Genomic DNA, 115,343 nt, shown 5'->3' with positions numbered 1-115,343 from the left:
CCTCTGTTCTTATAGGAATTGCTATTACTATTGTTGGTTTTATCATTTATGGAATCGTTTTATTTCAATATAGTTGGCAATTAATTTGTATTTTTATAATTGGTGCAATATGTTATTTGTATTGGATATATATGTTTAAAAATAAGAGAAAAATATTAGATTACCAAAGATTTCTGCAAGTAAGTCAAAATCAGAGCCTTATTATACATCTGATTCGAGGCATGCAAGATATTAAACTTAATAATTGTGAAGATTATAAATTGAATTGTTGGACAAAAAAACAACTACAAATATATGACATAAACATGCAAGGTGTTAAACTCCTTCAAGTTCAAAATATCGGGGCTTTGTTAATTGATCAAATTAAGAATATATTAATAACATTCTTTTGTGCAAAGTTTGTTATTAGTGGTTCTATAACAATGGGTATGATGGTAGCAATAAGTTATGTGTTAGGACAACTTAATGGACCTTTATATCAATTTTCATCTTTTATACAATCATTCCAAGATGCTCAAATTAGTGCTGAACGAATAAATGAAATAAGTGCAGAAGAAGACGAGGATGACTTGTATAAGAATAAGACTAAAGTAGACTCATGTGTAAAACCTATAATATTTAAAGATGTATCATTTAGATATACGGGCGCTGTTCAAAAAAATGTTCTGAACAACATATCTTGTACAATATATCCGGGAAAAATTACTGCAATTGTTGGCGAAAGTGGGAGTGGAAAATCAACCTTTCTTAAATTAATTTTAGGCTTTTACACGCCTACCAAAGGGCAAATCTCTCTTGGTAAAACTGACTATAAAGACATTGATTTGAAGGACTGGCGCAAGAGATGTTCTGTAGTACTTCAAGATGGATATCTTTTTACAGAGAGTATCGCTGAGAATATATCATTATGTGACGAGAAGGTTAATATGGAAAAAGTTATTGATGCGGCGAAACAAGCCCAAATACATTCATTCGTAACAGGCCTTCCTCTCGGTTATGATACTATCATCGGGGAAGATGGTATGAATTTAAGTGGCGGCCAAAAACAACGGCTATGTATAGCCAGAGCTATATATAAGAATGGGGCATATGTTATGTTGGACGAAGCAACCAATGCACTAGACGCAAATAATGAGAATGACATAATAGATAATTTAAAGTCATTTTATACCAATAGGACAGTTATTATTATAGCCCACCGATTAAGTACAATTAAACATGCAGACAATATCATCGTCCTAAAAAAAGGTGTAATTATAGAGTGCGGCAAACACGAAGAGTTGCTTAGAAATAACGGATATTACACAGAATTATTTAATAAACAGTTAAATGTGTAAATTTATGAGCCTCCTATTTCGTAATCCAAGATATACAATATTAACACAACTATTCGTTGTTGTTTTGTTTGTTGCAGTTCTATTATTCTGTTACAGTGTTGAATTTAAAATTTGTATCCTATGTAATTGCATACAAGTAGAGCAACCGTCTATCTCACAAATGGAGTTGAGGATCCAAGAAATCTCAAATTACAATGTAATATACACTGCTCAAAAACATAAAACAAAAATAAAAATTAATTTTGAGACAGAAGATGAATCTATCGTTGGTGATGTGCTTAAATGTAAAATGGATAAAGAAAGGGTTTACATTATAGACATATATTCTAGAAATACTTTGCGGAAACTAAAGTATGACAAAGGATATATTATCATTAAAAAATCACTACTTGAATATATTGTCGAAAATATCCACTCAAAATGATATTTTTTATATATTCTAAAATATAAATCATACAATCGTTCGATATTTTTTAACTATATCAAAGGCATCCGTTACGTATTCCGGACGATGTCCGTTCACTTTGTAGCGGAATGTAGAGGGTAAAAAAACCTAAACATTCGCTCGTTTTCGGTGCTCCGTTTGCTGATTTTCCTCTCAAAAGTTGACAGAGATGAGCAAATTTAAGCGTGTTTTGACTTTATTCCGGGCAAGCCCGTTCACCAGGGCCGTAAGGTGACCCCGATTCCGGAGCATACCCGTTCACTTTTTACGGGCATCAGCGCCAGTGCCTTTTTTCCGGAGCATATCTGTTCACTCGGGAAACGTTATTCATTGCTATCGCCTTTTTTCCGGAGCATATCCGTTCACTTTTTGTCTCCTTTGAGATACCTTTGCAGGCTTAAACCAATAAGCAAAGGAAATATGGCTGGTAAAACCAAAGACATGGGTGATATAAGACAAGTTCTCATGCTACACCAGGCCGGTTACTCGAACCGAAAGATAGCACGGGAGACTCCTATTAATAAGGAGACAGTGAACAATTACATGAAGACAGTAAGTGAGCTAAAGCTCGACATACCCACGCTTCTTCGTATGGAAGATCCAGAGTTGGAACGTATGTTCCTTCAGGGCAATCCTGCGTATACGGACGAGCGTATGGATGTCTTTATCAAAGAGCTCCCATTTTATAAGGAGCAGCTGAAGGACAAGCATGTTACAAGGCTTCTTCTTTGGGAGGAATACAAGCAGAGACAATCTAAATGGTTATGGCAAATCGCAGTTCTTCTTCCATCTCAAACGAGAGTGTAAAGTAAACTGTGTCAAGCTACAATAAGAAATAGTTTTATACAGTTTATTTTTTATGGACAACAACGAAATTGATTACAAGAGAGCTGCGGCACAGCTTCGTAAGGGAGAACCATTATTTGTTAAGGATGGTGCTTTGGCACCAATGTTGGAGCGCATATTGAATGCCGCTCTTGAGGGTGAGATGGACGCTCACCTGCGTGAAGAATCCCGTGAGAGCGGCAACCGCCGCAACGGTAAGATGCCCAAGACCGTTCAGACTCAGTATGGCGAGGTGACCGTTGAAACTCCCCGTGACCGTAACGGCAGCTTTGATCCTCAGACCGTGCGTAAGCGTGAGACGATACTTGCCGAGGGCATGGCAGACCAGATTATCGGCATGTATGCCTTTGGCACGAGTACACGGGAAATCAGCCGTTACTTTGAGCGGGAGTTCAATACCAGGCTGTCGGCCGAGACCATCAGCGCGATAACTGACCGTGTCCTTCCTGAGATTAAGGAGTGGAAGTCGCGCTCATTGGAGTCGGTCTATGCTATTTGCTGGCTTGATGCCATCCACTACAAGGTGAAAGACGACAGTGGGCGTGCCGTTACCCGTGCCATCTACAATGTACTGGGGTATCAACAAGGACGGTCATAAGGAACTGCTCGGTATGTACGTAGCCAAGAGCGAGGGGGCAAACTTCTGGCTGGAGGTGCTTACGGACTTGCAGAACCGCGGTGTGGAAGACATTATGATATGCTGCGTGGATGGCCTGAAAGGCTTCCCGGATGCTATCCGGAGCGTCTTTCCCAACACGGCCGTGCAGCTCTGCATCGTCCATCAGATACGCAACTCCATCAAATATGTGGGCAGCAGGCATCAGAAGGAGTTTCTGAGGGACCTGAAGCTGGTCTATGGCGCTGTCAGCAAGGAGGCAGCCGAGACCGAGCTCGACAAGCTTGATGCCAAATGGGGCGGACAGTATCCCATCGTCATTAAATCGTGGCGTGACAACTGGGAGCGACTGACGGAGTTCTTCCAATACACCAAGGAAATCCGCCGGCTCATCTATACCACGAACACCGTTGAAGGATATCACCGCCAGATACGAAAGGTTACCAAGAACAAGGGAGTATTCCCCTGTGATACAGCCCTGGAGAAACTCGTCTATCTGGCTTACCGGAACATCAGCCGGAAGTGGACTATGCCACTTGCAAACTAAAGAGTATTTGGAATATACGAAAATAAATCCCTTCTTATTTGCACATTACAAGAATTATTACGAACTTTGTATAGAATAGGAGTGAATAGGAACAGAATATTCCATTCCTGGCTCAGGGCTGTGTAAGTCCGGGGTATAGTGTGGCCATTTGAAAGCAATCGGCAATCAGAGGTCGCGTTGCACGCCGGCCATTTCCCATTGATAAGAAACATCTATACAAAACCGTCCAAGGCTATATCGTCTATGATTGCCTCTTCTCGTTATGGCTAATGGAGCATTAGATTCTGCTTATGTCAAAGATCAGCCATTTGCTTCTGCTTCTTCTGCTGCTCGTCTCTTGTACGTCGAGGCAGAAAGAGAGATATGTCATTGGCGTGTCATCTTGCAGCCAGGATATTTGGCGCGAGAAGCTCAACCGTGAGATGAAGACGGAGGCTTATCTTAATCCTGGTGTGGAGCTTCGCTTTGCTGCAGCCAACGACAACGATGCGCAACAGAACCGGCAGATAGACAGTCTTGTAGCTTCCGGTATTGACCTACTCATCGTCTCACCTAATCAACAGGGTACTATTACCGCCGCCATTGAGCGAGCTTACGATAAGGGTATCCCTGTCATTCTCTTTGATCGTAATGCTAAAACCAGGAAATATACTTCCTACATGGGTGGCGACAATGAAGCCATAGGGAGCTCTATGGCACAGTATGTCATCAGCAAACTGCAAGATCATGGTGTCGTTGCGGAAATCAGTGGCTTGAAAGGCTCTACTCCTGCCATAGAACGCCATGATGGATTTGTCAAGACATTGGCGGCAGCTCCTGGAATAACGTTCGTTGACCGCCGTTGGGGCGACTGGACGGAAAAGAGTGGTCATGCTCAGATGAAAGAAATCTTGAAGACGCACCGTGACATCGACTATGTATTCTGTCAGAATGACCGCATGGCCATGGGCGCTTATCAGGCTACCAAGGAGGCAGGACTGGCGGGTAGAATCAAATTCACTGGAGTGGATGCGCTTGCCGTTAAAGGTGGTGGCATAGCGCTGATCCAGCAGGGAGTAATTGATGCGTCGTGTCTTTATCCGACTAATGGTGACAAGGTGTTGCAACAGGCATTGGCTATCCTACGCCATCAGCCATACAAGAAGAAAACATTGTTCAAGTCAGCCGTCGTGACAAAGACCAACTCGGAGATTATCTACAATCAGGCACACGATATGGAGCTACAGGCAACCTATTTGAGTAAGCTGCACGATCAGGTGGACCAGGGACTGGCACGGCTCTCAACACAACGGTTAGTGTCGTATCTGAGCATTGGTGTCATAGTCCTGCTTATGATTGTCATCGTTGGTGGTTGGCGGATGTTGATCAACCATATCCGCATGAATGACGAGCGAGCTAAACTGCAACAGCAACAGCTTGACTTCTTCACCAATGTCAGTCATCAGATACGCACGCCCCTGACCCTTATTGCTGATCCCATACACCGCATCGTTGAGGGCTTGAATAACGGCAATAATCTCTCCGACGATGATCTCTGCACGCTGAAGGCTGTAGACCGGAATGCCACGCAGCTCATGAGATTGATGGGGAAAATATTAAGTCCAACGCTCCTTAATAATCCCTTCTCAACCCTCCCCAATGAGGAAGAAGGAAGCAATACCTCTGATAGTATTGACTGTAGCTTTGGAAGCATTTCCCCCTCCCCTATTGTGGAGAGGCGTGGAGATACTTCTGGAGACGTCTCTTCTCCTCTCATTCTTATCGTAGAGGATAATGCAGACATCCGTGGCTATGAATACGTAATCCTAAAAGACCACTATCGTGTTATCATGGCTGCTGACGGCAAGCAGGGACTTGAACTGGCGCTTCAAGAAGTTCCCGACTTAATCATTTCTGATATCATGATGCCGGTCATGGATGGTCTGACAATGTGCAGGGAGGTGAAGAACAATGCTGCGACAAGCCATATACCCGTCGTACTGCTCACTGCCAAGAGCCGTGAGGACCAGAAGGCGGAAGGTTATGAGAGCGGCGCTGATGATTATCTCACCAAGCCATTCTCCAGCAGGGTGCTGTTGTCGTGTATTGGTAATATCTTTAAAGGCCGTGAGCGCATGCGGAAGCGCATCCTTTCTGAGATGGAAAAAGAAAACCAAGCGGGCAAAAAGACTGATACAGGAATCAAAGGCGTGAAAAACAATGTTCTGTCTGAACATGACCGCGAATTCTTAGAGAAGTTGCAGGCATCGATGCAACGTCGCTTGGCTGATAGCGGTGTCAGCGTGGAAGACATAGGAACCGATGTGGGCTTCAGCCGTGTGCAGCTGTATCGTAAGGCAAAAGCTCTGACAGGGCATTCGCCCGTAGAGCTTCTGAGAACTTTACGGCTGAAGACAGCCAAAGAGATGCTTGAAACAACCGGTAAGTCGGTCTCTGAAGTGGCTTATGACACCGGTTTCTCATCACCAAGTTATTTCACCAAATGTTATAAAGACGAGTTTGGTGTGACACCATCTGCAAGGAAATGAATCATATACAATGAAATATACGTTCTTATTCCTTCAATTTTGTTGCATGGAAACATTATTGATGATATAAGAACGTTTTTTTCTATTACAATAACATTCTTCATCCTAACTTTGCAGTCGGAAAACTTAAAAATGAAGCATTATGCGTAACAACAATCGTCTGGCACTCATCCCTGTGATGTTCTGCTTTTTTGCCATGGGCTTTGTCGATTTAGTAGGCACGGCCTCCAACTATGTGAAGCAAGATCTCGCCCTAAGTGATACGGTCGCCAATTTCCTTCCCTCACTTGTCTTCTTCTGGTTTCTTATCTTTTCGGTTCCCACAGGTGTGCTGATGAATAAGATTGGGCGCAAGAAGACGGTGATGCTCTCATTGATTGTCACGGTCATCTCGCTGTTGTTACCCATCTTCTCTGAGGATTTTGCTGTGATGCTTATTTCCTTCTCTCTTTTGGGCATTGGCAATGCCCTCATGCAGACCTCTCTCAATCCGCTTGTTTCATCGTTGGTGAAGGGCCATTTGGCTTCTACGCTGACCTTTGGTCAGTTCATTAAGGCCATCGCCTCGTTCATGGCTCCCATCATCGCGTCGTGGGGCGCTGCCGCTACGATTCCCAGCTTAGGGCTTGGCTGGCGTGTGCTCTTCCCCATCTACATGGTTATCGGCATCCTTGCGTCACTCCTGCTACAAGCTACGCCTATTCAGGAGAAAGAAACCGACATGGAGACTGTAGAGGAGCAGAAGTCAGTGGGGCGCGACTATATTGACACCTTCAAGCTGTTGGGCAATCCTTACGTGCTGTTGTGCTTCTTCGGTATCATGTGCCACGTGGGAATCGACGTGGGTTCCAACACTACGGCACCTAAACTGTTGCAGCAATATGCGGGCATGGCTCTCAACGACGCGGCATGGGCCACGAGCCTTTACTTCATCTTCCGTACCATCGGCTGCATGACAGGCAGTTTCTTCCTGCGCGTATTGAAGACGCGCACTTTCTTCATCATCTCCGTCACGATGATGGCATTGAGCATGGCTTGTATGTTAATGGGCGCTTACAGCACGACTGAAACGTCGAAGTGGTGGCTCTATACGGGTATCGCTCTCGTGGGCTACGGCAACAGTAACGTCTTCTCCATGTGTTTCTCTCAGGCCCTGCTCTACATGCCTGAGAAGAAGAATGGTATCAGTGGTCTGATGATCATGGGGCTTTTCGGCGGCACGATCTTCCCGCTCATCATGGGTATTGCCAGTGATGCCGTGAACTCACAGGTGGGAGCAGTGGTCGTGATGGCTGTGGGTGTGATCTATCTGCTCACGTTTATCAAGCAAATCAAATACTAAAAAGCAAAATAATACAACTATGAGAAAGATCATCGGATTGGGCGAAGTGCTCTATGACGTACTTCCCCTGGGTGCAAAACTTGGCGGCGCACCAGCCAATTTTGCCTATCATGCCAGCCAGTTTGGTTTTGACGCTATGGCCGTGAGCGCTGTGGGCAACGATGTGCTTGGTGACCAGGCCTTGTCTACATTCGATGAGAATGGTTTGAAGTACATCATTCCGCGTGTGCCCTACCCTACTGGAACGGTCAACGTGTCGCTCGACGCTGAGGGAGTGCCTACCTACACCTTCACACCCAATGTGGCTTGGGATCATATTCCTTTCACGCCTGAGATGGAAGATGCTGCAAAGGACGCCTGTGCCGTTTGCTTCGGCTCACTGGCGCAGCGCAGCGAGGATTCCAAGAAAACCATCATGAGCTTTCTTGATGCCACGCCGGAAGCCTGTCTGAAGATCTTCGACATCAACCTTCGTGGTAACTTCTACGACAAGGAGACTATTCGGAATGGTCTGCGCCATTGTGACATCCTGAAGATCAACGATGAGGAGCTCGTCATTGTCGGTCGTATGTTCGACTATCCGGGGCTTGATATGGAAGAGAAATGCCGCATCATTATGCATCGTTACCATCTGAAGATGGTGGTGCTCACGTGTGGTACCAACGGCAGCTATGTCTTTGCTCCCAACGACTTCAAGAGCTTCCAGCCTACGCCTAAGGTGGAGGTGGCTGACACTGTGGGCGCCGGCGACTCCTTCACGGGCTCCTTCACCGCTGCCATCCTCTCCGGCAAGTCCGTCGAGGAGGCGCATGCCCTCGCGGTTAAAGTCAGTGCGTTCGTTTGTACGCAAAAGGGTGCTATGCCAAAGTTGCCCGCAGAGCTTACAAAATAACAGCTTTCGTCATTTACGGCACGTGCCGGACGGTTCTCCGGCACGTGTCGAACAATGCTCCGGCACGTGCCAGACAATGCTCCGGCACGTGCCGGAGTTTCTTTTTTACGCAATAAATGAATTTGCCCACACACGTGGGAGGTTCCCTTGACGTGCGTGGGCAAAAACGAATCAATGGGTTATGGTCTTATCTCAACGGATTGATGACAAAGTGGAAAGTCTTGTCACCGAAGTGCACACGGTATTTGTCCAAAGGTAAAGCTCCCCAACTGTTGGTTCCTCCTAAGCCTTGCTGGATGAGGTCGAAAGTGAGCTCAGTGTATTTGCTCTTCGGCACTTCTGGAGAATGGCGCTGTTTCTTCTCGCTGCCCTCGTCGAGATCTGAGATGTTGTAGTGCAGTGCAGCGGCATCCATCCACGTGTTGATGGGTGTGATCATGAAGGCGACGCCGTCGTTTCCACTCTGCTTCCACCAGCGGATATCGCTCTTCGTGCCTGTTTCCTGCGGACGCATGTAAGGATAGAACTGTTCATCAGCGGTAGCGCTGTAGAGGCCGATAGGCTCCGAGAGCTTGCGGTCGCTGTAGTTCTCTATGAGGCCACGGCCATACCATTGGCTCTTATCCATCGAGTAAGGCAGGTCCATCACCATGCCGAAGCGCAGCATATCAGGTGCCTTGGCGTCGGGCGTGGCCTTGGTCATGGCTTGTTCCACATCGACAGTGCCGTCGCCATAAACCGTGTAAGAAAGGCGCAGCTTGGCGTTGACTTCCGGCATATCGTAGCTTGCGACTACAGTGGCAGCAGTGCCCTTGCTCTCCTTTACTTTCTCCACCGTGATAGCGGTGAGCGTCATCTTCGGATTGTGCCAAGCCTTGAGCTTGTTTTGCAGGCCGGCCCCCATATCATTGTCAGTTACTGCGCGCCAGAAATTGGGCTTCAGTGTGCCGCCATCGCCCAATAAACTCTTGCCGTCAACGGTATATTGTGTGAGCAGACCGGTAGCTTTGTCGAATGCAAGGGAAGCCTTGTCCGATGAGATGACGATCTGTGCATCGCTTTTCTTGTTTTGGATCTTTATCTTGTCTTTGGTGAAATTCTCAATGTAGGTGACGGGTGTAGCCTCGTTGACGATGATCTGGTCGTAAGCCACGGTCTGTTCCTCCTCCATGAGTGGCTCAGCGCTCTTGAGCTTAAAGGCGACGTTGAGCATCACTTCGCCGTCGTCGGGGATGTTGAGTGGAAGCTTGACGGTGGCCGTCTGCTGCGGGGCTACGTTGAGCTGGTCCACGGTGCCGCTTTGCACGGTCTTGCCATCCTTGAGCAAAGTCCAGTCCATGCGATAGTTGCTCAGGTCGCGGAAGAAGTTCTCGTTGTGCACGTTGATGGTGCCTTCAGAAAGGTCTAAGGGCTTCACCCAAATGTTCTGGTATTGGTAAGCCAGTTCGTGTGCGTGGGGGTTCAGCTGCCGGTCAGGCCCGATAATGCCGTTGCAGTTGAAGTTGTTGTCAGACGCATCTGTTGCGTTATAGTCACCGCCATAGGTGTAGAGCGGAGTCATGCCACCCGTTCCGGGTTCATATTTCGCGCTGATGGCATTGAGATCGGCCACGGTTCGCGAGGCCTGAAAGTCGGGTTTGCGGTGCAATCCCTGATCGACGAAGTCCCAATCGTAGCCGCCCTGGAATTTCGGATACTTGCGAATGAGGTCCCAATACTCTTTAAGGTTGCCGCCTGAGTTGCCCATGGTGTGGTTGTACTCGCACTGAATGAGTGGGCGTGTCTGCTTGGTGTCATTGCAATATCTTTCACACCCGCTCACCGTTTCATACATCGGGCAGAAGATATCCGAGTCATAGGGACCGCTGTAAAGTCCGCGCTCATACTGTACGGGGCGTGAATTGTCTTGGCTCTTAATCCAATTGTAGGCGGCAAGGAAGTTGTTGCTGTTGTCGGTCTCATTGCCAAGGCTCCAGACTATGATGGAAGGATGGTTGTATTGCATCTCCATGTTGTGCTGGTTGCGCTCTAAGATTTGCTTGGCAAACTCGGGTTGGGCCACGGGTGTGGACTGATCGTTGCTGTATCCGAATGCATGGCTTTCCTGGTTGGCCTCTGCAGTGACATAGAGTCCGTATTGATCGCAGAGATCATACCACCGTGGATCGTCGGGATAATGGCAGGTACGCACGGCGTTAATGTTGAGCCGTTTCATAATCTGGATGTCCTGAATCATGCGCTCCGGCGTAACGACATAGCCTCCATCGGGGTCCATTTCGTGTCTGTCGGCGCCTTTGATGAGCACGGGCTGCCCGTTGACGAGCAGTTGCGCGTTTTTAATCTCTATCTTTCGGAAGCCTACCTTCTGCGGGATCACTTCGACGACGTTGCCTTTCCGGTCCTTGACGATAGCCTCAAGGGTGAAGAGATAAGGCGTCTCAGCCGTCCACGTCTTCACGTTGCGCACCATGAAGCGTGCGGTACCCTCGGTATGGCCGCGGAAATCGACGGTCTGCTTGGCCACGACCGTACCATTGGCGTTGCGCAGGCGGTATTCCACTATTGGGTTGCCTTTGACCCATGCGTCGACAAGCAGTTCGCCGTCCTTATAATCGTTCTCAAGATCGGGTGTGACGCGAATGTTTTCCATCTGCACTTGGGCATCCCTGGCATAGAGATAGCACTGTCGTGCCACGCCGGAGAGGCGCCAGAAGTCCTGATCTTCGTCCATTGATCCGTCGCACCAGCGGAAGGTTTGGAAGGCGATAAGGTTCTTGCCAGGGTGCAGGTATTTCGTAATGTCAAACTCTGCCGCCACCTTTGAGTCCTCGGTATAGCCTACATACTGTCCGTTGACGAAGAGATACATGTTGGAAGTCACGCTTCCGAAGTGGGCGATGACTTGCTTGCCGTTCCACGATTCCGGTAGATTGACGACGCGTCGATAGGAGCCTACATGGTTGTCTTTGACGGGGACGCTGGTCACAGTAGCGTTTTCGGGTGCGTATTCCGTCTTCCAGCCATTGTAGACATTGCCGTCTTTGAACATGTATCGCCACGCAAGGCCCACGTTTACGTACTCGGGGTCGCCGTAACCGTTGAGCTCCCAGATGCCGGGTACGTTCATGGTCTTCCACGATGAGTCGTCAAGGTCGGTCTTGTAGAAGTCCTGTGGGCGCTCGTTGGCATCCTTGACCCAGTTGAATTTCCACGGGCCCTCGAGGGAGAGGTAGTTGGCCGACTTCTCCAAGTCGCCCCCCCTTGCCTCTGCCTCGTTGGCATAAGCGAAGAAGTTGGTGTGCAGGCGATAGCGGTTCACCTCATTGACTTGCTGGTCGTGCCACTCCGTCCAAGTAGGCATGGCTGCGGCCTTGGTCTTCACGGGTGCAGCCTCCATCGTACACGGCATCGACAGCCATGCTGCCAATGCCATGATAAGTTTACCTTTTGGTTGTCTCATGATTTTAATGTTTAGTCTTTATGCTTTATCTTACAAAGATAAGATAAATTCATGAAACCTTGTTCCCAACCGGAAAACTTTTAAGTGATATTAAATATTTACTTAGAATTATTTCGCATGTATTTTTTTATCTCAACATACCCCACTATCAAACTCCAAACACTAGCAAAGATAAGCGAATCAACATAGCTTGAATCATCATTCTTAGAATTAGCATTAATAAAAATATTAAAGAACTTATCTAAGAAAAGAAACAAGGAAAAGCTTGCGATGAAAAATAAGACAATACGGGAGACTATAATAAATTTTTTATTCATGATAGTATTTCCAATACAAGAAACTACAAATAGCAGTCTGAAGAATCTTTCTACACAATATATTATCTTTTTCAGAAAGATTTGCTGATTTCAATGCTAAATTCAAAGAGTCCGCATAAGATTGAACATCGTTCAATTGAAATTCACCTGAGAAGCATGAAGAGATATAACGTGCTAATAAGCTAATAAATAGTGCACATTTGATATTTCTTTAACATTAGCAAGACAATCTTTTATATTCATAAAAGCAGAATCGGATGTAATTTTATTATTCTGTAATTTCTCAAAAATATTAATAACATTATTACAAACCTTCGGAAAATCGCTTTTATTAATCTCCAAGACTTCTGTATTTAAATAACACAAATCAGAAGCCGCTATTTGACAAACAGACATAATGTTATCATAATCAATACTATCATTTATATAATATTTTTCAGTATTAGTATTAGATGCTGTTTGCTCAATAAGTTTATTGTGAACAAACCCTATAGAGTCCGTCGCATTTTGAGGCAAAGAATCACAAAAGGAAAAGGTCACAGACTGTAATACAGACTGATATAAAGAATCATCTGTACTGACACATCGTCTTGCTTGAACAGATCCAAAAGAAAGTGATTTAGCCATTTTTCTCTGACAATGATTTAAATAGGCATCATAGGCTGTAGAAGCGGCTGCACTAGTTATCCAGCTAGCTACTCCAGGGCCTAAGCAACCCCCGATACCATCTGCTATCTATCGCCAATAAGCCCCATCTAGCGAATTTGGCACCCGCACCTCTAGTACATTGCTCATACTTTTGATTTATACTACTTACAGAATTCAAAAATTGGACTTGCTGTGTAGTTAGAAAATCCTCTGAAACTTCTGTTGTCTTCCTTTCAGTATTTGAGTCTGTTTCAACTTCTACAGAGCAGGAAGCAAAGAAGAATGATACAAGAAGTAGAAGAAAATAAATAGATTTCATTTGCTTTTTATTAATTTATTTTTTGCAAAACTATAAAAAATCACAATTTAGCTAGTCTATTTTTCAGAAAATAATCCAATACTCATGAAAATTAACTTTTTTCTTAGAATTAGGTAACTATGCGTACGTATTTAACTGGGTAAGGTTCTTTTAAAATTATGATTCGACTGATTCTCAGAGTGCTGATTAGGTACTATTAATAGAATCATGCTTTACTATTTCAATAGATAATATAACTAATAATGTTCATAGCGAGAACTGCACACTGAGAAGAAGCTCACGGGGGCGAAGCTCATAGTTGTCCGTGAAGGCACCTACCCCACTGTATCGGGTCACGGCATAGGTTTTCTTGTTGCAGAGGTTACGGAGTGCGACATTGATGCGCGCGCCTTTGAGTCGCCACACTAACTGCGCGTCGAGGAGCAGAACATTGACTGAAGGCGCCTCTGGAAGCTCGTTGTGGTACATGATGCCGTTTGCTGTGAGGTCTACATTTCCGAGGGTGGACGTCAGGGAGAGGCGCTGCATCCAGTTGTTGAGCGTCCCCATGGATGCCTGTCCGCTCTTGGAATGGTCAAAGTTGAAGTCGCCTTCGTAGTCGATGTCCATCCTGTCGGGCGAGAACATCACTTCCGGTGAGATGGCATATCGGCGGTAGCGGTAACCGGTCAGGGTGCCACCGGAGTACTGTTGGCCACGTGAGAAAGTGGCAGCTCCCTTGACAGAGGTCTTCAAATGAAGCTGATAGAAGCCCTTTGAGAGCTCTGCGGCCATGCTTAAATAGTCGGTATGGGTGTTGTGGCGGCTGATATGGTAAAGGTATTGCCCGTTTTTAATCTCCATGTCGGCGGCCATGTCCGACCAGTTGCGCGACGCTGTGAGGCTGGCATTGGCGAAGAATTGATAGTAGGTGCGCTTGTAGTCGAACCTTGTTGTGCCCAAGAGAGCCCGGTTGCGCGGTATGAAGTTGGCGCCCGTCCATAGGGTACGGTAGTCGCTTTGATAGGTATTGAGGGCGAAATTCTTCCATCCGGTGGCTGTCTCCCGATAGTTGACGGTCGATGTCCACTCTGAGTGGTTGTTCGGATTCAGCCGGTAATAGATGCTGGCTTTTGGCAGAAAGAGAGTGGCTTTCTGGCGCGTGTACCGGTTCACTTCGCCTTGTACGCTGAGCGTGAGCAGGTTTGTCTCCGTGCGGTAGGTGAGCGATGGAGACGCCACTGCCCTGAGCAGGGTGTTGTTTTGCTCAATATGGAGGTTCTCAGCTTCCAGAGATGCGAGGTAGTTGCTTTTCCAATGGCCGTGGGGTCTGTATAGTGTCAGCTTGTGTGCCGTATGCCAGAGGTTGGCGTTGAGCTTGTCTGACGAGCCGTTGACGCTCATTTCCTCTGTGGAATGGCTAAAGTCGGCGATGGATGACCAGCTGATGGTGCCGTGCTGCAGGGTGTAGGTCTTGACAATGGAAGCCGTGATGTCGGCTTGCGGGTCGCGTACATGCTGGTCGATTGCGCCCATGTGGGCATATCCGTCTGTCTTGTCGATGTTTGCCTTGAGCCTCACATTGCCGTATTGCTCATCGTTGTTGATGCGGTGCAAGAAGTCAAGGCACAGGTGATCTTCCTTGCGGGTCATGGCGCGCGCTTCGGTAGTCTCTTGCCTGTCTTGCAGATAATAGACACTGTGATTGCTGGTCCGTTGTCGGGTGACGGCCCTGTCATAGCTTACTGACAGTGAGTTTTCGTTCTCTTCCCTACCCTTTCTCAGCACGTCCACGCTGTAAGCCTGCGAGGTGTTGAAGCGCAGCCGTTGCTCTTCAATCGGCGCACTGAGTCCAGGCATGACAAACCACTGCGGAAAGTCGGCGGACTGCGGCAAGCCGTAAAGCCCGTAGAAGGTTGTAAAAGCCTGTCTAAGATCCCTGCCCGTGCGGTCGTACTGCGCCGTGAACTCCCTTTGGCGCTTCTTTCCTATCTGCATCGCCGTGGCGTCGCCGCCTGCATGCGTCGGTCTTCCCACAAGGACATAGGGCCGTAAAGTAAAGGCCCACTGGTCGCGCGCGGAGTCCTTGAGGACGATGTTCATTGCCACGTCGTCGGTGAAGACGCGGTTGCGTAGAGCCTTGATGGGCTGATCGTGCTCGATTACCTCCGCTTTCTTCACGTCTCTGGCATGAACATTTTCCGTGAGCTTGTTGTATTGGCCCTTGCTCAAGTCAAGTCCTTCGACGGTGAAGCGGCTGAGCTGCTTGCCGTTATAACTGATGGCGCCCTCCTTCGATACTTCCACGCCCGGCAGTTTCTTCAGTACGTCCTTCAGATTGTTGTCTCGACTGTTGGCGAAGCGGGTGAGATCGTAGGTGATGGTGTCCTGTTTCATGGTGACAGCACCGGCCTTGACCTTCACTTCCTTGAGTTCGAAGGCTTGAGGGCGCAGGCTTATGTGAAGTTGGCGAGCGTCAGCCTCCACCGTTTTCTTCTGATAGCCGAGAGCTGTCACTTGCAGCTTGTCGCCTTTCTGCGTCGTGGTGTGGAGGATGAAAGCGCCCTTGGCGTCCGTCTGCGCGAAGGCAACGGTCTTGCCCTCACGTTTCAGCTGCACGCTGGCTGCAGTAATGGCTTTCCCTGACAAGGAGTCGGCCACCGTACCTTCCGTTTTCTGGGCGCACAGCAAGGCCGGAAAGAGCAGGAGCAGAAGCAAGACAGACCACCGCATGTGCTTAACGCTCCAAAGGATTGTAAGGCCGAGTCCTGCTCAGACTGGCTTTCAGTTTCTGATTCCTTTCTATGCTATCTGTTTTTCCGTTGGCTGTTATGATGGCAGTACGCAAGCCTCGTGAGCCGTCCAAAGGAGAAGTCGTGCGCTTCATTTTGTCAAACTTCTGCTGAGTCGTGTCTTCGTATTTTCTGGCATCTTCCATCATTACGATGGCCTCTTTACCATTGATTTGCTCCAGTCCGCTGGCTTCAAAGACAAACTGTTTTTCGCTGTCGCGGGCGCTGAGAATAAGTCCGGGCAGTCCGATGAGTTTCCATGGTCCTTGGCTGATGGGAATATCCTCGGTGTACCATGCTGTCCAGCGGCGTCCTTTAAAGTCGGTTACAGCCATGGTGCACTTGTAGTTGAGGATGGTTTTCACGCTGTCGGCCACGATGCGCCACTGCGGAGTCTGTGTCGGCTCCTTGATACGGTAGTTGTCAGAGTAGACGAAGTCATAGACCGACGTAAAGCCCTCGGGGTCATTGCGGTACAGTGTCCACTTCAGTGTGCCGACCTTGCCTTTGAAGGCTTTCATGTCGATGCTGCCGGTCAAGATGGCTTTCTGGAAGTATTCTTGCGCCTGCACATAAGTATAACTGTAGAACTTGCTGACCTTTGTGCCGATATCAAGGCGCATGAGGTCGTCGCCGTAACGGTAATGGCCAAGTGAGTCGAGCTTGGTAGTGTCATTAACCGACTTGGTGTTGTAGGAAACGCGGTACATGACACAGTCGATGGAGTCCTTCTTTCCGTCGTCTCCCTTAGCCGATGCAGTCAGGCAGGAGAAGGTAAAAAGGCTGAGGAGGGTGAAAAATGCCTTTTTCATAAGTCTAAATGGTTTTCTTATGGCAAAGTTATACAAAATAAAAGAGAAACGCTTTAAATGGAAAGATGTTTTTCTTTTGTAGGAAAGAAAAGTCATTGTTATCCTTGTGGAATAGGGAAGAAAGGGGTAATTTTGCAGCATCACATTTCTTGAACAATACATTCGCATCATGGAGAAAGATAATCCTTATATCAAACAATACCCTGACCTGATGCAGGGCAAGAAGATGATGTACAACCATGGCTTTGGCTCAGCAGCCTCGTCAGGTACGGTGAAGCTCATCCGCCAGACGTTTCCCAATGCAGAGGTGGTGGCCTATGACATTCCGCTGCACCCTGCCGAGGGTCTGGCGCTGTTGAAAGAGAAGGCAGAGGTAGAGAAGCCCGACCTGATTATCGGCACATCAATGGGCGGTATGTACACCGAAATGCTTTATGGCTTCGACCGTATCTGTGTCAATCCCGCTTTCGAGATGGCGCAGACCATGAAGGAGCACGGCCTTACGGGCAAGCAGACGTGGCAGAATCCGCGGCAGGACGGTGAGACAGAGTTCATGGTGACCAAGGCGTTGGAAAAGGAATACAAGGAAATGACGGACCAATGCTTCACAGCTATGGAAGCGATGACGGCTGAGGAGAAGGCCAAAGAGCTGCAACATGTGTGGGGTCTCTTCGGCGATGAGGACGACGTGGTGAACACATGGGATGTCTTCTGCAGCCACTACGTGCAGGCGGCCCACTTCCATGGGGCTCACCGCATGGACGACAAAAGCTTCCTGGCGGGCGTGGTGCCTGTCATTCGCTGGATAGACGACCGTCAGGAAGGACGAGAACGGCAGATCGTCTATATCGACAGCAGCTGTCTGGCCGACAGTTACGGCAAGCCGCGCCCGAGTCTACACAAGGCTTTCAGCACGTTGGTCGAGAAATATCAAGTATACATTGTTGTACCCGCACCTACCAACAGCCACGACAGCTTCGCTCAAAACGCCGAATGGATAGAGCGGTATCTCTCCACACCGGCGCACGATCACGTCATCTATACCAATCAGAAGCAGTTGCTCTACGGCGACTTCTTCATCGACATGCGTCCCGCTGACAATCTTTTGGCTACGGCCATACAGCTTGGCAGCGATGAGTTTAAGACGTGGGAAGAGGTGATTACCTATTTCAGCCGGATTTAGTCGTTGGAGGATTGCTTCACAGTGGATTTCCGTCTACGCCGTAATCGCATTGCCTTTACGCCGTAATCGCATTGCCTTTACGCTGTAATCGCATTGCCTTTACGCTGTAATCGCATTGCCTTTACGCTGTAATCGCATTGCCTTTACGCTGTAATCGCATTGCCTTTACGGCGTAGACGCAATTAGACCACGCATAGAGCGCTTCGTGACAGCTGTTCAGAAAGTCTCGGATGAAGCTATTTCTTTTCTTAATTCATTGGTAGTCACATCTTTAAGATTCGATGTGAGCGTGACGAATCTGTCGGCATAACGCAGGGCGATGTCAAGGTCGTGGATGGACGCCACCACTATTTTTCCCATGTCGTGAGCGATGGAGCGGAGCAATGAGAGAGTCGCTGACTTGCTCTCATAGTCGAGGAAAGCCGTCGGTTCGTCAAGGAGGATGACGGGTGTCTGTTGGGCTATGGCGCGCGCAATCATGACCTTTTGCCGCTCGCCGTCGCTTAGCGTGGTGATGTCGCGACGGGCGAAGGGTAGGGTGCCGGTGAGCGTCATGGCTTGGTCGATGATGCGTTCATCGTCGGGCGTGAGCCTGCCGAAAAATCCTGTGTAAGGCAGGCGCCCCATGCCGACTATTTCGCGGGCGGTAAGATTCAGCGCGTCAATCTTTTCCGTCAGCACCACACTGACGAGCCTCGCCACCCGATCTCGGGGCATGTCGTTGACTGTCAGAGGCTTCATTGTCTTGTCAGATTCCCATAGAATGTTGCCTCCAAAGGATGGCTGAATGCCGGCCATGGTGCGGAGAAGTGTCGATTTGCCCAGTCCGTTTCGGCCGATGAGGCAGGTGAGACCATGGTCGTGGAAACACCCGCTGAGTGGCCCTGATACGATGTGGCGCCGGTAGCCTATGGTCAGGTGGTCTATGATCAGCTTGCTCATGAGTGCAAAGTTAGAAAGATTATTTGTGAGTCGTGCTTTGCGCATGGGAAAAATGGCTACCTTTGCATTGCATTATGAGTGAATCAGCCATACAGTCATTGCAGCGACAGCGCTTGCTGTTGCAGTTGGAATATCAAACGGAGAAGGAGGCCTTCCGCAAACAGACGGAGGCCGTGGGCATCGGGCGCAAGGTGAAACGCGGCGATGCCTGGTATCCCGTGTTGGTGGGGCAGAGCCATTACAATTCGCTCAACCAGATGACGGTAGAGATACTCCGGACGCAGGACCAAGATGTAGAGCACAACTTTGAGTATGGCAAGCCGGTAATGTTTTTCAGTGTCACCAAGGCGGTGGTCAAGGGTAGGGAGATGTCGTTGATACACTATTTTCCTTTCACCGGTACCGTGTCTTATGCCGAAGGCGACCGCATGGTAGTCGTGGTGCCGGAGGGACATGCTCTCGATTTGCAGGGTGTCGACCGGCCCTTGGGCGTGCAGTTGTCGTTTGATGAGACCAGTTATCGCACGATGTTCGATGCCCTCGACCGCGTCATTCATGCTAAAAGCGGGCGGTTGGCCTATCTTCGTGAGCTTTTCTATACGAAGATGGTTGCAGGCCGCTTCACCTTTGCACCCATGTCTTTTCCCTGGCTTAACGAGACGCAGGAGCGTGCTGTCAATGAGGTGTTGCGTGCCAAGGATGTGGCTGTCGTCCACGGTCCTCCTGGCACCGGTAAGACAACGACTCTCGTCGAGGCCATCAACGAGACGCTGATGCGTGAGAGCCAGGTGCTCGTTTGCGCGCAAAGCAACATGGCTGTCGACTGGATTTGCGAGAAACTCGTTGACCGCGGCATCAATGTGCTGCGCATCGGCAATCCCACACGGGTCAACGACAAGATGCTTGGCTTTACCTACGAGCGGCGGTTTGAGGCTCATCCCGACTATTCGCAACTGTGGGCCATCCGCAAAGCCATACGTGAACTGCGGCGCCGGAAGAAAGGACGCGACGACAATTTCCATCAGAAACTGGAGCGGTTGAAGTCGCGGGCCACGGAGCTGGAAATCCGCATCAACGCCGAACTCTTTGGTGAAGCGCGCGTCATAGCTTCGACACTTGTGGGCTCTGCCAACCGCCTGTTGGAGGGTCAGAAGTTTGGAACACTCTTCATTGATGAGGCGGCCCAGGCGCTTGAGGCTGCGTGCTGGATACCGATACGTCGGGTGAGCCGCGTCATCCTTGCCGGCGACCACTGCCAGTTGCCACCGACGGTGAAGAGCATCGCGGCGCTGAAAGGTGGCCTGGGAAAAACACTCATGGAGCGTATCGTGGAGAACAAGCCGGAGTGCGTGACCTTACTCGGCGTGCAATATCGTATGAACGAGGAGATTATGAGGTTTTCATCCGACTGGTTCTATGGCGGCAGGGTGAGGACTGCACCGGAGATATTACAGCGTAAAAGCATCCTCAATCTCGACCGGCCTATCCTTTGGCTCGATACGGGTCAGATAGAGATGGGGCCTGATGAACCCAGCAATAAGGAGCAGTTTATAGGCGAAAGCTTCGGCCGTGTGAATAAGGGTGAGGCTGAGCTGACGCTCTCCAGCCTGCAAGCTTACTTCACGAAGATCGGCAAGGAGCGTATTTTAGATGAGCGGATAGATGTCGGTGTCATTTCGCCTTATCGTGCGCAGGTGCAGTATCTTCGTAGCCTGGTCAGGAAGCGTGAGTTTTTCAAACCCTACCGCCGGCTGATTACGGTAAACACTGTTGACGGCTTTCAGGGGCAGGAGCGCGACATCATTCTCATCTCCATGGTGCGGGCCAACGAGAATGGGGAGATAGGTTTTCTGCACGATCTGCGCCGCATGAATGTCGCCATCACGCGGGCCCGCATGAAGCTCATCATCCTTGGCGACGTACAGACGCTGGCCCGTCATCCGTTTTACAAGAAGCTATGGGAATATGTCAGGGCACTGAATGAGCGCTCTGCTGAAGGTTGAAAGCATCGACGGCTTTCTTGACAGAGCCATGTTTCAGTAGCAAGGCGCTGGCCTGCTCATAAGGCAGGCGGGTGTACTCCATGACCATGCGTGTGCCGCGGTCGACGAGCTTTTGGTTGGTGAGCTGCATGTTCACCATGCGGTTACCCTTGACACGGCCTAACTGTATCATTAAAGTAGTGGAGATCATGTTCAGAATCATCTTCTGTCCGGTGCCCGATTTCATGCGCGAGGAGCCGGTGACGAATTCCGGTCCCACAATCATCTCAATGGGATAGTCGCAGGCTTCGGTGAGTGGTGAACCTGGATTAGAGGTGATGCATCCGGTGAGACATCCATGGATTCGCGCCTCTTTCAGTGCCCCGACAACGTAGGGTGTGGTGCCCGAAGCGGCTATACCGATGACCGTATCCTCCGGCCCCATGCCGTGTTGCTCCAGTTCTTTCCAGCCGCTTTCTGGGTCATCCTCGGCTCCTTCCACCGCATGACGCAGGGCGGTATCGCCGCCGGCGATGAGTCCGTAGACCAGTGTGGGCGGCACTCCGAAGGTGGGTGGCAGTTCCGAAGCATCGAGCACGCCGAGCCGTCCGCTTGTACCCGCACCCATATAGAACACGCGTCCGCCCTGACGCATGCGAGGAACGATGTGCTCCACCAACGCTTCTATCTGCGGAATAGCTTTCTTCACGGCATGAGCTATCTTTTGATCCTCGCGGTTGATGTCGTTCAGCAACTCGTGGACGCTCTTTTTCTCAAGGTCGTCGTAGAGGGAAGGCTGTTCGGTGATTCTTGTGAAAGTCATGTTTGGTGTTTTTATTTACCAGTGTGATAAGTCACCAGGGACTCTAAAGGAGCCTGTATGATGCGCCCCAAGTGCATGCTTTCCTCTTTCAATGCATCGGAGAGAGGCTTGCTGAAGTATTTGGCAATGCTGCCGTTGAAGCCGATAGGCAGGGTCTGCCAGCTGTCGTACTGCATGACATTGCGGCGGAGAAAGGCTCGAAAGCTCTCTTTGACGAGGCGATAGACTTGTGGTTCGCAGAGGTTTTCCTCAAGGAAGGGCACGAAAGAAGCTAAAAACGTGTTGGGTTTAGGCTGCCGGTAGACGCGGTCGATGATTTCGGCGGGCGTCATTTTGAACTTCTCAAAGAAACGTTGACAGATGTTTTCCGACATCTGATGCTTCAGTATGTCGCCCACTAATAGCTTTCCAAGGACGGCGCCGCTGCCTTCATCGCCAAGGATGAAGCCTAAAGGGGAGACATTCTTCACCAGATATTTACCGTCGTAGGCGCACGAGTTGCTGCCCGTGCCGAGAATACAGGCGATGCCTGGGTGGTGGCCACAGATGCCGCGTGCGGCGCCAAGCATGTCGCTTGCTACCTCGCATTCGCCTTGAATCGTGAGGTTAGCGCGCAGCGCACGCTCCACGACGGGTTTCTTTTCAGGGGTGCAACCGGCGCCGTAGAAATGGACTTCATCCATCGTGACCGTTGGAAGTTCAGGCACAAGATGGGCGTTGATCTCTTCCGTGATGGCCGCTTCCGACATTTGGAAGGGATTGATGCCGCCTGTGCGTAGTGTCTTCACGAGTCTCCCGTTGTCTATCAAGCCCCAGTCCGTTTTTGTAGAGCCGCTGTCTGCTAAGAGTATCATGGTTGTTGGTTATTTATGTCCATACCGTTCATCTACCTGTTTTCGGATGACGAAGGTGATGCCAAGGGTTGCGATGCAGCACACCATGACCATCCAAAAGAAGTTGACATAGCCAATGGCTTCCTGTATATATCCTGCCACAAAGCCGGGAAGCATCATGCTCAGGGCCATGAAGGCGGTGCAGATGGCATAGTGAGAGGTTTTGAACTCGCCTTCGGAGAAGTACATCATGTACAGCATGTAGGCCGTAAAACCAAAGCCATAGCCGAACTGCTCAATGCAGAGGGCCAGCGTGATGATGCCTACATTGACAGGTTGCCAGATGGCGAGATAGACGAAAGTGACGCAAGGCAGCGTGATGGCGGTCGCCATGATCCACAGTGAGTGCTTTAGGCCCCGCCTCGAAGCGACGATGCCGCCGATGATGCCACCGCCCAACAAGGCGATAACGCCAAAGGTTCCGTAGACGAGGCCTACCAATTCAGTGCTCAATCCAAGGCCTCCAGAGGCTGTGCTATGCACGAGGAAGGGCTGGCACATCTTAATGAGGAAGCCCTCCGGTAACCGGTAAAGGAGCATGAAAGCGATGGCCCACAGCACGTTGGGCTTTTTGATGAAGGTGGAAAAAGATTCGGTGAGCTCACTCCATTTGACTTGATGCGAGGAGGCTGCTGCTGTGTTGCCGCGTGGCTTGTCGCCGTCAGCGCGTGGCAGAAAGAAGGTATGATAGAGTGTGACCATCAAGAAGATGATAGCACTCAACCCTAAGGTGATTCTCCAGGAATAGGGAATGTTGCCGGTACGACTCTCTATGGATCCGGCAATAAACACGAGTACGCCTTGCCCGAAGACGGAGGCGATGCGGTAGAACGTGCTTCGGATGCCGATAAATGCAGCCTGACTGCTCGGGCTGTGCGCCAGCATATAGTAGCCGTCGGCAGCGATGTCGTGCGTGGCGGAGGCAAAGGCGGCGATGATAAACAGCACCAGCGTGATCGTAAAGAGGCTGATAGGTGTCTGCCCGCCCGCTATCATCTGCGCGGAAGGTCTGGGTAAAGTGATCGTGAGCAGTATTAGAAGCACCGTGAGCAGGGCTTGCATGGTGATGATCCACCAGCGTTTGGTACGCACCACATCGACTAACGGACTCCAAATGCCTTTCAGAAACCAGGGGAAATAGAGTAGGGTGGTGAAGAAGGCCATATCGCCATTGGGCACGCCCATCTTCGTGAACATCATCACAGAGATGTTGTTAACGATGAAGTAAGGTACGCCTTCGGCAAAATAAAGCGTTGGCACCCATACCCAAGGAGAGATGTTTTTAGTGTTCATGCTGCTTGTTCATTGTGATGCGCGCCATCAGTTCCCAGGTGCGGATGCGGTCTTTATACGTGTTGTTGCGGTTTTCTTTCTCGATGCTTAAGTCGCCATCGGAGTTGTCGTCCCAGCGGCGACAGCAATACACGGGGTCGTAGATGCGGCCGATGAGGTAGTGACGGCTCAGGGCAAGCATAAAGGCATAGTCCTCACCGTAGTTCACGTTGGGCATGGTGATGTCGCGCAGCAGGGGCGAATACATTCCTCGCGGCGCGCCGAGGCCGTTGATACGAAGGGCGTTGTTGCGGCCATTTTCCGGTGTCCACTCCGCGTGGTCGATCTTTCCAGGCGGCAGAATGTTCTTATTGATGTCGGTGAGCTCATAGGTACCGATGATAGCGCCGGTCTTCTGCTCCATGAACGCGTCGTAATAGGTCTGCAGGGTGTTCTCGTCGAGGTAGACATCGTCCGAGTCGAGCTGCACGATGAATCGGCCGCAGCGTGGGTCATGCGCGCAGAGATTCCAGCTGCCGCCCACCCCTAAGTCGCGTCTTTGGGTGACAATATGTACGATACGGCCGTCGTTGGCGGCCATCTCGTCGATAGCCTCCGTCGTGCCGTCAGTGGAATGGCACTCAGGACCATTCTCAATGATGAAGATATTGTAGTCGAAGGTCGTTCTCTGATTCTGTGCGCTTTCGATGGCATCGCGGATGGTGCGGATGCGGTTACGCACGGGAATCATGACGCTCACCTCCACGGGGAAGTGTCCAGCCTGGATGTCTATGGGCTCAAATTCGGGCTTGAGATAGCCGCCAATCTCTTTTAAGTACTCAGTGACGGCTTGCTCCATCTCTATTTGCGAGGTGCGGTTCCTTGGGTCGACGTAGTCGAAAAGCTTCTCACCGGTCTTGCGTGTATCGAGCTCTACTTCTGAGTAGAGGTATTCGTTGATATGGCTGAACTGATATTTTTCGGCGAGTTTCAGTCTGAGATCGTAGAACCCTACAGCCTGATAATCTGCTTTCATACGTACGACAGCCTCCTTGAGCGCGTCGGTACGGAAGAGCAACACAGAGCCAAAATTGAAGTCGTCGCGCAAAGCACCCATCTGATAGTCAATGGTGGGAGCGTCGGTGCGCTTGCCGTCGGCGGAGATGTTGTAGTGGTCGGCATAGGTCATGGCGGCACGGGTGATGTCGGCCACTTGCACCATACGTTGCAGGGCGAGGTAGCCCATCTGTATGTATTGTCCTTTCAGGAAGAGCAGTGTGTATTTGGCAGAGGTCTGTCCGGCTATCTGTTTCAGTGTGGCTGAAGCTTTCATGTTGCCGTCAACGACGGTGACATTGCCGACCAGAGCCTCGTTTTGGAAGGCCTCTACGTTTTTTAAGGTCTCTTCTTCATTGCCGCGGGCAATGAAGCAATCTATTTGTTGTGTCATTGTGAATGGCTTTTTTGCTTATTTGTATTCCCGATAAGGCTTTTCGAGGTCGAGGTAATGGAAGTTGTGTTGACGCCTGTGCGCCTCGTCGGGAAGCTGCATATAGTCGCCGTATTTGTTGGTGAGGTAGGTGTCGTAATACTCCACCCCGCGTAGTGTGGTATCTTCAAAGGGGTAGGGTGTAGGCGTGCCGAGTGTCTCTTTCCTCATGGCGCCGCGCGATCCGTCGTCGTAGTCAGCGACAAGCGCGCTGTGATCGTAACTGTATTTGTGCAGCAATGCCTGGATTTTGCACTGTACGCCCTGCATGGTGTAGAGTTTTCGGCAGAGCAGAGGCACCCAGCTGCTGGGACCATGCCCGTGTTTATAGGGATCACGATGGACGAGATACAGCACCCGCTTATAGTATTCGTACTTGGCGAAATGCAACTTACGGGCAAGGGTATTGGCGGGGACGCCGTCGATGGGAAACACATCGATGTAGACTCCACCAAGGTATCTCAGATGCGAACGCTCGATGAGAGTGGTACTGGCGTCTTGAATCTTGGCGAAGGGTAGGGGGTAAGAGGGATCGTCTTCGGCGCAGACCATCTCGTAGGGTTGCGGCAACCACTTGCGACAATGGGCGATGAGGCGGTCGTAGTCGGGCCGCGGCATGGCAATATCCATGTCGTCATCCCAGGGGATGAAGCCCTTGTGGCGCACGGCGCCTATCATGCTGCCCGCCCAAAGATAGTAAGTCAGGTGGTGCGTCTGGCATGTCTGGTGGAGCGCTTCACAGATTTTCAGGATTCTCTGATGAACCTGATGGATGTCATAGTCTGCCATATTCGGAGATACATTACAGGCTTTTGCCCTTAATATAGTTCTTTTGGGATGAGCTTCTGCGCATGGCGAAAGTCCTCGGGCGTATCGAGTTCGATGGAGAAGAGATCGGTGGTGTCGATGACTTTAAAGCAGTATCCTTGCGGAATGAGCCGCTGAAAGGCTGCCTCGTAGAAGGTATCTACCTGTTTTTCCTGCTCTATCATCGTGGTGAGGAGCCTGTAGAGTGCCTGACTATAGTCGGGTGTAAACTTCTCTATACCTACAGACTCGCCATAAGCCAGTATGGGATCACAAGTCTTGCTGATTTCCACGATATTGGTATCATTGTCGACGACGACCTTCATCTCCTCTTTGCCGAGGGGATGACGACAGACCGTCAGCGCGTTGCCTTCCTGTCGGAGAAGGCGTTTAAGAATGGCAGGGTCGTAAAGCAGATCGCTGTCCAACAGCAAGAAGTCCTTGCCGTCTACCCATGGGCGCGCCAACCACAACGAATAGATGTTGTTAGTGGTGGCGTAATCGTCATTTTGAATAAATGTGAAGCTGTCGTCAGGATAGTGATCCTGCAGAAAGACTTCTATCTGACGATGCAAATAGCCTGTGACAATGACAAAATCGTGAATGCCTGTAGAGCTGAGGGCATCCACCGATCGTTGCAGCAGTGAGCGGCCGCCAATCTCCAACAGACACTTGGGCTGTTGGTCGGTCAATGGACGCAAGCGTTTTGCCATTCCGGCAGCGAGGATAACGGCTATCATGCTGATGCTATGGTGTTGGAAATGAATGTGACGGGCCTATTTTGAAGCTTGCGCTATCTTAAGGATAGTGCTGCAGATGGTGCGGTTCTGCTCCCTGCGACCGAGGGTGATGCGCATGTGGTCGTGCAGGTCGGGCTCTGCCATGAACTTCACTTTATAGTCTTCGTCAGCAAAGGCTTGCTGCAAATGGTCCTTCAAGCTCACTGGATATTTGATGAGGATGAAGTTAGCTACACTCTTGTAGACTTTGAATCCGTCAAGCATCCCTAACTCTTTCGTGTACATATCCCTTGCTTCCTGCATTACGCGCGCAATTTCACGGTAGTGAGCATCGCTTTTCAGGGCGGCAATGCCTACCTCTTCCGAGAGGCGGTCGTAGCCTAAATACATGTTAGCATAGCGTGCATAACTTTCCATCTCATCGCCTTTGCCGATGAATCCGAAGCCGAGGCGCAGTCCGGGCAGGCCATAGAACTTGCTCAATGTGCGGCAGAAGATGATGTTACTCTTGGTCTCCACCAGGTGCTTGACATATGTTGTGTCCTGTGTGATGTAGTTGGCATAAGCCTCGTCGACTAAGATAATGGTCTCCTCCGGCACCATGTCGCACAGCGACTCCAGCTCCTTGGGTGTGAGTCCGTTGCCTGTGGGATTATTGGGTGTTGCTACAAGAAGAATCTTCGGCTTCACTTCGTTGACCTGTCTGCGCAGGGCATCAAAGTCGTAGCGGAAGGTGTCGCCGTCCTCATACACCTCATATTTCAGCGTCTTGCCGCCTACTTCGGCCGCGATGCGCTCATAGTACCACCACGAGAACTTAGGGATGAGCATGGTACGGTTGCTGCCTTCTTCGGTGAGAAAGAAGTGAACGGCTTTCTTCAGCAGGTCCTCGGCACCATAACCCAAGACGATTTGGCTCTCGTCAATGTCGAATTTCTCGGACAAGAACACGGAGAAGATGCTCTTCTTGCCTTGGTCATAGATGCGGGTGTAGAATGCAAACTTGCTGATGTCGAAATTCTTGATGGCTTCTACTACTTCTTGAGAGGGTTCAAAGTTGAATTCGTTCCGGTCTAAATAATTCATTGCTTGACTATTTCTTTTGTGGGTGCAAAGTTACAATATTATTATGGGATGATGTCTGTTTTCCATTTTTTTATGTCCACTTTGCTTTGGGCTGGGATTGTCCGGCACGTGCCGTACGATGCTCCGGCACGTGGTGGACGATCGTTCCGCGTACGAAGGACGATGCTCCGGCACGTGGCGGACGACGTGACGGCACCTGAGACTTTAGTGTGCTTCCAGCCAGTTGTCGCCCCATCCGGCATCGGCAATGAGTGGCACGCTGAGTGTGGCTGCGCCCTCCATCTCCTTCAGCACGATGCTTTCCACTTTATCAGCCTCGTCGGGATAGACGGAGAAGTTGAGTTCGTCATGTACTTGCAGGCTCATCTTTGATCTCAGTCCTTCGGCCTTAAATCGTTTCCAGATTCGGATCATGGCGAGTTTGATGATGTCGGCCTCCGATCCTTGGATGGGCGCGTTGATGGCATTGCGCTCGGCAAAGCCGCGCACGGTGTTGTTGCGCGAGTGGATGTCGGGCAGGTAACGCCGGCGCCCGAACATGGTCTCGGCGTAGCCTTTCTCGCTTGCTTTCTGCTTGGCGGCCTCCATGTACTGCCGCACCTTGGGGAATGTCTTGAAATAGTCGTCGATAAGCTGCCTGGCCTCGCCGTTGCTGATGTCCATTCGCTGTGCCAGACCGAAGGCCGTGATGCCGTAGATGATGCCGAAGTTGGCCTGTTTGGCTTTCTTTCGCTGCGTGTCGCTGACGGTCTCCATCGGCTCTTTCCATATCTTCGCGGCGGTGGCGCGGTGGATGTCGAATCCCTCGCGGAAAGCCTCGATCATGTTCTCGTCACCAGAGAGGTGTGCCATGATGCGCAGTTCAATCTGTGAATAGTCGGCGGAGAACCAGCGGCAACCCTCATCAGGGATGAAGCATTTACGGATTTCCTTGCCGTCGTCGTCGCGCACGGGGATGTTTTGCAGGTTGGGATCGCTCGAAGACAAGCGTCCTGTGGCTGTGATGGCCTGGTTGAACGAGGTGTGGATATGCCCGTCTTTCGGGTCGATGAGCTTGGGGAGAGCTTCGACATAGGTACTGAGGAGCTTCTTCATACCACGGTAGTTGAGAATGTCGTCGACGATGGGGGCTTTGCCTTTCAGCTGTTGCAACACTTCTTCTGAGGTGACATATTGCCCGGTCTTGGTTCTTTTCGGCTTCTCCACAAGCTGCATCTTGCCGAACAGGATGTCGCCGACCTGTCGCGGTGAAGAGATGTTGAACTCTTCGCCCGCTTCTTCATAGGCGTGCTTCTCGTATTGGTTCATGCGCTCTGTGAATGCTTTTTGTGTGGCTTTGAGCTGCTCGGTGTCGAGCCTTACACCGTTGATTTCCATGTCGGCAAGCACTTTGACCAATGGCATTTCTATCTCCTCGAAGAGCCTGGTGGCATTGACTTCTTTCAGCTTAGGCTCCAAAACGTTTTTGAGTTGCAGCGTGATGTCGGCGTCTTCAGCCGCGTATTCATAGACCTCTTCGGGTTGCAGGTCACGCATGTTCTTTTGGCTTTTACCTTTTTGTCCGATGAGTTCCTCGATATGTACGGTCTCATAGTCGAGCAATGTCTCAGCCATATAGTCCATATTGTGGCGCAGCTCGGGCTGCCACACATAGTGGGCGAGCATGGTATCGAACATTGTGCCCTGGATGTCAATGCCATAGTTACGCAATACCTCGTAGTCGTACTTGATGTTTTGCCCGATTTTCAGGATGTCCTGGCTTTCGTAGAGCGGCTTGAAAATATCGACCATTGCCTGCGCCTCTTGCCTTCCGGCAGGGATTGCGACGTAGAATGCCTCGTGCTCCTTGATGCTGAAGCTAAGCCCTACCAGCTCAGCGTCGATGGCGTTTGTAGAGGTTGTCTCCGTATCGAGGCTGACAAAGTTGTTTTTGATGAGTGTTTCGCAAAGCCTGATAGCCTCCTCACGGGTCTTGATGAGCTGGTACTCGTGTGCCAATGTTTTGATATTGTTGTGTGGCATGGGTGCATTGACGCTTTCATCATTACTTGTTTGTGTAGTTAGAGGACTGCGCGGCTGCGCTGTTGCGTTATTGCGCGCAATAGTATTATTTCCGAAAAGAGATGGCTGTTGGGGCATGGCCTTTTCAGGTTTGCCAAGGAACCGCTCGGTGAACCGCTTGAACTCGAGGTTGTTGAAGATGGTACGGAGCCTGGCCTCGTCGGGAGATGACACTCTTAATGCGTCGAGATTGAGGTCGATGGGCACATCGGTGCGTATGGTTGCAAGAAACTTTGACATCTTGATATCATCCTTCGCGTTTTCCACTTTCTCGCGAAGTTTGCCTTTCAAGTCCATGGTATGTGCTAACAGATTTTCCGTGGAGCCGAACTCGCAGATGAGTTTCACGGCCGTCTTTTCGCCCACTCCAGGGCAACCTGGATAGTTGTCTGCCGAGTCGCCCATGAGGGCGAGAAGGTCGATGACATTGTCGGCCGTGGGGATGCCGTATTTCTCCTCAATATCTTTCTCGCCTATTTTGTCGTAGCCACCGCCGTGTCGCGGTTGGAACATGTAGACATTCTTGCGTATGAGCTGTCCATAGTCCTTGTCGGGCGTGAGCATATAGGTTTCCACCCCTGCCTTTCCGGCTTTTGTAGCCAATGTACCAATGACGTCGTCGGCCTCGAATCCTTCTGCCACGAGGATAGGGATGTTCATGGCTTTGAGTATGTCCTGGATGATGGGTACCGACAGTTTGATGTCCTCCGGAGTCTCTTGCCGCTGGGCTTTGTAGGGTGGAAAGGCCTCGTGGCGGAAGGTCTTTCCCTGATCGAATGCCACGCCGAGATAGGCAGGGCTCTCTTTGTCGAGGATTTCCTTCAACGTATTGCAGAATCCGAGGACTGTAGACGTGTTTAGACCTCTGGAATTGATAGTGGGTCGTTTGATGAAAGCATAGTATGACCGGAAAATAATGGCATATGCATCAAGCAAAAAGAGTTTGTCCATTGCTATAGGGTTGTCAATATGTGTGTTAACTTCTATTTTTCTGTAAAATTACGAAAAAGTTGCCTTACAACTGTATTATATCGTCTAAAAATAACTAATTTTGTAGTAAATATCTCTTTTGGATGGATTATATATCAATCATCAGGCAACCTATCTCCTCTGAGTTGAACGACTTCAATGAATTGTTTGACCGTTCCTTATCTCATTCGGAGGGTCTTCTGCACCAGGCATTGGACCATATTCGTCAGCGTGCGGGTAAACGGATGCGGCCTATGCTCATTTTCTTGATGGCGAAATGCAATGGCACCATTACTGACGTCACGCAGCATGCTGCTGTGGGACTGGAGCTGCTGCATACAGCCTCGTTGGTTCACGACGATGTGGTGGACGAGAGTGAGGAGCGTCGCGGGCAAGCCTCTGTGAACCAGGTCTATGGTAATAAGGTAGCGGTGCTGGTTGGCGATTATATCCTTTCAACGGCTCTGCTGCATATCAGCTACACACATGATGAGGTCATTGTCCGCTATCTCGCTGAATTGGGTCGCACCTTGTCCAACGGAGAGATCATGCAGCTACAGAATATCCACTTAAAGGATTTCTCGGAGGAGGCCTATTATCAGGTTATCAAGCAGAAGACGGCAGCTCTCTTTGAGGCATGTGCCGCAATGGGTGCGCTCAGCGGAGGAGCTAAGGAGGAAGAGATAGAGTATGCAAAGGAGTTTGGCCGCAATCTTGGCATCATCTTCCAGATTCGTGATGATATCTTTGATTATTATGACCAGTCAAAGATTGGCAAGCCTACCGGTAACGATATGGCTGAGGGTAAACTGACCTTGCCCGCACTCTATGTGCTTAATAATACGGATGACGAGGAGATCAAACAGATCGCTTACAAGGTGAAGGAAGGCACTGTCTCAAAGGAGGAAATAGCGCGTTTGGTGGCTTTCACTAAGGCGAATGGCGGAATCGATTACGCAGAAAAGAAGATGTGGGATTTGCATGCTGCCTCTATGGCTTTGCTTGACAGGGAGATAGAAGACGGTGAAGTGAAAGACAGTTTGAAGGCTTATCTCGACTTCGTCATTGAGAGGGAAAAGTAATATTCCGGTTGTTTAATAAAAATTGCAGGGTGCCGCACCCTGCAATTTATACCTTTTGAAACAGCTTCTTAACCGATCAATTAATACCATTTCGTTTCCTTGCCGATAACTTCACTCAATAAGAGGTTGGTCAGTCGGCTGGTACCAAGGCGGAAAAGCTCATTTGTAAGCCACTTTTCACCTAAGATTTCTTTCACGATCGTGTAGTAGATCACGGCATCCATCACCGTGTTGATGCCACCGGCAGGCTTCAGCCCTATCATTATGCCGGTCTCATCATAGTACTCTTTGATGGCTTGACACATCACGTAGACGCCCTCAGGCGTGGCTCCCGCCTTCTCCTTACCGGTCGATGTCTTGATGTAATCGGCACCGCTGTACATGGCGAGGATGGCGGCTTTCTTCACATCTGACAGGGTGGGGAGGTCGCAGGTCTCTAAGATAACCTTCATGGGGATCTCTCCGCAGGTCTGTTTCAGCTCGTTGATGTCGTCGGCAACGCCCTCGTAATCCTCTGAAAGGTATTTGCCTACCGGTAGCACAATGTCTACGTTGGTGGCGCCGTCCTTAATGGCCAGTGCTGTTTCGGCGACCTTTACTTCCATGAAGGTTTGTGAAGAAGGGAATGATCCGGACACCACGGCAATCTCTACGCCGTCAATCTCAAGTGTGTTGCGCACCAGATTAGCGAAGTTAGGGTAGGTGCAGATGGTGGCCACATGGGGCAAATCGGGGTAAGCTGAATCGAACTTGTTGACTTTCTCAACCATCGCCAAAATGCTTTCCTCTGTGTCGGCAGTGTGCAATGATGTCAGCTCTACGGAGCTCAACAGGAACTTCTTCACGTCAATGGTGTCGTTCTCAGGCACCTTTTCGGCTATCAGCTCCTTGATTTTGTAGCGGACTTCTTCCTCATCGACGTTCAGATTATATTTGCCGAGAGCCTGGTCTATTTTACTACTCTTGACAATTCCCTTACTGCGCTGTGACTGAATGTCCTTGGTTATTTTCTCCTTGATGATTCCCATATGTCTTATTTTAATTTTGGATTGTTTTTGTGTCTTTCTTTATCGCGGCTTGTTTTCTTCTCGATGCTCTTCTGAAACTCCTCTGTAAGATTCACGCCTGTTTGGTTGGCGATACAGCACAACACCCAGAAGATGTCTGCGATCTCTTCGCCGTGGTTGTCCTTCTCACCAGGCTTGAAGCTTTGGTCGCCATATTTTCGTGCCATGACACGCGCGAGTTCACCTACCTCTTCAGTAAGGATGGTCATGTTTGTGAGCTCGGAAAAGTATCTGACGCCATATTTTTTGATCCAGCTGTCAACGGCTTGTTGCGCTTCCTTGATGGTCATTTTGTTTTTTGCTTGCTGTTTGCAAAGATAATCATAATATTGTTCATAACTTCCCTCTTTACGATTTTTAGCATCATTCTACATTTGTCGTAACAAGTCCGTCTTTTTAGGCATGACAAATTCCGAATGACTATTTCTTAGTCATTCTCAGCAAAGAACTCATCGAAAAAGTTCCCCTTAAGAGCCATGTCGGAGACGAGTTTGTAGAGTGTCTTGAACTTTGAGATACCGTTGCCCTTTACTGCAGACCCGCCGGTTTCATTCTCAATCGCCTCGGGAAATGTTGATAGGAGATATCCAATTTGGCGGTCAAGACCGTCCAACTGCCGGTTCATGAAGTCGAACTTCTCGTAGTTCTGTTTCAGCAGGAACTTTTCTGCTTCCTTTCTTCGTGTCTTCTGACTTTTTTCATAATTTTACCAGTGAATAAAAATAAATTGTGGAATAAGGATGAAAAATAATGCCTACACGAAAAGTTTGGGCGTAACATGTTTACATGTCCCTCACCTTAGTACGAAGGAAAGTAATAGACAAGAGGGTGGTGCAATAAATTCTGAGTTTCTCCGTTTTTTAATAAACTATAATTTAAAAACATGGTATTGAAAAATGCAAAGGCCAAAGAAGTGTTGATTGAATGGGGATTGCTTTCTATAACCTCTTTCTTCTTTTACGATGTGGTCTGGATAATTACATCCGATTGGGCTTTAAGTGCTTTGGGCGATTGTCTTTTCTTTATAGCCGACTTTTTATATTGCGCATGTCTCTCGGGTCTGATTATATGGACAAGTGCAAGTATAGTGCGGCTAAATTATTTTTCGCAAACTAGTTATAAGAGGCAACTTCTGCTCAGCATCACAATTCTATTCTGTAATGTGGCAATAGCCATCATTTCTGAAAATTTGTACGACCTGCTTGTTCCTGCGCCCTACGATTCATTCGAGGAAGGCTTGCTTATCGTCTGTTTCATAGCCACTTTTTCTTCCCTGGCTCATAGTACACAGTATTACAGCAGGTTAATATCAATGCAGGGTGAGCAAAACCTTGCGACCCGAAAAAAGATACTCAAAATGCAGCTTGACCCGCACTTTGTATTCAATAGCCTAAATAATCTTGGCGGGAATCATTCATGAGAATCCCGATGATGCAGAGACATTCACGATACGGCTTTCACGAATATATAGGTATATCATAAGAAGCATAGAACACGATTTGGTAAGCATTCATGATTCTCTCAAATTCGCTTCCGATTACGTGGCACTTCTCGACATAAGGTTTCCCGAAAGAATAATTTTGCAGACAGATCCGTGCTTAGAGCGTATTGAAGATGAGGGAATTCCGACATTGTCCCTACAATTGCTTATTGAAAATGCTGTTAAGCATAACATGCCTGAGGATAAAGGTAAGCTATCCATCAGTATTTTCCGCCAAGGCAACTATCTCATCGTGCGCAATAGCCTTCGCCATCCGGGGAATAAGAATTCCATTCCTTCTTTTGGCATAGGGTTGGACAATCTTTACGAACGCTATCGTGTGCAATGTGAGCAAGTCCCGACAATAAGAAAAACAGATACATTCTATGAAGTTCAACTACCATTAATACGGATAAAGAATGAAGCACTTACTGATTATAGAGGATGAGCGCATTAGCGCAGATAGGCTCAAGAGAATGATACTTGATTTAGACGACACGCTAATTGTAGATGGCCCGCTGTCAAGTGTACAACAGGTGATAGAAAGACTTAGGAGTCAAAACGACTATGACCTTATCTTCTCTGACATCCGTTTAGGAAGGCATACCGTTTTTGAGGCGTTCCATGAAATCATGCCCAATTCTTTTGTGATTTTTACCACGGCCTATGACGAATTTGCGATGGAAGCCATACATTCCAACGGCATAGATTATCTCTTGAAACCATTTGATATCAACGATCTGCAAAAAGCCATGCATAAGATTTGTCTGGCGCCAAAAGCAAGGGTTGATACAAAAGACAATCTTTCTGGCCTTGCACAAGATTTAAGATGTTATCAAGAACGGTTCCTTGTAAGTAAAGCTGATGAACTTATTCCGCTTCATTCTGATGAAATCAGCTGCTTCCAAAGAGACAACGAAAGGGTTCGGATAATTACAGCACATGGAGAGCAATATGGGGAATCCGTTTCGCTTGGAGAATTAGAAAAGAAATTGGATCCACGGAAATTCTTCCGCGTCAATCGCAGATACATAGCGAATATAGACCATATAAAGAAGATTTCGCAGTTCTTCAACTCCAAGCTGATTCTCCGTATAGAAGGCTGTGATGACGATAACATCATTGTCAGCAAAGAACGTGCGACATTACTCAAAGAATGGTTAAACAGATAAGAGTACAGACATTATGAAAAAAATAATGATAGCGTTACTTGTATTGGGGAATATATATATCGCGAATGCCCAAAACGAAGACTCTGACGGGAAAAACAAAATTGCTGTAAGCGGTGCATTGACATCTTGTGACACATGGCAGATGGAGGCATCCTATCACTATATGATTTGTCCATATATCGGACTTGGAGCATCAATAGGGATGTGGAAGCAATATGCCGTTAACGGAGTTCCTAAGGGACAAGGATGGGAAATCGATGAAAATTATGAAGAAACAGAAAATTTCTATCTACGTCCATCCATACATCTTGTTTCGCCTCCTGTAGTACGGTTTTCCGAGAACTGGCTTGGTTTCTTCATGGAACCAGGCTTCATGATGAACATACCATATTGCAATGTTCCTGTTAACCTATTAGATGGACAGGGACATAAAATAGGCTTTAAAAAAGTCAGTAGCAATAACGGACGGTGGTATGCCTTTGACTGTAAGATAGGACTTAACTTGAATTTGGGAGGAATAGGAATTTCTGGGGGATATCTGTATTCTAACCTTGACATATTTGCGTTGCGCCGTAACATGATATTTGAAGGAAGACGCTTTGACGAGTTTTACCCAGTCAAAAGGCATCTACATGGAGGTTTCCTTACTGTTTATTATATCTTCTAGAAGGTAGGTCTTGTGAAAAGGCCAGATGTCAATTCGGACAGCGATTTTTCCATTTCGCCTCCAGTTTTTTACGCTTCACGGTATTAGACCTTGCTATAATCCAAAAACTATTTTATCTTTACATTTACAAAAAGGCCGCATAAGCGGTAAGTTCACAATAACCATAATCTAAAAAGTTTATTATTATGAAGCATCTTTTTATTGTTCTCTTGGGAGCATTACTTTTGTGCTCGTGTCAAGACAGCGACATTGAAAACGACTGTCTATGTTCCATTCACTTCATATAACATCAAAGTCAAAAATGTAAACTCTCTCTTAAAATCAGGCATTAAATCCCTTGTAAACAAAGGGACAAAGAAACTGAAGGATTACATCAATTCCACTCCTGATGACCAAAGAGGACTATATTCCGTAGATAATTCAGCCCTGTACGTTGTTACTGGCGCAGACGAATTTGGAAAGACGAGAGCGAAAACATTTGATAAGAAATTCTATGCGAAATGGTTTCCTGGCATATATGTTTTCGGCTTCTCTTATAATGGAAGTTTTAATCTAAAATCTATTTCCATGGATGGTGGAAAATCGACAAAACTTTCAAGCGGTACTGTTTATGGTGCTGTTAAATATAAGGGGAAGTGGCTTGCTGCAAGAATAACAAAAAGCAAGAAATAAAGTAACAGAAGTATAATCATGCCTTACGAGATTAGTTATCAAATCTCGTAAGACATATAAAAAATCAGAATTATGACACATTTTGTTAAATTATATCCTTGGAAATCTCTTTGGGTTGTCATTTTAGTATTGGCGTGTACAACGACAGCCTGGGGACAAAGCAGATTCCATATAGATGTAGATTACCACTACAACCTAGGGCTTTCGGAAAAGTTTATGGGCACATCGCTTAATCGAAACAAATACAAGATGGGCGGACACTCTATTCATCTCAGTCCGCGTTACGATATATCTCCTTTTTGGTCTGCTGGAATAGGAATTGGACTTGACCGATACACCGAACTTGATCATAACACGTTGCCTATTTTCGCAACGGTAAGATATAGGGCTCTTAAAAAAATTCCTGATGTATATGCCTTTACAGATTTGGGATACGCTATAAAGGCTGGAGATTATACAAAAGGATTCACAGGCAGCTTAGGAATTGGATATACCTATATGCTTGCAAAGCATTTTGGCGTGAATTTTCAAATAGCATACAACCTGAAGAGGTTTACAGACATCTCAACTTACATCTATAATGCAGAATCGGGGGAAATCAGCTTTAGCAAGGAAAAAAGCACCAGACATTCTTTGTCTTTCGGCATAGGTCTGACATTCTGACATTCTTTCCAAACAAGAAACCCTGCAAATAGAATAATAGTATGTAATCAGGCTGTGGGGCTATATATACCCATCTGCTGACTACATACTAATCCTTTCTCTTTCGCAGCTTTATCTCTATTGTAGTGATGTTGTATATAATATCGATAGAAGAGTCTATAAAACACATAGGAAGTATTTGGGCAAAAGGACAACGTAAATTCTAACTTGTGCTTCTAATCCAAATAATCGAAGGGAAAGGAGACGTGAATCGCTCAGAGGACATAGTGTGCAACCTGAATTTGATAGATAGGGATGAGTTCCCATATGCAACTACACAAGAAAGAAGAAAAGGTGCTGCAGTGAACGATGTTCCTTCCCTTGAAAACAGAAGTCATAATGCTGATTCAGGTTGTAACTATTCAGCTGGCGGGAGAGTGGTTTCTCTACACTTTCTCGTCATTTGTTAAATTGGTTGACAGTCGAAAATCAGATTTTTTAGCTGACTTTCCCATATCCTCCTGCGGTGTTTCTATTTTATGCGGTTCTCAGGGGGGGTATTCTTATACAACATTGTAACAACTTAGTCTTTTGAGGCATGACAAATTCCGAATGACTATTTCTTAGTCATTCTCAGCAAAGAGTTCATTGAAGAAGTAAATTTCATCAATAATAAGCCTATAGGCAGAATTAAGTATGTATTAACCTGATTCCACCAACGAGTTATAGGAGCTTGAGCTACATTCAAATGGTAGGATAATTCCTTTTATATAAAAATCATAAATATTTATTAATATATTAGGTATATTGAAAGGAAAGGACTATCTTTGCAATAAACTCTAATTCTTAAACAGTACTAATATGCCAATATGTATGAAAAGAATCTTTGTGTTCGGACTTTTTTCCGTAGTTTTAACTCGGGGTTTTGTGCAAGTAAGTTGGTTATTATGATGTAACATCCTCTATTCCCTATGGAAATGTAATAATTTACAATGGTGCCAACCTGAAATTAAATAGCACATCTGAAACGATAATAAAGAATGGCTTTGAATGCCAAAAGGGTGCTACATTTATTGTTGAATAACTTTCAAATCCATTCTCTGCTCTCTGGGTAGAGAATGGTTGTCTTCCAAATGAAATACAGTAGAGATATTGATTTTTTTAGAGCGATCTTAATAGTCTTAGTTATTCTTGTACATATAGTAAATTTTGGTAATGTGTATCCATTGGCAAAGAGCGGCATTTTGTCTTTTATAATGCCAACTTTTTTAGTGATAACAGGTTTTTTAGTAAATATCAACAAACCTATCCAAGATTATACTCTTTATATATTAAGAATATGGTTGCCATATATGATTCTTGTAATAGGTTATGCAGTTTTATCCTTGTTCCTTCCTGTTCGTGATGGTATTAAGGTATGTGACATACCCACTATCCTTAATATCCTCTTTATTAAGTCCATTGGTCCTTATTGGTTTCTGCATGCAATGATGGTGTGTGGAATCCTTTATTATTTTGCATTCCATATTTCAGACAGGATCGATGTCACGGCAAAGTATTCCATATTTGCATCCTTGCTGATAATCGTCTCATTGTTGACCCCTTTCTTGAATATCAAGACGGCTGTATACTATTTCATAGGAGTGGGGATAAGGCAATACTATAAGGATTTCTCACGAATATACATCAGGAGTCTGTGGCCACTCATCCCCTTTTGTTTGTTGATTGCAGACACGGGTTTTCATGATTGGGGGACCATATCGGTTCTGATATGTGTATTCTCTTTCTTGTCCTTCTCCTCTTACTTCTTCTCTCTGATTAAAGGACGGACTAAGGTTGCAATAGAGTATATAGGGAGAAACACTTTCCCAATTTATATTTTCCATCCAATATTTACGATGTTGTCAAAATTTATATTACCTTTTTTCAGATTTGATTCTACAGGAGTGTTACATTCGTTTCTTACTATTTTGATCAGTATCATTGGTAGCATCTATATTGCTAAAATTATGGATTGGTCTCACCTTTCCATTCTTTTTGGACGGAAAAAAATATTAAGGTGACAGTATCGGCGAAACGGTACCGCTGTAATAACGGTTGAATCGGTACCCAAGTTACGTTCTGTCGTTTCATAATATGTCCTTGTTGTCCTCCTCCATGACTTTATTCTCCTCATGGGTGTTGCCGTTGCTTAAGTGCTTTGAAAAGGCATAACCAAGCAACTCTCCAAATGAAGAAGGTGCTATGGGGAAGACTCGCTCTTTTGACCTGAAACAGACGTAACTGGAAAATCATAAATAAGACTTTATAACTCTTTAACTTCAAGCTTTGGCTGGCCTGCTGAAAAAGACTGGGTAGTTACTCTCTTTCGCAATTTGCTATTGTAATAAAATAGTCAAAATAGTGTTGTATAATTACTTGTATAATAGGTGATTATGAGTATGAATGGAGCTTTTATCTCATCTATGAATTGATTTTTTGAGAGCATCTCGCCGGCGGGCCGAATCCGTTTGCCCTTTTTCATGTGCTTCTAACGGTCTCTAAGCCGTTTTGTGGTGAGCTTTCGTCATTCCTTGTTCTTGGTATCCATGCAGATAGTGACAGGGCCGTCGTTGAGCAATTCCACTTTCATCATCGCGCCAAACTCGCCTGTTCCTATGGGTTTACCCATGGTTTCGGACAGTAATTCACAGAAGCGGTTATACAAGGGAATAGAGATGGAGTGGGATGCGGCCTTAAGCCAGCTGGGCCTGTTGCCCTTCTTATAGCTTGCCATCAGTGTGAACTGTGACACGACAAGCACGTCGCCATCCACATCGCCGATGCTGAGATTCATCACTCCTTCTGCATCGTCGAAGACACGCAAACCTACAATCTTCCTGACAAGCCAGGCGGCGTCTTCCTCTGTGTCTTCTGAACAGATGCCAACAAGAATGAGATAGCCTTTTCCTATTTCTGATTTTACCTTTCCTTCAATCGTTACCGATGCGTGGGTGACACGTTGTATGACTATTCTCATGATCGTCTTTTATAACTCGAATAATACTATTGTTTGTTCAATGAATCGAAAACCTTCTGTGCTTTGTCTCTGCCGATGACGGTGGCAAGTTGTTCTACACTTGCATCTCGTATTGATTTCACTGATTTAAAGACTTTTAGCAGTGCCTCTCGGCTCTTGGGACCAATGCCTTTGATATCGTCGAGGGCGGAGTGTAAAGCGTGTTTGGAGCGCTTGTCGCGGTGGAAAGTGATGGCGAAACGGTGCACCTCGTCTTGGATCTGCGTAAGGATATGAAACAGTTCGCTGTCTGTTTTCAATCCGATGACCTGTGGTGGGAAGCCGAACAGCAGTTCGTTGGTGCGGTGTCGGTCGTCTTTAGCCAGACCTGCGATAGGGATGTGGAGGTGCAATTCATCCTCTACAACCTCTCTCACAACGTCCATCTGCCCTTTTCCTCCATCCGTAATGATGAGGTCTGGAAGGGGCGTACCATCTTCTGTCATACGGGAATAGCGGCGGCGCACCACTTCCTGCATCGAGGCGTAATCGTCGGGTCCGACAACGGTCCTGATGTTATATTTCCGGTAATCTCTTCTGGACGGCTTCATACCTTTGTATACGATGCAGCCCGCAACAGCGTCGGTGCCCGAGATATTGGAGTTATCAAAGCACTCTATCTGGTAGGGGAGGTTGTCGAGATGCAGCTTTTCCTTCAGCTCTTTCATGAGTCGGGTCTGCTTTTGCTCCGGATTGAGCTTTTCGGTCTGCTTCAAACGGTCAAACCGGTACTGTTTTCCATTCATCTCTGAAAGCTCTAACAGGTGCTTCTTGTCGCCTCTCTGCGGCACGAAAAAGACGGCATCACGCAGCTTCCACTCCATTTCGAAAGGTACGATAATCTCTTTAGCGGAACTGTTAAAGCGCTCTCTGATATCTGGAATGGCCTGTATGAGCAGATCCTCGTCGCTCTCGTCGAGTTTTCGTTTGTATTCGTAGGTGAAGCTTTGATTGATGGTACCGTTCTTAACATGTATATAATTAATGTACGCGTTCTTCTTGTTGTCGTCGTCGGTAATGGTGAATACATCCACGTCGGTGATGGTATGGCTTACCACCTCGCTCTTGGAGACAAAGTCTTGCAGCAGCTGATAGCGCTCCTTCAGGCGCTCTGCTTCCTCGAATCTCAGCAGTTTGGCGTTGGCCATCATGCGCTTGTAAACCCATTCGGACAGTTCACGGGTGTTGCCTCTCAACACTTCTTTTGCCTGCCTGATGTTCTCTAAGTATTCCTCTCTCAGCTGTTTGCCGATACAGCATCCATCGCAATTGTGGATGTGATATTCCAGACACGGACGATATTTTCCTAAGTCCACGCCTTCCTGTGTGATGGGCTGGTGGCACCTGCGCGGCTTAAAGGCCTTGTGAATCAGGTCCAGCACGATGTACATGGAAGAGATGTGCGGATAAGGACCAAAGTAAGTCCCCAGTCGTTTGTCGATGTGTCGCGTCTTGAAAATGCGTGGGAAGTACTCATTGGTGACAATGATGGAGGGGTAGGTCTTGCCGTCTTTGAGCAGGACATTGTACTTAGGATTGTACTTCTTGATAAGAGAATTCTCAAGCAACAAGGCGTCTTCCTCAGTGTTGACCACCGTATAGGAGATATCTTTGATCTTTGAGACGAGAACCTTTGTCTTGAAGCGGTCCACCTCCTTATGGAAATAGCTTGACACTCTGCGCTTGAGATTCTTGGCCTTTCCCACATAGATGATGGCCCCGCCGTTCTCTCTGAGATCGTCGTAATACTGGTAGCTTCCTGGCTTCTCAGGCATATTGAGAACGATGTTCTTCAGGTATGCGAGCCTATTTTCATTCTCTTCTTTAGTCATCGTCGCTAACTTGCTATATGATTGACACCTTAGTCGCTGTTTGTTTCACGTGGAACTAAAACTTCAGTAGGCTTGTCACCTCAATGTCTTTGTCAAAGATGTCACGTGTGTGGGGGAACTCGGAGTTGAGCTCCATGATGAAATTGCAGTAGATTCTCTTTGGATTGAACTTTCTTACGAGGTCGCAGGCTGCCTTCATAGTGCCACCTGTTGCCAGCAAATCGTCGTGAAGGAGCACCACGTCATCGGGAGAGATGGCGTCTTTGTGTATTTCTATCGTATCGATGCCGTACTCTTTGGCATAGCTTTGTTGTATGGTGTCGCATGGCAACTTGCCTGGTTTGCGGCACAATACGATGCCGGCGTTCAGCCTGATGGCAGCTGCGGAGCTCATGACAAAGCCGCGACTCTCGATGCCCACGATTTTTGTGATGCCTTTATCCTTGTAGAGATTGTACATCATGTCACTGATGATCTTGATACATTCCGCATTCTTGAAAAGGGTAGTTACGTCGCGGAAGTTGACGCCTTTAATCGGCCAGTCAGGAATGCATCGTAGGTTTTCCACTAATGTCTGGTTGTTCATCTTTTACGTTTAACTTTAAGTTATATCTTGTTTGTTTTCAATTGATTACGTCTTTATTTGTTTCACGTGAAACTTTGTAAGTGTTTTCGCATTTCCATTTTATAGATCTCATTTTATCTTCCGAGCAATACGAGCAGGACATTGATGTCCGATGGTGATACGCCGGGGATGCGACTGGCTTCTGCCAACGTATCCGGATCGATGCGTTCAAGCTTTTGACGACCTTCGGTACTAATCTCTGAGATGTCTGTGTAATGGAAGTGCCCTTTTATCTTAATGTTCTCCAGACGGTGCATTTTCTCCGCAACGATTTTCTCACGCTCTATATACCCCTTATACTTTATCATCACTTCGGCGGCCTCAATAATCTCCTCTTTCCGGTTGCTAATAGCATCGAGAGTCATCTTCAGATCCGGAATTATTTCTGATAAAGTAGGGATGCTGAGTTGTGGCCGTGCGATAAGGTCGACGATTTTGCAACCGAATTGGAGTGGGGTAGTGTCGATGGCTTCAAGTGCATTGTTGATTTCTTTCGGGTGTACAGACGTATTGTCGCAGAAATCCATCAGTTTCCTGATCTCAGCCTTTTTACTCATCCATCGGTCGTAGCGGTTTTTTTTCGCTAAACCTATGGCATACGCCTTCTCTGTCAGTCTTGCATCCGCATCATCTTGCCGAAGAAGGATGCGGTATTCAGCCCTTGAGGTGAACATGCGGTAGGGCTCATCCACGCCTTTTGTACAGAGATCGTCGATGAGTACGCCGATATAGGCTTCATCTCGTTTGAGGATAAACGGATCGGAACCGGCACATCTGAGTGCGGCATTTACGCCTGCCATGAGTCCCTGTCCTGCAGCTTCCTCATACCCTGTTGTACCGTTGACCTGCCCTGCGAGGAAGAGTCGGGGAATGATTTTGGACTCAAGGGAGTGGCTTAGCTGCGTGGGGTCGAAATAGTCGTACTCTATCGCATAGCCAGGACGGTAGGCTCTGACATCTCTGAGGGCGGGAATCTGGTGGATAGCTTTCAGTTGGGTCTCCATCGGCATGGACGACGAGAAGCCGTTGAGGTACATCTCATTGGTATTCTCGCCCTCAGGCTCTATAAATAAGAGGTGATGGTCACGGTCGGGAAACACCATGAGCTTGGTCTCTATGGAGGGACAGTAGCGTGGTCCTGTGCTTCGAATTTGCCCGTTGAAAAGTGGAGAATTTGCGATGTCGTCTCGCAGGATGTGGTGCACCTCCTCATTGGTGTTACAAGTCCAGCAAGGTAGCCGCTTGAGAGCATGTTGCACCCTCATGTAAGAGAACTGATGCCAGTCGGTGTCACCAGGTTGTTCTTCGGTGTCCTCAAAGTGAATGGTGCGCTTGTCGAGACGCACAGGCGTACCCGTTTTCATCCTTCCAGCCCTCACGCCCCACTTTGTAATGGACTCAGTGAGGTGGTAGGACGCAGGTTCTGCCACTCTGCCACCAGGTACTTGATGATGGCCTATGTGCATGAGTCCGTTGAGGAAGGTACCGGCTGTAAGCACTACGGCACCTGCGCGAAACTCTACACCCCAGATAGTTTTTACGCCGACGGCTATGCCATTCTCCACGATGAGCTCCTCAGCCTGGTCTTGCCAGATGTCGAGATTGTCGGTATGATCGAGCCTGCTACGCCATTCCCAGATGAACTTTCCACGGTCGCACTGCGCTCTTGGTGACCATACGGCCGGGCCTTTGCCTTTATTGAGCATGCGAAACTGTATGGCCGTACGGTCGGTGACGATACCCATCTGACCGCCTAAGGCATCAATCTCGCGCACGATCTGCCCTTTGGCAATTCCGCCCACAGCAGGGTTGCAGCTCATCTGCGCTATCTTGTTCATGTCCATGGTAATGAGACAGGTCTTGGCTCCCATGTTGGCTGCGGCGCATGCAGCCTCACAGCCGGCATGTCCGCCTCCGATGACGATGACGTCGTATTTAAAATCCATAAGTTGTATTGTCTTTTGGCGCAAAAGTAACAAAAAGAATTGAGAAACGGTTTACTTCATCAAAATATTGCTCCACAGCATCAACAATACAGTCTTTATCCTATTATTGCGTTGTCCATTCAGTTTAATGACGGTGCGATTTAACTGTTAATGCCAAAACCATGTACATTATTCCGCCTTCCTGCCAACGTCCGGTCTTCGTTGCCGATAGCTGTCACGGTGCCTTGGCTCAATGACGATAGGAGCATCTATAGGCAGGGAATATAGGGCTTGTTTATATTTTTTAACGTAAAAAGACAAGATTTCTTATTGTTTCATACTTATTTTTATGTAAGTTTGCTTATTAGAAAAGAAACACTTGAAAATAAGCCTGCTTATGTCACCTTTTAATCGATACCCCTTCCTGCCATGGCTACTGTTCCTATCCTTTTGCTGCGCGCCACAGCTGTCCTGTGCCAATGTGCTGGCTGTCTCCGAGGAGCATCTGTCGCAGCTTGACCACAGCTTGGCGAAGAAGCACTTCTATGAACAGCAGAAGCTCCAGCGCATTGATATTCTGAGGCATCAGTATTCGAAGGCACGTGGCGACCGCCGTTACCGACTCTGTCGAAACCTGTATGAAGAGTTTTCTTCCTATCAATACGACTCCGCCTATGCCTACGCTCGTCAGATGGGACATTTGGCATCACGTCTCCACAGCAGGGACTATACCGTGGAGGCGCAATGCGACCAGGTATTCTGTCTGCTTTCAGCCGGGCTCTATAAGGAGGCTTTCGACACGATGGAAGCCATTCGGACCACCGGCGTCTTGCTTCGCTACCGGATACTTTACTTTAAAATGTCGTCGCGTCTCAACTACGACATTGCCGACTATTGCCATGCCGCCCCCTATCAGGAAGCTTATATCCGGCGCGGCCGTATCCTTACCGACTCGTTGCTGCGCTGTCTTCAGCCCGGCTCTCAAGACTATCTCTATGCTGTTGGCATGCGTCAGATGAAAGAGCGCCAGTACACGGCGTGCGTGGCGACATTCAAGCAGCTTCTCCGGAAGCCTGGACTGGACCTCCACACCAAGGCGATCATCACCTCCTGCCTTGGTTGGGTGAGCGTCTATCTCAATCATGAAGATCAGGCCATCGACTTTCTGGCGCAGGCTGCCATCGCCGACAACCAGAGCGTGACCCGCGAGACGACAGCCCTCTCCTCACTTGCCAGTTTCCTTTATAAAAGAGGAGATATCGAGCGGTCCACCCGCTATGTGCAGGAGGCTCTCGCCAACGCCACCTTCTATGGAGCGCGTCAGCGTATGATAGAGATCAGCAGCATTCTGCCTATCATTGAGCAGGACAGGTTCGACATCGTGAAAGGACAGCGCAACGCCATGACGGGAGTTGTCATCATAGCCGTGCTCTTTATCATCGTCCTCTTCCTCTCGTGGCTGATGATCCGGCGACAGATGCATCGCCTCAAGGGAGCCCAGCAAGTCATTGCGCAGGCAAACAGTCAGTTGGCTGCCCAAAACAGGATGTTGGAGGAAGTGAACAAGATCAAGGACGAGTACATTGGGCGGTCGTTCTATATCAATTCCGAATATATCAACAAGGTGGAGAAACTATACCGCAGCATAGACCACAAGATCGCTGCCCGTCAATACCAGGATCTCCAGCACAGTCTCACCGAAAGCGAGCTGATCCAGGAGCGCAAGTCAATGTTCGCCGACTTCGACGAGACCTTCCTCAAGCTCTTTCCCAGTTATCTGGAACAGTATAATGCGTTCTTCGACGAAAGCGAGCAGAAGTGGCCCGAATCGAAGAACTCTCTCACAACGGAGATGCGCATCTTCGCCCTCATCAGGTTGGGCATCACCGACTCGGAACGCATCGCCCGCTTCCTCAACTATTCGGTGCATACCATCAATACCTACAAGACGCGTGTGAAAAACAAGTCAAAGGTGAGCAACGACCAGTTTGAGGAGTGCATCATGGCCATCGGGCATTGACAACGGTATATTTCCTGATTCATGCGCCAAGAAGGCATATATTCCATTAATACATTGTAGGAAGGTAGTAGGAAAGGAATCTCTGATTATCAGCTAGTTAGAACCCTAACTGGATTTTTTTTGTTATACATTTCGTTGATAATTTTAATATATGTAGACAATCATCTAATTTTGCAGAAACGAAAAGCTGAAACACCTAATCATCAATAACAATAAGAACGAGTTCACTATGAGAACAATTACGACCAAACTTTTAGCCGTGTTGCTGGCTTTAACAGCTGCATTAGGCTGTGTGTCCTGCTCCTCGGTGGATGATGGCGACTATGTGGATCCTATCACACTGTCTGAAAAGATAGGCGGCAGATGGGTTGTCAACAGCGTCATACAGACTGATGAGACCAATGCCAAAACCATGACACTGACCGACCTGCTCGATTTCGACACCTTTGTCATCAACTTCGACAGGGATGCCTCCGGCAATCCGTCCACTTTTTCCATTGAGGGCAACGCGCCGGCACTGCTCCCTCAGAAAGGTACATGGAAGATGGACTACAACTTCACCAAGAGTGACGCCACTGCCAGTCAGATTCTGCTGACAGGAAGCGATCAGCCTGTTTCCCTGACCGTGACCACCTTGCCGGGGAACAACCAGACATTAGAGTACAAACTGGTGAGAAAAGTGAACGGACAGCCTTTTGTTTCCTATTCTTACAACCTCACCAAAGCGGAGTAAGCAGGCTTCTATTATTCCATTTTTCGCTTAATCCATTTTATTTTAATTGTAGATTTATGAGAAAAGTTATCATATCACTGATGTTGCTCTTCCCGCTTCTGGTGATGGCCAGTACGAAAGTGGGCACTCCGAAGTGTTGGACCGTTCCCTCCGTCTTTACGGGTGACGAACAGGTGACTTTCTATTACGACGTGACCGATGTAGGTTTCCCGGAGGGGATAGACCTCTATCTCTGGGCGTGGCAACCGACAGAGCCGGATGCCGGTAACGGGAACAACTCCTCCGACTTTGCCAAGCTCACCTATGAGGGCGATAATATCTACAGCATCACCATGGTGCCTACCGAGTACTTCCATTGCGGTGTGTCGGCCTTCACAGATCCAAACTGGCCGGGTTTTTGGCAACAGCTCAAGACCAAAAACGACAATCTGTGGTCAACAGAGTTTGCGGCTCCCGACTCACGTCTCGACTGGCAGGACTTCCAGCAGTCAGGTGAGGCTGTGAAGTTCTATTCAGGGAAGAAGTCGACTGGTTTCACCGAAAAGTTCACGTTGGACCAGCCTCTCACCATCGTGTTTGACCCTGCCAGTTTCCAGGTCGGCGGCGCCTCGATGAACGAGTTTGCCAAGAAGCCTGGCTTTGGAGGATTCAAGCTCCACTCGGGGCTCAACGATTGGACTTATCTGCAGGGGGTGAAAGTGTGGCTGGATGGCTGCATGAAGAAGACCGACATACACAAGCTTTCCAACGGTTACTACTCTATCAGCATGAAGTCGCCCCTTGATTATTGGGGATGGCAGTACGCCGACGACGGCAGCCGCCAGGACAACAACCTCACCTCGGATGCTGATATAGAGAATCTGGCATGGCTTGTGGTGGGTATCGTCAATAACGATTGGGGCGGCACCTGTCCCGACCAGCTCACCAAGGCTGGCACGGCAACCCCTTATCCCGATCCGGTATTCTCGATCTTCCCATCGCGTGTAAGTGCCAGGGACATCCTGACGATCAACCGCCAGTACAATGAGCGTACAGCAGGCGACCTTGGCTATACCATCAAGGCAGGCAGCAAAACTCTCTCCGGCACGATGCCCGGTGTGCGCGACAAGCGTTCGGTAACTGTCGACCTGAACAAGGAGCTGGCGGGTTCTTCCGCTACCGAGCTGCAGCTCACCATCAAGCGTGCCAATGGCACTACCGCTGAGGAGACAACCATCCCGCTGGTGACAGCCGACGAGTAGAGGAGAGCCATACAAGCGTATTTGCATAATGATTAATAACCTATGAACTGATTATCATCATGAAACAACATAAAAATAATATCATCACAGGCATCTTCACTCTTCTGATGCTGATGTTTTGTATGAATCTGTCGGCACAGAACATTACAGCAGGTGGTGTTGTTGTTGACGTAAAGCAACAGCCGCTCATCGGTGTCACGATCAGCGTTGGCAACGGCAAGGCGGAAGCAGTGACTGACATAGATGGCAAGTTCTCGCTGCAGTGTCCCGACGGTGCCATGCTCAGCGTGTCCTATGTGGGCTACACCACGCGCCGGGTACGTGCTTCCAAGGAGATGCGTATCGTCATGGAGGAGGATGCCAAGACCCTTGACGAGGTGACGGTCGTAGGCGTGGGCTACGGTAAGATGCGCAAGAGCGACCTTACCGGTGCCATCGCTTCGGTGAGTGCCAAAAACATGAAGCAGGGTGTCATCACCTCCACAGAGCAGTTGCTCCAAGGCAAGGTGGCAGGACTCTCTGTCGTGCAGAGTTCTGGTGCCGTAGAGTCGGGATCCACCATCCGCTTGCGTGGCGGCACGTCGCTTTCCGCCAGCAACGGTCCGCTCGTTGTGGTGGACGGCATCCCCGGTGTAGATATCAACTCGGTGCAGCCTAATGAGATTCTGAGTATGGATGTGCTCAAGGACGCTTCTGCTGCCGCCATCTACGGCTCGCGCGGTGCCAATGGTGTCATCATCGTCACCACTAACCGCGAGGCTTCAAATACGGAGATCAATACCATGCAGTATAATGGCTACGTAGCCGTCTCCTCGGTGGCACGGAAGCTCGATCTGCTTTCTGCCAACCAATGGCGCAGCTATGCCCGCAGCACTGGCAATATGGCAGCCTTGGACTATGGTGCCGACACGGACTGGCAAGGTGAACTGGAGCGTACGGGCATCTCACACGGCCACAACTTCAGCTTCTCCAGCTTTAAGAAGAACCACGGCTACAGAACCAATCTCTCCTACACCAACAATGAGGGTGTCATCAAGCGCAACAACATGAATCGTCTGGCAGGAAGCCTGTCGGCTTATCAGACTGGGCTCAAGAGTCGTCTCCGCTTGGAGGAGGGCATCAATGCCAACTTCGACAGCTGGCATCCCGTCGACACCCGGATCTTCGAACGCATGTGCAACCTCCAGCCAACGTTTCCTGTCTACAATCAGGATGGCAGTTATGCGCAGCTCAACGGCACCAACACGGAGAACCCCGTAGAGCTCAACAACAACCGCACCGATGATCAGAAGCGCCACCGTTTCCTCGGCTATACCAAGGCCGACTTGAACATTGCGGATGGTCTCACAGCAACGGTGAACACGTCCTATGAGTACAATTCCGTCAAGGGCGGACTTTACAAGCCCACCTACGCCCGCATGGAAGGGCAGAGCGAAAAGGGTTGGGGACAGCGCACCTACTCAGACTATGTGAACAAGCAGTTGGAGCTTTACCTCACCTACGACAAGAAACTTGGCGCTGTCCATCATCTGAACCTCATGGTGGGTTATTCCTATCTCGACAACACTTACGAGGGTTTTGGCGCTACCCGCAGCGGCTTTGACACCAATGCCTTTGGCTACAACAATCTGGCAGCCGGTACAGACTTCCGGCAGGGCGATGTCTATTCCGACAAGGGAGAATCCAAGCTCATCTCCTTCTTCGGTCGTGTGAACTACAGTCTCCTGGACCGTTACATGATCACGGCTACCGTACGCGATGACGGATCCAGTCGTTTTGGCGACAACCACAAGTGGGGTATCTTCCCGTCTGTGTCTTTGGCGTGGCGCATCTCCGAGGAGCCTTTTATGAAGGGCACCCGCTCCTGGCTTGACAACATGAAACTGCGTTTAGGCTTCGGCGTTACCGGCAACCAGAACGGCATCGGCGAATACAAGTCGCTCTCCATTCTCTCTGCCAGCGGAGCTGCCTACTATGATGGGACAACGGGAACGTGGAAGAACTCCTACACCCAGATTCAGAATGTCAACCCGGATCTCAAGTGGGAGAGCACTGCCCAATGGAACCTTGGCATCGATTTTGCCCTGCTCAACCAGCTCACAGGCACATTGGAATTGTATTATAAGAAGACCTCTGATCTGCTCTGGACTTACCCTGTCCCGCAGCCGCCTTATCTCGTAGGTACCATGCTTGCCAACGTCGGTGACCTGGTGAACAAAGGTTTTGAACTCACCCTCGGCTATAAGATTCTCCGTACGCAGGACTGGACTATTGATGCCAATCTCTCATTAGCTTATAATCACCAGGAGATTACGAGGCTCAGCAATGGTCAGTATCAGGCTGTAGGCTTGCAGGCAGGCTCGCTCCACAATGTCCGTGGCATGTCCGATATCTATTCTCAGGTTGTGAAGGAAGGTTATCCGGCAGGTGCTTTCTGGGGACCTCATTGCACGGGGATAGACGAAAACGGCAAGTATATCCTTGAGAAGGATGAGAACGGCGAGGTGAAAGAAGGTTATCTTGGCTCTGCCATGCCGAAGTGGAACTTGGGTGTCTCGTTGAGCACTACATGGAAAAACCTTGATGCCAGCGTGGCTGTCTACGGTATGTTCGGTCAGAAGGTGCTCAACGTCTCCCGCATGGTGATGTATGATCCCACCCGTTTCCCGGCACAGAACACGCTCGACGACTTCATGAAGAGCGGCATCACAGACAATCCCACGTTCTCCGATTACTTTGTGGAGGACGGCGACTTCTTCCGTCTGCAGTCCATCACACTGGGCTATTCGCTGCCCTCAAGCGTCGTTGACAAGCTGGGACTCTCCCGCCTGCGCTTCTATGTCACAAGTGAAAACCTCTTCTGCATCACGGGTTATAAAGGTCTTGATCCGGAGGTCTCGGTGCCTGACAACGTGCTCGATTCACCGGGAATAGACTTCTTCAACAGCTACCCTCGCCCACGCACCTTCTCCTTTGGCATCAATGTGGGCTTTTAGTTCTTGCACAATGACTATTCATCAATATATTATAAAGCCAATCATTATGAAAGCAAAATATATCTGGTCGACACTTATGTTGTGCTCGCTGGCAATGACATCGTGTACCGATCTCAACGAGACACTCTATGACAAGGTTTCAATGGACGACTACGGACAAAACGAGTCTGAGGTGGCGACCATTGTTGGAGGTGCCTATGCCACACTGCGTGGCTATGGGTCGGGAACGAAGGAAGGCAATGGAGTTATCTGCTATCCTACCAGCGAATACGTCTTCTTCACCCAGGAATGCTCCAGCGATGAGGCGTGCATCCCTACGAGAGGGACCGACTGGTACGACGGAGGCCGCTATCAGCAGTTCCAGCATCACACATGGGACGCCAGCAATACGGGCATCCTCTCTGTATGGAGATACAACTTCACAGGAGTAAGCAAGGTGAACGGCATTATCTATCAGGTGGAGCAGAGCGGTCTGTCTGATGAGTCCAAGAAGAAAGTGGAGGCAGAGCTCCGCGGACTTCGTGCCTACTATTACTACAACCTGCTTGACTGCTTCGGCAACGTGCCTATCTCTACCGACTTTACGGAGAAAAAGCTCCCTGCCAACAGTAGCCGCCAGCAGGTCTTCGAGTTTGTAGAGCAGGAGCTGAAGGAGATCATTCCGCTGCTGCCTTCGGGCATCACCTACGGACGCTTTACCCAGAACGTTGCCTATACCCTTCTGGCAAGGCTGTATCTCAACGCTGAGGTCTATACTGGAAAGGCGCGCTGGCAGGACTGCCTTGGTGCCTGTGACAAGGTGAAGGGTTACTCTCTGACGTCCAGCTACAAAGCCAACTTCGCCATAGCCAATGAGAAGAGCCCAGAGATCATCTTCGCTATCCCGTATGACCACAAGCAAGGCACCGTGGGTAACTATCTAGCGTCTATGACCTATCACTACAACCAGAAGTATGCTTTCGATCCAGCTGGCATTTACCAGTGGTGTGGCAATGGCATCTGTGCCCAGCCCGGACTCTATTCGTCGTTTGACGAGAACGATGTGCGCCGCAACAGTATTCTCATCGGACAGCAGTACAGTGCCAAGGACGGGTCGGCAGTGCTTATGGACAATGGCGAGCCCCTCAACTACACCGAGGATATTTCCGATTTCACCAATGCCAAGCAGAACGAGGGCGCACGTCTCAACAAATACGAATGGAGCCCCACCGACCAGTGGGAACGCGACAACGACTGGGTGCTCATGCGCTATGCCGAAATTCTGATGATGCAGGCGGAATGCAACTATCGTCTGGGGTATGAACAGACAGCTCTGAGCTATATCAATCAGATTAGGGCAAGGGCAGGACTGGCAGATCTCACCGCCCTAAAGCTTGAGGACATCGACAATGAGTGGAAGCATGAGTTCTGTTTTGAGAATCTGCGCCGTACTACAAACATCCGCTTTGGTACGTTCTATCAGGCATGGTGGGAAAAAACTGCCGATCCTGCAGACCACCATACCGGTATCTATCCTATCCCCAAAGAGGAGCTGGATAAGAACCCGAACATGAAACAGAACAATGGCTATAAGTAAACTCCGTCATTCAGAAAGCATACTCAAGATGAAACAACAATTATTCACCCTCTTCCTGGTGGGTCTGCTGGCGGCTACAGTGTCGTGCAGCAATGATTATCCTACTCGTCCTGAATCAGGGACGGAGACAGCGGGCGACGAGATCTCGGGAGCCGTACCCGTCAGCAAGACCAATCAGATGAACATCTACGTTCATTGGATGCCTTGGTTTGAGACTGACACTTCCAACAGCCTCAATGCAGGTAAATGGGGCTGGCATTGGACCATGAACACTTGCAATCCCAATACGGTTCCCGCCAATGGCAACCGGCAGATAGCATCCCACTATTATCCGCTCACGGGACCTTATGCCAGTGGTGACGAGACAATCCTCGACTATCAATGTTTATTGATGAAGTACGCGGGGGTTGACGGCGTGATGGCAGACTGGTATGGTGCCAATGGCGACAATGCCATGGCCCTGCATAGGAGCAATACCGAGGCTATGTTTCGGGCTTTGAAGCGTGTCGGTCTCAAGATGGCTGTCGTCTATGAGGACCAGACCCTTGCCAACGCTTCCGACAAGGTGGTGCAAGCCCGGACGGACATGAAGTATCTGGCCAAGACCTTCTTTAAGGATGAGGCTTATGCCAAGGTCGACAACCGTCCTCTGCTCCTCGACTTCGGTCCGCAGAGCATGACATCCTCCAAGGAATGGTACCGCTCTTTCGCCGTGCTCGCCACCAAGCCTTTCTTTATGGTTCTCGATGGTCACAGCAACCTCTGCAACGATAACACTTATCCCGATAATGCACAAGGCGAGTACTCCTGGGTAAATCCATTGCCCAACTACGCCAGTGCAAAGAACTTCAAGTTCTACATAGGAGGAGCAATGCCCGGCTTCCATGACTTTTACAAGGAAGGTGGATCGGGAGACGGCTACACCACCTACGACAGCGAGGACGGTGCGCTCTTCAAGAGACAGCTCGACGCTGCTCGCAAAGCGGGTCTGTCATGGCTGCAGATCTCCACATGGAATGACTATGGAGAGGGCACGACCATTGAGCCTACCCGGGAATACGGTTACCGTTACCTCGTGGCGTTGCAGGAGTTTACTGGAGTGACCTATCGGCAGGCTGATCTGGAGCTTATCTATCAGTGGTACCTCGCTAAGATAAAGAATCCGGACAGCCAGCAGGTCAAGGAAGCCTACGATGCTCTTGTAAAGCTTGACACTGAGAAAGCGCGACAGCTGCTGAACGTAAAGTAACCTTTCACCTCCTTCCACCTCACTGCGTTGGCAGTGAGGGATCTTCCGTTATGAAACCAACATTGTCATTACTGTTTTGTCTCGTGCTTGCCATCACTCCTGCCGTGGGTAAAGACCTGACGGTGAAATCGCCGTCGGGCACCTTACCGTAGCCGTGGGACTGGACGGCAACGGGCAACCTTACTACACGCTCACGCAGGGGCATGAGCCCATCATCGGGAAGTCGACATCAGGGATGAGGTTCAAGGACGGCAGCCTGAACCGTGACTTCCGAATCCTCAAGACTGCAACGGCCTCAAAGGACGAGACTTGGAATGAGCCCTGGGGAGAGGAAACCAGCGTGTGCAACCACTACAACGAGCTGACCGTAGCCCTTCGGCAGCAATCCGGACAGCACTGGCTGCTCACCTTGGTGTTCCGTGTCTTCGACGATGGCATCGGCTTCCGCTATGTGTTCCCCGAATAGCCTACGTTGAAGGATTTTACCATCACGGACGAGGAGACACAGTTTGCCTTTCCCTTCAATGCACGCACCTGGTCCTTCCCTTGGGGCGCTGCCTTACTATGAGGCTCTCTGGACAGCAGAGCCCATGAGCAGGAAAGGACGCGTGTGCACCCCTATTTTACCATCGAGGTAAAGTCAAAGAGCAATATCGCAGTAGCCAGGCAAAGGCAACTGTGAGAGTTAATGATGCCATGATTGAGTTCTATTAGAATCTCGGTCATGACATTGTAGATCTGAAGGCTGAATTTAAGTGGAGGACAGTGGTAATCAAGCAATTGAGCTTGGATATCTCCAAAGGAAGGGGATCATCGTTACACGTATTGGACCAGACAAAGGGGGTAGTCAACTCAACTGTGTCAAGCCTGTTTTCCGTTAGGCTTTAACCTCGGTCGGCGGGACGCGATTTTTAATCGCATTTCGACGACGAGGAGCCCGCGGCAACGCAAAGTTACATAATCCTGAAACGGTCTCCAAACTTTATGGCCAATTGTTGCGCCGTCTGCCCCCAGTTTGCCAATGGCATCGTCCATTTCTTGCGGATATTACGATAGGCAAGATAGACGAGCTTGTAAAGTGCGTCATCGGTAGGAAAGACGCCCTTGGTCTTTGTGATTTTACGGACCTGGCGGTGGTACCCCTCAACGGTATTGGTGGTGTAGATTATCTTGCGGATGGCGGCGGTGTATTGGAAATAGCAGCTCAGCAGCTCCCATTTGTCTCTCCACGACTTGATGACGATGGGATAAAGCTTACCCCACTTCTCCTCCAGATTGTCGAGTTCCGTTTCCGCTTTTTCCTTCGTATCAGCGGCACAGACCAGCTTGAGGTCTCTGAGAAATTCCTTCTGGTTCTTACTGCCCACATACTTCATGGAGTTGCGTATCTGATGGACGATGCACAGTTGCACGTCCGTATCGGGGAACACGCTCCCAATGGCATCGGGAAAGCCTGACAGACCATCTACGCAGGCAATGAGAATGTCTCTCACGCCACGGTTCTGAAGGTCTGTCAGGACACCGAGCCAGAAGTTAGCACCCTCACTATGAGACACATACATGCCCAGCAAGTCCTTGCGACCGTTCTTGTCAATGCCGATGACATTGTAGATGGCACGCGACTCGGCGGAGCCTTTGTCGTTGCACACTTTGTAATGGATGGCATCCATCCAGACGATGGGATAAACCTCATCCAGAGAGCGGTTGCGCCACGACTTGATCTCGTCCCACACCTTCCCGGTGATGTTGCTGATAGTTTCCTTTGAGAGTTTGCTGCCATAGTTCTCCTCGATGAAGTCGCTGATCTGCTGCATGCTCTGCCCACTGGCGTAAAGACTGATGATCTTGTCCGAAAGGCCCTCTGCCAGGATTGTCTGGCGCTTCTTCACCGTTTCAGGCTCAAAGCTGCCGTCGCGGTCACGTGGTGTCTCAACCTCTACGGGGCCATACTCCGTTTGGGGATGCTTACGCATCTTGCCGTTACGGCGATTACCGCTTACCGGCTTGGTCGCGTCAAGATGGCTCTCCATCTCACCTTCCATGGCGGCATTGAGGAAGTCTTCCAATACCTGATGGAAAGCTCCATCCTTGCCAAACAGGGGCTTGCCAACCTTGAATTGCTCTCTTGCGGTAGCCAACATCTTTGAGTACTCTTCTTGTGTCATTGTATTAATTCTTTATACTCTATAGACAGAGCGATGATAAATTTATTGTCTTAGTCTTTGACACAGTTCAGATGACATCCTCGGTAAAATCTCTCTTTTTCATACACGCATAGTTTAAAACTAACACTCTAACACTCTATGAATACCAGTTTCTTACAGAATAAACCAATGATGTCTGGCTAGAAAAATTCCAGCCAGACATCATAATTAGATTCCCATCATTTTGAGATAGTCTGATAACGTTCCCATACCTACAGACTTCCTGTATTCGTCAACTTTCTCAGGATTCTCCAGCTTGTAAAGATGCCATTTGCCGTCCTTGTCTTCTTCCAACTGGGTGCCATATCGCTGTGGACGACCTTCGAAAAGGCAGATACGGTCTTCCATCATCGCCACATTCTCACGAGGAATATCGCCTCTCTCTGCAGCCTTTTGGAACAATGGCAGATATTTCCTTTGCATCTCGGCGGATGAATGCTGAACAACAAGCCAATAAGCACTACATGCATCACCAACCTTGTCCTTACCGACAAATCCTCGTGAATCAAGGATTTTAGAAATCTTCTGTTGGTTGACGCTGTCAATCGTAGCCATTACGGAAAAAATGGAATCTATCTTTGCCTTGTCTTGTGGCTGCTGTCTTGATGTCATCCTCCATTCTTGTCGAATGGCTTGGTCATCCTTTGCTATTTCGAGCAGTTGATTGCGGAGAGGAATATCGTAGTTGGCTTCTTTCCTTGTCTGACGCTCATGCATCGCATTCATGATTTCATTCCATCGCACATCATCATGAATAGGGAGCAGATCTTTGTCTGCTTCTATGTTCTGACTATACCATTCAGGTTCAGCTTTCATTCTCTCCTCAAGAAACCAGAACGCGGCATCTTTATGACCTGCCAGTGATGCCACACATGCAGCATTATAGAGATGCTGGCCGCGAACGTAGTTCTTAAAATCAAATGCATAGGTGAAGTATCGTTCAGCTTCTTGATAATTCTGCTGCATGTAGAATGAATCAGCTTTTGATATTAGATTATTGTACTTCCGACTTTCCTCCACATCAGGTAAAGTACCAGACTGCATCACTCTGATGCTCTTGTTCTTGAAATCCTCCAAAGATATAGCTACAGACTGCATATTATGCATATCAGTTACATCCCAATGATAAACACCTCTCTCTGGCCATTTCTTAGATTCTGTCTGCATGACATACATTATTCCCAGTATTGTCTTACCAGCCTTATTTATTCTGTCAACACAAACAAGTCGGTGTTGTCTTTTATTGAAATATAGATTTCGCCAAATGTTTTCAACATCATTCTTTGGTAGCTTCCACAAAGTTGTCCTGGTTACAGTCAACAATCCATCCTTGCTGATCTCATAATCAGGAACCTCACAGCTGTTCACTCCTTCAAATACATACATATTATCATCAACAGTGCGTAAACCATTCACAGGAAATGGTACATCCTTGGTTATTGCCCTAATGTATTTTGTGTATTCAGTCTGATTTTTTGTAGAGCATGATGTCATAAGCCCAACTGCTCCCAATATAAAAATACTTTTCTTCATTTTATCTGTCATATTTATATTCATTTTTTCCAAAATCACAAATTATGACTTTGTACATTACCATATTTAACAGCATACAAAGGTAGTGCTTTTAGCCTTTAAGCAACTATTGCACAACCCCTTTCTTTGAAAAGAACGTAAAATCAATAGTATTATTGCGATGATTGTACTTTTATTAATCGCTTAACTCGTTGCACCATATTCACACTCTTACCACTCAACTTCGCCACATCCCTAATGGAATACCCCTTGCGGAGCATACTAATAACTTCCCGTATTCGGCTTTCATCTGTTCTGCCGTTTTTACAAAGCCTACCTTGCGTCTGAGTTTTCCACCTTTCTCTATATACCGCTTCCTTCCTGACTGCAATCGGAATGAGATATTATCACGTTCCAATTGCGCACATGTCGAAAGCGAGGCTATCATTATAGGAGCAAAGAGGGATGGATGTCCTTCTTCGTCCAATAATGTAAGTTGTTCCTTTTGTATGTAGAGGTTGATGCCACATTCAATGAGCTGCTGGCAACGGGCAATGTGAACATGGTTTACCGTAATCTGAAAGCAGACAAGATACGCAAGCGCATATCGCATTACTTTGTCTTGCAACCAATGTCTTAGAATCTTGGATAACGTCTTTGACATTGTTGCGAAATGCCTGTTGCCACCATTCAAGCGTGTGGAACAAAGTAAGCTCCATCATGCTTGTCTCTCCAAGAAGAATTGCTCATTCTACTAATCGCCCAACATCATACACTTTTGGGTAATATCGGTGTGATAGAAAGTTAAATACGTTAAATTTTGCCTATTTCGTATCTATATAGAATCTACACAATCACGTTTAGAGCGTATAGTATTGATAATCAACTGATAATAGATACTCTAGTTGTCTGTGTGATGAATGCAATGAAAGCATTACCTTTACACTCATGGGAAAGAAGACTTCTACATTCGACTATAAGACTCTGGCCAGCTTTCTGCTTCCAGATGGTATCTTGGATTTCTTTGACGTGACAGACGTCAGCGAAGAGCATACAGGTAAATATGCAGAGACTGGAGCAGAGAAGATCAAGCTCCACATCTATCTTGATGAGCGAGATACACGCTCTGATGAGTGGCATGACCTTAAGCCTAACGGATTCACAGAGAGCCGTGAAGTGACAGACTTCCCTGTACGTGACCGCAAGGTCATCCTGCATGTGCGACGTCGCCGATGGATAGACAGTGAAGGCCATAATGTAGTTCTTAATCGCTATGATTTAGTTGCCAACGGCACCAGCTACTCGAAGGAGTTCGCTGATGTCTTAAAAAAAATATTTGGATACGTACCCCGTCACGGCACGTTCCGTGGCGCAGATCTACAAGATTGACGGTCGCCAACTTGAACGGGCGTATAAGGACTGTCTGAACGGCTTCAAAGACTGGGATCAGGTTGACCACGCAGCTGAGTGGGTGTTGCTTCCTGAGAACATGGGAGATTGCCTGAGTATCGATGAGACTCTGCTTCATGAAGACCTCAGGACGTTTGTATCCAACAAGGCAGGACACGGTAAGCACGGTACTCTTGTTGCCTCTGTGAGCGGAACTAAGGCGTCTGATGTCATCAAGGTCCTGATGCAGATACCTGAAGAGAAACGTCTTGCAGTAAAGGAAGTGACCATGGACTTCTCTGACAGCATGTATACTATAGCCACTGAGGCGTTCCCTAACGCAGAGATCGTCGTGGACTGCTTCCACATCATCAAGCGCTGTACAGATGCCGTAGAGGAGGTCCGTCTGCGAGAGAAGCGCGAAGCCATAAAGGAGCAGAACAAACAGAAGACTGAACACAGAAAAAAACTCGAGAAGCGTGCCAAACGCCGCAAGTACTACAGGAAGAACCATCCGAAGAACTACAAGGGCAAGAAGCGTGGCCGTAAGCCGATGCGACTTAATCAGCGGTTCAAGCCCGAAGAACTGTCCAACGGTGATACTCATGTAGAACTGCTTACAAGAAGCCGTTACCTAGTTATGCAGAGCGGTGACAAATGGGGCGAGAAGCAAAGGGAAAGAGCCAACCTGCTGTTCGACATGCATCCGAAGATAAAGGAAGCATACGGACATGTGTGCAGTCTTAGAGCTATCTTCAGAGATAAGAGCCTTAACAAGGAGACTGCAAGAGTGAAACTGCATGAGTGGTATCAGCGTGTAGCTAACTCCAACCTGCGTGAGATCAAAGTAGCCAGGGATGCTATCAAGTACAGAGAGGAGGAAGTTCTTAACTACTTTAACAACAGATCGACCAATGCTTCTGCAGAGTCCCTCAACTCAAAGACGAAGGGCTTCAGAGCACAAGTCAGAGGTGTACAAGACCTTCCTTTCTTCATGTACAGAGTTGCAACGATCTTCGGATAATAAAGTTAATCTATCCACGGACTATTGGTACTGAGCCTTCATAACGCATCATTTTAGTGTAGCTTTTCGGCTACAAAGTTCGACATAAGTTATTGAAAACAAGAGATTTGTATGCCGTCAATTTAGTAGTCATTTCTCATTCACTGCTACATTTTTTTGAGAGTCTGCTTTTGTGTAGCAGTTTCTGTAGCAGAAAATGACCGAATGATGACTATCAAAAGGTATGGTTTGGCAGTCAAGCGAATGTGGATAAAAAACGAAAACCGCCGTAAAACCTTGATTTTACAGCGATTATCCTTGTTTTGAAGGCTAAAATGACGTATTGTCTGACGTCCTCTTGAAACCTCATTGTGGACCAGCCTGGGCTTGAACCAGGGACCTCCAGATTATGAGTCTGTTGCTCTAACCAACTGAGCTACAAGTCCAATAGGAATATCCAAGCATTGGGCCTAAGATATATCCATAGTGCAAAGGTATACGTTTTTTTCTGAAGCAGCAAATTTTTTATTTGTTTTTTGTTTACGTGCTGTTAAGACATTCCTGACATTCCTGTACATTCAGGGATTTCCACGGGCTTCGACGGAATCGCGGAGGCAAAGGAAAAGGGATGCACCAGTGCTTTGGCGCATCCCTATTTGTAAGCCGTATGGTATCTTATCGACTTAATATGATGTCTTTACGGCTGTCTGTGACGTGTTTAGTCAGCGAGTTTTGCTTTGATGAACTCGCGGTTGAGGCGGGCGATGTTGGCAATTGACTCATTCTTCGGGCACTCAGCCTCGCAGGCGCGGGTGTTCGTACAGTTGCCGAAGCCGAGTTCCTCCATCTTAGCCACCATGTTCTTCGCGCGGCGTGCTGCCTCTACGCGGCCTTGGGGCAGGAGGGCGAACTGGCTGACCTTAGAAGAGACGAAGAGCATGGCCGAGCCGTTCTTACAAGCGGCAACGCAAGCGCCACAGCCGATGCAGGTAGCACAGTCCATAGCCTCGTCAGCGGCATCCTTGGAGATAAGGATAGCGTTGGCATCCTGAGCCTGTCCGGTGCGCACGCTGGTGTAGCCACCTGCTGCGATGATCTTGTCGAAAGCTGAGCGGTCTACCATGCAGTCCTTGATGATGGGGAATGCAGCTGAACGCCAAGGTTCTACCGTGATGACGTCACCGTCGTGGAAGCGGCGCATATAGAGCTGGCAGGTCGTGGCTCCCTGTGCGGGACCGTGAGGATGTCCGTTGATGTAGAGCGAGCACATACCGCAGATACCCTCGCGGCAGTCGTGGTCGAAGACGAAAGGCTCGTTGCCGCCCTCGATGAGCTGTTCGTTCAGGATGTCGAGCATCTCCAGGAAGGAGGTGTCGCCGGGGATGTCTTTCATCTCAAAGGTGTCGAAGTGCCCTTCAGCCTTGGGACCATTCTGACGCCATACCTTTAGTGTGAATGATATATTCTGATCCATTATATTTCTTGAGTTTATGAACTAAAAACTATGATTTGTAGTTGCGTGTCTGCACCTTGATATACTGATAGTTGAGATCTTCCTTGTAGAGTACGGGCGCGTTGTCCTCGCCTTTATACTCCCAGCAGGCTACGTACATGTAGTGCTCATCGTCACGCTTAGCCTCGCCTTCTTCAGTCTGGCTTTCCTCGCGGAAGTGACCGCCGCAGCTCTCATTGCGCTCGAGAGCATCGTAGGCAATGAGCTCACCCATGAGGATGAAGTCGCGGAGGTGGATGGCCTTGTCAAGCTCAACGTTGAGGCCTTCCTTCGAACCGGGTACGCGGACGCAGGTGTTGAACTGCTCGCGCACGTCTTTCAGCATGGCGAGTGCCTTCTTCAGGCCTTCCTCATTGCGGGCCATGCCGACGTAGTTCCACATGATGTTGTAGAGCTCCTTGTGGATGGAGTCTACACTCTTCAGCTTCGACTTGTCGGTCTGCTTGTTCTGGATGTCCATGATACGGTCAATCTCAGCCTGCACACCCTTCTCAGCCTCTACAAATTCAGGAGCGTCCGTGCTGGGCTTCTTCACCTGAATTTGGTCAGAGAGATAGTTCTGCATGGTGTAAGGAATGACGAAGTAACCGTCTGACAGACCTTGCATCAGTGCGGAAGCACCGAGGCGGTTGGCACCGTGGTCGGAGAAGTTGCACTCTCCGAGGGCGAAGAGACCCTTGACATTGGTCTGCAGCTCGTAGTCGACCCACAGTCCGCCCATGGTATAGTGGATAGCGGGGAAGATCATCATCGGGTTGTCGTGGGGATCCACGTCGGTGATTTCCTGATACATATCGAAGAGGTTACCATAGCGCTGGTCAACGACGTCACGGCCTAGACGCTGGAAAGCCTCAGAGAAGTCGAGAAACACAGCCAGACCGGTGTTGTTCACACCATAGCCCTTGTCGGTACGCTCCTTAGCGGCGCGTGAGGCCACGTCACGGGGCACGAGGTTACCGAAGGCGGGATAGCGGCGCTCGAGATAGTAGTCGCGGTCTTCCTCAGGAATGTCGCGGCCCTTGAGCTCACCACGCTGCAGCTTCTTGGCATCCTCCAGGTTTTTAGGCACCCAAATACGGCCGTCGTTACGCAGCGATTCCGACATCAGGGTCAGTTTGGACTGCTTGTCACCGTGGACCGGAATACATGTCGGGTGGATCTGTACGAAGCAGGGGTTGGCGAACCAGGCGCCTTTGCGGTAAGCTTGGATAGCTGCGGTACAGTTGCAGCCCATGGCGTTGGTGGAGAGGAAGTAAGTGTTGCCGTAGCCGCCGGTGGCCAGACAGACGGCGTGGGCTGAGTAACGCTCCAGTTTGCCGGTGACCAGGTTTTTGGCGATGACACCGCGGCAACGGCCGTCGACGATGACGATATCCTCAATCTCTGTACGTGTGTGGAGCTCCACGGTACCGTGGTTTACCTCTTTCATGAGTGAAGAGTAAGCGCCGAGCAGCAGCTGCTGACCGGTCTGGCCCTTAGCGTAGAAAGTACGGCTCACCTGTACGCCGCCGAAAGAGCGGTTGGCCAGCATGCCGCCATATTCACGTGCGAAAGGCACGCCCTGAGCCACACACTGGTCGATGATGTTGGCACTCACCTCAGCCAGACGATAGACGTTGGCTTCACGTGCGCGGTAGTCACCGCCCTTGATGGTATCGTAGAACAGGCGGTAGACGGCATCGCCATCGTTCTGGTAGTTCTTGGCTGCATTGATGCCACCCTGTGCTGCGATAGAGTGAGCACGGCGCGGAGAGTCTTGGATGCAGAAGTTGATTACATGGAAGCCCATTTCTCCGAGGGAGGCGGCAGCACTGGCACCAGCCAGACCTGTGCCTACGACGATGATGTCAAGCTTACGTTTGTTGGCGGGGTTCACCAGTTTCTGGTGAGCTTTATAGTTGGTCCATTTTTCGGCCAAAGGGCCTTCTGGAATTCTTGAATCTATCTGAGTCATTGTTTAATGATATTATAAGTTTACGAGCTTATAGGTTCGCTTTAACACCTATCATCTTAACACTTTATTTGAAGCTGGGAGCAAAACCGAGCCAGAAAGAAAGCACGAGGAATGCAAAGACAGCCATCAGAATTGTGACGTAGATGGTGCCGATGCACTGCCAGCGCTTGAGCCAGATCTTGCCGCTGATGCCAAGTGTCTGCATAGCGCTCCAGAAACCATGGCTCAGGTGGAACCAAATAGCACAGATCCAGATGAGGTACAGGACGGAGAACACGGGGCTGGCGAATGTCTGCTGAATCCATCCGAAACCGTCCTGGGGCCCGGGAGTCGTCTCTGTGCCGGCGATCTCAGCGAGCTGCATGTGCGCCCAGAAGTTGTAGAGGTGCAACAGTAGACCGATGAGGATGATAATGCCCAGCACCAGCATGTTCTGAGAGGCCCATGACACCTCGGGACGGCGGCTTGTCACCTCATAGCGCTGTGGTCCGCGGGCGCGGCGGTTCTGCGCAGTGAGGATAAAGGCATACACGATGTGACAGACGGCCAGGAACGCCAGGCCCATTGAGCCGGCGAGGGCATACCAGTGAGCTCCCAACAGCGAGCAGATAGTGTTGTAGGCATCCCCGGAGAAGAATGCGGCAACATTCATGCAGCAGTGGAAAGTCAGGAAAAGGATAAGGCAGATGCCGGTGACGGACATCACCACCTTTCTACCAATCGGAGAATTGATTAACCACATAAATGATTGATTTTTAAAAATAATATAAATGTTATGTTTTTGTATATAAGTCATTTTTGGGTATACGCGTACTGCGATCTTAGGTAGAAGCCGTGCGTTCCCGCTGCAAAAATACGATTATTTTAGCGATTGCGCAAATCTAATACTTTAATTTTTCCGCATTCTGCATCATTTTATCATGCGTTTTTCATGGTTATGGGTATACAGGGTTGTAAATGTGCTCACTATCCTGCGCTCATTTTCTTTGACAAAACACACGCTGAGAATCGCTTTTTTACAGCCAGTCTTGCCGTTCCTTCAAAAAAATGCCATATTTAGACGTTAAATGCAAGTTGTTGTCTGTCAGCTTATTAATAAAAATGGCTCTCGTAATCCATTCTTTTCAGTTTCTCATTACGGTTGAATCGCGTTGCCTCTACAGTGGATTGGCGCCACGATGACGGCGTAAAGGGCATGCGATAAGGGTGTGCACGCGTCTCCATTCTGTAAGAAGGGCGGTTCCAGACTGACTTTTTATGACTAAAAAGTCACTTTCAAGGCATTTACAGCATATAGATGTCGTCGTGCTATCTCTAAAACGCCTGTCCGCCATGATGTTTTTTTTTGCTATAAATATTTACACGAATCGATATCGTATGCTCTATGCTTGTCTCTTTGGGTTGTAGAGCTGTCCCGATGTTTGTGAGTAACTTTTGGTGACGCCCGCTGCTGAAACCTCCTCTTCCGGCATTCATTTTTAAAATCCGTCCAAAGTAGTGGCTTTCATAGGTAAAAGCAGTAACTTTGCAGCATTCTTCCATAGAAAACACGCAATAAAGAAAATGAAGATAGGTAATATAGACTTTGGTAGCAGGCCGTTATTCCTTGCACCCATGGAGGATGTGACTGATATTGGTTTCCGCAAGCTGTGTAAGCGTTACGGCGCGGCGATGGTGTATACGGAATTTGTGGCGGCTGAGGCGATAATACGCTGTATTTCAAGCACTTTGTCGAAGATGAAAGTAGACGATGACGAGCGTCCTGTGGGCATACAAATCTATGGCAAGGATGTAGACTCCATGGTAGAGGCAGCCAAGATTGTAGAGACTTTCCATCCAGACATTATTGACTTGAATTTCGGCTGTCCTGTGAAGAAGGTGGCGGGTAAAGGTGCCGGAGCCGGATTGCTGAAGGATATTCCCCGTATGCTGGAGATAGCAAAGGCTGTGGTGAATGCCGTTCACACTCCCGTCACTGCCAAGACACGCCTGGGATGGGATAAGGAAAACCTGATAATCACTACTTTGGCTGAACAGCTGCAGGACTGTGGCATTCAAGCACTTACCATTCATGGCCGCACCCGCTCGCAAATGTACACGGGTAATGCCGACTGGACTCTGATCGGCGAAGTGAAGCGCAATCCCCGCATTCACATCCCTATCATCGGAAATGGAGACATTACGACGCCTGAGATGGCTGAGGAAGCGTTTGATAAATACGATGTTGATGCCGTAATGATAGGTCGCGCTACCTTCGGGAGGCCTTGGTTTTTCAAGGAGTGCAGAGATTATATGAATGGAGTAGAGGGCCTGGAAGTAAAGGATAAGGGCGCAGATAACATACCTGCTGCACCCTTAACGATAGATGATAAGATAGACATCCTGAAAAAGCAATTGCTCATCAATGTGGAGCGTATAGATGAATACAGGGGCATCTTGCACACCCGACGCCACCTTGCTGCGTCGCCGATATTCAAGAATATTCCTAATTTCCGGCAGACGCGCATTGCTATGTTGCGGGCAGATACGGTAGATGAGGTCGTCAATATACTTGAGGATTGCCGATTGAAACTCAAAGAGTTAGCTTCTAACTGCGACAAAATAGAGAATTGATTTGTAGATTATTAACATCTGAAAATGGCAACTAAAAAGACCGCTGCCAGATTTGTTCTCCGACAGCGGTCTATATATGTTGTTATTTCTATGCTTTGTCTTAGCTTTTCCTCCAATCTTTCTTCAATAAGTCTTAGGCCTCTGCATTTCTATCCATGTGAACGCCTTCGAGTGCGAGCAGTCCAAACATCAATGCTGCTACTGCGATAAATGTACTGAATGTCATAATGTTATCCTTTCTCTATTATTATTGTCTTATTTTCTTAATGCGGTGCAAAGTTAGTGCCTTTGAGCTGCTTGACCAAGTTTTTGACTTGAATTGTAGACGAATTTCGAACTTTCTTGACGGTCGTCAATCCGCTTGATGGCAGTCAATTGTTGGCAGATGTCAGGTTGGCAGTGGCAATAAAGATGAGATGCCTGCCTTTGAATGTAGTGGCGAAAAGATAGGTCTGTCCGCCGTCCTTCAGTTTAAGCCGTTTACGAAGCTCCTCTGCCGTAAGTGGGAAATTGCGTACAGAAACGTTGGCTTGGGTGATGTCTCTAAGCTTCTGATGCAGTTCTCGCTTATTCACCGTGGCGATGTCGTTTACTTTGAACCGCCTGCCGGGGAATGCCGGAAGGTCGTGGGAGCTTATATATATATGTGAGTCGTGATCGAGCATGGTGATACCGAGGGTCTTGGACAGTTGTCCGAACACGCCAGCTTTCATGACAGAGGCGTTGGGTACGAAGAGATAGCAACTGCTTTCTGAAAAAGCATCGTCTTCCGTCAGCAAGGGTGCTGTCGGAGTGTCATCAGTCTCGAATACGGAGTTGTCGTTGACACAGACGATTTTAGTGGGCCGTTTGCAATGCTGGCGATGGGTTGCCAAAATGATCAGGAGCTCTTTGCATTCGTTTTTAACTGAGATGATGTGCACCTCACAGCTGGGCAGGCACGCTTCGGTAGGCAGGTCGGACAAGAGTTGACGCACAGCCTCGTGCCAATCGAGCATTGGTGAAAACTTAATCATCACTACATCGGCTCGTTGAAGCAGGTCGTTCCGGATGGCAAGCAAGCAGGGAGTGCAGTCTTCTATGCGGAAAACCTTTTGTCCGGTGGTATTTCTTCTTGCGGGATCAAGATAGACAACGGTGTCGGCCACATCATCATTGCGGGAAGATTTCAGGGGAATGTGTTGTAAAAGATAATCCACGCCGTCAGCGTTTACCGACTCGACATTGTGCAGTCCGAGCATACGGAAGTTGTAGGTGGCCACTTCTGCCAGTTCCGGGTTGCGCTCCACATAGACGGCGTGGGCGAAGTATCCCGACATCAATGAGAAGTCAACGCCGAATCCGCCCGTCAGATCGAAGAGCGTGGCCTGGTGGCAAAGTCCTGACAGGGAGAAATACCTTCCTTTGTATCTTGCTGTGGCCTCGCTGGAACACTGCTCCATGTTGAGATGTGGAGGATAGACGACGCCTTCTGTTGTCGCCCAGGTCGGCAACTTCTTTCTTGCAGTTTGCCAGCCCTGTATTTGGTCTAAGGCAAAGGATAAGTCAACTTTGGGATTGCGATTGCCTTTGAGAGCTAATTGCCTGACATCATCGAGACGGTGCAAACGAATAAAATCAACGGTTTCATCGGTAATATTCATAGTTATTTATAGATAAGAGTGGTGAGCCTCTCAGGATTGAAGATCTGCTGTGCCACGCGTTGTATGTCTTCGACATTGACGGCGTCAATATCTCTGAACAGAGCTTCCAGGTCTCTCATCTTGTTGTGAAAGAGGAAAACACTGCCAAAGTCGAGTGCAAAGTTCTCTCTATTGTCGCAGTCAATCGTAAGCTGCCCCCTTAATTGTTTCTTTGCAGAGAGCAGCTTATGAGGTGTAAGAGGTGTATCCCTAACCTTGTCAAGCTCTCTTTTGACGAGGCTGAGACAGCGTTTTACGTCCATTTCATCGCATCCAAGATAGGTGCACCATAGTCCCGTATCGCCATAGGTCATCATAGAGCTCTCTACAGTGTAGACCAGTCCACGATGCTCTCTGAGCACGATGTTGAGCCTTGCGTTCATGCCTCGTCCACCCAAGATATTGTTGAGCAGATAAAGACTCATCCGGTCTCTCAACAGACTGTCGTGGCCGCTGTAGGAGCGACTCCCGATCATGACGTGCGCCTGATGGGTGCCGCGCTTACGGATAATGTGGGCGGCCTCGTCGTTTTCAAAATCAGATGAAACCGAAGATTCAGGGATGAGAGGCTCTCTTTGGATGGCGGTATCAATGGGGAGAGGCGGAATCTTTTTACCGCCATACATAAAAAACACCATGTTTTCAGGCCGGTAGAAGTGTTGGGTGAAACGAAGAGCGTCATTTGAAGTGAATGACCGCACACGCTCCGTAGTGCCAAGAATATTGTGTCCGATGGGATGGCTCTTGAAAAGGATGTTCTCGAAGTCGTCGTAGATAAGGTCGGAAGGCGAATCATTGTAGCTTTCTATCTCATCACAGATGACCTCTTTCTCTTTGTCGATCTCCTTTTGCGGATAGACGGAGTGGAACACCATGTCGGTGAGCAGGTCCACCGCACGCCGTACATAGTCGGCGGGAATAGCAGCATAGAAAACCGTGCATTCTTTCGTAGTGTAGGCGTTGAGACTTCCTCCCACGCTTTCGAGACAGTTGAGAATATTCCAGGCACTCCTTCGTTTGGTACCCTTGAAGGTAGTGTGCTCGCAGAAGTGGGCCAGTCCTTCCTCGCCTGGCTGTTCGTTGCGGGATCCGGCGGCTATCTGGTATCCGAGATAAACCACAGGCGAGTCTGCAGGAAGATGAATGGTTCGCAGACCGTTAGGAAGAACAGAAGTGATGTAATTCATTGTTTCCATATTGCAAAATTACTGAAAAAAGTTGTAATCATTTCTTTGTAGTCTCTCTCATTTGCATTATCTTTGCCATTGATAAAACAATTATTGGATTTATGCGTAAGGTGATAGGAATAGGCGAGACAGTTCTCGACATCATATTCAAAAAGGAGCAGCCCATTGGCGCTTACCCAGGCGGCTCCACATTTAATGCCATTATTTCGTTGTCACGTGCTGGTGTGCCGACCTCGTTTATCAGTGAAGCGGGGCATGACAGGGTGGGGCAGAATATCATTAAGTTTCTGAAGGACAACGGTGTCGATGCCAGTAATGTCAGTGTCTATCCTGGTTCCAAGTCTCCTGTTTCGCTGGCGTTCCTCGACGACAATAACGACGCGGAGTACATCTTTTATAAAGACCACCCTCATGACCAGCTCGACTTCGTCTATCCAGACATCCAACCCGATGATATCGTGCTTTTTGGTTCGTTTTATGCGGTCAATCCTGTTATCCGTCCACAGATAGTGGGGCTGCTCGACTATGCGCGTGCCCATGGCGCCATCATCTATTATGATGTCAATTATCGCAATTCGCACAAGGACGATGTCATGAAGATTACCCCTAACTATCTTGAGAATCTCGAGTATGCCGATATAGTCCGTGGTTCCCGCGAAGACTTCGATGTGCTCTACAAGCTTGATAATCCCGACAAGGTGTATCAGGCTGAGATCAGTTTTTATTGTAAGAAGTTCATCTACACGTCAGGCGCCAACCCCGTGAGCCTGTATGCTGACAACGGGTTACGTAAGCGCTATCCTGTCACGCCGATGGAGACTGTGAGCACGATAGGTGCAGGTGATAATTTCAACGCAGGCTTTCTCTTTGGCTTGGTGAAGAACAACATTACCCGCCGCGACATCGACGCCGGGCTCACTGAGCAACAATGGGATGCGTGCATTTCCAGTGGCCAGCGGTTCTCGGCCGAGGCCTGCAAGACTATTTTCAATTATGTCCCGGCCGACTCGCCTGTCTGTAAATCATGAAGTGATGTCTGAGTCTTCGGAATGCTCAATCTCATCATCTGATAGCCCGATTTCTTTTCCTTGTCTTATTGTCTTTTCCGGTTCTTATGTGCCATTCACAAGAAACAGTGGATATTCAGGGAACCTTCTTACGCCTCGACACTGCCATCAAGGCCTCTCCAAAGTATGTGTGGTCGAAGCAATTGCACATAGACGGACTCGAGGAAAGGCTTCGGACTGCCATTGAGCCGATGACACGCTATTCCGTAAGCCGTGAGCTCTTCGGAGAATTCCGCTCCTATAAGAATGACTCAGCCTTCTTCTATCTGCAAGTCGCCATCCGTGAGGCGCAGCAGATGAGGGTGCCGACCTTGTTGGAGATTGCCTGTCGCGCCTCACCGACCAGACTACTGAGGTGGGGCAGTATGAGGATGCCTTCAGTCTGCTGAGAAAGGTCAGGACAAGTCAACTCTCACGGGAAGGGCTCGCCGCCTACTATCATGCCTTGAGTCATGTGTATGGCGAAGTGGCTTACTACTCGAAGCTGGAGACAGTGCGATATAGCTGTTACGCCCTCTCGGGACGATATGAAGGTCTGCTGCTGTCGGTGCTTGACCGGCGCACAGCTGCCTACAAGGAGGCATTGTGCCACAGTCTTTTTGCCAAGGGGCACTACCACGAGACCCTGCACATCTGTGATAAATGGGGCCGGATAGTAGATGACAGATCACGAGAATATGCCATGGTGGCCTATTACCGCTTCCTCATTCATATCGCTTTAGGTGATGTGAGGCAGGTCACTTACTGGGTGGCACGCTCTACAGTGAGCGACATCACTCATGCTGTCATGAACCAGGGATCGCTGTGGACGCTGGCAGGTATGCTGAGTGGGAAGGATATCGACCGCTCTTATCGCTACATTCGCTTTTCGTGGACTTGCGCCCAGACCTTTGGAGCCCATCTCCGCGCCTCGCAGATTTCGTCGATCCTTTCGTCTATAGGTGACGAGTACCAGGCGAAACTAACCCAGGCCAATCAACGGCTTAAACGTATCACGGTCATGATACCTTTGCTCGCCATCGTCCCTGCTATTCTTGCTCTACTATGCCAACAGGCAGCGAAGAAAACTCTTCGTTGCAAGAACTGATTTGAGAAATCAGAACAAGCGCATTACCACCGTTAACGCGTAGCTGCACGAAGCCAATGGGGTGAAGGCCGTCTATATAGGTAAGTTCCTGTCGCTGTGCGCTAACTATATCGATCACATGGACGAAATGAGGAAGCGCACCGTAAAAATGATAAAAGGTCATCACGACGATGATTTGCTTAAGCTGATGCGCTCCCTCGAACAGAAGGACAGCGACCTTAACGAGTTTTACGATCATTTCGACAGAACCTTTCTTGGATTGTTCCCCACATTCGTCAGCGACTTCAATGCCCTGCTCAGACCAGAATGTCGTGTTGTGACGGACAGGGACGATAGACTCAACGCGACCGTTAGAATCTTCGCGCTCATTTGGTTAGGCATTGACGACTCTGGAAAGATAGCTGACATCCTGTACTATTCTGCTAACACTATCTACAATTATCGTGCACGTACAAAGAACGGCGCATTGGGCAGTCGTAGTGACTTTGAGAATGAAGTGCGGCAGTTAGGGCGTATTAGCTGAATGCTTCTCCCGTCTGACAGCTCCTTAAGCTGAAGATCTTTATGCTTGTTGATAAACGCCGGTGTTTGATGCGAACGTCATGTATAACTATTGACAGAGGACTTTTTCGTCCGGATCCTTGTTATAGTGCTTCGACAATAGAAAGTTACATCATCCGAAAACGATGTAATCATCCACTTTTGTAAGGTATGGATAATTGATAGATCATACTGATAACCAAAGTATTATGATTCTATGACCTTTGAAAGTATCCACTTTCTATAGAACTGCTCAAAACTATGTTGCCTTTTTCACTATCTTTGTGGCAGAAAACTGTATTACCGAAACTAAACTTTAAATCACATGAAACAAGCAAGAATCTCTATCCTATGGGTATCTTTGCTGTGTACCGTTGTGACCTGGGCGCAGGATGCATTGTTCTCCGGCACTGTCATCGACAAGACCGGCGAGCCTATCATCGGTACTTCTGTCATGGAGAAAGGGAGCTCACGCGGGTCGGCGACCGATCTCAATGGTAAGTTTACCTTTAAAGGACAGCCTGGTGCAACCCTTGCCATCTCTTATATAGGATATGTTACACAGGAGAAGAAAGGCACATCAGATATGCACATTACTCTTTTAGAGGATCGGAAGAATCTTTCCGAGATTGTGGTCATTGGTTATGGCGTCCAGAAGAAAAGTGTGGTGACGGCCTCTATTGCTAAGATCGACGCCTCTGATTTGGCTGAGACGGCACCTGTACGTGTGGACAATGCACTGAAAGGACTTGCAGACGGTGTCAATGTCACGTCCAACTCGGGACAACCTGGCGCCGCGGCCCGTATTCGTGTGCGTGGCACTGGCACCATCAACAACTCGGATCCGCTTTACATTATCGATGGCATCCCTTACGAAGGCTCTTCTGGCATCGATGCTCTCAATCCCAATGACATCGAGAGTATTGAAGTACTCAAGGGTGCTGCCTCCGGTGCCATCTATGGTGCGCGTGCCGCTAATGGCGTCATTCTCGTCACTACCAAGCAAGGAAAGAGCGGAAAGGCTCAGATTAACTATAATTTTTCCTATGGCTGGCAGTCGAAATGGCGTAAACGAGACGTACTCAATGCTACCGATTATGCCATTCTGCAGAACGAACAGTATGTCAATTCAGGGATGGCTCCTCTCTATGCAGACCCCTACCATCCGATAGACATCAATGGCAATGCGGTCACTACCGGTACTGACTGGCAGTACCTTGTCTTCAACGATAACGCACCAGTGGAGAAGCACGATGTATCTGTCAATGGTGGAAACGACCGTGTAAAATACTACCTTTCCATGGGCTACTACGAACAGGAGGGCATTGTGGGTGGAAACTACGGCAAGTCAAACTATAACTGCCTCACGCTCCGCTCCAACACTAATATGAATATCTTTGACGTTACAAAGGACCGCTCGTTCCTCAACAAGCTCGACTTCAGCGTCAGTCTGTCTTATGCGCGTATTAAGAGTACTGGCATAGAGTCAAACTCCACATGGGGTTCGGTACTTGGTTCTGCTCTCGCGCTTTCTCCGATTCTGCCTCCCTACGTGACCGGTCAGGCAGCCGTAGACCGACACAACCGCTATACCTACACCGACTATTCCAAGGACGCAAAGGGCGTGCAGACACCTTATCAAGACATGACAGACAAGAATGGTAACGTCGTGATGATTCCCGGCACAGCCTATAACGAGATAAACAACCCGCTCGGGTTGCTTCTCGAGCCCTCACAGCCGGGGCGGAGCCACCGCTTCATTCAATGCTCCTTTCTATGTCATTCCCAATTTGGCATAGGGCGGTAGTTGGGGCGGACAGCAAGGTGTAGACGAAGGCGCGCTACCCGCAACCATGGAAGTGGACTTATGTCAGGGTATTCCAAAAATAAAAGCAAAGTGAAAACTATGAAAGCAAAATTTTTATTGTCGTCCCTTCTTTTGCTGTCGGGCTCTCTTTTCGCCCAGCAGAAACCGATGGACGCATTCATTGATGACTTGATGTCGAAGATGACAGTTGACGAGAAAATCGGGCAGCTCAATCTGATGCCCGGTAACGATCTCACCACAGGAGCCCAGACCCGTTCGCCGCTCGTCGGTCTGATAGAGCAAGGCCAGCTCGGTGCGGTGCTCAACGCTAAGGGGGCGGCAAAGGTCAGGGCCCTTCAGGAGATAGCTGTCAAGAAGAGCCGTCTCCATATTCCTCTCATTTTTGGCCTCGATGTCATCCATGGCTTCGAGACCGTATTACCTATTCCTTTGGCTCAGGCATGCTCCTGGAATCCGGAAGCCATCGAGGCGGGTGCGCGTATGGCAGCGGAAGAGGCTACGGCCAGCGGCATTTGCTGGGACTATAGTCCGATGGTCGATGTGGGCATCGATGCCCGCTGGGGGCGTGTAGCCGAAGGCTATGGCGAAGATCCTTACCTTTCATCGGTGATGGGAGCCGCCGCCGTGCGTGGCTATCAGGGTAGCGGCGAGCTGAAAGGCTATGCCACCGACGAGATGATGGCCTGCCTGAAGCACTACGCTCTCTACGGGGCCGTTGAGGCCGGACGTGACTATAATACCGTGGATATGAGCCATCTGCGAATGTACAACCAGTATCTTCCGCCTTACAAGGCTGCGGTTAAGGCCGGCGTGGGCTCGGTGATGTCGTCGTTCAACATCGTGGATGGCATCCCGTCCACAGCCAACCGCTGGCTGCTGACCGACGTGCTGAGAAAGCAATGGGGCTTTGGAGGCTTCCTGGTTACTGACTACGGCTCCATCAACGAGATGACACCTTGGGGTGTGGGCGACCAGAAGACGTGTGCGGTCCTGGCTTTGAAGGCGGGCACTGACATGGATATGTGCTCGTCGGCCTATACCAACCAGCTGAAGAAAGGTCTTGCTGACGGCAGCGTGACGATGGCAGAGATCGATCAGGCCGTACGCCGTGTCCTGGAGGCAAAATATAAACTCGGTCTCTTTGACAATCCTTATCGCTACTGTGACACAAAGCGGGAGAAACGTATACTCTACACGGATGCCCATCGACAGCTGGCACGCGATATCGCTGCTCAGACCTTTGTACTGCTGAAGAACGACCAAGACCTGCTGCCATTGGAAAAGCACGGTTCCATCGCACTCATCGGCCCGCTTGCCGATACCCGCAACAACTTGCCGGGGTGCTGGTCGACAGGCGACACGCCTGAGAAATACAGTACCGTTCGCGAGGCCATGCAGCGGTATTTAGGCGATCAAGCCACGGTGCTCTATGCACAGGGATCCAACATCTATGACGACAGTATCCGCCAGAAGGCCGTAGAGTTTGGCCGCCCTCTCCAGCGCGGCGACGGCACGCAGTTGCTTCGTGAGGCTGTGGAGACCGCCAAGAAAGCCGATGTCATCGTGGCCTGCCTCGGTGAGATGGCAGAGATGAGCGGTGAGAGCTCGGCGCGCACCGACTTGGACATGCCTGATGCCGAGGAGCGTCTGCTGAAGTCTCTCGTGGCTACGGGCAAGCCGGTGGTACTGCTCCATTTCGCTGGACGCCCCACCGTTCTCTCGTGGGAGGCGGAGCATGTGCCGGCCATTATGAATGTGTGGTTTGCAGGCTCCGAGACGGGTGACGCCATCTGCGACGTGCTCTTTGGCGATAAAGTGCCTACAGGAAAACTCGTAAACAGTATGCCGCGTGCCACAGGACAGGAGCCGCTTTACTACAATCATATGAATACAGGGCGGCCTGTAGAGGACGGCAGTAAAGTGTTTACGAAATATCAAAGCAACTACATCGATGTGGTGCATGGGCCGCTTTATCCCTTTGGCTATGGGCTAAGCTATACAACTTACGATTATGGTCCCGTCACGCTGTCGGCGCCGGTGATGGCAAGGGATGGAAAGATCACGGCCACGGCCACTATCACCAACACAGGCAGCCGCGATGGCGATGAAATCGTGCAATTTTATATCCGTGATGTCTTTGCAAACATCGTCAGACCCGTCAAGGAGCTGAAGGGCTTCCAAAGAATTCATCTTGCAAAAGGTGAGCGCAAGACAGTCAGTTTTGATATTGATGCATCGACACTCAGCTATCTCGATGTGAACGGCAACGCGGTGCTTGAACCGGGCGATTTCGACATCATGATAGGGCCGAACAGCCACGATGTGCAGACTGCACGGCTTTCTGTGCGCTGATCGAAAAAAAAAGTCAGGGCGACCCTTATGGCCGCCCTGACACTTATTTGCTAAATAACGATTTCTTACTTTCCGAATTGTCCGTCAAGGAAAGTGTAGAAGGCAGGATCCTCACCCACTACAGTCTTGACAATCTTGCCGTCAGGACCAACAAGAATCTTTGTAGGGAACCCTTGGATGCCGTAGAGCTCGGTGGTCTGCACTACGCCCGTCTTGGGCTGATAGACATGCTTCCAAGGCAGTTCGTACTTTTTCACGCCGGCTTTCCACTTATCCTCGCTCTCGTTGCAGTCGATGGAGAGAATCTCAAACTTGCCCTTGTACTTGTTGTAGTATTCCTTCATCTTTGGAATGCCCCGTACGCACCAGATGCACCAGGTACCCCAGAAGTCGAGGAGCACGTATTTGCCTTTGAAGTTAGACAGCGAGAGGGGCTTGCCATTGAGGTCATTGAGAGTGAAGTTGGGAGCTGTGACGCCGGGAGCTTGCTTTGTCTCTGCCTCTTTCTCAGCTTTCTCCTGCGCTTCCGCCTGATCAATGATGTTCTGATAGAAGTGGTGCATGCGTCCGTTTCTGATGGTAGCAGAGAGCGAGGCAGCCGCTTTCTTCATGTTGTCCACGCCGTCAATTCTCGGGATGAAGGCGGCTGCGCCCTCCGAGTCCGGATGCTTGGCGATGAAGTTGAGCATGTCCTGGGTGGCTTGTCTCTGTAGGGCAGGAGCCTTCTCCTGAAACTCCTTCGAGAGCTTCTCCTGCGCCTCGCTGCCTTCCATGCGCTTGTCCAGTACAGCCTCAAGGTCGTTGAGGGGCTTCGTAGCTGCGTCATAAGCTCTGTTGGCTTCGTTGTATTGCTGGTAGAACTTGCTGCCGCTGAAATAGTAAGACGTGTTCAGATCTCCGGTCAGCACAGCCTTTTCACCGGGCACGGCGACGGCTGTAAAGCCGATGTGTTCCTCACGGCGCAGTGTGCCGGGGGTGTAAGCGTAGATTGTAGTGGGTTCGGCTACATTGACGGTGAACTGGAATTTGGCATCTTTCGTGAGTACGGTGTCGCGCTTTATGTCGCGTTCACCTGCCGGTGTCATCACGATGAGTGTATCTTTCAAGCCCTTCAGCTCGCCGGAAAAGGTGACATTGCCTTTCCCGTCGGCGGCGTTAGCATCTATTGTAAGCAGGGTCAGGGCCGCCATGGTCAGAATAGTCTTTCTCATAGTTTATACTTTTTGTTTGTATGGTTCATTTCAATGTTTTGCGTTTGCGGTGTAATGGCATCGCCTCTACGCTGTAAACGCATTGCCTCTACACCGTAAACGCGATGCCATTACACCGTAAAGGCAACACGTTTACGCTGTAAAGGCAAGTCGTTGTTTTCTCTATTTCTTTTTCGGGAAGCGGCGTGCCCAGCCTTCCTCAGAGAAGTCGGGCTCCTCGTCCTTGAACGCCACGTCGCTGCCTTTCATCAGCGCGCGCCAGTCTTCTTTGCCCTTGAGGCCGTCATCGCCAGTAGTTTTCTTTCTTCTTTCCTTTTTTCTGGCAGGCGCGTTTCCGTGTGGAGCCTCGCTGTCAGCATCGTTGCATCTCACTTCACGCCCTTTGTATTTCGAGCCGTTGAGGGCGCGCATGACGCGGTCAGCATCTTTTTCGGGTACCTCAATGTATGAGAATTTCGACAGCAGGTCGATGTGTCCGATTTCCTGTTTCTGCCCGTGGACGTGATGATTGACAAACTGCATCACCTCGCCCGGATAGAAACCGTCGGCCTTGCCCAGGTTGATGAAGAGTCGTCTGTAGCCCGCCTCGGCCTTGTGTGGGCCGCGCTGGCGGTCGCCACGGGAACCATTTCGCCCGTTTCCACCGCTGTTTCTGCGGCTATCCTTGTTTCTCGACGAAGCGCTGCTACGTGTGGGCTTCTCGATTTGTGGTGCGTTCTTGTAGTAATCGAGGAAGCGGCCGAAGGTGTTCGACACCATTTTCTTGATGATGTCTTCTTTGTCGATATATTCAAACTGGCGGTTGATGTCGGGCATGTAGGGTGCGATGAGTTCTTCGTCAACGTCTGTTTTCATGATGTCGTCCATGACCTTGAAGAGTTGTTTCTTGCAAATCTCCTCAGGTGTAGGCAGTGTGCCGTCGACAAACTCCTTGCCGATGACTCTCTCTATGGCCTTGACCTTGAACTTCTCTCGTGTGTGGATGATGGAAATGCTGGTGCCTTTCTTTCCCGCGCGGCCGGTACGTCCGGAGCGGTGCGTATAGTTCTCCACGTCGTCGGGCAGCCCGAAGTTGATGACGTGGGTGAGATCGTCGACGTCGAGGCCGCGTGCGGCCACGTCGGTAGCCACGAGGAGCTGCACCAGATGCTGTCGGAATTTCTGCATTGTGAGGTCACGCTGTTGCTGCGAGAGGTCGCCGTGGAGCGACTCCGCGTTGTAGCCGTCCTTAATGAGCTTGTCAGCCACCTCCTGAGTTTCGAGCTTTGTACGGCAGAAAATGATGGCGTAGATGTGCGGATAGTAGTCCACGATCCGTTTCAGGGCCAGATACTTGTCTTTGGCGTTGACCAGATAGTAGATGTGGTTGACGTTTTCGGCACCCTCGTTACGTGATCCCACCACAATCTCTTTATAGTCGTGCAGGTATTTGGTGGCGATTTTCTCAATCTCCTTGCTCATGGTGGCTGAGAAAAGCAGCGTATTGCGATCCTCGGGCACATGCTCAAAGATGGTGTTGATGCTGTCGGAGAAGCCCATGTTGAGCATTTCGTCGGCTTCGTCGAGCACCACATTCCGGATGCTGTCAAGTTTCACTTTGCCCCGCTCCATGAGGTCGATAAGTCGTCCGGGCGTGGCCACGATGATCTGTGCGCCGTGGCGCAGCTCGTTGATCTGTGTGACGATGGACGCGCCACCGTAGACAGGGATGACGTGCAGGTGGGGAATATACTTCGCAAACGAGTTAAGGTCGTCTGCAATCTGTAGGCACAGCTCACGTGTGGGGCTGAGGATAAGAGCCTGGGTGTCTTTGACGCTGGCGTCGGTCCGTTGCAAGACAGGAATGCCGTATGCGGCCGTCTTGCCTGTGCCGGTCTGCGCCAATGCGATGACGTCGTTGTGCTCACCCAAAAGATAGGGAATAACTTCTTCTTGGACGGGCATCGGCTGCTCGAATCCAAGCTCTTCAATGGCGCGGCGAATAGATTCACTTACGCCTAATTCTTCAAATGTCTTCAAAAAAATATAGCTATATAAATAATGTGTAATCTCCAGGGAGATTGAAATACTTTGCAAAGTTACTATAAAATAAGCGATCGGGCGATAAAAAGATGATAATAATTGTTATCTTTGCAAGATTAATAGGAAAGAGATGAAAATAGCCGTTTTTTGCTCTGCCAATGAAGCAATCGATGCCGTGTACTTTGATGCTGCTGCCGAGTTAGGCCGATGGATAGGGGCCAACGGCCATACATTAGTGTATGGCGGACAGAATCGTGGGCTCATGCGCTGTGTGGGCGAAGCGGTACACGAGAGCGGTGGGCAGCTCATCGGCGTCATTCCGCAGATTCTTGTCAAGAGAGGACAGCGGCCTGACTGCCTCGACGTGGAGATACCGTGTGACAATCTCGCCGATCGTAAGGAGCTCATGCTTGCCCAGGCTGATGTCTGCGTGGCTCTGCCCGGTGGCATCGGTACACTTGATGAGGTGTTTACTATGGCAGCTTCACACAATATCGGCTACCACTCAAAGATGGTGATTCTCTACGATATTGCCGGATTTTGGGACAAGACCATTGGGCTGCTTGACGATCTGCAGCGGCGAGGTTTCATCCGGGGACGGTGGACAGACAACATTCAAGTGGCGGGAAGCTTTGAAGAACTAAAAAAGATGTTATAGCCGTGCAAGTTTTCTCCATCTGTCACATTTTACTCATGTATAAAGGAGAAAAACAATGAACAGACTATTCAAATTGATGGCCTTTGCTGCCATTCTATTTTCTGTATCGGCAACTTTACAGTCGTGCGATCTCGACAACGATGACAACAAACTCATCATTGATCCTATAGAGCGTCCCAATGCCCTGGTGACATTTAAGACTGACTCTACAACGGGAGCGTTCTTTATGCAGCTTAATGACTCGGTGACGCTTGTTGACAAGAATATCACCAAGTCACCTTACGGCGACAAGGAAGTGCGCGGACTGATCTCTTTCGTTCCAGTGGACAAAAATGAAACAGGCCTTCGCCGGCAGATTCATCTGATTATGGTCTTCGACAGCATCCGCATAAAGCCGATGTCTCCTGTTGTGCCCGATCTGCAGAAAGCCTACGGCAACGATCCCGTGGAGATCGTCAACGACTGGACTACCGTATGTGAGGACGGTTATCTGACGCTGCGCTTCCGTACCTATTTCGAGGGTGTCAAGCCCCATGTGCTACGGCTGGTACGTACGGGCGACTATGAGGTGACTTTATATCACGATGCTGGCAACGACGTGCGGGGACGTTTGTATGATGGATGGATTGCTTTCCGGCTTAACGACTTGCCGGATACGGGAGGTAACTACAAAGATCTCACGTTGAAATGGACATCTTTCTCGGGTGAGAAGTCGGTGACATTTAAATATAAAACCAGAAAATAGCAACAGCTTGACACCTATAAGTCTGCATATCAATTATTAATGAATCAAGAACAGCATATCCTTCAGATGTTCGCTCAGGGCGATGAGCGTGCGATGGATATGCTGTATTCTGTTTATGCCGGCTATCTTACGGGGGTGTGCAGTCGATATGTGCCGCAGTACGATGACCTTTGTGATGTCTTGCAAGAGGCGCTGGTGAAGATTTTTACTTCAATATCTATGTTTCGCTATCAGGGTGTAGGCTCTTTGAAAGCATGGCTGACTCGCGTTGTCATCAATGAGGCATTGATTTTTCTGCGCGATAGGAAAAAAATGCGATTTGTAGATGATGACCGTGAAATACCAGAGCAACCGGAAGAGCAGCCTGACGAATCTGCATTGAATGAAGACATGGTAGCAGCAGCTATTCAAGTGCTACCCGATGGCTACCGCACGGTGTTTAATCTCTATGCCATTGAGGGCAAGAGTCATAAGGAGATAGCCAAGATATTGAATATCAAGCCTGACACATCTGCCTCGCAATATCATCGGGCTAAGAATATGCTGGCAAGACTGCTGAAAGAGATGGAAAGAAAGGAAGGACAGCGATGAAATGGGATAAAATGAGCGATAAAGATAAATGGATAAAGGACGTGAGCCGGTTGATGAACAACCGTCAGGTCCAGGCTCCGGAAGGCTTATTGGAGGCCGTTAAGAAAGAGTCTGCTGTACGTGAGCAGCTGGCCAGGAAGCCGATGGTACATCCTATGGCGGCCGGTGCGCATACTTTTCCTTTGCGTGTCCGTCGCTGGGTTGCTGCCGCTGCAATTGTAGTGGCGATTGCTTTGCCTGTTGCCTTCAGTCTGCTCCATCAGCATCAAGATGAGATGGCTGTCGCTGATCAGGCTCATCCCACTCGGATAAAGACCGGAAAAACTGCTGACCTCACCAGTCCACAACAGGGAAAATTCCTGATGACAGGCTTCTCCGGGCGTCCGCGCACTGAAGCGACTTATCATTTACACTCAGTGGATGCCTATTCCTCTCTCTCGACGGATACGACTGCTACCCGCATCGAAGGGCCATTGATCTCTGAAGGCGTTGGGGCTGATCCGGTATCTCCCCAGTCTTCTATAAAAAAGGAAAGAAATGCTCAGCCCGATGCCACCTATTCTCCGTCTGTGAGCGAGCACCATGTCTCCGCTTCCACTCGCCGTGCCGGCACACTCATGCTGACCGCTTATTGTGGTGGACTGGGTTCAGGACAGCGAAATGGCGTAGGCATGTCAACAGGCATCATGATGGCCGACGCTGCTCCTTATGGCCTAACCTCTTTGGAGATGGCCAGTGTGTCGCAGCGAAACGGTCTGGTTGCTGTTGACCGCCGCCGAATGAAGGCTCATCATGCTCAGCCGGTAAAGGTGGGAATGAGTGTGGGGTATGCGTTGTCTGATCGATGGACAATCCGAACGGGACTGACCTACAGCTATCTCTCCAGCGATTTTACTACTGAAGGCGAGCTCGCGCAAACGCAACGACTTCACTATGTCGGCATGCCGGTATCGGCAAGCTACACACTTCTTCGTAGCCAGAAGGCGGAAGTCTACGCCACTGCAGGCGGAGAGGTGGAGAAATTAGTAAAAGGCACGGTTTCATCGGTAAACAGAAAGAACGAGAAGGTCAATGAGAAACGGCCGCAGTTCTCTATGACGGGAGCTATTGGTGGCGCTTATCATTTCACGCCTTCGCTGAGCGTTTATGCCGAACCGGGGGTGAGCTATTATTTCGACAATCACAGCAATGTCATGAATGTCTACAAAGATCGTCCCACCAGTTTTAGCTTGAATGTCGGTCTGAGAATCACAATCAAGTAATTCTTAAAATCTTATATATAGCTCAGATAAATTCTGTACCTTTGCACGCGTTATGGTATTGAATTACATCTGGATAGCTTTTTTCGTCGTCTCCTTCATCTTTGCCGTGGTACAGCTGTTGATGGGCGATACGACCATCTTTCAGAAGATAGTCGACTCCACTTTCGACACCTCCAAGACAGCCTTTGAGACTTCTCTCGGACTGACGGGAGTGCTGGCCCTTTGGCTTGGCATCATGAAGATTGGAGAGAAGGCAGGCTCCGTGAATGTGCTGGCGCGCATGCTCAGCCCCGTCTTTTCCAGGCTCTTTCCGGATATTCCAAAGAACCATCCGGCAATGGGATCCATTTTCATGAACGTCGCTTCCAATATGCTCGGACTTGACAATGCCGCTACGCCCACGGGGCTGAAGGCCATGCAACAAATGCAGGAACTCAACCCGAAAAAAGATACTGCCACCAATCCGATGATTATGTTTTTGGTGTTGAACACCTCCGGGCTGACCATCATCCCGACGACGATCCTTGCCTTTCGTTCCAGTTACGGCGCCGCACAGCCTACGGATGTGTTCATCCCCATTCTGTTGGCCACGACCGTAGCCACTCTTTTCGGCATCATCATCACTTGTCTCTGGCAGCGCACCAACATTTTTCGGCCGTCCATGCTGGCCATTCTCGGCGGCATGTGTGCTTTTGTCGGTCTCGTTATCTGGGCTTTTGGCAGCATGGATAAGGACACTATGAGCACCGTGGCGTCTGTTGGAGGCAATGTCATTCTGCTGTCCGTCATCGTCGTTTTCATCGTAGGCGGTCTTTTGAAACGAATCAATGTCTATGATGCCTTTATTGAAGGGGCAAAGGAAGGCTTCCAGACCGCGGTGCGCATCATCCCTTATCTCGTCGCCATTCTTGTGGCAGTGGGTGTTTTCCGCGCTTCAGGGGCAATGGATATGATGATCAATGGCATCTCATGGTGTGCTGGACAATGTGGACTCAACACCGATTTCGTCGGGGCATTGCCCACGGCTTTTATGAAGCCGCTGTCGGGAAGCGGAGCCCGCGGCATGATGCTCGAGGCTATGAAAAACTATGGTCCCGACTCCTTTGTAGGGCGCTTGTCGTGCATTTTCCAGGGTTCAACAGATACCACCTTTTATATATTGGCCGTCTATTTCGGCTCTGTGAATATCAAGTACACGCGTCATGCCGTGGCCTGTGGCTTGTTAGCCGACCTCGTGGGCGTGGTGGCGGCCATCTTCATTGCTTACATTTTCTTCGGATAGATATCAGAAAAACATTCTCTTTGGATATATGGCAAGTTTAAAATCGCTCCTTAAAGAAACCGCCATTTATGGCTTGAGCTCTATCGCTGCGCGGTTTATCGGCTATCTCCTCGTGCCTATCGAGACGGCGAAGTTCAATGCTGCTGGCGGGCAGTATGGCATCATCACCAATATTTACGCCTATATCGCCCTGCTCATCATCATTCTCACCTATGGCATGGAGACCACCTTCTTCCGCTTCATGAACCGTCCTGGCGAGGATCCAAAGAAGGTTTATGCTACGACCCTGCGTATGGTAGGCTTCACTTCGCTGCTGTTCGTGTTTCTGTTGAGAGTGTTTCTGCATCCCGTCGCGGGAGCCATTGGCTATCCTGACCACCCTGAATACATTATGATCATGGGCGTTTGCGTGGCTGTCGACGCTTTTACCGCCATACCTTTTGCCTATCTCCGTCTGCAGCACAAGGCGTTGAAGTTTGCCTTGCTGAAAATGGTGAGCATCGTCGTCAACCTTGTCGGTGTGAGTCTCTACCTCATTGTGTTGCCCGATATGCACCTTAACCTCTTCGGTATCTATGACGCTCACTTCAGCCTTGAGGTAGTATGGATATTCTGGATTGAGCTGTCAGGCTCCATCCTCACGCTGATTCTCCTGGCCAAAGAGTTGAAAGGCTTTGCCAATCCCTTCGACAAGGCTACGTGTAAGCGCATGCTTTCCTATACCTGGCCGCTGTTAGTGATGGGTCTTGCCGGCCAGCTCAACCAGTGTGCCTCGCAGATTATCTTCCCCTATGCCTTTAATGGCAGTGCCGACGAGGCCCGTGTCCAGCTTGGCATTTATGGCGCATGTATCAAGATTGCGATGATAATGGTCATGATTACGCAGGCTTTCCGCTATGCCTATGAGCCTTTTGTCTTCGGCCAGTCAAAGGAAAAGAATAGCAAGGAGACCTATGCCAAGGTGATGAAATACTACATTATCTTCACCCTTCTCGCCTTTCTCTGTGTCATCGGCTATATGGATATCATCCGCTATATCGTGGGCAAGAGCTATTGGGAAGGCTTGGAAATCGTGCCCATCGTGATGGCGGCTGAGATCATGTTCGGCGTTTTCTTCAACCTAAGCTTCTGGTACAAGCTTATTGACAAGACCATCTGGGGAGCCTGGTTCTCCGGCATCGGCGCTGCGGTACTGATAGCAGTCGATGTCATCTTTATTCCACGCTTCAGTTATTGGGCTTGTGCCTGGGCCGGATTCGTGAGCTATACGGTGAGCATGGTACTGAGCTACTTCTTCGGACAGAAATATTATCCCATTCGCTATCCATTGAAGGACATCGCCTTCTATACGGTTACCGCCCTTGTGGTGTTCATTATGCTCGACTTCAGCAATGGCCACCTGCCGATGTGGGAGGCTCTTGGCATCAATACAATACTGATAGCCGCATTCGTCGCCATCATTATCAAGCGTGATTTCTGGAAGCTCATTCAGGCCCGAAGAGCAAGATGAGGGGGTGTCCTTATGAACTTTGGACAAAAAAATAAAAAATATCCGCCTTTTCTTGCCACAACATATTAATAATGTGTACCTTTGTAACGATTTTTAGATGTTAGTCAAAACAATAAGTTTTTTAGTTTTTTAGATGAACGTTATTACAAAGACCGTCCAGTTGCCAGATGGGAGAACCATCTCAATTGAGACCGGAAAGGTTGCCAAGCAAGCCGACGGCGCCGTTGTTCTCCGTATGAACAACACCGTGCTCCTTGCTGCCGTCACCGCAGCCAAAGAGGCAGTTCCCGGCACCGATTTTATGCCGGTGACAGTTGATTACCGTGAGAAGTATTACGCGACCGGACGTTTTCCCGGCGGTTTTACCAAACGTGAGGGTAAAGCCACAGATGAAGAAATTCTTATTTCCCGCCTTGTAGACCGCGCACTAAGGCCTTTATTCCCTTCTGATTTCCATTGCGAGGTATTCGTACAAATCTGGCTCCTCTCCTCCGACGGAAAGGATCAGCCCGACGCACTGGCTGGTTTCGCAGCCTCTGCTGCCATGGCTTGCTCTACGATTCCTTTCGAGCATACCATTTCTGAGTGCCGTGTGGCCCGCGTCAACGGTGAATATGTCATCGACCCGACCTTTGATCAGATGAAGGATGCCGATCTCGACATTATGGTGGGCTGCACCAAGGACAACCTCATGATGGTGGAAGGAGAGATGAGCGAGGTGTCGGAGCACGACCTCGTGGAAGCGCTCAAGGCGGCACAAAAGGCCATCGTGCCGATGTGTGAGCTGCAGGATGAGCTCGCCAAGGAGCTGGGTACCGATGTCAAGCGCGAGTACAACGACGAGATCAACGATGAGGACCTGCGCAAGCAAATCCACGATGAGCTCTATCAGCCTGCCTACGATACTATTCATAAGACTCTGCCTAAGCAGGAGCGTAACGACGCTTTCGACCAAACACTCGCCGACTTCCTTGAGAAATACGACGCTGCTCACACCGATCTCTCTGAGGAGGATTTGGAGGAGAAGCACGCTGAGGCCGGCCGCTACTGGAACGATGTGCTGCGTGATGCCATGCGCCGCTGCGTCCTTGATGAGGGCCTGCGCATGGACGGCCGCAAGACCGACGAGGTGCGTCCTATCTGGTGCGAGGTGAGCCCGCTTCCCATGCCTCACGGAAGCGCTATCTTCCAGCGAGGTGAGACCATGTCACTGGCTACCGTCACACTCGGTACCAAGCTCGATGAAAAGATGATCGACGGTGTGGTGAGCCAGGGCTACCAGCGTTTCCTGCTCCATTACAACTTCCCACCATTCTCTACCGGTGAGGCGAAGAGTCAGCGCGGCCCCGGCCGTCGCGAGATAGGCCACGGCCATTTAGCATGGCGTGCCCTCAAAGGCCAGATTCCGGCAGACTATCCCTACACCGTGCGTGTAGTCTCTGATATCCTTGAGTCCAACGGCTCTTCATCGATGGCCAGCGTCTGCGGTGGCACTCTCGCCCTCATGGATGCCGGTGTGCCCATCAAGAAGCCGGTGGCAGGCATTGCCATGGGTCTCATCAAGAATCCCGGTGAGGACAAGTATGCCATTCTCTCTGATATTCTCGGCGACGAGGATCACCTTGGCGACATGGACTTCAAGACCACTGGTACGAAGGATGGTCTGACAGCCACACAGATGGATATCAAGTGCGACGGCCTGTCGTTCGACATCATTGAGAAAGCACTCATGCAGGCCAAGGCCGGCCGTGAGCACATTATGGGTGAGATGATGAAGACCATCTCGGAGCCTCGTGAGGAGCTCAAGCCCCAGGTGCCCCGCATTGAGGCCTTCGATATTCCTAAGGAGTTCATCGGTGCCGTCATTGGCCCAGGTGGAAAGATCATTCAGCAGATGCAGGAAGAAACCGGTGCCACCATCACTATCGACGAGGCGGACGGAGTGGGTCATGTGCAGGTGTCGGCTCCCAACAAAGAGAGTATCGACATAGCTATTGCCAAGATTCGTGGCATCGTTGCGCTACCCGAGGTGGGCGAAGTCTACGATGGAGTGGTGAAGAGCATTATGCCTTACGGTTGCTTTGTGGAGATTCTCCCGGGCAAGGAAGGACTGCTTCACATCTCTGAGATTGCCTGGAAGCGTCTCGAGACCGTGGAGGAGGCTGGCATCAAGGAGGGCGATCATATTCAAGTTAAGCTGCTTGAGATTGACTCTAAGACCGGCAAGTACAAACTCTCGCACCGCGTGCTTCTCGAGAAGCCCGAAGGCTATCAGGAGCGTCCGCGTCGTCCACGCCGTGAGAATGGCGAGCGCCGTCCACGCCGTGAGAATGGCGAGCAGGGCGCACAGCAGCACGGCGAGCGCCGTCTACGCCGTTATGAGAACCACGACAACGGTCAGGAGCAACACAGAGACTTCTCTGATCAGCTCGATCACAATAACGATGTAGACTAATTTTTTGTAAATTCATCAAATAAATGAGGGTGGCCATGACGGTCGCCCTTATTTTGTCAGGTAGATGCCTCTGCCAATTTCTGATCGTGCGACAACTGCCACACGATTGTCAAGCAATTGTCGCACGATTGTCAAGCAACTGTCACACGATCGTCAAGCAACTGTCACACGATGGATTTTAACCGATGTGGAGTGATCTCAATGTTGAAACCATACAAATTCTTTGTAATAATTACAAAATTTTAGTGGAATTATTTGGAGGGTATTGATATTCTTTCTATCTTTGCACTCGAAATACAAAAACGAGATATAATACATTAATACAAAGACATTATGAAAGAACTGAAAGGAACAAAGACAGAGAAGAATCTGCAGGAAGCATTCGCAGGTGAGAGCCAGGCTCGTAACAGGTATACTTATTTCGCAAGCAAGGCCCGCAAGGATGGCTACGAGCAGATTGCCGCTATCTTCGAGGAGACAGCCAACAACGAAAAAGAGCACGCTAAGCTCTGGTTCAAGTATCTTGAGGGTGGTGATCTGAAGGACACCAAGAGCAACCTCGAGGCTGCTGCTGCCGGTGAGAACTACGAGTGGACTGATATGTACGCTCGTATGGCGAAAGAGGCTGAGGAAGAAGGCTTCAAGGAGATTGCCGCTAAGTTCAGCATGGTAGGTGCCATTGAGAAGCATCATGAGGAGCGCTACAAGAAGCTTGTTGGTAACCTCGAGGAGGGTATCGTTTTCTCCCGCGACGATGAGCGCATCTGGAAGTGCCGCAACTGTGGCCATATCGTAGTCGGCAAGTTCGCCCCGAAGGTGTGCCCCGTCTGCAACCATCCGCAGAGCTTCTTCGAAATCAAAGCAGAGAACTATTAATCATTCTCTGTCAACATTCATATACCATTGCCCGCGACAGTATGCCTGTCGCGGGCTTTTTCGTCTGCAAGAAAATTTCAGATGAATCAATCCTTTTCTGCGAAAAAAGTACTATTTTTGCAATCGAAACGAACCATTAACACAAAGCTGCTATGAACAGATACCCTTTAAGAATACAGACATTCGAGGAAATTCGAAAGAATGACTGGTATTATGTAGACAAGACCGCACTTATCTATAGTTTAGTCAAAGGGGCACAAAGTTGCTTTCTGAATCGTCCCCGTCGTTTTGGCAAGTCACTGCTTGTCACGACGATGCAGGCATATTTTGAGGGCAAGAAAGAACTGTTTAAAGGGCTCGCCATAGAGATGCTGGAAAAAGACTGGGTGAAATATCCAGTCATACATCTTGACCTGAGCAGCGGGAAATACTATGATCTCAATGCACTTAAGTCAACCATAGGATTCCTGCTCTACGTTTGTGAGCAACCGTCGTAGCGCTTTTAAAGGAATGCTAAGTAACAGACGATTCAATATCGTTCTTGTTAGCGAGAATTCCAGTAATGGCAGTCAGGCGATGCAGCCGTCTAAGAGTATTGAATACATGGCAATGCTTTGACGGTGGAGCTGTAGATGTTATCTGTCCAGCATTTTTTGGATCTGTTGCCGAAGATACTGTTGCAAGCCTTCATCCTCAATGATTTCTATGTGGTCGTAGAGTCCGAGGATGAAGCGCCCTATACCCGCATAGTTCGCCACATCGGTCTCTAAGAGCCAATGTGTGTCATCTTCACGTGTGAGACAAGCTTCTGAATGAGGGTACTCCTCCTGCATGAAATTCGAAGAAGACACATCGAGGCGAAGACGAATATGATGCCTGATCTCTCCACTGTACATGAACATATCGGTGAAGGCATCCCTATGCTTTTCTTCATGGCTCCAGTCATCTTCGAGTATGTCAACACTGCTAATGCGAGAGATCTTGAAAGTCTTGTTGATACTTGACTCCGGTTCATAGGCACGAATGTCACTTTCCTCTCCGAGAAACATGAATGGCTCTACAAAGCGGTCCCTTACCGTAAGGCTGTTGGAGGATGCATAGTTATGTAGTACAACGCATTTCTTATCATGTATAGCACGCTTCAATAGTAGGTAATTTTTATAGGGTCCGTAGCTCTTTTCATTCCCGTCCTGCCCGTTGAGGTTATAAAATCGCTCCAGTTTCACCATCAATGCGCCGGCTAAGGCGTTGTCTTTCCCTGTCAGCAAGAGGAGTTTGTAAAGATAGGCTGCCTGGTCGGTGGTGAAGTTAACGGAAGATCTCAACTCGCGAAAAAAAGGAGAGTTGATGTCCAGACTGTAGGATCCTTTGGTATGGTTGACCATAAATCCGTATTTCTCCAAAGCATTCAGCACGTAATAGGCGTTACGGGTGCTGGATCCTAAGATCTCAGCTATCGATGCTGCGGATTGTCCTTGGTCACCTGCAATGGCTTTGATTACGTTGAGCCAGCGGTAAAGTGACCGAGTTGTCTCATTTTCCTTTGCCATTGATTATTCAAATTTCAATTCAAGCTGTCGGTCACCATAAAGATTAAAACTCTTACGGTGATATTTTGAAATGCCATACTTGGCAATAGCCGTGCGGTGCTCACGGGTTGGATAGCCTTTATTTTTGCGCCAATCGTACATGGGAAACTCTTCATCAAGCCGGTTCATATAGTCGTCGCGATAGGTCTTTGCAAGAATGGAGGCTGCGGCAATGGCTTGGTATTTGGCGTCGCCGTGGACAATACAAGTATATGGAATTGTTACAGGGTGCGACTCTTGTAACCGTCTGCACCCGTTAGTATCATCAAAATTCCCGCATCTTTTTGGCAAGCTTGGCGTGGCATCAAACCGGTTACCGTCGATGATCAGTGCCCTGGGCTTGAAGTTTAACTGGGCAATAGCGCGGTGCATGGCAAGAAAAGAAGCGTGGAGGATGTTGATCTCATCAATTTCCTCAGGAGTGACAACGCCTACGGCCCATGCTGTCGCATCGTGCTGGATCTGCTCACGTAGAGCATATCGCCGCTTCTCAGAGAGCTTCTTTGAGTCATTGAGTGCGGGGTTATCGTAATCGGCCGGCAGGATGACGGCAGCAGCATACACGCTGCCTGCCAGGCATCCACGCCCGGCTTCATCGCATCCCGCTTCCAACAGATCCTTATAATAATGTGGGGAAAGCATTACTCTAAAACATTTTTGATACTCTCTCTATTCCCTCTGCCAACGTATCAATCTCCTCTTTCGTGTTGTAGAGGGCAAAGGAGGCACGGACAGTACCGAGGACACCGAGGCGATCCATGAGGGGTTGAGCGCAATGATGACCCGTGCGCACAGCGATACCGAGCTGGTCGAGCAGCGTGCCCATATCCATGTGGTGAATCCTGCCGACATTGAAAGAGATAACCGCATCACTTAGGTGTTTAGAGTTTAGAGTTGAGAGTTGAGAGTTACGATTACCATAAGCCAATCCGTGACCGTAGATATGTATAGCGTCAATCTGTGAGAGACGTTGCACTGCATACTCAGTGAGCGCATGCTCATGGGCTGCTATGTTATCCATACCCAGCTTCTCCAAATAGTCGATAGCTACGGCAAGACCATGAGTGGCGATATAGTCGGGCGTGCCGGCCTCAAACTTCAGGGGTGGCTGCTCAAATGTGGTATTTTCAAAGCTTACATGGTCGATCATCTCGCCTCCGCCCTGATATGGCGGCAGACGGTCGAGCCAGTCCTCCTTGCCATACAGCACACCGACGCCCGTCGGACCATACATCTTGTGGCCGCTGCAGACATAGAAGTCACAGTCCAACTGCTGTACATCAATCTTGAAGTGTGGCGCGCTCTGTGCACCGTCGACAACACAAGGTACCCCATGCTTGTGAGCAATGTGGATGATGTCTTCCACCGGATTGACAGTTCCCAGCACATTGCTAACATGGGTCACGCTGACGATCTTTGTCTTCTCATTAAAGAGATTGTGATAGGCTTCTATGTCCAGCACACCATCGTCGCTCATGGGAATGACGCGGAGGTGAATGCCTTTGCGGTTGGCAGCCAATTGCCACGGCACTATGTTGGAATGATGCTCCATGACCGATACGATGACTTCATCTCCGGGTTGCATTATCGCCTCTGAGAAGGTGGAGGCTATCAAGTTGAGCCCTTCGGTAGTGCCACGCGTGAAGACGATTTCTGTGGTATTCTTAGCATTGAGAAAGCGGCGCACAGTCTCGCGTGCTTGCTCGTGTAGTTCTGTGGCCTGCACGCTAAGATAGTGCACGCCGCGGTGGACGTTGGCATTCTCGTTGAGGTATTCGTGACGCATGGCGTCAAGTACGCATAGTGGTTTCTGTGTCGTGGCGGCATTGTCGAGATAGACCAAAGGCTTGCCATGAATCTTGCGACTCAATATAGGGAAGTCTTCCCTTATTTTTTCAATATCATAATTCATTTTCTATGTCATAAATGCTGAGTTCCAAGTGAAGTCTTACTTTATTTACAGATCTTGCAGCCATTGCATGTGCCGAGTCCACCGCGGAAACGTTTCTCCACCAGCTGGTGGAGACGGTCGCGCAAGGGTTCCAGTTTGATCTGGTCAATGACCTCGCCAATAAAGGCAAACTCCAACAGAAGCTTTGCCTCATGCTCATCAATACCCCGCTGCTGCATGTAGAATTTGGCGGCGTCGTTGAGTTGTCCCACCGTGGAGCCATGCGAGCACTTTACGTCGTCGGCATAAATCTCCAACATCGGCTGAGTGTACATACGGGTGTGCTTGGTCATCACGAGGTTTTGGTTGCGTTCCTCGGAGTTGGTCTTCTGCGCGTTGTGACGCACCAGCACTCGCCCGGCAAAGGCACCAACAGCCTGATCGTCCAGCACATATTTGTAGAGCTCGTGTGAATTGCAGTGCCCGACCTGATGGTCGATGAGTGTGTTGTTGTCCACATGCTGGCTCTTGTCGGCAATGACGCAGCCGTTGCACCAACACTCGGCTCCCTCTCCTTTGAAAACGAGGTCGAGGCGATTGCGGGTAATGCCATTCTGTAAGGTAATGACGTTGTGGTTGAGCCGGCTGTTGGCCTGTTGATCAATGTAGACATTGCTCACCCGTGTATTCTTGTCGTGTGTTTCTTCCAGGCAATAAAGGTCGAGACTGGCATTCTCGCCTACATAGGCTTCAATGACTTGAGTGCCGAGGAAGTTACGGTCATCGGCCGAGTCGTCACAGAAAAGCAACTTTGCCTCGGCTCCTTCGTCCATGACGATGAGCACCCGCCGGTTAACCATAAGGTCGACGTTCGAACGCAAGATATTGACCACCTGAATGGCACGCTCAACTTTGATATTCTTAGGCACATGAATGAAGAGGCCGTCTTCTGCCAGCATCGTGTTAAGGGCGGTAACGGCATCCTCAGATGTCTTTGCTATCTTCCCATAATACTTGGCGACAAAGTCAGGATGTACATCGGCGGCATCCTTCAGGCTCATCACCTCCACGCCTTCCGGCAGTCCTACTTTAGGCAGAGCTTTCTTGTAGAAGGTATCGTTGACTACAAAATAGAGTGATGTAGAGAGATTGGGTACATCGCAACTGAAGACACTGTAAGGGTTGATAGGAAATTCCACACGGTTGACATTCACGCCGTAGTCAGGTTCGAATAGCTTGTCCATGTCCGTGTATTTGTAGCGTTCTACTTTACGTGAGGGAAATCTCTGACGTTTGAAATCCTCAAAGGCGCTGTCGCGGACTCCGTTCAGCACGGCAGAGGAATGTGCATTGAGCATCTCCCTCGACTGTGCGTACAGATCAATATATTGTTTTTCGCTACTCATGTGTTCCTCCTCATTTTCCGTATTTCTCATCAGCCTCTTCCTTGATCCAGTCGTATCCTCGCTTCTCAATCTCCTTAGCCAGTTCCGGTCCCTCAGTGCGTACGATACGTCCATTATAAAGCACATGAACCATTTGTGGCTTAATCATATCAAGGAGACGCTCATAGTGGGTAATGACGATGATCGACTTATCGGGTGCAAAAAGTTTGTTGACTCCATCTGCCACGATGCGCATGGCATCCACATCGAGCCCAGAGTCGGTTTCATCGAGAATAGACAGCTTCGGGTTGAGCATCGCCATTTGGAAGATCTCATTGCGCTTCTTCTCTCCGCCGGAGAAGCCTTCATTGACGGAGCGGCGCGAAAGTTTCGGGTCGAGCTCTACAAGCTCACGTTTCTCTTTCATCAGTTTCATGAACTCGGGAGCCTTGAGAGGTTCCTTACCCTCATATTCGCGCTTGGCATTGACAGCAGCTTTCATGAAGTTGACCATCGATACACCTGGTATCTCTACGGGGTACTGAAAGGAGAGAAACAGTCCCTCACGCGCGCGGTCCTCAGGCTTCATTGCCAGAAGATCCTTGCCGTTGAACATGGCGGAGCCCTCTGTGACTGTGTAGAGCGGGTTGCCCGTCAATACGGCCGAGAGTGTGGATTTGCCCGAGCCGTTGGGTCCCATGATGGCATGTATCTCACCATCATTGACAGTGAGGTTGATTCCTTTTAATATCTCTTTGCCAGCTATCGTGGCGTGAAGATTTCTTACTTCTAACATAGTATTTTGTTTTTTACAGGCCTATGTGTTTGCGCCTACTGGGCTTAATAAGCCCATTAATAATATTATCCTACTGTTCCCTCCAATGAGACGGAAAGCAGCTTCTGAGCCTCTACGGCAAACTCCATGGGGAGTTTGTTGAGCACTTCCTTGGCATAGCCATTAACGATGAGCCCTACTGCATCCTCTGTAGGGATGCCTCGCTGGTTGCAATAAAAGAGCTGGTCCTCACTGATCTTCGAGGTCGTTGCTTCATGCTCCACGACTGCCGTATCGTTGTGAATATCCATGTAGGGGAACGTGTGGGCTCCACAGTCTGACCCCAGGAGCAAAGAGTCACATGAAGAGTAATTGCGCGCATTCTCCGCACTGGCTGCCGCGCGGACGAGGCCACGATAACTGTTTTGTGAGTGTCCGGCTGAGATGCCTTTCGAGATGATGGTCGACTTAGTGTTCTTGCCGATGTGGATCATCTTTGTGCCTGTGTCGGCTTCTTGATAGTGGTTGGTGACTGCCACGCTGTAGAACTCAGCCTGCGAGTTGTCACCGCGGAGGATACAGGAAGGATATTTCCATGTGATGGCTGATCCTGTCTCTACCTGTGTCCACGACAGTTTGGAGTTGACGCCACGGCAGTCGCCCCGCTTGGTCACAAGATTGAGCACGCCTCCTTTTCCGTGCTCATCACCCGGATACCAGTTCTGCACGGTAGAGTATTTTACTTCAGCATTGTTCATTACCACAATCTCCACGACGGCGGCATGCAATTGGTTCTCATCGCGCATCGGTGCCGTACAGCCCTCGAGGTAAGAGACATAGGCATCGTCGTCGGCAATAATGAGCGTACGCTCAAACTGTCCTGTGTTACGGGCGTTGATACGGAAATAGCTGCTTAGCTCCATCGGGCAACGCACGCCTTTGGGTATATACACGAAACTACCATCGGAGAAGACCGCCGAGTTGAGGGCGGCGGTGAAATTATCACGATAAGGCACCACTGATCCGAGATACTGACGCACGAGGTCCGGATGATTCTTCACTGCCTCACCAATCGAGGAGAAGATAATGCCTTTCTCGGCGAGCTGCTTCTTAAATGTCGTTTTCACGGAGACGGAGTCCATTACCGCGTCAACAGCCGTGCCACTGAGAGCCAGACGCTCTTCGAGGGGAATACCAAGTTTGTCGAAGGTCTTCTCCAGCTCTGGGTCCATCTCCTTATTCTTCGGTTTTTTGGCCAATGGATCAGCATAATAGGAGATGGCTTGAAGGTCGATGGGCGGGACATGAACATGTCCCCACGTTGGTATCTTCAATGTTTTCAAATAGCGGTAGGCTTCGAGCCGGAAGCCAAGCAGCCACTCGGGCTCACCTTTTTTCTTGGAAATGAGCCTTACGACATCCTCGTTGAGGCCCTTGGGAATGACCTCAGTGTCAATATCTGTCGTGAAGCCATATTCATATTTCTGGTTGGCAACCTCCTTGACAAAGTCGTTGCTTTCCTTCTTAAGTTTTATCTCCATATATAACTATAATATTACGAGATGTATTAATAATACAAGGTGACACGAACAAAAGCCGTGCCACCTTTATCATGAATCACAATTGTTACCGGATGTTGTCACTCACCGCGGCAAGCAACCGTGTTTACTTGACTGTAACTGGGGCGCAACGTGCCTTACAGTTTTTGCTCCACCTCAATCTCCGTGAAGGTCTCGATGATATCACCCACCTGAATGTCGTTATAGTTGACCAGCGAGATACCGCACTCCAGGCCTGTTACCACCTCTTTCACGTCGTCCTTATAGCGTTTCAGGGCAGCGATAGGCGCAGTGTGCACCACGATACCGTCACGCACGACATGGGCCTTGTCCTTGGAGTGCACCTTGCCCTCGGTGACTAAGGCACCGGCAATTGCACCAACCTTGGAGATCTTGAACACTTGCTTGACTTCCACCTCAGCGGTGACCACCTCTTTCGTCACCTTATCGAGCATACCTACCATGGCGGCCTTGATGTCGTCGATGGCATCGTAGATAATGGAGTAAGTATTGATCTCCACACCTTCACGGTCGGCAAGCTTACGGGCGTCGACAGACGGGCGTACCTGGAAGCCGACGATGACAGCATCAGAAGCCGAGGCGAGCATGACATCGTTCTCCGAAATCTGCCCCACAGCCTTGCTGATGACGTTGACTTGCACCTTCTCGGTAGACAGTTTGAGGAAGGAATCGGACAAGGCCTCAATGGAGCCGTCGGTATCACCCTTGACAATGATGTTGAGTTCGTGGAATTCACCACGTGCGATACGGTGCGAGATATCGCCGAGCGTCAGGCGCTTCTGTGTGCGAAGACCCTGTTCACGCTGTAGCTGCTCACGCTTGTTGGCAATGTCGCGTGCCTCCTGCTCGGTCTCGATGACATGGAACTGGTCGCCAGCTGTAGGAGCTCCATTCAAGCCGAGAACAATGGCGGGCTCAGCGGGCTTCACATTATCAATGCGCTGATTGCGCTCATTGAATAAGGCTTTCACACGGCCCCACGAGGTGCCGGCCAATACAATGTCGCCCACATGTAGCGTACCGTTGCTTACGAGCACCGTTGATACATACCCGCGGCCCTTATCGAGCGACGATTCGATGACAGTACCTGTAGCCTTGCGGTTGGGGTTAGCCTTGAGGTCAAGCATATCGGCCTCGAGCAGCACCTTCTCCATGAGTTCGTCTACGCCGGTGCCTTTCTTGGCACTGATCTCCTGGCACTGGTATTTACCGCCCCACTCTTCGACGAGAAGGTTCATGTTGGCCAGATCTTCACGTATTCTGTCGGGATTGGCCCCCGGCTTATCTATCTTGTTGATGGCAAACACCATCGGCACACCGGCAGCCTGACAGTGGGCAATGGCCTCCTTTGTAGTAGGCATCACGGAGTCGTCGGCGGCAATGATGATGATGGCGATATCAGTGACCTGCGCACCACGGGCACGCATGGCGGTGAAAGCCTCATGACCTGGGGTATCGAGGAAGGTGACCTTGCGGCCATCCTTGAGCGTCACACCGTAGGCACCGATGTGCTGGGTGATGCCGCCTGCCTCACCGGCAATGACATTCGTATTACGGATGTGGTCGAGCAGTGAGGTCTTACCATGGTCGACGTGACCCATGACGGTCACTATCGGAGCACGGGTCACGAGATCGCTCTCGTCGTCCTCCTCCTCGCTCACGGCTTCCTGCACCTCAGCACTGACATACTCTGTCTTGAAGCCAAACTCTTCTGCCACCATGTTGATGGTCTCGGCATCGAGGCGCTGGTTGATAGAGGCCATGATGCCGATGCTCATCAGCGTGGAGATGACCTGCGTCACCGATACGTTCATCATCGTGGCAAGCTCTGACACGGTCACGAACTCGGTAAGCTTCAGCACCTTGCTCTCTTTCTTTTCAGCACGTGCCTCGGCATCAAGCTTCTCCTGGACGGCATCTCGTTTCTCCTTACGGTATTTGGCGCCTTTCTTGTTTTGGCTCTTGCTGGTCAGGCGTGCCAGTGTCTCCTTAACCTGGCGTGCCACATCCTCGTCGTTGACTTCCAAAGGTCTGTTGCTGCGGTTGCGGTTTTTCTTTTTCTTTCCGTTACCGTTTTTATTTCCGCTCTGCTGGTTGGAGGCAGCGTTGATGTCCACCTTATTGTTATTGATGCGTTCCCGTTTTCCACGGTTATTGGCGTTGGTGTTGTTTCCGCCATTCTGCTGACGTTGACGCTCACGCTGACGCTCGGCACGCGTCTTCTTCTTTGGGCGTGTGCTGGAGTTAATGGAGTTCAGGTCTATTTTGCCGAGGACGGTTACTTTTGGCGTGTCGTCAATGCGGGCCTCTGTCTTTGTACGGAAGATTTCCGTACCTTTCTTCGTATCAGCCATAGGCTGGGTTACCTCGGCCACCTTGATAGCCGCCGGTTTCTGAATGACCTGACGCTGTTTGGGCGCGGGCTTTTCCGTGGAAGTCTCTTGCTTCTGAGGCTCTTTGGCTTTGGCGGTAGGCTGCGGCGAAGCAGAAGTCTCAGCTTTGGCTTCCGCAGTCTTGGGGGCCTCTGCTGGTTTCTCCACATGTTTCTCTTCGGGTTTCACCGGAGCTACCACAGGTTTTCCCACGGACTTCTCCATAGGTTTCTCCACGGACTTCTCCATAGATTTCTCAGCAGGCTTCTCTTCAGGCTTCGTTGCCTTGTCTGCTACGGGCTCTTCTTTAGCGGGAGCCGAATCGACCTTTTGACTGACGGCAGCAGTCTCGGGCTTGTTGGCGGGTTTCTTCGAAGCAGCATCAGACTTGCGTCCCATAGAGCTTTTTCCGACGCTGCTAAGATCGATCTTGCCCAGTGGGGTATAGTTCTGATGGGCGCCCGGCTCCAGGCTGTTCTCCACACGGCGTTTGGCGTTGTCGCGGTCTTTCTTCTTCTCCGGCTTCTTGAAGAGCTGCTCTGCCTTCTCCTTGACGGCCGCATCCTTCTTGAAAGCCTCCACGAGCGCCGCATACTGCTTGTCGTTAAGCTTGAAGTTGAGGTCATCCTTGACCTCGCCCAGCATACCGGCTCTCTTTTGCAGGAAGCCAACTGCCGTTTGGCGTCCTATATTCAGTTCACGTAATGCTTTATTTAATCTGATGATCATATATTACTACTTCTTCCTCTTTTATTCAAATTCTTTTTTCAATACCTCAAGTACGTGATCCACGGTTTCTTCCTCGAGGTCGGCCTTCTCCACCAGCATCTCGCGCGGAGCATTGAGCACCTCCCGTGCGGTTTCCAGGCCAATTCCCTTAATGGCATCGATGATCCACTGGTCGATCTCATCGTTGAACTGGTCAAGATAAACATCGTCAACCTGGCCTTCCTGTTCACTGTCGCCCACGACCCGGAATACGTCGATGGTATATTCTGTCAGCATGGATGCAAGTTTGATGTTCATACCGCTTCGGCCGATGGCGAGGCTCACCTGGTCGGGCTGCAGATAGACGCTGGCCTTGTGGCTCTCCTCATCAAGCTTAATGTCGGTGACCTGAGCGGGACTCAGGGCGCGCTGGATGAAGAGCTTGGTGTTGGCCGACCAGTTGATGACATCAATATTCTCGTTATCGAGCTCTCTCACGATGCCGTGCACACGGCTTCCATGCACACCCACGCATGCGCCCACGGGGTCAATGCGGTCGTCGTAGCTCTCCACCGCGATCTTGGCGCGCTCACCGGGCATACGGGCTATCTTCTTGATGGCGATGAGACCGTCCTGGATCTCAGGCACCTCGTTCTCAAGTAGCCGCTGCAGGAAAATGGGGCTGGTGCGTGAGAGGATGATGCGGGGATTGTTGTTCTCGTTGTCCACGCGTTCAATGACACACCTTACTGTCTCGCCTTTGCGGTAGACGTCGGCCGGAATCTGCTCGCTCTTAGGCAGGTGCAGTTCGTTGTTGTCGTCATCCACGAGAAGCACCTCGCGCTTCCAGACTTGGTAGACTTCGGCGGCAATGATCTGTCCCACACGGTCCTTATACTTATTGTAGAGGGCGTCGTGCTCCAACTCAAGAATCTTGCTGGCCAGTGTCTGGCGGAGCGTGAGGATGGCGCGGCGGCCGAACTTAGCAAAGTCGACGGGCTCGGACACTTCCTCGCCCACCTCATAGTCGGTGTCGATCTTCCGGGCGTCGGTCAGACTGATCTCCTTATTCTCATCGGCCACTTCACCATCGGCCACAACCATGCGGTTGCGGTAAATCTCAAAATCACCCTTGTCGGGGTTGACAATAACGTCAAAGTTCTCGTCAGACCCAAAAATCTTGGAGAGGACATTGCGGAAACTCTCCTCGAGCACGCTTACAAGTGTGGTGCGGTCAATATGCTTCGTATCCTGAAACTCACGGAAGGAGCCAATCATGCTCACCTGCTCGTCGTCCATTTTTCTTACTGGCATAGCTGTGTATCTTTTTTGTTTTTTATTTAAAACTGATCAAATATTTCGTATATTTCACGGTATCCATGTTGAAAGTGTGGTCCACGTCCATCATCACAGGGCGCTTTTTGCCTTCCACCTTCACCTTTTCATTGACGGTCACAGTGAAGTCGCGGCCGTCGACACTCTTCAAGACACCTTTTGTTTTCTTGCCGTCGCCGTTGAGTACCTCTACGGGCTCGCCGATGAAAATCTCGTATTGGCGGGCCACTTTGAAAGGCTGGCCGAGACCTGCAGAGCCTACTTCGAGCTCATAGTCTTCCTCGTCGCGGTTGAGATGGTCCTCGATGAACTGGCTCAGATTGGCGCAATCCTCAATCCACACGCCGTCGGCATGGTCGATCTCAACGGTAATCTTGTCATCAGGGCTGATGTTCAGGTCTACAAGAAAATACTCTTTGTCCTTAAGCCACTCTTCTACTAATCCTTTTACGACGCTTTTGTCTATCATGTATTGAAGTTATAAAAAAATGAGGAACTCGCTTTTTAGGAGTCCCTCATTCCACTGAACACTGCAAAGTTACGGACTTTTCCGCAATCCTGCAAATATTCAGGCGTTTTTCTGTAAAATTATCAGGCGGGAGCCTTTTTGCCTCGTCTGAATGGCGGCAGCAATGTAAAGGCAACGCGTCTACGGTGTAAAGGCAATGCGTCTACGGTGTAAAGGCAATGCGTCTACGGTGTAAAGGCAACGCGATGATGCCGCCTTTGTGCTGGCAATTACAGTTTCTCCACGCTCATGCAGTCCACATTGGGTGTGAAGTTATCCTCATTGCCGAGTTTCACCTGATTGCTCCCGGCCTTGAGATCGACGACCACCGAGCAGGTGGACCACTGCTTGTTCCATGATCCAGAGTTGAGGTTCTCAAAGGTTTTGACATGTCGGCCATTGACAGCCACCGCCATGTCACGGTCTTTCTCCGAGGCGTAGGTGAAGGAGAGCTTGTACTTGCCGCTATTCTTCACGTATACGTCGTTCCACTCTAAGTAGTTGGAGGGCTTGTTTCCGATATTTCCTACATAGGCTCCCTGACTGGCGGAGGCATCCTCCATGGGTGTGGCGCTCAGTCGGTTCTCTAATTCCTGATAGTCGTGCAGCCAGGCTTCCTCGGCTTGATAGAGGGCTTTGTCGGTGCGTGCTCCGGTGATGAGGTATGCCTGTGAGCCATGCGCGGGTACGGTGACGCTCATCGTGGCTTCCGACACTTTCGTATCAGCCTTAGTGAAGCAGTCGTGCACGGCCACCTGCCCCGTGAACTGCAGCGCGCGCAGGTCCACGTTGATGGTCTGTCTGCGGTCGGTGAGGTTCATCACCACCACGGCGCGCTGGCTGCCATGCAGCGTCTTCATGTCCTTTGCCACGACATAGACGTCTCCCTGCCTCTGCGCTACAGGTGCACCGAGACCGAGTACATCCTGGTTCATGGCGATGAGATCGGTGTTTTTCAGCAGTCCGAGCGAAGCATCGCTGAGCGTGCGCAGGTCGCAGCCGATGAGCAGTGGCGAGCTGGTGATGCACCAATAGGCCATGTGGGTACGGTCTTCGTCAAGGCTCTGCGAGCGTCCGAGCTCCAGCATGTCCATGTCGTTGTAATGTCCGCCACCTGTATAGGCCTGGATGTAGAGGTTTTCCCTGATGATGCCTTCGTATGACTTCCAAGCGTCGTAGATGTCGCCCGTGGTGCGCCACGAGTCGGCCACGCGGCTGATCCACGTGCCGGGGTAGGCCCATCGGCATACATTGTAGACGATGCGGCGGCCGGTCTCTTTCTCGCAGCGCTTGATAGCGTCACTGATTTTGGTGTATTGCTTCTGCTCGTCAAGTCCCATGTGGGCTCCGCCGCAGTAGTCGACCTTGATAAAGTCGTAGCCCCAGTCGTTGAAATAGAGCTTGCAGTCCTGATACTCGTGTCCGGCGAGTCCCACGTTGACACCATAAGCATTCTTACCACCATTCGATCCGCATGTGTTGTCGCCTGCATCCGAATAGATACCGGCCTTCAAGCCTTTACTGTGAATATAGTCAGCCACATATTTCATGCCCTTGGGAAAAAGCGTGGCATTGATACGCAGGTTGCCATTGGCATCGCGCCCGTCCCAATAGCCGTCGTCGATGTTCACATACTGATATCCGACCTTGTCAAGGCCTTTTTTCACCATTTCATCGGCCTGTCCACAAATGACATCCTCATTGATATTGAGCGCGAAGGTGTTCCATGAGCTCCATCCCATTGTGGGAGGAAGAAACGCGCGCTTCTGAGCATGGGCGTTTGATGGTGTGGCAGCTATTAAGGCAATGAAGGCCAACGATGCCCCAGAGAGTTTGAAAGTCAGTTTTCTCATTTTCATTATGTATTTTAAAAGTTTACGTTTCTATGGCAGCCTGTCAGTATCAAATTATCAATTTATCAATGCAGCCCCGCCGCCAGATGCAAGGTGAAGGGTCTTTTTGCCATTGGAGGGCGCCGTAAGATTTTCTCCCCCCAGGCTGATCGTCATCAGAAGATTCCCGTCTGGAGAAGCTAAGGTGAAATCCTTGGCAAAGTTCTTACCGCACAACAAGAAAAGCATGGCGACAAGAGAAAGTAGGTGTCTCATCTGTTAAGGATATTATTCGCTGACGACTTTGAGGTTGGTGACGCGGCTATTGAACTGTCCCACCTGCTGCAGAGGGCACACTAAGGTGCTGATGTAATACATGTCGCCGCGCTTGCCGAAGTTGATCTTGCGCACAGAGAGGTCGCTCACCACGCGGCCGTTGACTTTGAGTGTGGTTTTCTCCTGGTCGCCCATGATCTCCACGTGGGCTTTCTCACCGGGGAAGAACTGGTAGCCGAAGCTGTCGAGATATCCGTCGCGACTGAATGCCAACATGCCTCCGATGGGGTCGGCGAGATAGAGCTTGGTGTCGCCGAAGGAGAAGAGTGTGGTGCCTTTCTGTTCGGTCTTGGCATCGATGTCGAAGCTGACGCTGTAGTGCCAGCCTATCTGTTCCAGGGGCAGGCGCTCGCCACAAGTCAGCGAGGCTTTCTCCAATACGGTGCCATACGGCTGGCGGCCGGCATAGTTCACGCCTGGAGCCTCGTGGAGCTGCAAAGACTCCTTGGCAAACTCAGCGTAGGGGAAGGTGACATGTGAGGCCGTCCACATCTTCGCCGCCATCGTACGCAGGGCAGGGACCACACGATAGTGGACATCCTTGTCACTGATGCCATTACCCACAATATCGTTCCATACAGCAAAGGATCCGCCTTCAATCTGCTTGTTGTCCTCGCTGAACTTCTCTCCGTTGATGTTGGCGGGTGTCCAGCTGTCATAAAGCTGTCGGGTGTCAAGATAGTCATAATAATAGCCAGCCTTTGGCACAATATAAACCTGCCCGTCGGGAATACTCACCAGATGATAGCCGAGCTTCATCATCTCCTCGGGATTGGCGTAGTCGTTAGACCATGCATACATCAGCACGTCCTTTACCTTGATGGGCGTGGTGCCCTTGGCATGGGTCTGTTGCCCCCATATGGCTGCTTTCTTGCCGAAGCTTTCAACCAGGCGGATGTAATGGTCGGTAAAGGCACGGAAGGCCTCCACCACCTTCTGGTCTTTGTTGGAGTACTCGTCGGTGCCAATATGCATGTACTTACCCTTGAACACGGGGTTAGGACCGGAAAGGTATTCGATAAAGAGACTATCGCAGAAAGCCGTCGTGGCGGGATTGAGCAAGTTGAGATGGTCGGGGTCATAGTCCTTGCTGGCCAGTGAGGGACGGTAGCGTGTCAGAGCGAGGCTGTGGGCAGGCACGTCGATTTCAGGGATGATCTCCACGCTGAGACTGTCGGCCAGATCCTGCAAGGCCATGAAGTCAGCCTTGGTGTAATGGCCGTCGCGGGCCGTGAGACCTGGAAAGACATCACTCTCCAGACGAAAGGCCGCCGGCACCTTGCTCCAGTCATAGTTGTAGAACCAAGGGAAAGCGTTGTCGTTGAGATGGATGTGGAAGGCATTCATCTTGTAGTAGGCCATCATCTTCACATACTGCCTGAGCATGGACATGGGAAAGAACTTGCGTCCGCAGTCGAGCATGAATCCGCGGTAGGCATACTGCGGGCGGTCGAGAATCTGTCCTCTTGGCAAAAAGATGCCCTGGCTATGCTCCATGAGCTGCAGCAGGGTACGTGTGGCCCAGTAGAGTCCCTGCTTGCTGCCGCCCATGAGCGTCACGACGTGCGCGATGTCAAGACTGTATCCTTCCTGTCCAAGGGCTTTACGTGTCTTCTCGGTGAGCACGATGTCGCCCTCTGCAGCCTTGCCCGGAACGATGTCGAGCGCACGGCCAAACATCTCGCTGTAGTCGGCTGCTAAGAGTTGCGCCACACGCTGGCTTTCCTTGCCTTGATACACTACACGGCCTGACAAGCAGCATTGCCCCTCACCGCCTTTCCATTGGCGGACTTCGGGCACCGTAAAGGGCTTCGCGTTAGCTGCCGACAGCACGCAGGCAATCATCAGGAGAAGACAAAGGAAAAGGAGCTTCTTGCTCACTGGAAAGCAATAGGAAAGACGGGAAGGTAAGTCTTTGTTTGCCATATATAAGTTTTAGTCTGTTTCGATATAGTTTTAAATTCGACACAAAGGTACTAAGAATACTTGATATGGCAATGGATACAGTATCAGTTATTTGTAATTTTACAGTCCAACTTTCCTGTCGTGTTTATCTACTACTTTCTTTGAAGCTATCAATGCTTACAGGGGTAGATCTTCTCAAATGTCTTCTTTCCATTGACATCCACGATCTTGACATGTAGCTGTTCTGTGTTAGCCTCTGCCGCCACGACGCCATGGTTAGAGTTGATAAGGATGGGGAAACGCATGTTTTGGTTTTCTGGATGATAACTGAACGAATGTGTATGACCACAAATCATCAGATCAATGCCTGCATTATTGAGTATTGGCACAAACTTTTGGCTCACTTCGAGGCTACCGTGCCAAGCGTCAGCGTCTATTGCTGGCGGTATGTGCTCAATGACGATTCGATATTTGGCTTTTCTAAAGGCATCGCTCTTTACGACATCTTTGAGCCACAGTGCTTGCTCAGAACGGTAGTTGTCGTAGTCGGTAAAACCACTGTATTCGATGTCGTCGTCGGGTTTGTCTTCGCCGGTATCCAAAGCAATAAAGAAGATGGGGCCCTGCTGCCAGGTAAAGTAGAGGTTAGGTTGTCGCGGACAGACATAATCGTGGAAGTATTCTGCAACAGGACCGCGCGTCTCATGATTGCCGCGCACATAATAAACGGGTTTCTCTGCTGCAAAGAGACGGACAGCTTCATCCATGAATCCATGGAAGAATGTGCTGTCATGACTGAAAAAGTTCATCATGTCACCATTGAAGATGACCATGTCACGATTCTGATAGTCTACGAGTTTACCCAGTTTTTCGAGCAGATAGGAGTGCTCATGGACATCGTTGTATACCATGAACGAAGTTTCGGGTTTCTGTGGATTGAGTGTGCGGAAATGCTTGGCGGGCATATGGTAAATGAAGTCAGTGGCATAGCTGCCATACTGTGAGCTGTAAGCACCACGATCCTTTACCTCATGAGAGACGACACGATAGCGATAGACGGTGTTGGGTTGTAGCGATAAGAGGCGTACCGCATGAAGCTTTGAGGTTCGCACAATGCCTATTGAAGTGTCAAGGATACGAGGTCGACTTATGGCATAGAAGTCTGTGCTGTCATCGGGAGCAAGCTCCACCCATCCTGTAGACGGAGCATCTGTCTCCCAGACGATTGTTACTTCAGTGGTTCCCACATTTTGTAGGTACGGTCCGTGTACAATCTTGAAAGCAGACAGGGACTGGAATGTCAGAAAAAGAATAGCGGTAGCAAGTAGCCGGTAGTTTTGATGGTTAATCATAGTTTAAATCTTTAATTTATTTATGTTTATGATTTTTCTGAGCTTTGCTTGTAACTGAAACAGAGTGTCTGGATAACAATCTGCTACATTGGCATCCTCATGAAGATCTTTATCTATCTTGTATAGTTGCGGGGTTGGCGAATAACCTGTCTCCACATTTTCTGCTCTCATCAAAGGAATAGGTGTATCGCTGGGTTGAATATATTTCCAATTCTGTGTTCGCAGAGAAAGCGTATGGTCAGCAGCTTCTTCCACGACATATTCTCGACCTGTGGCGTTCTTTCCTATCCAAGTCTCCCATTCGTTCTGACTGTCTTGAGCAGATCCCTTAGGGATCAAGGCACCGAGATAATGGGCAAAGCTTGCAATTAAGTCAATCTGTGAAACCAGAGCGTCAGAAGTACCTTTGGATATATGTCCTGGCCATCTCACAATAAATGGGATATGCGTCCCTCCCTCAAAAGCGCTATATTTGTTTCCTCTCAACGGACCCGCCGGACTATGACCGTGAAGCATCTCTGCAGCCTTGTCATCATAGCCATCGTTCACGACGGGGCCGTTGTCACTTGACAAGATAACGATGGTGTTGTCTTCAAGATGGAGCCTCTTAAGCTCTTTCATTACCTGACCGACCGACCAATCGAACTGTACAATGGCGTCACCGCGCAGTCCCATTTCGCTCTTCCCGCGAAACCTCGGATGAGGAAATCGGGGTACATGAATGTCATTCGTGGCGAGATACATGAAGAATGGTTCACGCTGATGCTGGCGCAGGAAAGACAGCGCGTGGCTTATGATTGAATCAGCGATGTTCTCGTCTTTCCATAATGCTTTTCCTCCGCCTTTCATGTAGCCGATACGTCCGATGCCATTGACAATGGCTTGGTTATGGCCAAATGCTGATTTTTCATTATAGCATAATTCGGGATGCTCCTTGCCTGTAGGCTCACCCTCAAAAGGTTGGCTGTAGCTGACAAAGATTGGAGCAGAGGCATCCCAATTAGCAACCTTGCCGTTCTCCAAAAACACGCATGGCACTCTGTCGGCCGTCGCAGCCATGATATAAGAATAGTCGAAGCCAAGATCAGCAAGACCTGCGGGAAGGGGTGCATTCCAGTCTTGCTTCCCAGTTTGTGCGCCAAGGCCTAAATGCCACTTGCCAATAGCACCGGTTGCATATCCTACGCTCTTGAACAGATCAGCAATGGTATATTGGTCGGGACGGATAATCATCCCCGCATCACCCCGTGCTATGTCCGTCCCCGGCTTTCGCCATGCATACTCACCCGTCAGCAGAGAGTAACGCGATGGCGTACTCGTAGCTGCCACAGAAAATGCGTTCGTAAATCTGCATCCTTCGGAAGCAAGCAGATTGACATTGGGCGTTTTCACATTCTTTGCTCCGTAACACTCTAAGTCGCCATAGCCGAGGTCATCAGCATAAATGAAGATTACATTCGGGCGCTGATTTTTCTGAGCTTCAATGGTCTTGACACATATTAGAGCTAAGGATGCAACAACTATAAATCTTTTCCGCATAAACTTTTTCAAATAAGTGGAATGAATTATACAATTAAAAAATATGATGAAGGAGATATGTTAAAAGGCAAAAAGGGCAGGTATGCACTCAATAAATGTTTTTTGATATATCTCCTTGGATAATTAGCGATTACTCGTACCCCTGTGTTTGGGTCAGGTTAGGATTACGGTCTATCTGATCTTGTGGAATAGGCAGATAGCGCTGGAAATCCTTAAATGTACGTGACTGCACGAAGCGGTCGGCCTTGTTAGCATCAGTTGGGATCGTTTGTATAAAGCGCTTGTCAGGATTGGGTTCGTCGTAATTGATTGTGCCAATGGCACGGTAGAGGTCAGTCATGACATCATTAGCCAGTATTTTACCATTCTCATCTTTCCAACGCAGGATGTCTGCACGACGGAATCCTTCACCGGCTAACTCGATGGTACGTTCGCGACGAACGAGGGTACGGATTTGCTGTTGCGTCTGGTAGTGGGAGCGATCCACCTTGATCTGGCCGCCACGCAGGCGCAACTGATCGATAAGGTTAAGAGCCTCAGAGAGGTTATCGTTCAACTCCGTATCACATTCAGCAATGGTGAGTAGTACCTCAGCATAACGAAAGTAAATTGGGCAAGTGTTGTCGTTGCTATAGGCGGTAGTGTATTGGTTCAACGGCGTAGTGTACTTGGCAAAGATTAGACCCGTTTTGGAAGCATTATCAGCTGCAAGATAGTAGTCAGTGTTGGTCTTTCCATTGATGAACTTATCCACTGTGTTGACGATGCGAATTGTACCATCCTGCTGTATCCAGTCCTCGCCTGGATAGACAACTGTGTTCTTTAGGCGGGGATCACGGTTTACATAAGGATGCTTGGAATCATAACCAGAGCCAGACTCATTAGGCATGAGTCCGTTTTTCATTTCAAACATATCCACTAAGTTCTGTGTTGGTACCCAAGAAGCCCAACCACCGTCAGCATTGTTCGGGAAACGTATCATGTCGCTATAGTTGGATGTTGTCTTCACATGCTGATAAGCATAGATGATTTCTGGCGAGCCCTGACCGGCAATAGTGAACATCTGCAAGAAATTGGGGTCAAGTGAGTATTGCCCTAAGGCTACGATCTTTCGTGCCAGTTTTCTTGCCTCGGCATAGTTGCCCCAGTAGAGTTGCACACGCATCTCAATGGCCAAAGCAGTACCTTGGTCAATACGTCCTCTTGCTTTAGCTTTTTTCTGTAGATCGGGGATGGCAGCCTCTAACTCATCGATGACAAACTTCTTTACTTTATCTTCTGGACTTCTGGGCAACTGTGCTTCTTCTGCGGTTTCGAGAGGCTTTGTAATGAGAGGTACACCGCCATAAAGCCAGCAAAGACGATAGTAATTGTAAGCTCGGATGACACGAGCCTGAGCGATGAAATCCTTCTTCTTGGCCTTTTCAGTAAATGGCACTTCATCAATATGGCTTAGGAAAACATTGACGCTATGGATAGCATCATACTTATAGTAGTTGACTGCATTGGATGCGTTAGTGGTTCCCTCTGCAATGTAGGAGTAGTTACCCGTATGGGTGTAGTTGAAGCCGATATCGCTCTCCACATCCTCGTAGAAACAGAGTGAAGAACCACGGTTTTGGTCCACCCAATTGTAGTAGCAGGCTGTGAGTCCTTGTTCGGCATCGCTTTCAGATTTCCAGAATGTAGCAGGCGTCAGCGCATCATGGGGTACCACATCGAAGAAGTCGCTGCAGGAAGCCAAAGACAGCATGCCACAAAATAATATTGAAGTTATCTTTATGGTTTTCATAATCATTGTATTATAATAATTAGAATGTGACATTGACACCGAAAGAGTTGGTCTTCATCGGTGGGTATATATAAGCATTTCCATCAGGAGACTCTGGGTCGATTTTCAGTTTCATGTTGGTAATGGTGAAGAGATTCTCACCAGAATAGTAGAAGCGTATATTGTTCAGTCCAATGGTGCTGACCCACTTTTTAGGTAAGTTATACCCGATCTGGATGTTCTTCACACGCACATAGCTTGTACTTGGACACCAGAACGAGAAGGTACCGTGGCGCTGGTGACTTGGTGAAGAAACCCCCTCAGCAGCACGCGGCCATTTACCATTGGGGTTGTCAGCTGACCAAGCATCGAGCCAAGCAACATCGGGAGAAGACGTATCACCGGTGAAGTCACCTGTAGTTGTCTCTGTATAATAGCGGTTCACCTTGGTTGCGCCTTGGAACATGACAGAGAGGTCAATATTCTTCCAAGCAACGAAGAACTTACCTCCAAACGTGAACTTTGGAAAACGATTGCCAATGATGCGGCGATCCTCAGCATTGAGCTTGCCATCACCATTTGCGTCTCTGATACGGAAGTCGCCAGCCATGAATTTCTGTCCAAACGGATTGCCATATTTAGCCGTATAAGTATCAGCCTCTTCTTGACTATGGAACAAGCCATCGACGATGTAACCGTAATAGGCGTGGTAAGGCTCACCGACACGGTTGATGAAATAGCCGTCAATCATCTCGTTAACGCCGCCAAGGTCAAGAATCTCATTCTTGTTGTAAGCAAAGTTGGCTGTTATGCCGAAGGTCCAGTCACCAAAGGACTGTTGCCATTCTGCTGTCACTTCGATACCGGAGTTGCGTACCTTACCGATGTTGTCATCATAAGCTCCCATACCAAAGGTGGCAGGCACAGGTACAGCCATGATGATGTCCTTTGTAGTACGCTGGTACCAGTCGAAGGTAAAGTTGAAGTATTTCAAAAAACTCATGTCAAATCCTACGCCAACGTTGGTTGTTGTTTCCCAGGAGATGGTGGAGAGCTTTTGAGTAGTCTGTGTCACACCTGTGGCGAGTGTACCGCCGAAAGGGAAGTTTCGACCAATAGAATAAGTGGCAAGCCAGGGATAATACTCATCCAAAGCATCCTGGTTGCCAAGTTGACCCCAAGAAGCACGGATTTTCAGATTCTCAAGCCAAGAGGCCTTAGCTGCAGCCAAGAAAGGCTCCTCGCTGACACGCCATCCGGCAGAGAACGATGGGAAGTAACCCCAACGGTGACCGGTAGCAAAACGAGACGAACCATCGACACGGAGGTTTGCTTCGAAGAGGTAGCGGTCCTTCCAATCGTAATTTATACGACCAAAATAGGACATTAGTCGAAGCTGACGTGTGTAGCCTGAGTTAGTCTGAGTAGATGAAGCACCAGCATTCAGATCGTCGATATCGTTGTTGGGGAAGGTGTTGCGTGAACCTGTGAGTTGCTTGAAGTTGTACCATTCGGCATTATAACCAGCGAGTGCTTTCATGTGATGGAAACCAAAGTTGTGGCTCCAGTTGAGGAGCAAGTCAAGGTCATAACGCTGCCATAGATTGTCGTACTCATAAAGTGCATTCGGGCCGTGCGAGCCAGTCCGGTATTTCACAGCTTTCATGTAGCGAGTGCCGTCATTGATGTCAGATACGAAGTTACCACGTGCAGTTAAAGTGAGGTCCTTGTAGACTTTCCAGTCACCAGCCACGGTAATCGAAAGGTTTTGCTTATGGTTTCGCATACGTTCATCAGCATCGAGCCATGCCACGGGATTGCCGTCACCGATTGAACCATAGCTGCCATCCTCATACTTATAAGGAATCCACGGCGCGATACGGCTGAGTTGGTGGAAGATACCGCCCGACAAGTCACCCACGGCATAACTGGGGATAGGCTGTGAGAAGTTATTGTGTATGTAAGCCATATTGGCGCGTAGCGTCAAATTACCAGATACCTTCATGTCAATGTTAGAACGCATGTTGAACTGATCACGATCGGAGTTGCGCATAGTACCTTTCTGATAGAGATAGCCACCAGACACCATGTAGTGTACCTTATCGCTGCCACCAGTGACATTGATGTTGTGCTTGGTAAGAATGCCCGTCTTGAATGCAAGATCATACCAGCGTGTGTCAGGATAGTTGTATGGGTCAGATCCATCGCGGAACTTCTGAATTTCTTCGTCAGAAAATCGCGGTGACTTTCCTGCATCGGTCAGAGCCTTGTTGTACATACGTGCATAATCATAAGAGTGCATCTTCTCAAGGAGATAGGTCGGCTTTTGGAAGCCCATGGAACCATTATAATTGATCTTTGCACGTCCCTCTTTGCCTCTCTTGGTTGTGATGAGGATGACGCCATTTGCTGCTTTAGAACCGTATATGGCAGATGAAGCAGCATCCTTCAGTACTGAGATAGACTCAATGTCGCTGGGGTCAATGGCATCAATTGTACCGGTTTCAACGCCGTCGACGAGGATGTACGGATCAGAATTGTTTAATGTACCCTTACCGCGGATTTGAAAAGAGCCACCGTCCTCTCCGGGCTTACCTGAAGCATTAAGCACAGTGACACCAGGAGCGAGCCCTTGAATACCAGCTGATACCGATGTGATAGGCCGCGCATCAAGATCTTTTTCAGAGATAGAAGCTATGGAACCTGTAAGGTCGACTTTTTTCTGCATGCCATAACCTACAACGACGACCTCATTGAGTGATTGTTGATCTTCATATAGGGTGATATTTGTCTCTCCACCCTTGGCGGCAATAGTCTGTGACACGAAGCCTACATAGGTGACAGTTATCTTTGCACCGACATGTACGTTGAGAGAGTAATGTCCATTCAAGTCAGTGACGGTACCATTGGTTGTACCGGCCTCTAATACGCTGGCGCCTACGATAGGCTCGCCTTTGGTATCTGTAATCGTACCTTCAAAATGTTTTGACTGTTGCTGCGTGGATGTGGGCACCATCCTTTCCCTTGGTGTACCAATGACTTTTATTATGGCTATTGTGTTATTAGACAATATTTTATAGACAAGTTGATGCGATGGCAACACCTCCGAAAGGATAGAAGCAACCGTGGCATTTGTCCTTTTGACGGTAATGTCACGACGACTGTCAATGTCGCTGCTCTTGTAAGAGAAACGATACGGGGTCTGACGCTCTACTGCTTTAAAAAGTTCGGTGAGCGTGGCATTTGTAAGGTTAATGTCGACTGTTTGTGTCAAAGTGGGTGATGCAAAAGCCTGCATACACAGTAGCAACATCACCAATAGAAGTTTGGGTCTTAATTGTTGCATAAAGACAGTTTTTAAGTTGATAATAGTTGGTTTTGATATTAAGGTTAACCGCAGGTTTCATTAGGTATAACTTGAAGGAGAGTTAAAATACATTAATTGTGCACAGTCATCACTTCTTTTGATACATCAATGCGTACATTATACACAATCTCTAAAGTTTTTAATGCTTCTTTGAGATTATTGTTAGGCAGCGTTCCAGTAAAGGAAACATTGCTTACCCCCTTTGATAGAACCAAAGAAAGATCATAGTTATCACAAATAGTGTTCAACACTTCATGGAAGGGCGTGTTATGGAAAGATACTTTGTGTTTTAGCCATGAGGTGTGGACTCCGTTCTGATCTGCCTGTTCAGACCGTATTTTTCCTGTACTACTATTGATCTCAGCTTTTTGTCCGGGTCGTAAGGTTACAGTCTCATCCGTCATCACAGATTTTATGTCTACTCGGCCTTCATCAAGCCAGACCATGGAACGGCTGTCGGATTGTCTTGCTCTTATGTTGAACTTGGTACCTTTTACCATCACCTCAAAACCGTTGCTTTCCACGACAAAGGGATGTTGGGTATCATGAGCGACACTGAAATACGCCTCGCCGTTCAATGCCACCTTCCTGTATTTACCATTAGATGCTGCGGGGTAACTGAGGCGGGAATCCCCGTTGACCCTTACAGTGGTTCCATCTGGCATTTTCAGTGATACAGTTTCACCTTCTTGAGTGATTATCTCAGTAAGGTGTGTTAGGAGAGCCTCATCTTTCATATGCATCTTCCAAGTCAAACTTACTGATACCAATAGCAATGTGACAGCTGCGGCACTTATCAGCCATAGGGCGATATTCTTTGTAGTGCTGTGTCTGTTGTCAATGGTTATCTTCCTAAAGAGATGTTCCCGCACCTCTCCTACAGAGCGTTCGTCGTCGGATGACAGAGAAGACGCTTGAGGCATTTCTTTTTTCCACAACTGCTCCAGGTCAACTCCTATTTCGGTGTCGCCCTTCTCATTCTCCTCTTTTCTGATGTTTTCTAACTCCTCGGGAAGAATATCGTTATGGAAATATTTTTCTATATTTTTCATGCCTTGTTAAAGTGGCAACTATGCTTATATGATTGATAAACACGTTTCATCTGTAAAATGTAACTTCCATTTTTAGATTGTTAACATCATCACCAGCTCTAACATAATCGCACCCTTCCCAAGGATAAGTCTTATTTGTTTTAAGCCGATGGATAGCTGGTTGCGAACGGTCTGTTCAGTGATACCGAGAGTCTCACTTACTTTCCTTGGCGCTATTCCGTCAAATTTGACCATTCTAATTACTTTTTGTTGTGTTTCGGTCACCTGCGCCATCGCCATGTTTAGAGTAGACAGAAGGTCGTTGTAGTCCATTTCATCTGAAGCAGATGTACTGCTTGC

At 49.2% G+C, this 115,343-nt stretch carries 88 protein-coding genes, 1 tRNA gene and 3 pseudogenes (2 of these 92 cut by a window edge); 43 read left to right on the top strand and 49 right to left on the bottom strand.

Annotated elements, in window-relative coordinates:
- The 6 genes and pseudogenes from PREMU_RS02795 to PREMU_RS02765 form a co-directional block, all read left to right on the top strand.
- On the top strand, window positions 1-1,337 hold the 3' portion of the coding sequence (locus tag PREMU_RS02795; protein ID WP_007572961.1) for a peptidase domain-containing ABC transporter. The gene continues 844 nt to the left of window position 1, outside the view; the window shows 1,337 of its 2,181 coding nt (coding positions 845-2,181); its start codon lies off the left edge, out of view; its stop codon occupies window positions 1,335-1,337.
- Between the two features lie 865 nt (window positions 1,338-2,202).
- The gene (locus tag PREMU_RS02785) at window positions 2,203-2,589 is read left to right on the top strand and encodes a hypothetical protein (protein ID WP_007572959.1); all 387 of its coding nucleotides are present in this window, start codon (window positions 2,203-2,205) and stop codon (window positions 2,587-2,589) included.
- A 52-nt stretch (window positions 2,590-2,641) separates the two neighbouring features.
- Window positions 2,642-3,791: pseudogene (locus tag PREMU_RS02780) on the top strand (IS256 family transposase).
- A 290-nt stretch (window positions 3,792-4,081) separates the two neighbouring features.
- Window positions 4,082-6,319 (top strand): substrate-binding domain-containing protein, encoded by a 2,238-nt coding sequence (locus tag PREMU_RS02775; protein WP_007572957.1) that lies wholly within the window; start codon window positions 4,082-4,084, stop codon window positions 6,317-6,319.
- A 142-nt stretch (window positions 6,320-6,461) separates the two neighbouring features.
- Complete coding sequence (locus PREMU_RS02770; protein WP_007572956.1) at window positions 6,462-7,661, top strand: MFS transporter; 1,200 nt, start codon at window positions 6,462-6,464, stop codon at window positions 7,659-7,661.
- Window positions 7,662-7,680: 19 nt separating this feature from the next.
- A complete protein-coding gene (locus PREMU_RS02765; RefSeq protein ID WP_007572955.1) occupies window positions 7,681-8,553 on the top strand; it encodes a carbohydrate kinase family protein in 873 nt (290 codons plus the stop codon).
- A 187-nt stretch (window positions 8,554-8,740) separates the two neighbouring features.
- Here the strand turns inward: PREMU_RS02765 and PREMU_RS02760 are convergent, their stop codons facing one another.
- From PREMU_RS02760 to PREMU_RS02735, 4 genes are all read right to left on the bottom strand, one after another.
- Window positions 8,741-12,013, bottom strand: a complete 3,273-nt coding sequence (locus tag PREMU_RS02760; RefSeq protein WP_007572954.1) for a glycoside hydrolase family 2 TIM barrel-domain containing protein — start codon at window positions 12,011-12,013, stop codon at window positions 8,741-8,743.
- A gap of 491 nt (window positions 12,014-12,504) precedes the next feature.
- A complete protein-coding gene (locus PREMU_RS02750) occupies window positions 12,505-12,957 on the bottom strand; it encodes a hypothetical protein (RefSeq protein WP_156803940.1) in 453 nt (150 codons plus the stop codon).
- Between the two features lie 586 nt (window positions 12,958-13,543).
- Window positions 13,544-16,009 carry a carboxypeptidase-like regulatory domain-containing protein gene (locus PREMU_RS02740; protein ID WP_007572950.1) on the bottom strand — a complete coding sequence of 822 codons (2,466 nt, stop codon included), beginning with the start codon at window positions 16,007-16,009 and terminating at the stop codon, window positions 13,544-13,546.
- A 4-nt stretch (window positions 16,010-16,013) separates the two neighbouring features.
- Complete coding sequence (locus tag PREMU_RS02735; RefSeq protein WP_007572949.1) at window positions 16,014-16,880, bottom strand: GLPGLI family protein; 867 nt, start codon at window positions 16,878-16,880, stop codon at window positions 16,014-16,016.
- Between the two features lie 169 nt (window positions 16,881-17,049).
- Between PREMU_RS02735 and PREMU_RS02730 the strand changes: the two genes are divergently transcribed.
- Window positions 17,050-18,063: a YqiA/YcfP family alpha/beta fold hydrolase gene (locus PREMU_RS02730; protein WP_007572947.1), complete on the top strand. Its 1,014-nt coding sequence runs from the start codon at window positions 17,050-17,052 to the stop codon at window positions 18,061-18,063.
- A 216-nt stretch (window positions 18,064-18,279) separates the two neighbouring features.
- Here the strand turns inward: PREMU_RS02730 and PREMU_RS02725 are convergent, their stop codons facing one another.
- Window positions 18,280-19,005 carry an ABC transporter ATP-binding protein gene (locus tag PREMU_RS02725; RefSeq protein WP_007572945.1) on the bottom strand — a complete coding sequence of 242 codons (726 nt, stop codon included), beginning with the start codon at window positions 19,003-19,005 and terminating at the stop codon, window positions 18,280-18,282.
- A 71-nt stretch (window positions 19,006-19,076) separates the two neighbouring features.
- Here PREMU_RS02725 and PREMU_RS02720 point away from each other — a divergent pair, with 71 nt between their 5' ends.
- Entirely contained in the window at window positions 19,077-21,008 is a 1,932-nt protein-coding gene (locus tag PREMU_RS02720; RefSeq protein WP_156804045.1) for an AAA domain-containing protein, read from the top strand.
- Here the strand turns inward: PREMU_RS02720 and murQ are convergent.
- The 8 genes from murQ to polA all read right to left on the bottom strand — a co-directional run bounded on the left by murQ (window position 20,974) and on the right by polA (window position 31,109).
- Window positions 20,974-21,810 (bottom strand): N-acetylmuramic acid 6-phosphate etherase, encoded by an 837-nt coding sequence (murQ, locus tag PREMU_RS02715; protein WP_007572942.1) that lies wholly within the window; start codon window positions 21,808-21,810, stop codon window positions 20,974-20,976. The genes PREMU_RS02720 and murQ overlap by 35 nt on opposite strands.
- Before the next feature lie 11 nt (window positions 21,811-21,821).
- On the bottom strand, window positions 21,822-22,664 hold the full coding sequence (locus PREMU_RS02710) for a hypothetical protein (RefSeq protein ID WP_007572940.1): 843 nt from the start codon (window positions 22,662-22,664) through the stop codon (window positions 21,822-21,824).
- Window positions 22,665-22,673: 9 nt separating this feature from the next.
- Entirely contained in the window at window positions 22,674-23,996 is a 1,323-nt protein-coding gene (locus PREMU_RS02705; RefSeq protein WP_007572939.1) for an MFS transporter, read from the bottom strand.
- Window positions 23,986-25,425: a glycosyltransferase family 2 protein gene (locus PREMU_RS02700; protein WP_007572937.1), complete on the bottom strand. Its 1,440-nt coding sequence runs from the start codon at window positions 25,423-25,425 to the stop codon at window positions 23,986-23,988. Before PREMU_RS02700 ends, PREMU_RS02705 begins: the two co-directional genes overlap by 11 nt.
- Window positions 25,426-25,443: 18 nt before the next feature.
- A complete protein-coding gene (locus PREMU_RS02695; protein WP_007572935.1) occupies window positions 25,444-26,253 on the bottom strand; it encodes a LicD family protein in 810 nt (269 codons plus the stop codon).
- 29 nt (window positions 26,254-26,282) lie between these two features.
- Window positions 26,283-27,011: a phosphocholine cytidylyltransferase family protein gene (locus PREMU_RS02690; RefSeq protein WP_007572933.1), complete on the bottom strand. Its 729-nt coding sequence runs from the start codon at window positions 27,009-27,011 to the stop codon at window positions 26,283-26,285.
- Between the two features lie 36 nt (window positions 27,012-27,047).
- The gene (locus PREMU_RS02685) at window positions 27,048-28,097 is read right to left on the bottom strand and encodes a pyridoxal phosphate-dependent aminotransferase (RefSeq protein ID WP_007572932.1); all 1,050 of its coding nucleotides are present in this window, start codon (window positions 28,095-28,097) and stop codon (window positions 27,048-27,050) included.
- A 204-nt stretch (window positions 28,098-28,301) separates the two neighbouring features.
- Window positions 28,302-31,109, bottom strand: coding sequence for a DNA polymerase I (gene polA / locus PREMU_RS02680; RefSeq protein ID WP_007572931.1), 2,808 nt, complete (start codon window positions 31,107-31,109; stop codon window positions 28,302-28,304).
- A 122-nt stretch (window positions 31,110-31,231) separates the two neighbouring features.
- Between polA and PREMU_RS02675 the strand changes: the two genes are divergently transcribed.
- Window positions 31,232-32,209 carry a polyprenyl synthetase family protein gene (locus PREMU_RS02675; protein WP_007572930.1) on the top strand — a complete coding sequence of 326 codons (978 nt, stop codon included), beginning with the start codon at window positions 31,232-31,234 and terminating at the stop codon, window positions 32,207-32,209.
- An 80-nt stretch (window positions 32,210-32,289) separates the two neighbouring features.
- Here the strand turns inward: PREMU_RS02675 and deoC are convergent, their stop codons facing one another.
- From deoC to PREMU_RS02660, 3 genes are all read right to left on the bottom strand, one after another.
- Entirely contained in the window at window positions 32,290-33,237 is a 948-nt protein-coding gene (gene deoC, locus PREMU_RS02670) for a deoxyribose-phosphate aldolase (protein WP_007572929.1), read from the bottom strand.
- Window positions 33,238-33,242: 5 nt separating this feature from the next.
- Window positions 33,243-33,566, bottom strand: coding sequence for a nucleotide pyrophosphohydrolase (locus PREMU_RS02665; protein WP_007572928.1), 324 nt, complete (start codon window positions 33,564-33,566; stop codon window positions 33,243-33,245).
- Window positions 33,567-33,703: 137 nt separating this feature from the next.
- Window positions 33,704-33,901 carry a hypothetical protein gene (locus tag PREMU_RS02660; protein ID WP_007572927.1) on the bottom strand — a complete coding sequence of 66 codons (198 nt, stop codon included), beginning with the start codon at window positions 33,899-33,901 and terminating at the stop codon, window positions 33,704-33,706.
- A 258-nt stretch (window positions 33,902-34,159) separates the two neighbouring features.
- On the opposite strand from PREMU_RS02660, the gene PREMU_RS14060 reads away from it, so the two are divergent.
- The 8 genes and pseudogenes from PREMU_RS14060 to PREMU_RS02630 all read left to right on the top strand — a co-directional run bounded on the left by PREMU_RS14060 (window position 34,160) and on the right by PREMU_RS02630 (window position 39,972).
- The gene (locus tag PREMU_RS14060; RefSeq protein ID WP_050796339.1) at window positions 34,160-34,696 is read left to right on the top strand and encodes a LytS family sensor histidine kinase; all 537 of its coding nucleotides are present in this window, start codon (window positions 34,160-34,162) and stop codon (window positions 34,694-34,696) included.
- Window positions 34,677-34,793 (top strand): annotated as a pseudogene (locus PREMU_RS15930) (histidine kinase); the annotation flags it as partial. The gene PREMU_RS14060 and the pseudogene PREMU_RS15930, both read left to right, overlap by 20 nt.
- A 63-nt stretch (window positions 34,794-34,856) precedes the next feature.
- Window positions 34,857-35,204 (top strand): hypothetical protein, encoded by a 348-nt coding sequence (locus PREMU_RS02655; protein ID WP_223918604.1) that lies wholly within the window; start codon window positions 34,857-34,859, stop codon window positions 35,202-35,204.
- Entirely contained in the window at window positions 35,176-35,928 is a 753-nt protein-coding gene (locus tag PREMU_RS02650) for a LytR/AlgR family response regulator transcription factor (RefSeq protein ID WP_007572924.1), read from the top strand. Before PREMU_RS02655 ends, PREMU_RS02650 begins: the two co-directional genes overlap by 29 nt.
- A gap of 13 nt (window positions 35,929-35,941) precedes the next feature.
- Window positions 35,942-36,595, top strand: a complete 654-nt coding sequence (locus tag PREMU_RS02645; protein WP_223918543.1) for a hypothetical protein — start codon at window positions 35,942-35,944, stop codon at window positions 36,593-36,595.
- A 249-nt stretch (window positions 36,596-36,844) separates the two neighbouring features.
- Window positions 36,845-37,267, top strand: coding sequence for a hypothetical protein (locus tag PREMU_RS02640; RefSeq protein ID WP_040557954.1), 423 nt, complete (start codon window positions 36,845-36,847; stop codon window positions 37,265-37,267).
- Between the two features lie 72 nt (window positions 37,268-37,339).
- Window positions 37,340-37,930, top strand: a complete 591-nt coding sequence (locus PREMU_RS02635) for a hypothetical protein (RefSeq protein WP_007572920.1) — start codon at window positions 37,340-37,342, stop codon at window positions 37,928-37,930.
- A gap of 1,097 nt (window positions 37,931-39,027) precedes the next feature.
- A complete protein-coding gene (locus tag PREMU_RS02630; RefSeq protein ID WP_306420853.1) occupies window positions 39,028-39,972 on the top strand; it encodes an acyltransferase family protein in 945 nt (314 codons plus the stop codon).
- A gap of 503 nt (window positions 39,973-40,475) precedes the next feature.
- On the opposite strand, the gene dtd is transcribed toward PREMU_RS02630, so the two are convergent.
- The 4 genes from dtd to mnmG form a co-directional block, all read right to left on the bottom strand.
- The gene (dtd, locus tag PREMU_RS02625) at window positions 40,476-40,928 is read right to left on the bottom strand and encodes a D-aminoacyl-tRNA deacylase (RefSeq protein WP_007572916.1); all 453 of its coding nucleotides are present in this window, start codon (window positions 40,926-40,928) and stop codon (window positions 40,476-40,478) included.
- Window positions 40,929-40,954: 26 nt separating this feature from the next.
- Entirely contained in the window at window positions 40,955-42,799 is a 1,845-nt protein-coding gene (gene uvrC / locus PREMU_RS02620) for an excinuclease ABC subunit UvrC (protein ID WP_007572914.1), read from the bottom strand.
- 55 nt (window positions 42,800-42,854) lie between these two features.
- Window positions 42,855-43,385 (bottom strand): adenine phosphoribosyltransferase, encoded by a 531-nt coding sequence (locus PREMU_RS02615; protein ID WP_007572912.1) that lies wholly within the window; start codon window positions 43,383-43,385, stop codon window positions 42,855-42,857.
- A gap of 113 nt (window positions 43,386-43,498) precedes the next feature.
- Entirely contained in the window at window positions 43,499-45,370 is a 1,872-nt protein-coding gene (gene mnmG / locus PREMU_RS02610; protein WP_007572911.1) for a tRNA uridine-5-carboxymethylaminomethyl(34) synthesis enzyme MnmG, read from the bottom strand.
- 376 nt (window positions 45,371-45,746) lie between these two features.
- Between mnmG and PREMU_RS02605 the strand changes: the two genes are divergently transcribed.
- The 7 genes from PREMU_RS02605 (at window position 45,747) to PREMU_RS02575 (ending at window position 55,630) form a co-directional block, all read left to right on the top strand.
- Window positions 45,747-47,369 carry a DUF6377 domain-containing protein gene (locus tag PREMU_RS02605; RefSeq protein WP_007572910.1) on the top strand — a complete coding sequence of 541 codons (1,623 nt, stop codon included), beginning with the start codon at window positions 45,747-45,749 and terminating at the stop codon, window positions 47,367-47,369.
- A 229-nt stretch (window positions 47,370-47,598) separates the two neighbouring features.
- The gene (locus tag PREMU_RS02600) at window positions 47,599-48,102 is read left to right on the top strand and encodes a DUF5004 domain-containing protein (protein ID WP_007572909.1); all 504 of its coding nucleotides are present in this window, start codon (window positions 47,599-47,601) and stop codon (window positions 48,100-48,102) included.
- A gap of 56 nt (window positions 48,103-48,158) precedes the next feature.
- Complete coding sequence (locus tag PREMU_RS02595) at window positions 48,159-49,343, top strand: hypothetical protein (protein WP_040557953.1); 1,185 nt, start codon at window positions 48,159-48,161, stop codon at window positions 49,341-49,343.
- A gap of 59 nt (window positions 49,344-49,402) precedes the next feature.
- Window positions 49,403-52,339: a SusC/RagA family TonB-linked outer membrane protein gene (locus PREMU_RS02590; RefSeq protein ID WP_007572907.1), complete on the top strand. Its 2,937-nt coding sequence runs from the start codon at window positions 49,403-49,405 to the stop codon at window positions 52,337-52,339.
- Between the two features lie 46 nt (window positions 52,340-52,385).
- Window positions 52,386-53,915, top strand: coding sequence for a RagB/SusD family nutrient uptake outer membrane protein (locus tag PREMU_RS02585; protein ID WP_007572906.1), 1,530 nt, complete (start codon window positions 52,386-52,388; stop codon window positions 53,913-53,915).
- 28 nt (window positions 53,916-53,943) lie between these two features.
- On the top strand, window positions 53,944-55,164 hold the full coding sequence (locus PREMU_RS02580; protein WP_007572905.1) for a glycoside hydrolase family 99 protein: 1,221 nt from the start codon (window positions 53,944-53,946) through the stop codon (window positions 55,162-55,164).
- A gap of 154 nt (window positions 55,165-55,318) precedes the next feature.
- The gene (locus tag PREMU_RS02575) at window positions 55,319-55,630 is read left to right on the top strand and encodes a glycoside hydrolase family 97 N-terminal domain-containing protein (RefSeq protein WP_040557952.1); all 312 of its coding nucleotides are present in this window, start codon (window positions 55,319-55,321) and stop codon (window positions 55,628-55,630) included.
- 487 nt (window positions 55,631-56,117) lie between these two features.
- Here PREMU_RS02575 and PREMU_RS02570 read toward each other — a convergent pair whose 3' ends face one another.
- From PREMU_RS02570 to PREMU_RS15490, 3 genes and pseudogenes are all read right to left on the bottom strand, one after another.
- A complete protein-coding gene (locus PREMU_RS02570; RefSeq protein WP_419185124.1) occupies window positions 56,118-57,305 on the bottom strand; it encodes an IS256 family transposase in 1,188 nt (395 codons plus the stop codon).
- A 231-nt stretch (window positions 57,306-57,536) separates the two neighbouring features.
- Window positions 57,537-58,913 carry a DUF6624 domain-containing protein gene (locus tag PREMU_RS02565; protein ID WP_007572903.1) on the bottom strand — a complete coding sequence of 459 codons (1,377 nt, stop codon included), beginning with the start codon at window positions 58,911-58,913 and terminating at the stop codon, window positions 57,537-57,539.
- Between the two features lie 140 nt (window positions 58,914-59,053).
- Window positions 59,054-59,418: pseudogene (locus tag PREMU_RS15490) on the bottom strand (recombinase family protein); the annotation flags it as partial.
- Window positions 59,419-59,486: 68 nt separating this feature from the next.
- Here PREMU_RS15490 and PREMU_RS14425 point away from each other — a divergent pair.
- The 3 genes from PREMU_RS14425 to PREMU_RS02550 all read left to right on the top strand — a co-directional run bounded on the left by PREMU_RS14425 (window position 59,487) and on the right by PREMU_RS02550 (window position 61,293).
- Entirely contained in the window at window positions 59,487-59,666 is a 180-nt protein-coding gene (locus tag PREMU_RS14425; protein ID WP_223918590.1) for an Abi family protein, read from the top strand.
- 162 nt (window positions 59,667-59,828) lie between these two features.
- Entirely contained in the window at window positions 59,829-60,269 is a 441-nt protein-coding gene (locus tag PREMU_RS15485) for an ISAon1 family transposase N-terminal region protein (protein ID WP_040557951.1), read from the top strand.
- Window positions 60,217-61,293: a transposase gene (locus tag PREMU_RS02550; RefSeq protein WP_040557950.1), complete on the top strand. Its 1,077-nt coding sequence runs from the start codon at window positions 60,217-60,219 to the stop codon at window positions 61,291-61,293. Before PREMU_RS15485 ends, PREMU_RS02550 begins: the two co-directional genes overlap by 53 nt.
- A 351-nt stretch (window positions 61,294-61,644) precedes the next feature.
- Here the strand turns inward: PREMU_RS02550 and PREMU_RS02545 are convergent.
- From PREMU_RS02545 to PREMU_RS02530, 4 genes are all read right to left on the bottom strand, one after another.
- A tRNA-Ile gene (locus PREMU_RS02545) sits at window positions 61,645-61,718 on the bottom strand.
- Between the two features lie 272 nt (window positions 61,719-61,990).
- Window positions 61,991-62,746, bottom strand: coding sequence for a succinate dehydrogenase/fumarate reductase iron-sulfur subunit (locus tag PREMU_RS02540; protein ID WP_007572900.1), 756 nt, complete (start codon window positions 62,744-62,746; stop codon window positions 61,991-61,993).
- Between the two features lie 28 nt (window positions 62,747-62,774).
- Entirely contained in the window at window positions 62,775-64,739 is a 1,965-nt protein-coding gene (locus PREMU_RS02535) for a fumarate reductase/succinate dehydrogenase flavoprotein subunit (protein ID WP_007572898.1), read from the bottom strand.
- 64 nt (window positions 64,740-64,803) lie between these two features.
- On the bottom strand, window positions 64,804-65,481 hold the full coding sequence (locus tag PREMU_RS02530; protein WP_007572896.1) for a succinate dehydrogenase/fumarate reductase cytochrome b subunit: 678 nt from the start codon (window positions 65,479-65,481) through the stop codon (window positions 64,804-64,806).
- Window positions 65,482-66,302: 821 nt separating this feature from the next.
- Between PREMU_RS02530 and dusB the strand changes: the two genes are divergently transcribed.
- The gene (gene dusB, locus PREMU_RS02520) at window positions 66,303-67,352 is read left to right on the top strand and encodes a tRNA dihydrouridine synthase DusB (RefSeq protein WP_007572894.1); all 1,050 of its coding nucleotides are present in this window, start codon (window positions 66,303-66,305) and stop codon (window positions 67,350-67,352) included.
- Window positions 67,353-67,723: 371 nt separating this feature from the next.
- Here dusB and PREMU_RS02515 read toward each other — a convergent pair whose 3' ends face one another.
- The gene (locus PREMU_RS02515; protein ID WP_007572891.1) at window positions 67,724-68,995 is read right to left on the bottom strand and encodes a THUMP-like domain-containing protein; all 1,272 of its coding nucleotides are present in this window, start codon (window positions 68,993-68,995) and stop codon (window positions 67,724-67,726) included.
- A 2-nt stretch (window positions 68,996-68,997) separates the two neighbouring features.
- On the bottom strand, window positions 68,998-70,221 hold the full coding sequence (locus PREMU_RS02510) for a M16 family metallopeptidase (protein WP_040558561.1): 1,224 nt from the start codon (window positions 70,219-70,221) through the stop codon (window positions 68,998-69,000).
- A 101-nt stretch (window positions 70,222-70,322) separates the two neighbouring features.
- On the opposite strand from PREMU_RS02510, the gene PREMU_RS02505 reads away from it, so the two are divergent.
- The 6 genes from PREMU_RS02505 to bglX all read left to right on the top strand — a co-directional run bounded on the left by PREMU_RS02505 (window position 70,323) and on the right by bglX (window position 77,095).
- Window positions 70,323-71,249 carry a carbohydrate kinase family protein gene (locus PREMU_RS02505; RefSeq protein ID WP_007572887.1) on the top strand — a complete coding sequence of 309 codons (927 nt, stop codon included), beginning with the start codon at window positions 70,323-70,325 and terminating at the stop codon, window positions 71,247-71,249.
- A gap of 107 nt (window positions 71,250-71,356) precedes the next feature.
- Complete coding sequence (locus PREMU_RS14055; RefSeq protein WP_156803938.1) at window positions 71,357-71,677, top strand: hypothetical protein; 321 nt, start codon at window positions 71,357-71,359, stop codon at window positions 71,675-71,677.
- On the top strand, window positions 71,644-72,375 hold the full coding sequence (locus PREMU_RS15825; protein ID WP_050796335.1) for a DUF6377 domain-containing protein: 732 nt from the start codon (window positions 71,644-71,646) through the stop codon (window positions 72,373-72,375). Before PREMU_RS14055 ends, PREMU_RS15825 begins: the two co-directional genes overlap by 34 nt.
- 43 nt (window positions 72,376-72,418) lie before the next feature.
- The gene (locus PREMU_RS15820; protein WP_262502466.1) at window positions 72,419-72,898 is read left to right on the top strand and encodes a DUF6377 domain-containing protein; all 480 of its coding nucleotides are present in this window, start codon (window positions 72,419-72,421) and stop codon (window positions 72,896-72,898) included.
- Window positions 72,899-73,240: 342 nt separating this feature from the next.
- Entirely contained in the window at window positions 73,241-74,722 is a 1,482-nt protein-coding gene (locus tag PREMU_RS02495) for a SusC/RagA family TonB-linked outer membrane protein (RefSeq protein ID WP_007572885.1), read from the top strand.
- Between the two features lie 99 nt (window positions 74,723-74,821).
- The gene (gene bglX, locus PREMU_RS02490) at window positions 74,822-77,095 is read left to right on the top strand and encodes a beta-glucosidase BglX (RefSeq protein WP_007572883.1); all 2,274 of its coding nucleotides are present in this window, start codon (window positions 74,822-74,824) and stop codon (window positions 77,093-77,095) included.
- Window positions 77,096-77,160: 65 nt separating this feature from the next.
- Here bglX and PREMU_RS02485 read toward each other — a convergent pair whose 3' ends face one another.
- Window positions 77,161-78,306 carry a TlpA disulfide reductase family protein gene (locus PREMU_RS02485; RefSeq protein WP_007572881.1) on the bottom strand — a complete coding sequence of 382 codons (1,146 nt, stop codon included), beginning with the start codon at window positions 78,304-78,306 and terminating at the stop codon, window positions 77,161-77,163.
- Between the two features lie 162 nt (window positions 78,307-78,468).
- Window positions 78,469-80,325 (bottom strand): DEAD/DEAH box helicase, encoded by a 1,857-nt coding sequence (locus PREMU_RS02480; protein ID WP_007572880.1) that lies wholly within the window; start codon window positions 80,323-80,325, stop codon window positions 78,469-78,471.
- Window positions 80,326-80,458: 133 nt separating this feature from the next.
- Between PREMU_RS02480 and PREMU_RS02475 the strand changes: the two genes are divergently transcribed.
- From PREMU_RS02475 to PREMU_RS02435, 9 genes are all read left to right on the top strand, one after another.
- Complete coding sequence (locus PREMU_RS02475) at window positions 80,459-80,986, top strand: LOG family protein (protein ID WP_007572878.1); 528 nt, start codon at window positions 80,459-80,461, stop codon at window positions 80,984-80,986.
- Window positions 80,987-81,041: 55 nt separating this feature from the next.
- Window positions 81,042-81,731 (top strand): NigD1/NigD2 family lipoprotein, encoded by a 690-nt coding sequence (locus tag PREMU_RS02470; protein ID WP_007572876.1) that lies wholly within the window; start codon window positions 81,042-81,044, stop codon window positions 81,729-81,731.
- 39 nt (window positions 81,732-81,770) lie between these two features.
- Entirely contained in the window at window positions 81,771-82,322 is a 552-nt protein-coding gene (locus tag PREMU_RS02465; protein WP_040557948.1) for an RNA polymerase sigma factor, read from the top strand.
- Complete coding sequence (locus PREMU_RS14040) at window positions 82,319-83,584, top strand: porin family protein (protein WP_007572873.1); 1,266 nt, start codon at window positions 82,319-82,321, stop codon at window positions 83,582-83,584. The genes PREMU_RS02465 and PREMU_RS14040 overlap by 4 nt, the downstream gene beginning before the upstream one ends.
- A 52-nt stretch (window positions 83,585-83,636) precedes the next feature.
- A complete protein-coding gene (locus PREMU_RS02455) occupies window positions 83,637-84,866 on the top strand; it encodes a nucleoside recognition domain-containing protein (RefSeq protein ID WP_007572872.1) in 1,230 nt (409 codons plus the stop codon).
- A gap of 28 nt (window positions 84,867-84,894) precedes the next feature.
- Complete coding sequence (locus PREMU_RS02450; RefSeq protein ID WP_007572871.1) at window positions 84,895-86,376, top strand: oligosaccharide flippase family protein; 1,482 nt, start codon at window positions 84,895-84,897, stop codon at window positions 86,374-86,376.
- A 133-nt stretch (window positions 86,377-86,509) separates the two neighbouring features.
- Window positions 86,510-88,831: a polyribonucleotide nucleotidyltransferase gene (gene pnp / locus PREMU_RS02445; protein WP_007572870.1), complete on the top strand. Its 2,322-nt coding sequence runs from the start codon at window positions 86,510-86,512 to the stop codon at window positions 88,829-88,831.
- Between the two features lie 333 nt (window positions 88,832-89,164).
- Window positions 89,165-89,707 (top strand): rubrerythrin, encoded by a 543-nt coding sequence (rbr, locus tag PREMU_RS02440; protein ID WP_007572869.1) that lies wholly within the window; start codon window positions 89,165-89,167, stop codon window positions 89,705-89,707.
- Window positions 89,708-89,859: 152 nt separating this feature from the next.
- Entirely contained in the window at window positions 89,860-90,204 is a 345-nt protein-coding gene (locus PREMU_RS02435; RefSeq protein ID WP_050796332.1) for an AAA family ATPase, read from the top strand.
- Window positions 90,205-90,342: 138 nt separating this feature from the next.
- Here the strand turns inward: PREMU_RS02435 and PREMU_RS02430 are convergent, their stop codons facing one another.
- The 18 genes from PREMU_RS02430 to PREMU_RS02345 form a co-directional block, all read right to left on the bottom strand.
- Entirely contained in the window at window positions 90,343-91,257 is a 915-nt protein-coding gene (locus tag PREMU_RS02430; RefSeq protein ID WP_007572868.1) for a WYL domain-containing transcriptional regulator, read from the bottom strand.
- Window positions 91,258-91,260: 3 nt separating this feature from the next.
- Window positions 91,261-91,938 carry a ribonuclease HII gene (locus PREMU_RS02425; RefSeq protein ID WP_007572867.1) on the bottom strand — a complete coding sequence of 226 codons (678 nt, stop codon included), beginning with the start codon at window positions 91,936-91,938 and terminating at the stop codon, window positions 91,261-91,263.
- Window positions 91,939-91,942: 4 nt separating this feature from the next.
- On the bottom strand, window positions 91,943-93,208 hold the full coding sequence (locus tag PREMU_RS02420; RefSeq protein WP_007572866.1) for an aminotransferase class V-fold PLP-dependent enzyme: 1,266 nt from the start codon (window positions 93,206-93,208) through the stop codon (window positions 91,943-91,945).
- Between the two features lie 41 nt (window positions 93,209-93,249).
- Window positions 93,250-94,593 (bottom strand): Fe-S cluster assembly protein SufD, encoded by a 1,344-nt coding sequence (sufD, locus tag PREMU_RS02415; protein WP_007572865.1) that lies wholly within the window; start codon window positions 94,591-94,593, stop codon window positions 93,250-93,252.
- A 10-nt stretch (window positions 94,594-94,603) separates the two neighbouring features.
- On the bottom strand, window positions 94,604-95,368 hold the full coding sequence (gene sufC, locus PREMU_RS02410) for a Fe-S cluster assembly ATPase SufC (RefSeq protein WP_007572864.1): 765 nt from the start codon (window positions 95,366-95,368) through the stop codon (window positions 94,604-94,606).
- Window positions 95,369-95,433: 65 nt separating this feature from the next.
- Window positions 95,434-96,888 (bottom strand): Fe-S cluster assembly protein SufB, encoded by a 1,455-nt coding sequence (sufB, locus tag PREMU_RS02405; protein WP_007572862.1) that lies wholly within the window; start codon window positions 96,886-96,888, stop codon window positions 95,434-95,436.
- A 155-nt stretch (window positions 96,889-97,043) separates the two neighbouring features.
- On the bottom strand, window positions 97,044-100,028 hold the full coding sequence (gene infB / locus PREMU_RS02400) for a translation initiation factor IF-2 (protein WP_007572861.1): 2,985 nt from the start codon (window positions 100,026-100,028) through the stop codon (window positions 97,044-97,046).
- 21 nt (window positions 100,029-100,049) lie between these two features.
- Window positions 100,050-101,321 (bottom strand): transcription termination factor NusA, encoded by a 1,272-nt coding sequence (gene nusA, locus PREMU_RS02395; RefSeq protein ID WP_007572859.1) that lies wholly within the window; start codon window positions 101,319-101,321, stop codon window positions 100,050-100,052.
- 22 nt (window positions 101,322-101,343) lie between these two features.
- Window positions 101,344-101,811 (bottom strand): ribosome assembly cofactor RimP, encoded by a 468-nt coding sequence (gene rimP, locus PREMU_RS02390; RefSeq protein WP_007572857.1) that lies wholly within the window; start codon window positions 101,809-101,811, stop codon window positions 101,344-101,346.
- Between the two features lie 269 nt (window positions 101,812-102,080).
- Complete coding sequence (locus PREMU_RS02385) at window positions 102,081-103,703, bottom strand: alpha-galactosidase D (protein WP_007572855.1); 1,623 nt, start codon at window positions 103,701-103,703, stop codon at window positions 102,081-102,083.
- A 57-nt stretch (window positions 103,704-103,760) separates the two neighbouring features.
- Window positions 103,761-103,958: a hypothetical protein gene (locus tag PREMU_RS02380; protein WP_007572853.1), complete on the bottom strand. Its 198-nt coding sequence runs from the start codon at window positions 103,956-103,958 to the stop codon at window positions 103,761-103,763.
- A 12-nt stretch (window positions 103,959-103,970) separates the two neighbouring features.
- Window positions 103,971-105,944 (bottom strand): family 20 glycosylhydrolase, encoded by a 1,974-nt coding sequence (locus PREMU_RS02375; protein ID WP_007572851.1) that lies wholly within the window; start codon window positions 105,942-105,944, stop codon window positions 103,971-103,973.
- Window positions 105,945-106,093: 149 nt separating this feature from the next.
- Entirely contained in the window at window positions 106,094-107,275 is a 1,182-nt protein-coding gene (locus tag PREMU_RS02370; protein WP_007572849.1) for a purple acid phosphatase family protein, read from the bottom strand.
- A gap of 3 nt (window positions 107,276-107,278) precedes the next feature.
- A complete protein-coding gene (locus PREMU_RS02365; protein ID WP_007572847.1) occupies window positions 107,279-108,814 on the bottom strand; it encodes a sulfatase-like hydrolase/transferase in 1,536 nt (511 codons plus the stop codon).
- A 130-nt stretch (window positions 108,815-108,944) separates the two neighbouring features.
- Window positions 108,945-110,606, bottom strand: coding sequence for a RagB/SusD family nutrient uptake outer membrane protein (locus tag PREMU_RS02360; protein WP_174262882.1), 1,662 nt, complete (start codon window positions 110,604-110,606; stop codon window positions 108,945-108,947).
- Window positions 110,607-110,625: 19 nt separating this feature from the next.
- Window positions 110,626-113,931, bottom strand: a complete 3,306-nt coding sequence (locus PREMU_RS02355; protein WP_007572842.1) for a TonB-dependent receptor — start codon at window positions 113,929-113,931, stop codon at window positions 110,626-110,628.
- A gap of 92 nt (window positions 113,932-114,023) precedes the next feature.
- Window positions 114,024-115,004, bottom strand: coding sequence for a FecR family protein (locus tag PREMU_RS14035; protein ID WP_007572840.1), 981 nt, complete (start codon window positions 115,002-115,004; stop codon window positions 114,024-114,026).
- 72 nt (window positions 115,005-115,076) lie between these two features.
- Window positions 115,077-115,343: the final stretch of an RNA polymerase sigma factor gene (locus PREMU_RS02345; protein WP_007572838.1), read on the bottom strand. The gene runs 315 nt beyond the window's last position; only the last 267 of its 582 coding nucleotides appear in the window; its start codon lies off the right edge, out of view; its stop codon occupies window positions 115,077-115,079.

This window comes from Hallella multisaccharivorax DSM 17128, assembly GCF_000218235.1.
Taxonomy (GTDB): domain Bacteria; phylum Bacteroidota; class Bacteroidia; order Bacteroidales; family Bacteroidaceae; genus Prevotella; species Prevotella multisaccharivorax.
The sequence above is the reverse complement of the archived record's forward strand: the minus strand, read 5'-3'. Positions and strand labels throughout refer to the sequence as shown.

What these genes read in the sequence shown, in the direction of transcription:
- PREMU_RS02785 (WP_007572959.1), top strand. Translation starts at nt 2,203, where the DNA reads ATGGCTGGTAAAACCAAAGACATGGGTGATATAAGACAAGTTCTCATG.
- PREMU_RS02775 (WP_007572957.1), top strand. Translation starts at nt 4,082, where the DNA reads ATGTCAAAGATCAGCCATTTGCTTCTGCTTCTTCTGCTGCTCGTCTCT.
- PREMU_RS02770 (WP_007572956.1), top strand. Translation starts at nt 6,462, where the DNA reads ATGCGTAACAACAATCGTCTGGCACTCATCCCTGTGATGTTCTGCTTT.
- PREMU_RS02765 (WP_007572955.1), top strand. Translation starts at nt 7,681, where the DNA reads ATGAGAAAGATCATCGGATTGGGCGAAGTGCTCTATGACGTACTTCCC.
- PREMU_RS02760 (WP_007572954.1), bottom strand. Translation starts at nt 12,013, where the DNA reads ATGAGACAACCAAAAGGTAAACTTATCATGGCATTGGCAGCATGGCTG.
- PREMU_RS02750 (WP_156803940.1), bottom strand. Translation starts at nt 12,957, where the DNA reads ATGGCTAAATCACTTTCTTTTGGATCTGTTCAAGCAAGACGATGTGTC.
- PREMU_RS02740 (WP_007572950.1), bottom strand. Translation starts at nt 16,009, where the DNA reads ATGCGGTGGTCTGTCTTGCTTCTGCTCCTGCTCTTTCCGGCCTTGCTG.
- PREMU_RS02735 (WP_007572949.1), bottom strand. Translation starts at nt 16,880, where the DNA reads ATGAAAAAGGCATTTTTCACCCTCCTCAGCCTTTTTACCTTCTCCTGC.
- PREMU_RS02730 (WP_007572947.1), top strand. Translation starts at nt 17,050, where the DNA reads ATGGAGAAAGATAATCCTTATATCAAACAATACCCTGACCTGATGCAG.
- PREMU_RS02725 (WP_007572945.1), bottom strand. Translation starts at nt 19,005, where the DNA reads ATGAGCAAGCTGATCATAGACCACCTGACCATAGGCTACCGGCGCCAC.
- murQ (WP_007572942.1), bottom strand. Translation starts at nt 21,810, where the DNA reads ATGACTTTCACAAGAATCACCGAACAGCCTTCCCTCTACGACGACCTT.
- PREMU_RS02710 (WP_007572940.1), bottom strand. Translation starts at nt 22,664, where the DNA reads ATGATACTCTTAGCAGACAGCGGCTCTACAAAAACGGACTGGGGCTTG.
- PREMU_RS02705 (WP_007572939.1), bottom strand. Translation starts at nt 23,996, where the DNA reads ATGAACACTAAAAACATCTCTCCTTGGGTATGGGTGCCAACGCTTTAT.
- PREMU_RS02700 (WP_007572937.1), bottom strand. Translation starts at nt 25,425, where the DNA reads ATGACACAACAAATAGATTGCTTCATTGCCCGCGGCAATGAAGAAGAG.
- PREMU_RS02695 (WP_007572935.1), bottom strand. Translation starts at nt 26,253, where the DNA reads ATGGCAGACTATGACATCCATCAGGTTCATCAGAGAATCCTGAAAATC.
- PREMU_RS02690 (WP_007572933.1), bottom strand. Translation starts at nt 27,011, where the DNA reads ATGATAGCCGTTATCCTCGCTGCCGGAATGGCAAAACGCTTGCGTCCA.
- PREMU_RS02685 (WP_007572932.1), bottom strand. Translation starts at nt 28,097, where the DNA reads ATGAATTATTTAGACCGGAACGAATTCAACTTTGAACCCTCTCAAGAA.
- polA (WP_007572931.1), bottom strand. Translation starts at nt 31,109, where the DNA reads ATGGACAAACTCTTTTTGCTTGATGCATATGCCATTATTTTCCGGTCA.
- PREMU_RS02675 (WP_007572930.1), top strand. Translation starts at nt 31,232, where the DNA reads ATGGATTATATATCAATCATCAGGCAACCTATCTCCTCTGAGTTGAAC.
- deoC (WP_007572929.1), bottom strand. Translation starts at nt 33,237, where the DNA reads ATGGGAATCATCAAGGAGAAAATAACCAAGGACATTCAGTCACAGCGC.
- PREMU_RS02665 (WP_007572928.1), bottom strand. Translation starts at nt 33,566, where the DNA reads ATGACCATCAAGGAAGCGCAACAAGCCGTTGACAGCTGGATCAAAAAA.
- PREMU_RS02660 (WP_007572927.1), bottom strand. Translation starts at nt 33,901, where the DNA reads ATGAACCGGCAGTTGGACGGTCTTGACCGCCAAATTGGATATCTCCTA.
- PREMU_RS14060 (WP_050796339.1), top strand. Translation starts at nt 34,160, where the DNA reads ATGGTATTGAAAAATGCAAAGGCCAAAGAAGTGTTGATTGAATGGGGA.
- PREMU_RS02650 (WP_007572924.1), top strand. Translation starts at nt 35,176, where the DNA reads ATGAAGCACTTACTGATTATAGAGGATGAGCGCATTAGCGCAGATAGG.
- PREMU_RS02645 (WP_223918543.1), top strand. Translation starts at nt 35,942, where the DNA reads ATGAAAAAAATAATGATAGCGTTACTTGTATTGGGGAATATATATATC.
- PREMU_RS02635 (WP_007572920.1), top strand. Translation starts at nt 37,340, where the DNA reads ATGACACATTTTGTTAAATTATATCCTTGGAAATCTCTTTGGGTTGTC.
- PREMU_RS02630 (WP_306420853.1), top strand. Translation starts at nt 39,028, where the DNA reads ATGGTTGTCTTCCAAATGAAATACAGTAGAGATATTGATTTTTTTAGA.
- dtd (WP_007572916.1), bottom strand. Translation starts at nt 40,928, where the DNA reads ATGAGAATAGTCATACAACGTGTCACCCACGCATCGGTAACGATTGAA.
- uvrC (WP_007572914.1), bottom strand. Translation starts at nt 42,799, where the DNA reads ATGACTAAAGAAGAGAATGAAAATAGGCTCGCATACCTGAAGAACATC.
- PREMU_RS02615 (WP_007572912.1), bottom strand. Translation starts at nt 43,385, where the DNA reads ATGAACAACCAGACATTAGTGGAAAACCTACGATGCATTCCTGACTGG.
- mnmG (WP_007572911.1), bottom strand. Translation starts at nt 45,370, where the DNA reads ATGGATTTTAAATACGACGTCATCGTCATCGGAGGCGGACATGCCGGC.
- PREMU_RS02605 (WP_007572910.1), top strand. Translation starts at nt 45,747, where the DNA reads ATGTCACCTTTTAATCGATACCCCTTCCTGCCATGGCTACTGTTCCTA.
- PREMU_RS02600 (WP_007572909.1), top strand. Translation starts at nt 47,599, where the DNA reads ATGAGAACAATTACGACCAAACTTTTAGCCGTGTTGCTGGCTTTAACA.
- PREMU_RS02595 (WP_040557953.1), top strand. Translation starts at nt 48,159, where the DNA reads ATGAGAAAAGTTATCATATCACTGATGTTGCTCTTCCCGCTTCTGGTG.
- PREMU_RS02590 (WP_007572907.1), top strand. Translation starts at nt 49,403, where the DNA reads ATGAAACAACATAAAAATAATATCATCACAGGCATCTTCACTCTTCTG.
- PREMU_RS02585 (WP_007572906.1), top strand. Translation starts at nt 52,386, where the DNA reads ATGAAAGCAAAATATATCTGGTCGACACTTATGTTGTGCTCGCTGGCA.
- PREMU_RS02580 (WP_007572905.1), top strand. Translation starts at nt 53,944, where the DNA reads ATGAAACAACAATTATTCACCCTCTTCCTGGTGGGTCTGCTGGCGGCT.
- PREMU_RS02570 (WP_419185124.1), bottom strand. Translation starts at nt 57,305, where the DNA reads ATGTTGGCTACCGCAAGAGAGCAATTCAAGGTTGGCAAGCCCCTGTTT.
- PREMU_RS02565 (WP_007572903.1), bottom strand. Translation starts at nt 58,913, where the DNA reads ATGACAGATAAAATGAAGAAAAGTATTTTTATATTGGGAGCAGTTGGG.
- PREMU_RS15485 (WP_040557951.1), top strand. Translation starts at nt 59,829, where the DNA reads ATGGGAAAGAAGACTTCTACATTCGACTATAAGACTCTGGCCAGCTTT.
- PREMU_RS02540 (WP_007572900.1), bottom strand. Translation starts at nt 62,746, where the DNA reads ATGGATCAGAATATATCATTCACACTAAAGGTATGGCGTCAGAATGGT.
- PREMU_RS02535 (WP_007572898.1), bottom strand. Translation starts at nt 64,739, where the DNA reads ATGACTCAGATAGATTCAAGAATTCCAGAAGGCCCTTTGGCCGAAAAA.
- PREMU_RS02530 (WP_007572896.1), bottom strand. Translation starts at nt 65,481, where the DNA reads ATGTGGTTAATCAATTCTCCGATTGGTAGAAAGGTGGTGATGTCCGTC.
- dusB (WP_007572894.1), top strand. Translation starts at nt 66,303, where the DNA reads ATGAAGATAGGTAATATAGACTTTGGTAGCAGGCCGTTATTCCTTGCA.
- PREMU_RS02515 (WP_007572891.1), bottom strand. Translation starts at nt 68,995, where the DNA reads ATGAATATTACCGATGAAACCGTTGATTTTATTCGTTTGCACCGTCTC.
- PREMU_RS02510 (WP_040558561.1), bottom strand. Translation starts at nt 70,221, where the DNA reads ATGAATTACATCACTTCTGTTCTTCCTAACGGTCTGCGAACCATTCAT.
- PREMU_RS02505 (WP_007572887.1), top strand. Translation starts at nt 70,323, where the DNA reads ATGCGTAAGGTGATAGGAATAGGCGAGACAGTTCTCGACATCATATTC.
- PREMU_RS02495 (WP_007572885.1), top strand. Translation starts at nt 73,241, where the DNA reads ATGAAACAAGCAAGAATCTCTATCCTATGGGTATCTTTGCTGTGTACC.
- bglX (WP_007572883.1), top strand. Translation starts at nt 74,822, where the DNA reads ATGAAAGCAAAATTTTTATTGTCGTCCCTTCTTTTGCTGTCGGGCTCT.
- PREMU_RS02485 (WP_007572881.1), bottom strand. Translation starts at nt 78,306, where the DNA reads ATGAGAAAGACTATTCTGACCATGGCGGCCCTGACCCTGCTTACAATA.
- PREMU_RS02475 (WP_007572878.1), top strand. Translation starts at nt 80,459, where the DNA reads ATGAAAATAGCCGTTTTTTGCTCTGCCAATGAAGCAATCGATGCCGTG.
- PREMU_RS02470 (WP_007572876.1), top strand. Translation starts at nt 81,042, where the DNA reads ATGAACAGACTATTCAAATTGATGGCCTTTGCTGCCATTCTATTTTCT.
- PREMU_RS02465 (WP_040557948.1), top strand. Translation starts at nt 81,771, where the DNA reads ATGAATCAAGAACAGCATATCCTTCAGATGTTCGCTCAGGGCGATGAG.
- PREMU_RS14040 (WP_007572873.1), top strand. Translation starts at nt 82,319, where the DNA reads ATGAAATGGGATAAAATGAGCGATAAAGATAAATGGATAAAGGACGTG.
- PREMU_RS02455 (WP_007572872.1), top strand. Translation starts at nt 83,637, where the DNA reads ATGGTATTGAATTACATCTGGATAGCTTTTTTCGTCGTCTCCTTCATC.
- PREMU_RS02450 (WP_007572871.1), top strand. Translation starts at nt 84,895, where the DNA reads ATGGCAAGTTTAAAATCGCTCCTTAAAGAAACCGCCATTTATGGCTTG.
- pnp (WP_007572870.1), top strand. Translation starts at nt 86,510, where the DNA reads ATGAACGTTATTACAAAGACCGTCCAGTTGCCAGATGGGAGAACCATC.
- rbr (WP_007572869.1), top strand. Translation starts at nt 89,165, where the DNA reads ATGAAAGAACTGAAAGGAACAAAGACAGAGAAGAATCTGCAGGAAGCA.
- PREMU_RS02435 (WP_050796332.1), top strand. Translation starts at nt 89,860, where the DNA reads ATGAACAGATACCCTTTAAGAATACAGACATTCGAGGAAATTCGAAAG.
- PREMU_RS02430 (WP_007572868.1), bottom strand. Translation starts at nt 91,257, where the DNA reads ATGGCAAAGGAAAATGAGACAACTCGGTCACTTTACCGCTGGCTCAAC.
- PREMU_RS02425 (WP_007572867.1), bottom strand. Translation starts at nt 91,938, where the DNA reads ATGCTTTCCCCACATTATTATAAGGATCTGTTGGAAGCGGGATGCGAT.
- PREMU_RS02420 (WP_007572866.1), bottom strand. Translation starts at nt 93,208, where the DNA reads ATGAATTATGATATTGAAAAAATAAGGGAAGACTTCCCTATATTGAGT.
- sufD (WP_007572865.1), bottom strand. Translation starts at nt 94,593, where the DNA reads ATGAGTAGCGAAAAACAATATATTGATCTGTACGCACAGTCGAGGGAG.
- sufC (WP_007572864.1), bottom strand. Translation starts at nt 95,368, where the DNA reads ATGTTAGAAGTAAGAAATCTTCACGCCACGATAGCTGGCAAAGAGATA.
- sufB (WP_007572862.1), bottom strand. Translation starts at nt 96,888, where the DNA reads ATGGAGATAAAACTTAAGAAGGAAAGCAACGACTTTGTCAAGGAGGTT.
- infB (WP_007572861.1), bottom strand. Translation starts at nt 100,028, where the DNA reads ATGATCATCAGATTAAATAAAGCATTACGTGAACTGAATATAGGACGC.
- nusA (WP_007572859.1), bottom strand. Translation starts at nt 101,321, where the DNA reads ATGCCAGTAAGAAAAATGGACGACGAGCAGGTGAGCATGATTGGCTCC.
- rimP (WP_007572857.1), bottom strand. Translation starts at nt 101,811, where the DNA reads ATGATAGACAAAAGCGTCGTAAAAGGATTAGTAGAAGAGTGGCTTAAG.
- PREMU_RS02385 (WP_007572855.1), bottom strand. Translation starts at nt 103,703, where the DNA reads ATGAGAAAACTGACTTTCAAACTCTCTGGGGCATCGTTGGCCTTCATT.
- PREMU_RS02380 (WP_007572853.1), bottom strand. Translation starts at nt 103,958, where the DNA reads ATGAGACACCTACTTTCTCTTGTCGCCATGCTTTTCTTGTTGTGCGGT.
- PREMU_RS02375 (WP_007572851.1), bottom strand. Translation starts at nt 105,944, where the DNA reads ATGGCAAACAAAGACTTACCTTCCCGTCTTTCCTATTGCTTTCCAGTG.
- PREMU_RS02370 (WP_007572849.1), bottom strand. Translation starts at nt 107,275, where the DNA reads ATGATTAACCATCAAAACTACCGGCTACTTGCTACCGCTATTCTTTTT.
- PREMU_RS02365 (WP_007572847.1), bottom strand. Translation starts at nt 108,814, where the DNA reads ATGCGGAAAAGATTTATAGTTGTTGCATCCTTAGCTCTAATATGTGTC.
- PREMU_RS02360 (WP_174262882.1), bottom strand. Translation starts at nt 110,606, where the DNA reads ATGAAAACCATAAAGATAACTTCAATATTATTTTGTGGCATGCTGTCT.
- PREMU_RS02355 (WP_007572842.1), bottom strand. Translation starts at nt 113,931, where the DNA reads ATGCAACAATTAAGACCCAAACTTCTATTGGTGATGTTGCTACTGTGT.
- PREMU_RS14035 (WP_007572840.1), bottom strand. Translation starts at nt 115,004, where the DNA reads ATGAAAAATATAGAAAAATATTTCCATAACGATATTCTTCCCGAGGAG.